This is a genomic window from Streptomyces cellostaticus (assembly GCF_001513965.1).
GTDB lineage: Bacteria > Actinomycetota > Actinomycetes > Streptomycetales > Streptomycetaceae > Streptomyces > Streptomyces cellostaticus.
In genome coordinates this window covers 57,672-169,250 of the sequence record NZ_KQ948032.1, presented here as the reverse complement: position 1 = coordinate 169,250, position 111,579 = coordinate 57,672, and the positions used below count along the sequence as shown (strand labels likewise).

Here is a 111,579-nt window from a genome sequence, read left to right as displayed (position 1 = left end):
TCACGGGGATCAGAGTAGGGCCTGCCGCCCCGGAAACGGAGCCGCCGATATCGCGCGTCGGTGTCCCTGAGTCCCTGACCGTGCGATGGGTCATCCGTCCAGAGGAGGGCTCAACTCCCGGCCGTCCAAGCTGAGTCGATGTCGATGCCGAAGTGCGTCGAGGTGTGCGTGTGTGCCCGGTGCGCCAGAGCCGGCGGTCTCGGTGGGGCGCCCCCGCAGTCCTCCATTTGGGCCGGCGCCGACGCCCAGGTTCCGCTGCCGTGGGCCGAGGAGACCACGCTGCAGGCCGTGGTGACGCTCAAGTCCGGCCAGTCCGCGTACGCGGGCATCACGACGTCCACCCCCGACGGCGAAGGCGGAGCCAAGGAGAAGACCTTGGGCGTGTTCTTCGCCGACAGGACCCTGCTGACCGTGGTTGTCTGCTCTGAAGGGCAGGCCGTGGGCACGTGCCAAGGGGGGCGTGACGTGGTCAGTTCGCCGGCGCACCCGCCAGGGCGGCCAGCTCGGCGGCGAAGAGCTGCTCGGGGTCGATTCCCATACCGGTGAAGTGGCCGGCGAGTTCCAGTGACAGGACGCCGTGCAGCCGGGTCCAGAAGGTCAGGGCCCGGTGGAGGGCCGCGGGCGGGGCGGGATGGCCGTCCGCCCAGTCCCGGTGGTCTTCGAGGTGCGCGTCGAACGGTGTCGCCGCTCCGTCCAAGGGCAGCGCGGCACAGGCGTCCAACAGGGTTGCCATGATCTCGGACGAGATCGCGGTGGTGTCGTCGGGCGCTCGGTAGCCGGGGACGGGCGTGCCGTAGATGAGGAAGTAGCGCTGGGGGTCCTGCAGGGCCCATCCCCGCAAGGCGTGGGCCAGCGCGGTCACATCGGCGCCCCCCTGTGAGGCCGCGCGGAAGGTGTCGGCGAGGCTTCGGTACGCGTCCCTGACGAGGTCGGTGATCAGCTCGTCGCGGCCGTCGAAGTACCGGTACAGCGCGGGTCCGCTCATGCCCATCTGCTTGGCGATCGCGTTGAGGGAGAGCGCGGACGCGCCCGCCGTGGCGATCTGCTCCCACGCGCGTTGCTTGATCTCCGCACACACCTGGGCGCGGTAGCGCGCACGCGGGGTCTTCGCGACCTGTTCCGTCACTGGCCTACCACCTCTCCGCACTGCTGCGGCTGCCACCGCACGATCTAGTTAGAGGTTATCACTAAAGCTATTGACTATCCGTGAGGCATTGAGTTACAACTTCTAACGGACGCGAACACAAGTAACAGCATCTGGGGCGCAGTGGAGGTCGTCATGGACGTCGAAGGACTCGTCAAGGTCGTTCTGCCGGGCAAGGTCGAGCCCGAAGGACTTCAGATCCGGCATGGAGCCGTACCCGCCGCGGGCCCGGGGCAGGTCGTGATCCGGATGGAGGCGACCGGCGTCTCCTTCGCCGAGCAGCAGATGCGGCGTGGCCGCTACTACGACCAGCCGCCCTTCCCGTTCGTGCCCGGCTACGACCTCGTGGGCACGGTGCTGGCGACCGGTGAGGGCGTCGAGCCGCGCCTGGCCGGCACTCGGGTCGCCGCGCTGGTCAAGGTCGGTGGCTGGGCCAGCCACGTGCTCGTTGACGCGGCGGATGTGGTGCCGGTGCCCGACGGCGTCGGCGCGGCTCAGGCGGAGACCCTCGTCGTCAACGGCATCACCGCCTGGCAGATGCTGCACCGCAAGGCCCGCGTCCGTGCGGGGCACACCGTCGTGGTGCACGGCGCGAACGGTGGTGTCGGATCGGTTCTGGTCCAGCTCGCCCAGGCCGCGGGCGCGCAGGTGATCGGCACGGCGTCCGAGCGCCACCACGACACCCTGCGGGAAAGGGGAGTCGTCCCCGTCGACTACCGCACCGACGACGTCGCCGCACGGATCCGTGAACTCGCCCCCCACGGGGTGGACGCCGTCTTCGACCACGTCGGCGGCCGCGGCATCGTCGACTCCTGGCGCCTCCTCGCCCCCGGCGGCACGCTCGTTTCGTACGGCAGCGCCTCGACCCGGGACGACGAGGGCTCCAAGCAGTGGCCCGTCCTCAAGCTGCTCGGCCGGGTGTGGCTGTGGAACGCCCTGCCCAACCGCCGCCGCGCGTACTTCTTCAATGTCTGGGCCGGCCGGGCCCTGGCCAAGAACCGCTTCCGCACCCGCCTCCGAACCGACCTCACCCAGGTCTTCGCCGCCCTCCAGCGCGGCGAGGTCACAGCCCAGATCGCCGCGCAACTGCCGCTCACCCGCGTCGCCGACGCCCTGCGGCTGGCCGAGTCGGGCACCGTCGCCGGAAAGGTCGTCCTGCACCCGTAGCAAGCACCCGAGTGGCCCGATCCGGTCTCCCCAACGAAAGGGGAGAACCATCATGGTCAGCACCGGCCCGTCGAACTCGCACGGTCAGCAGCCCCGACCCCTGCACCCGCACATGCGCACGGTCTCGGCAATCCTCCGAGTTCGGGTCCTGAAGCGGAGCCCTTACGGTTGGTACGGGGTGTACGTGATCGAGGAGACCTTCAGGTACCTCGCGCCGTCTGCTGTGGCCCATGTCGAGTCGTTGGGGTTGCCCGGCCAGTCGCCGCCGACGGCGGTGTTGACGATGAAGTGCATCCCGACACCCGGGGCGGTGGTGTACCACTTGGTGCCGGTGATGGTGCCGTCCACGGCGTAGTCGATGTGATCGGGCCACCAGGTGAACGAGTACGTGTGGTACGCGTTGGTCCAGCCCGCAGAGTTTGTCTTCGAGAACTGGGTCTGGGCGTTGTTGGAGTCGTGGGAGGTCTGGTAGACGGTGTTCGGGTTCTGGCCGACGATTTCGGCGGCGTCGAACTCGGGCAGCCACGGATTCAGGTAGGCCGCCCATACCGCAGGCAGCAGGCCCTGGCCGTTGGGCATGTTCGCGGTGAAGCTGTAAGTGCCGTAGCCGTAGAGTGCCTTGGACTCCACGCGGCCCGAGTAGTACGTGCTGCCCGACCTGTAGGTCTTGATGACGAGGGTGTTGCCCTCGTACCAGACGCAGTCGGGGGTGTAGGTCTCCAGCTCGTTGTTGGCGGTCCATCGTCCGTTGATGGTGTTCCACGAGTTGATGGTCTGGGGGGCTCCCCAGGACGCCGCGTGGGCTTGCGGCTGTCCCAGGAGAAGCAGCGACAGCGCCGCCAGGGCGGCGACTGTCAGGCGTCCCGGCCTGAGAAGTGCAGATGACATCGCGGCTCCATTGCTCGGATGACATGAGGCGTGGGAGCGGTCCCACGCTCCCTTCAGTGCCGGACTCTAGAAGTCAGTTCAATGTTTGACAAGATGCGCGGCGTCGATCGCCTCATGGCTTCTGAAGTTGAAAGACACCAGGTGGGCTCAGTCCTCGTCCTGGGCGCGCCGGTAGAGCTTGGCGATGTCGTCGTCGAAGTACGCGGCGTAGGAGACATCGTCCTGGTCGCCGCCGCCCTCGTGGCCGCCCAGGACGCCGATGACCGTGCCGGTGTGGCTTTTGGGGTCGTAGTCGGCGAGCCAGGGGCTGCCGCTGGTCCCGTCCTCGAGGTCGGTGCACCGGATGCGTAGCTGGGTGTCGCTGAACTTCGTGGTGCGGTTCCGGCACGAGATCGGGGTGTCACGGCTGGTGGGATAGCCGGTGATCTTGACCTTGTTGTCGAAGCCGCGGTCTGTGCCGAGGGTGTTGCCGCCCAGGACGTCCTGGATGTCCTTGCCGTCCTTCTGGTCGAGGACGAGGAAGGCGACATCGAGGTCCTCGTCCTGCGACTTGGCCCAGCGGTCGTCGACGACCACCTTGCTGACCTTCCACAGGCCGGTGGGTTCGTCGCCGTTGCGGTAGCCGGGGGCGAAGACCAGGTCGTTCAGCGGCTGTCCGGAGTCGGCGTCGAAGGCGCAGTGGGCCGCAGTGACCAGCATGTTCCGGCCCGGACTCCGCACCACGCTCGCCGTGCAGAAGTGGGAGCCCTGGTCGTCCTTCTCGAAGACCGCGCCGATCCGGGCGTTCTCCTCGGTCCTGCGGGGGGTGTACGCGTTGCCGTCCTTGGCCGGGGCCGTCGCGGGGAGGTCCTGGTCCTGGCCCTGCGGGGACTGGCCCGGTTCGCCGGACTTGCCGAAACCGCTGCGCCAGCTGCTTCTGGCCGTATGGGCTTTCTCCGCGGCGTCGCCCACCACTGCAGCTGCCCCGACGATGACCAGAGTCAGGGGCAGGACGGAATTCCTGGCTAGCGAGCGCACAAAATGATTATCCGACGAGGGTCGGGAATTCGGGAGGTGCTTCACTGGGAGGCTCCCCTCACACCCCACCGTCCGGATCGGCCATCGGCACCCTGGTCGAGGATGCCACCCGCTACGTCATGTTCCTGCACCTGCCCGGCGACAAGAGCGTGATGACTGTTCCCGCGCTGATCGGATTGGCGCTGGTGCTGGCCGCCCGCTGAGCGTCGCCCAGCAAGTTGAACGGGGCCGACGGAACTGTCAGTGGTGGGCGGCACGATCGGGAGATGCGACTCGTGCCCTGGACCGTGCCGCCCTGTCCCGTTACCCCCAGGCCATCCTGCCCCGCCCCCAAGTGCGCCCAAGGTCGTCAGCCGGCCGTCGGCCGTTGGCGCGGGTTCACCTGCCGTGGGAAGTCCTGCTGTGGCGTATGCGAAGTACCAGCACGGAGCCGGCGGCGATGGCCAGCAGGGCGCCGGCGGCGCTGTAGGTGACAGCGTTGCTCATCCCGGTGGAGGCCAGGTCGCCGGCCGTGCTGTTCTGGGCCGGCCGGCCGAGGGGTGCGCCGGCCGCCTTCGCCTGCGCACGGGTGCCGATCGTGCCTGCGGCGGAGGCAACCGGTGCAGCGGGGGTCGGCGTGGCGGCGGTCGGCGTGGGGGCGGGAGAGGGGATGCCCTTGCCGGTGGTGGCGGACGAGGGCTTGAGCTGGAGAGTGGTGATCGAGTACGGGGGCAGCGTCTGTGCGGTCGCCGTTCCGCGCGTCGCCGTGGTCAGGGCGGTGTCGCCCTTGGCGTACGAAACGGTTGTGACCGTTCCGGGGGCCGGGGTGTATCCGGCGTAGGAGAGCGACACCTGCGCCGTGTTCTGCGGGTTCTTGTTGATCAGTATGACGTTCAGGGCGCCGTTGCTGCTCCGCACGGCGTGCACGGCGACCGACGGGTTGCCCGAGGACGCCTTGACCATGGTGTCGCCGGGCCGGGCCAGTGCGGTCAGCGAGCGGATACCCCAGTAGGTGGGGAAGGGTGTCTCGCGAGAGGGTTCACAACTCCCGCCGTGGCAGCTTCCGCTGGAGAGCACGCCCTCGTCCTGGTAGTCGGTCTCACCGTTGACGGAGGTGGGTGCTGTGCCCATGCCGTTGTGCAGGTCCCACCAGTCGACGTTGACGGCGCCGTGCTCGAATGGTCCGGGCGGCGTCAGCGGCGGAGGGTGTCCGTCATGCGATATGCAGGGTCGCCCAGCCGGCAGGTCCGAAGCGGGACCTCGCAGGAGCTCGAGATCGGGTTGTTCGTGCGGGATGCGGCTGGTCTGCGTCCGCGCGCCGGCATCGATGTGCCGCCGCTGGTGCCGGCGGTCGGGACGCGGGCGAGCCTCGCGCCTCGTGCGGTCCCAGAGGCGTCGGTGCAGTGGGCTCGACGGTGGGATCGCGAACTGACGCGGCACGAGGAGCCCGATCGTGGGTTCCTTGCGCCGGAGTCCGGTTTCGAGGGCGGCGAGGAACTCGGGGTGCTGGTGCGCGAGTGCTTCGATGACGCCGTGCGGTGGAGTTCTGCCCGGGGCCGCGAGTACGCGGAGGCCGGGCGTCCGGGGCGCCATGATGCGCGGCCATCGCCGTGGCCATGAAGGGCCTCGTCCGTGCGGTGGAGACGGAGTTGGGGCGCAAGGCCCGTCCGTTTGAGCTGCACGTGTGGGAGTTGCCAGTCGCCGGCGCGGTCGGCTGGCGTGTCTCGGAGAAGCATGTGGCGGTGAGCCGGGCTCTGCGGGAGGACGCGGCGGCGTACCGCCGATGGCTTACCCCAGTGATCCGCGAGCCGGCCTGACGGGTGACGCACGGGGAACCGGCGTCGTTGGACAGCACGCCCCCGTACCGGACCCCGGGGACGCCGTATCTCCCGGGGCCCGTGGGGTAGCCGGTCAGGACACGTCGGCGGTCCGCTGCGCGGCTTCGGCGCCGGTGGGGGCAAGGGCTCGCGCGGATTGGACGGTGCCGTCCTTCACGACGTGGACACAGGCTGGGGCAGCGCGGCCACCAGGCCATCCGCAGCTCGGCCGGTACGTGCGGGGAAGGCCGCCAGGGGCAGGCCGGGTGCGCGGCGGCGGCCGGGGTGCGGGTGCAGCCCGGCCGCCGTGCGGACGGTTCGTCAGCTGGCGCCGGTGGGGATCAGCAGGTGCGGTCGATGAGGTTGAAGGTCCTGTAGTGGTCGGCGGTGTAGTAGTCCTCCTGGGACTGCTCGCCGGTCACGATGCGCCGTGCGCCACGGGTCGGCGCACCGGGCGTGATGACGGTGTACTCGTGGTAGTAGTCGGCGGCGCTCTGGGGCGGGAGCACGCCTTCGACGTTGGTGAAGACGGTCCCGTCCTTGGGGAAGGGGAAGGGGCCGCCCTGGTCGATCAGGCTGAGGGTGTCGTGCGCCTCGGAGGGGAGCCGGGAGTAGCAGATGTTCCCGATGTCGCTGGCGTCGACGGCTATGGCGTGCGTCGTCGTGACGTGAGCGGTGGCAGCGACGGCGGGTGCTGCGGCCACCGCGGTCCCGCCGAAGAGCAGGGCCGCGGCGAGGGCGCCCGCGGCGCCGATCCTGGTGATCTGTGGGGGGAAGTTCATGCCGCCCAGCATGACGCGCGTAGACATGCCCCTGTCAATGTTGAGAAGGTGAACTGTCGCTGTATTTCACAGCGACAGCCCAAGGGCGCTCTGGTCGCCTCACCGTCACCGGCCAACCTCCGGGCGCCGTAGCGCAGTTGCAGGGGCTGCCTCCCGACCCGCCTCCGGGCGACGGGTTCGACGTCAGAACTTGGCGGCGTCGACGGTTTCTCCTTCCACGCGCAGTCCGACGAGCCGCCGCAGTTTCCCCTACCCGTGCCGTCGGACGAGCCGAACCCGCGCACTCAGCTCGCGAAGTGTCCCTGCTCCGGTGTCAGTCCCACGGCGGACATGAGCGATTCGGCGGCCGGCTCGGTGGCCGCCGGCGGCACGACCAGCAGATCCCGGCGCCCATGGGCGGGGGCCATCAGAACGATGGTGCTCGGCGTGCGCTCCGTGGTGGTCCTGCGCAGCCGGACGACCTGGTTGCAGACGAGCATGCGGCCCGGTACCCCGGCCCACCCCGTGCCGTTCACCAGGACACTGACGATCTGACCCCAGGCGCGGGGCAGACCGGAGAGCAGCGGCGGGAGTTCCGTCAGGAGATCGAAGGTGCGCGGCCACCAGGCCCCGTCGATACGGCGTGGCACGGTGCTCTCGGGCGCGAGGTACAGGCGGAGGAGGGGCGGGGCCGGTGGCGGGCGTCGTAGTCGGTCGCTCATGAGGTGTCCTGTCGAGTGGTTCGGCGCGGTACGACGTCCTCGGCCGGACGGTGCGCCTCGGCGGCCAGGAGTGCGCTCGCGGGGAGGCGGAGTGCGGCGTCGGCCGTTCGCCCCTCCCAGGCGTCCTGTGCGTTCGCGTAGGCGGGGAAGCGGTCGAGCAGGCCGGAGTGGCGGAAGATCAGGTCGGTCGTGTGGTTGTCGTACACGATGCGTATCCAGCCGCGCCGGGCGCGGCAGTCGGCCCACGCCTCGCACAGTGGCGTCAGGATGCTGCAGTCGGTGAAGGTCACCTCACTCAGGTCCACGATCAGGAGGAGCCGTCCGGGCCGGGCCGCGCGGGCATCGGCCAGGGCGCGGACCAGTGGGGCCACGGTCCGCGTGTCCAGTTCGCCGCGTGCGCGGACGATGCGGCACTCCTCGAAGAGCGCAGGCGCTTCGTCCTGAGTGGGCAACGGCTCGCGCGAGGATGGTGGTTGAGACAGGTCGGTCGTCCCTGCCGTGGGCTCCCGAGGGGCCCCGTGCCTCATTCCGTCTCCCCGGTCGCGCCCACCGGGCGACCCTCCCCCAGTGCCTGAACGGCCTGGGGGCACCCCCAGGCGAGCGTCAGCATGCGCGCGGCGGTCAGCGGGTTCTCGGGGTCGGCGGCGGCCAGCAGCCGGGCGGCTGTTCCGGCGGGCTCCTCGGGCGGGACGACCAGGAGCACCCAGCGGCCCACGGTGCCGCAGTCCAGGGTGATGACGCGCGCGTCGCTTCCGGGTCCGGCCGGCTCCACGGCGATCACCCGGCCGGGCGCCATGACCGTGTGCGGGGCGTCGGGCCACCCGGCGGGGTCCACGGAGACCCGTAACGCGACCCCCGGCTCCGGCTCCAACGAGCCGACGAGCGAGGGAAGTTCGAGTTCCAGTGTGTCACAGCGCGGCCACCGGGCCCCGTCCAGCGGGCCGTGGCTGACGTCCGGGGTGAGGGTCAGACGGGGGAGGGGCATGCGGTACGTGTGCGCGTCGGCACCGGATGCGCCTTCGGCCGGTGTTCTGGTGGGATCCATCGTGCGGTCCCGTCCCGGGAGCCGTGGGACGACTACCCGTTTCGTCCCTCGCCGGGAACGGCACCGCCGGAAGCGCTGCGCGAAAAGCTCTCGGTGCCGTCAGGCTACTCCTGGCCGAGGCGAAGCGGACGGCTCAGCCGTCCGCCTCCGCCTTCTCCGCCTTCTCCGCCTTCTCCGCCTTCTCCGCCCTCTCCTGTTCCTCCTGTTCCTCCCCCTGTTCTTCCTCCAGCTCCTCCATCAGGCAGATGCCCTCATGTGTCAGCGAGACGGCCGCAGGGGTCCGGTGCGACGTCCAGTCCACGCTGATCAGGCCCTCGTCAGCCAGATAGGCGCAGGCGGCGGAGAGGTCCTCGTCGGGCAGGCCCAGCTCGGCGCGGAGCACCGATCCGCTGACCTCGGGGCGATTGAGTCCGACGGCCCGGTACAGGGACCGCAGGACCGCCTCACGGTTGTTCTTGCGTTCGCTGAGTTTCGTCATGGCTGTCGCTCTCCGGGATGACGGCCGCGCGGGGACGGACGCGACGTTGGATCCTCGCGGCCTCACAGCCGCGGTTCATACCTCGTCGGTGTGAGCGTGCGCCTGCTCTGTCGATTTACTGGTCGCGAGCCAGGACCGTGCGGGTTCCGAGGTGCGCGCGGTGTCGAGGGTGAGATGGAGCCGGGTCCCTCCTTCACGGCCGGCGGGGTAGCTGCGCTGCTCGGTCGAGGCGAAGCAGCGCCGGAGTACTTCGGCGACGCGACGGGCGATCTCCGGCGTCGCGGCGACGATGCGGACCTCGGCGTGGCCCTCGGAGGGCAAGGGCTCGTGCTCCATACGGACCTCCTGGCAGGCGACGGGTACGAACCATGATTCCGGTCGCTGCCCGAAACGCCGGGCGACGGTGCGGGGGCTACGTCGCGTTTCCACGGCCGCCCCCTTTCTGAAGGATATGCCGGGTAAGGGCGGCCATGCGTCCCATGATCGACCGATCGACCGGCCACCTGCCGGTCGCCAGGCCGAGCCCGGTGGCGACGCGAGCCGGCCTGGGCCGGCAGAACAGCGACCGCCGGGTCGCAGTCGTCGAGGCGGGCCCGGCCGGGAGTACGGTGGAGGTACCGAGGGCACGCCGCGCACCGCCTCAGGCACCGGTGCCGTTCCCGGGGATCGACGACGCCGGGGCGGCTTTCGTCCGCGCCCGGGGCAGGGTTGGTCATGACCGCGCAGGTGTTCCTCCCGACGACCTTGACCCTCCCCGCGCTCCGGCCCGCACGGGGCAGGCCGCGTACCCGCGTGCCAGGCACGCCGACGAGGGAGCGCAAGTCCTCGCCCCAGGTCGCAGAACGCGTCCGCCCGCTGACGCGTGGTCAGGTCGCGGACCGTCTGCAGGAGCTGGGCGACCTGTACGCGGAGACCTCCGGTGGCGACCCATGGGCGTGGAACGAGGCGCGTGTCGCCTTCCTGCACCATCTTGCGGCCGACGCACGACGACCGGGGTTCTCACTGCTGATCGCGGAGACCACCGCCCTGACCGGATACGCCTACGGCTTCCCCACGGGCGGCGCGGGTCCATGGTGGGCGGGCTTCGACGGACACGTTCGGGGAAGTCTGCTCCGCCGTGCCGCCTCCGGCCGGCTCTTCGTCGTCTCCGGGATCGTCGTCCCGCCTCGCGTGCGCCGGGAGTACCGGGACCACGTCTGGAACCTCGCCCGGCGCCTGCAGCGGCGATTGCTCGCCGACCACGGTGCTGCGCTCGGCGTCGCGCTGGTGGATGTCCGGGACGACAGGACCGTGGAGACAATGCGGTCCTGGGGCTGGCGTTACGCCGGAGACGACACCCTCCAGGCCGTGCCGTCCGGTCCGTTCCGCGTTCTGGTGCTGGCTCCGGAGTCGTGAGCGGCCACCCTGTCATGGATTACGCCTCGGCCCCGGTCAGGGGCACGGGCAGGCGCAGGGCGAGAAGGGCGATGTCGTCGGTGCTGCCGGGGGCCATCCGGGCGGACAGCCGGTCGCACAGGGTGTCCAGTGGATCGCGGGCGAGGGCGAGGGCATGACGGCGCAGCCGGGCGAGCCCGCTGTCCAGGTCGCTGCCGCGAACTTCGATCAGGCCGTCGGTGTAGAGCAGGAGCGTGGACCCCGGCGGCAGGGCGTGGGTCGCGCTCGGCCGATGACCGCCGGCGCCCAGGTGGGTTCCGAGGATGAGTCCCTGCCCGGATTCGAGGTACTGCGCGTTCCCGTCGAGGGTCAGCAGCAGGGGCGGCGGGTGCCCGGCACTGGTCCAGTGCAACGTCCAGGGGCCGGTGTCCGGACCTTCCACCCGGGCGAGGACGAGAGTGGCCATCTGCACGGTGGTGATGGCGTGCATGGCGTCGTCGAGGCGGTCCACGACGGCACCGGTCGGCCCGGGGTGGTCCCAGGCGAGGGAGCGCAGGATGCCGTGCAGCTGCGCCATCCCGGCAGCGGCGGTCAGATCGTGGCCCACGACGTCGCCGATGACCAGGGCGAGCGTGCCGTCCCTCAGCGGGAACGCGTCGTACCAGTCCCCACCGACCTGGGAGCCGGCCGGAGCGGGCTGGTACCGGGCGGCCAGCTGGAACCGGCCGTGCTCGGGCAGCGGGGGGAGGAGGTTGCGCTGCATGGCCTCGGCGACCGCGCGCTGCCGGCCGAACCGGCGGGCGTTGTCGATGACCAGGCCGACCCGGCGGCCGATGTCGCTCACCACGTCCAGATCGCCGGTGTCGAAGGGCCGTGCCGCCTCGGTGCGCACCAGTGTCAGCGCACCGGTGACCCGCCCTCTGCTGCCCAGCGGCACCGTGATGACGGATGCCGCGCCGGTTGCTCCGAGGAAGGCGCTGTGGACGGTGGCGAGGGGGGAGTCGGGCGTTGCGTCCAGGTCCGGCCGGTCCTGCAGCACGGGACCGCCTCCGCTGAGCACCTGGACCAGGGGCGAGTGGGCCGCCTCCCCGGCCGGGGGCAGGTGACCGCGCCAGTCCTCCTGCCCGGCGTCACGGCCCTCGGGGCCGGTCACCGCCACTCGGTGCACCTGGCGGGAGCCGACCCGCAGGTCCACGGCGGCCCAGTCGGCGAGGCGGGGAACCAGGAGCCGGCCCAACCGGGCGAGGGCCTCGTCCACCTCCAGGGTCTGACCGAGCACGTCGGTGATCTCCGCGACGAGTGTCAACCGCTCGGCGAGACTCTCCAGAGCGCTCGTATGAGCGGCTCGTTCCGCCCGTTCCGCCCGCTCTGACTGCTCCGCACGTTCCGCACCTTCCCTTTGAGCACGGCGGTCCGCCGCGGTCTCGACGATCAGCACGGCCATGCCCAGGGAGACGCCGGAGACGTCGTCGTCCGTCAGGGGCGTGGCCGACCAGGAGATCGGGACCAGCCGTCCGTCACCCCGCAGGCACCGGTCGTCGTCCCCGCGTGCAGGACGCCCCTCGGCCAGCGCCCGCAGCAGCGGGCAGCGCTCTCGTGGGATGAGGGCGCCTCCCGGGTCCCGATGGCACAGGTCATGCAGGTCCTGCCCGTGCACCACCGCTGCCGCGCGACCCAGCAGCCGCTCGGCCGCCGGGTTGACCGCGACGATCCGCCCGGCCGGGTCGAGCACGGCAACGGCCGTGCCCAGCTGCTCGACGACCTGCCGCCACAGATCCGGCTCCGCCGCCGACAGCCGTCTCTCGTGGTCTCCGCCGGACCTCAAGCCCTCCACCACGCCGCCGCCGTCCTTCCCACACAGACCACACCGCGACCCGGGACCCCTGGGCCGCCGGGCCGCAGAGATATCCGTGCCCCGATGGTCCCTCTTCGGGTACCCGGCCGCACGGCCGACAGGACAGTGCCTCCGCGACACCGCGGTACGGCCGCTCCGGCCGGGCCTGCCTCTGCCGGCCGGTGGTCTCGACGTGGGTCTGCGCCGCTCGGTTGTTCCGTGTGCCGAGTCCTGCCCGAGACGTGCCGTTCCGACACGGCCTTCCGCCACCGAAGTTCCGTCGGCTGGAAGGGACTTCGGTACCCGGGTCGTTCAGCGTCCGCTTCCGCCGCCCCAACGCGGGCTTGCTCGCCAAATGGTCGATGTCCGAGGTCGGCGATCACGTCCACGCGTTCGTCATGCCCTCGACCACCCGGGAGGAGATCGACGAACTCGTCTACGACCTCCAGACCAGTGACGCCTTCATCGAGCCGGCTCCACCGATCAAGTTGAAGGATTCTTTGGAGGCCCAGCTGGCCGCCCTTCCCGCGGTGGACCTCGCCGATGGATTCATCTCCCTGGGCGGCGTCCCCCTCGGCGGACGTGGCATGGAATAGGCGTGAGTGCGAGGGACTTCTTCGCGGCCCGGCTCGGAAGGGCTCCCTCGCGCGATTACCCCGGGCAGCATCACTCGATCAGGGTCTTTGTCGCAGCGGTGTGTGACGCCGAAGGATCGGTTCCGCAGCGACGGGAAGCGCGCCCCGCGAATTCCCCTTATCGGTCATATTGGGCCTTTTTCGTCCCCGATGGCGTCGACAATTCCAGCATGACGCAAGCACCCCCCACACCCGCCACGTCGACCGAGACCGATGTGGAGCCTCCGCCGCCCTTCTACATCACCAACGAGCAGGAACGCCGGCTGCGTATCCAGGCCGAAAGGATCGAACCAGCGCTCGTCATCTCCCAGCCCTCTTCGTTCGACGAGTACGTCCGCCAGCTCATGGTTCCCCCGGCAGTGATGGACCTCGCCCGCAAGGCCGCCAACATCCGGCTGTCCGCCTGGGAGACCCAGGCGATCCGCTGGCATCTCGACCCGCGCACGGACACCTCGCCCCGGCTGCTGCGGCAGATCCTGCACGACAAGGTCTACGGCGAGAGGGGCGACAAGAGCCACCCCCCGTACATCCGGGTGGCCTGCACCGGCAAGGGCAAGTACGACGGCCTGGCCAGGCAGCAGCACGGAGTCCCGGAGCCGGCCTTCGACGAGAACGCGAAGTACGGCTCACCGGTGGTCCTGGAGATCTGGCCGGCGCAGCACTATTCGCCGATCCATTCGCACGGAAACACTACGGGGATCATCTACTGTCTCGCCGGACAGCTCGATGTCATGTCGTACAAAAAGCTGGACTGGGACGCCGAGAAGCGCGGGCTGGTGACGCTCACACCCGGCCAGTGCGCGTGGCTGACCCGTGACACGTACGCCGTGCATAAGGTGTTCTGCCCGATGGACGGCGGAGTCATGAGCAGCGACGGGCTCATGAACGACAGCGCCGATTTCGGGGCGAGTTTCCACGTGTATCTCAATGAGAACGAGGTGCACCTGGACGCGTACGAGGGAGCGGACCTCACCCGCGAGGTCTTCGAGTACATCCACGAGACCAAGCGCACCAAGGAGAAGTTCACCACGTACTCCGACCTCTCGTGGCCGGTCCTGCGCGAGGTCCTCGCCAGGACCCCGCTCGAATAGCCCTCAGGCGGTTCTCGCTCTCGTACCGGTCGGCGTGCGTTGAGCAGCGGGCGCTCATCTTCTTCGGGCCACGTAGACCGGGCACCGCCGCCAAACCATGAGGAGTCCTATCGGCCATGACGGACTGGGCGGTTACCGAACTGGGGCCCCACGACCGGTCGGCCGTGACGGCGGCCATCACCCTGTTCGAGGCGGTCGTGGGGCGCGGCATGCTCAGCGTCGACCAGGCACTCCAAGGTGTCCACGACGGGACGCTGCTCTTCCTGGTCGCTCGCGCAGGGATGCAATCGGCTGTGGTGGGTGCGGCCACTGCCTGCGTGCTGGACGACGACAGTTACGGGGAATTCGTCGCTCCCATGCCGGTCAGTGCCCTTCCCACCACCCCACCGTCCGCCGACGGCCGCCGAATCGGACGTCTGGGTACCATGCCGTGGCCGCCCCGATGCGCCGACGCGGCGTCGGAAGCGCCCTCACCGCACGGCGCTCGCAATGGTTGCGACAACGATGCACCGAGGCGTACGTGATCTCCTGGTTGCACAATGAGCCGGACCGCAGCGAGGGCGTGCTGAAGGCCGCTGGCTGGCAGCCCGTCACCGTTCTGCACGACTACTGGGTACGGGCGACGACGACCGGCGAGGCGGACTGCTCCCAGTGTGGCCGGCCCTGTCACTGTCCGGGTCTGCTGTTGCGTCTGCCCGGTGACCGTGGTCCCAGTGACTGGTGATCCTCGTCAGGGCGCCGCGGCAGCGGCGGTGACCGTCAGAGCCTTGACGTCCACGTAGGTGCTCGGCTCACAGGAATGGTTGAGGTAGGCCACGACCTGCAGGCCGTCGATGTGCCGGTCGGCCGCGATCTGGACGGACGTGCGAGTGGGGTAGGAGCGGCACTCGGCCCCACAGATCGTGGCCACCACATCGTCTTCCCTGAGGGCATTTTCGGTGACCAGGCCGCGGCCGGCTCCGGGCTGCTCGACGATCCGCACGGTCACCATACGAGTCCAAGACTCCTTTGCAGTGGTCCGCGGAGGGCGTTGCCGTAACTGAAGCAAGCGTCCTATGCCGCCACTTCCGTCGCGACAGCGGTGTCTGCGGCATAGGCAGTGCACCCCGTGTCCACGCTGGCTGGCAGGTGTGAAGGACCGCACCGCGAGCCGATGGGAGCACCGCAGCATGACGGTCGATCAGTCCGGTCCGCAAACTGTCGCCGACTTTCCGTTCGGTCCCGCCCACGAGACCCGGGTCGACACCTGGAAGGTCGAGTTGCACCGCATGGCCGTGGCGACGGCGCTGGCGACGGGTCTGCTGGTGGTGTCCGTGGACATGCCCGGCACAGGCGAGGCCCCGGGCCCTCTGACCGCGGACGGCGACCGCCTTCTGTCCGCGCTCGTCGGTGAGATACGACGCCGGCGCCCGGGCGAACCCGTGGCCTACCTGGGCCTGAGCTTCGGCGGCCACTGGGCGGTCAAACTGGCCCTGCGGGGCGTGGTCGACGCGGCGGTGGACATCGGCGGGCCGACCGGCGCGGGCGAGCCCGAGGAGCCGATCGACGTACTCGCCCTCCCGTACGGCATGCCGGGCATCCTGGGCAACGCCCTCGGCCTGGCCGCCCTCCCGAAGGCAGCCGGGACCGACGGCATGCTGGCCGCGTTCTCCCTGCGCCGCCAGGGGCTGCTGGGCCTTCCTGCGGACGACGTGGACACCTGCGTACCGCTGCTGGCCGCGAACGGCGCGCACGACCAGTTCATCCCGCGCGGCGACACCACTCGCCTGGCCGCCCTCCCGAACACCACGGTATGGATCGTGCCGGGCGCCACCCACTGCGCGGCCGAACACATCCGCCCGCTGCCGGCAGGCACCTGGGCCTGGCTGCTGACCCGCCCGCCCTTCCGCCGTCACCTGGCGGTGCGCACTGCCTGACCGGGCCGCTCCACTGAGACGAGGACTTCCTGCATGGAAGTCCCAGCCGCTCACAAGGACGTCGGCCACCATCGCCTCCACCGTGCACACGACACCCGTCAGAACTTGCTGAGGGAACGAGAAGCGACGGCGCTTGTGTGGCCGCGCAGGCTCTGACCTGGGGATACGTCGCCTCCAGCGTGGCTTCGAGAGCTGGCTTCGCTCCGCTGTTTACCGTGGTTGTCCGGTCTTATGGGCACGCTGTGGGCACGGCTTCGAAGAACGGCGAGCAGAGCGCGTGCACGAACGGGCTCTGTGCTTGGCTCGGCTGGTCCGGGTGTCCAGCTCGGGGCGGCCTTTGCGAGTGCGCGTGCCTTCCGGCGAAGAGCGCCCAGCTGCGGGATCGACTGTTGCGCTTCCTCGGAACGGCCGACGCTCGGCTCTGATTCATTTGCCGGCATCTGGGCCGTACCACTGGAGTGCCTGGCTGGTGACGGCGGCGATGCACTCGAAGTCGCTCGGTGCATTGAAGCGCCTGGGCAGCCCTTGACCACCGTGTCGGCCTTCGGCCACCGGCCGGGCCAGGCCCTGGAGAACAGCCGGGGCGCGACCGGTGCCATGAAGCGTCGACGGGTCACCGGGCCGTGGCAGCGCTCAGCATCCGGTAGGTGAAATCGCTACGGCGGCATCCCGGGTGGGCGAGTCCGGCCGCCGCCGCGGCGGTACGGTGTGCGGCAGTCGATCGCGCGTTCTGTGATCGCTGACCAACAAGGGGGTTTCATGACACACCGCCGCCCGCGCCACCGTCGTAGAGTGATCGCCAGAGCGGTCGGCTCGGCGGGTGCGCTGGCCGTCGCGCTGGCTATGGGGATGACGCCGGCGATGGCCGCCGGGAAGACGTCCGACAAGCCTTCGGCCACCGGGTTCTCGGCCGACCAGCCCGACCGGAACACGCCCTGGGCGCCCGAGAACGACGAGGCGCCGCTGCACCACAAGCCCATACACCCTGAGGCGCTCACGTCCGCCCGCACGGCCCCGTCCGGCCTGCAGCTCAACATGCCGGCGCCGACCGGGCAACACAGCGTGGGTATGGTCGGCCTGCACCTTGTCGACACGTCCCGTACGGATCCGTACGTGTCCGGCAAGCGTCGCGAGTTGATGGTGTCGCTCTGGTATCCGGCCACCGCCACGTCCGGGCACTATCAGGCGCCGTGGATGCCGTCGATCTCCGGCGCCCACTTCCTCGCCTCGCGCGGGCTGTCGCCGCAGCAGGTGACCCTGCCGAAGACCGCGGGCCGTGTCCTCGCCCCGGTGAAGACCACGCTCGGCAAGCTGCCCGTCCTGTTGTACTCGACCGGGCTGCACTCGGACCGCGCGATGGGCACCGCGCTCGCCCAGGATCTCGCCAGCCGCGGCTACCTCGTCGTCACCGTCGACCACACCCACGACGCCAACGAGGTGCAGTTCCCCGGCAACCGGCTCGAGGTCAACAGCATGCCGTCGGGCGCCCACTCCTCCGACACGCTCAAGGTGCGGGCGGCCGACATCCGGTTCGTCATCAACGCACTCGGCAAGATCAGCAGTGGAGGCAACCCGGACGCCGGCCACGCAACGCTCCCCTCCGGGCTGTCCAAGTCGGTGGACACCTCCCGTATCGGGATGTTCGGCTGGTCGCTGGGCGGCGCGGCGGTCGACACCGCCATGCAGCTCGACCACCGCATCGCCGCCGGTGCCAACCTGGACGGCCAGTTCTTCGGGACGGCTCCGAGCAAGGACCTGGACCGCCCCTTCATGCTCTTCAGCTCCGGCTACCACAACCGCAACAACGACGGGTCGTGGCGCACGCTGTGGTCGCATCTGAAGGGATACCGGGTCGACATCAAGCTCCAGGGCGCGGCGCACCTGTCGTTCAGCGACAACGAGTGGATGGTGCCGCAGGAGGCGGGCCTGCTCGGGCTCTCCCAGGCTCAGCTCCAGCAGCAGTACGGCACGATCGACCCGAACCGGGCGGTCCAGATCCAGCGCGTCTACCTCGCCGCCTTCTTCGACCAGGAGCTGCGGCACAAGCACAGCACCCTGCTCGACGGGCCCGCCAACAAGTACCCGGAGATCTCTTTCGTCCGCTGACCGGACAGCCGAAGGACCGGGCCTGTTCGCGGGTCCGCCCTTCGGTGCGCGGGGGGTGGCGGTCCCGCATGTGTCGCCGCCGCACAGGGGTCCCGTTGTCTCGTACGACACACGGGGCGAAAGTGTGATGGTTATGTGATCACAGGAAGCTAGAATGTTCGCCCTATCGAACATTTGGGCGCCCGGCGCCAGTTGAGGAAGGACCCGCTGCCCTGCCCTCCGCACCCCGGGCGCCGCGCCGGCACCGCACCCGCCGCCGCGCCGATATGCCGATGCTTGGCGGGGTGCGCCCGCCGATAGCCTCACTTGTCGTACTCCTGCTGGTGGTCGCCGCCCTGACCGTGATCGGCCTCGACGGCATCCACACCGGGGGCATCCCGCAGGCCGTGTTGAACGGGGAGCAGCGGATCGCCGCGGACACCGCGCAGTCGATGCGTACCGCGATCGAAGCCGAGGCGAGCACGGTACGCCGTACGGCCAACGCGTACCCGGCGACAAGCACATCGACCCCCACGACCGCGCTCAAAGCGCTGACCTCTGCCAGGAAGGCGGCCCTCGGCCGTGTCCTGCTCGACGCGCACACCGGCAAACTGCTGGCGACGGGCGGCAAGACCGTGCCGCTGGCCGGAGTGGGCGTCGCCAGGACGGCGTCCGGGCACGGGGAGATCCCGCCCCGGCTGGTGACGTCGGGCGGCACGCGGCAACTGCTGTACTTCGCCAAGGTCACGCTGCCCGCGCAGCAGGACGACCCCGACCAGGACCAGTACCAGGCTCAGAGCGGGACCGAGCGGCAGTGGCTGCTGGTGGTCTCCGAGGTGCTCCCCGCCCTCACGGCGTACGGCGACGGACGCACCGCCGAAGTGCTGGACGCGAGCGGCACAGTGCTCGCCACTGCAGTCCACGGCACGGCGTCGCCGGCCGCCGCCGGCAGCGGTCTGTCCGCGGCGGCGGCCCGCGCGGCGCACGGGTCGGGGAGTGACACCGACGCCTCGGGAAGCATGCTGGGCGCCGCCACCGGCAGCCGGCGCACCGTGGCCGGCTGGGCCCAGGTCGCCTCGGCGACCGGGCAGGGCGAAACCGACGACCTCGGTCTGGTGGTGCTCACCTCCCGCGCGGTGCCCGCCACGACCACCGCCGCCGACTACTCGGGCTTCGCGCTCGAGGCGGCCGGAGCGCTGGCCGTGGTCGCGCTGCTGCTCGGGATGGCGCTGTACTTCTCCGTGCAGCAGCCACTGCTGAGGCTGTACCTGTCCGCCGGCCGTCTGGCCCGGGGTGCGACCGGGGACGGGCCGGCCGCGTCGGCGGAGCTGTCCCGGCCGGTTCCGGTACATGGCTTCGGGGAACTGGCGCGGATCGGGCGGGCCCTGGACTCACTGCGCGGGCAACTGCTCGGCGAGAGCGGCCCGCAGGAGTTCCCGGCCCGGCGCGGACCGGGCTACCGGGCGCTGGCCGTGGCCGGCGTGGTGGTGGTGGCCTGCTGGTCGATGCCGATGATCTTCGTGCTGAACCGGGCGGACACCGCGACCGCGGTTCCGGCTCCGGTCCTCGCCGACCAGCAGGCGCGCACCGAGATCGCGACGAACCGAGTCCGGCAGTCCCTCGACCGGTCGTACACCGACCTGAGCGAGGCGGCCGCGAGTCTGCCGGGCAAGAGCCGGGCTGCCCAGACCGAGGTTCTGCAAAAGTCCCTCGCCGACCACAAGCAGTATCGCTCGCTGTACCTTCTGGACCGCTCGGGGACCATCATGCTGAGGGTGGGCGACACACCGCTTCGGACCCTCGTCCACGTGCCCCACGGCGGCGGGATCACCACCGTCAACACCTCGGGCCGGATACCGGCGATCGCCGCCTACGCGCAGGTCCGGGCCGGCAAGGGCAAGGCCCCGGCGGCCGGGGTGGTCCTGTTCGGCGAGATCGACGTGAAGGCGCTCAACTCCATTCTGCCCAGGCCGAAGCTGGGCAGCGTCTGGGTGACGGACCGCGACGACAAGGTGCTGGCGGCGAGCGTGGGCTACCGCGCCTTCCAGTCGCTGCCCGACTCCGGCCTGACCCGTCTCGCCCGCGCCACCCAGGGCGCCCCGGGGACCACGGGCACCGCGACCTCGGCGGTGCACAACACGTCCTCCGGTCCATCGGTCGACGCCGCCGCGCCGCTGGCGCAGAGCGGCCCGACGGCCCGTCTCGGCTGGCACGTGGTGGCCGCGGAGCCCGCGGCAGCGCTCCAGATCCCCGCGGTGCAGGCCGAGCAGCACACCATGCTCGCCGGCATCCTGGGCCTCGCCGTGGGCGCGGCCTGCCTGGGGTGGCTGCATGTCGTGGTGATCCGGCCGCTGCGCGCGGTCGCCGTGCTCGTCGAACGGCTCGCCGGCGGAGACCGCCGCACCGTGCTGCATCCGGTCAACCACGACGAGATCGGCTCGGTCACCCGCAGCCTGGAGCTGGTGCGCCAGGCCCTGGCGGAACACGACCGGGCGGCCAGATCCGGCCACGCCGCCGGGCCCTCCCGGCCCCTGCGTGAGAACACCCTCCAGCGGTAGAAGGACGGAATCGGCGTGCTCTTCCTCTATGTCATCGTCCTGCTGTGCTGCACCGCTCTGTGGATCGCCGGAATCCTGGAGCAGCGGCGGCACTTCGCCTCGCTGGAGCAGATACCGACGCGGGTGCTGGTCAACGGCATCCGCGGCAAGAGTTCGATCACCCGGCTGTGCGCGGGCGCGCTGCGCGGCGGCGGCCTGGTCACGGTGTCCAAGACCACCGGCACCGCGGCCCGGTTCATCCATCCGGACGCCACCGAGGAGCCGGTGTACCGCAAGTTCGGCATCTCCAACATCGTCGAGCAGATCGGCATCGTACGGCGGGCGGCAACCTACCGGCCGGACGCGCTGGTGATCGAGTGCATGGCGGTGATGCCCGCGCTGCAGGAGATCAATCAGGAGAAGCTGATCCGCTCCACGATCGGCGTGCTGTGCAACGTCCGCGAGGACCATCTGGAGGAGATGGGGCCGACGCTGGACGACGTCGCCCGCTCGCTCTCCCGCTCGATGCCGGTGGGCGGGGTGTGTGTGACGGCGGAGAAGGACCGGCTGCACATCCTCCAGGAGGAGGCCGACAAGCGGAACTGCCAGCTGATCGCGGTCGATCCGGAGTCGGTGACCGACGCCGAACTGCGCGGCTTCAGCTGGTTCACCTTCAAGGAGAACGTGGCGATCGCGCTCGCCGTCGCCGAGCTGCTCGGCGTGGAGCGGCAGACCGCGATGCAGGGCATGTGGGACGCGCCGCCCGACCCGGGCGTGCTGTCCGTGGAGCGCTATGTCACCCCCGAGGGCAAGCGGCTGCGGTTCGCCAACGTCTTCGCGGCCAACGACCCCGAGTCGACGCTGATGAACGTCAAGCAGCTGGAGGATCTGGGCGCGATCAGACGGCCGATCGGCGTGGTCATCAACTGCCGCCCGGACCGGGTGGAGCGCAACGGCCAGATGGGCACGATCGTCCCCGACCTCGCCGCCGAGACGGTGTTCCTGATCGGCCACCCGACCAAGAGCGCCCGCGACGCGATTCCGGACGGCTTCACCGGGCGGGTGGTGGATCTCGGCGGCGACCGCCGGGACCCCGAGGAGCTGACCGCGGCGATCCTCGCGGAACTCGGCCCGGACTCCTCGCTGGTGGCGATCGGCAACATCCACGGCCAGGGCGAGCTGTTCCTGGAGTGCCTCGCCGATCTGCCGCTGGACGACTCCGAGGACCTGTTCGACGCCGTTCCCGACGGCGACGGCCTGGACCAGGAGACCATGCAGATCGCCATACCCCGGCCGCGGGTCTCGGTGGCCCGGCCGCCCGAGCCGGAGCCGTACAGCTGGGTGGCACCGCTGGAGACACCGACGTACGCCTTCCGCATCCCGGAGCAGCGCGAACTCGCCCACCGGTTCGCCGACCGCCAGGGCCGGCCCGATGACCAGAGCACCGCGGACGACCCGCAACACTCCTACGATCCGTACCAGTTCACGAGGAACCCGTGATCCCCGCCAATCTCAACGCACAGACCGCCGCGCTCGGGATCGCCCTCGGGCTGGTCTTCTCGCTGGTCTGCTATCTGACCACCAACCTCTCCCCCGGGGGGATGATCACCCCGGGCTGGATCGCCCTCACGCTCGTCACCGACGTGCGGATGGCCGGGCTGATGGTCGCCGTAGCGGCGGGCACGTACTTCATGATGAAGCTGGTGCAGCGCACGGTGATCCTCTACGGCAAGCGGCTGTTCGCCGCCGTCGTGCTGTGCGCGGTGCTGATGCAGACTACCGTGATGCTCGCCCTCAGCCACGAGTTTCCGTTGCTGTACACGTCACAGACCCTTGGCTTCATCGTCCCCGGCCTGGTCTCCTACCAGATGGCCCGTCAGCCGCTGGCGGCCACGGTCATCTCGACCACGGCGGTGACCCTGGCCACGTATGTGGTGCTGGTCGCCGGCCTGTTGACCGGGGCCCTGCCCACCGGCTGACCAGCTGACCTAGCTCACCACCCTCTCACCTCACAGTTCCAGGAGGATCGGCCATGCACTCCGAACCCGTCGGCAGGCGAAGCCGCCCGACTCGCCGCGCCGTGTTCGGGACGATCGCGGGCGTGGCGGCCGCTGGGGTGGCGGGCGGGTACGCCTGGGAGCGCCTCGGGCACGGCAGCGACGACGACGGCGGCGGTACGGCCGCCGACGGCACGGGCTCCGGCCCTGGCGCCCGGTCCAGTGCCGGGCCCCACACCTTCGAGCGGCTGTCCGCGCCCGACCGCACCGTGGTCCGTGCCGGGGACGGCGGCACGCTCGCCACTTTCACCGACGGCGCCCGCACGGCCGTACTCACCGGGCCCACCCGCAGCTTCAGCGAGCCGCGGACCACCGAGGCCAAGGTGACCACGGACGCCTGGGTGCGGGTGCTGCCGCACGCGTGGCAGCGGGGTATGGAGAAGTCCGCCTGGTTCAAGAGCTGGTTCCGCAAGACGCTCGGCGACAGCAGCCCGGACGTCTTCGCCGTGGCGTTCCAGTACAGCAGCGCCGGGGCGCCCGACAAGCACAACGCCGACGGCGTGCGCTACGCGGGCACCGCGCACTTCGGGCCGCGCAACGCCGCGGTCAACAACCCGCTGGACTTCGCCTTCCACGACGAGCAGTCCGACTTCTACGACTATCTGGGGACTGACTGGACCTTCCCGGACGGCACGCGCGTGCAGCCGGAGAAGGCCCGCTACGGCGATGTCGACTGCTCCGGCTTCCAGCGTCTGGTGTGGGGCTACCGCATGGGCATACCCCTCCACAACACCAACACCCGGGGCACCGGTCTGCCGCGCCGCGCCTACGCCATCGCCGCCTACGGTCCCGGCCGCCAGGTGATCTCCCACACCGGCAAGCAGCAGGCCACCGACCTGGACGTCCTGCAACCCGGCGATCTGGTCTTCTTCGCCATCATCAAGGACCGGCCGGACTTCATCGACCACTGCGGCATGTACATGGGCCTCGACGACCAGGGCCGGCACCGCTTCTATTCCAGTCGCTCCGCCGCCAACGGCCCCACCCTGGGTGACCTGTCGGGCCACTCACTGCTGGACGGCACCGACTTCTACGCCCGCGGCTTCCGGGCGGCCCGCCGCCTGTGACTCCGCCGCGTGTGCACCGCCGCTTCACCTGACCTGCTGATCCGAGGACCACTGCCATGACCGCCATCCCCGCCGCCCAGCCCACCGGAGCGCAGCAAGGCCGTCGCGCGGCGAACCGCCGCTCCGGCCGGCCGGAGGACGCCCCGCGCTGGGAGCGCCCGGCGCTCGCAGCGGTACTGGCCGTCGCCACGGTGCTGTACTCCTGGGGCATCGGGCAGGCCGCGCTCCACCCCTTCTACGGTGCGGCGATACGCTCGATGGCCGGCAGCTGGCGTGCGTTCTTCTTCGGCGGGCTCGACGCCGCCGGTTCGATCAGCATCGACAAGCTGCCCGGCGCCTTCTGGCCCGACGCCGTCTCCGTCTGGCTCTTCGGCCCGCACACCTGGGCGGCCGCGCTTCCACAGGTCGTCGAGGGCGTGCTCACCGTATGGCTGTTGCACCGGATCGTACGGGCCTGGGCCGGTCCGTTCGCCGCGCTGATCGCCGCGCTGGCGCTCACCCTCACCCCGGTCACCGTGGCGCTCAACCGTGCCACCATCCCGGACACCGCGCTCACTCTGCTCCTGGTGGCGGCCGCCGGAGCACTGCAGAAGGCGGTGCGCACCGAGCGGCTGCTGCCGCTGATCACCTGCGGGATCTGGGTCGGGCTCGCCTTCCAGGCGAAGATGCTGCAGGCGTGGCTGGTGCTGCCAGTCTTCGCCGCCGTGTACCAACTCGTCGCGCCCGGCAGGCCGTTGCACCGGGCTGTGCGCGTCCTGGTGGGCGGGGCGGTCGCGCTGGCGGTCTCCTGCTCCTGGATGTTCATCGCCTCGGCGACACCGGCCGCCGACCGCCCGTACCTCGACGGAACGTCCGACAACAATCCGTTCGCCCTGGTCTTCGGTTACAACGGCCTGAGCCGCTTCAGCAGCGATCCCACCGCGTTCGGCGCCGTCGCGGGCACCGCCGCCAGCCGCACCACCGGCAACACCGGCTGGGACATGCTGATCAACGACACGGTCGGCCCGCAGGTCGCCTGGTTGCTGCCGCTCGCCGTGCTCGCCGCGGTCCTGGGCGTCGGCCGGCGCGCCGGCCGACCGCGAACCGACCTGCCGCGCGCGGGATTTCTGCTGTGGGGTGGCTGGCTGGCCGTGCACGCACTGGTGTTCAGCGTCTCCAACGGCAACCACGCCTACTACACGGCCGTCATCGCCCCGGCGCTCGCCGCGCTGACCGGCGGCGGCCTCGCGCTCTTCCGCCGGGAGTACGAGGCGAAGTACGAGCCGGAGCCGGCGGCGGAGTACGAGGCGGAGCACGAGGCGGCCGGCCGGCGACACCTGGCGCTGCCGGCGGCGATCGCGCTGACGGCGGCGTGGGCGCTGGTGCTCGACTGGCCGACCCGATTCGTCTCCTGGCTGCTGCCGGTCGCCGTGATGCTCGCGCTGTGCGGCGTGGTGGGCCTGTGGAGTCGCGGGCCGCGCACCTCCCCGCGGAAGATCCACGCCGCCCTCGCCGCCGGGATCGCGGCCACTCTGGTCGTACCGGCCGGCTGGGCCGTCTCCAGCCTCAACCCGCTCTACGCGGGCGCCGCCGCCTCGCCGATGGCCGGTCCGGTCGGCAAGTCGTACCACGAGCATCATCGTCACGCTCCGCGGAGGGGAGGGCTTGACCGGCCCAGCGCCCGCGACACCGCCCTGCTCGACTACCTCACCACGCACCGCCACGGCGAGAAGTACCTGCTTGCCACCCAGGCCGCCTACACCGCCGAGCCCCTACTGCGCGCGAAGTCCGAGCCCATCCTCGTCATGGGCGGCTTCACCGGCAGCACTCCCTTCCCGACCGCCCAGCAGCTCGGCAGCCTCGTCACCGCCCACCAGTTGCGCTATGCGCTGCTCACCACCCTGCGCCCCACCACTCCCGCCACCACCTGGGCGAAGTCCCACTGCACCCGCATCCGGCCCACCGCCTACGGCGTCCGCACCGACGGCAGCTTCACCCTCTACGACTGCGCCCCCCAGAGGTGAGGCGACGCCCGCCCAGGTCAGAGACCCGGCCCTGATCACCTGGGCTGACGGACCCCGGGGAAGACGGTGAAGCCCTCGGGGTCGGCGCGGAGGGGCTGGAGAAGGTGGTCCAGCCGAGCAGATGATGCCCTCCGGTCGGTGCGAGGCGCCGCGCGCACCTATGACTCGGGCGTTGGTGCTGCCCGCGCCCAGAGTGCGCCCGTAAGAGCGGACAACAAACAAACCCCAGGCCGCTGACCTGGGGTTTCAATCTGGAGCGGGTGACGAGAATCGAACTCGCGCTCTCAGCTTGGGAAGCGACGGCGCTTGGACAGTCGCATGGCGGCTGACCTGCGGGGATGGGATACGCCTGCGCCGTTGCACGGGCCGGTTGGTACCGCTGGTGACCCTGGTCGTCCGCTCTTATGGGCACGCGGTGGGCACGGCGTCGAAGGACGCCGGCCGAAGCGCTTGCGCGAACGGGTTCTGCGCTTGGCGCCACTGTCTCCGTCGACATGCCCGGGGACCCTTGGCGAGTGCACAGCCCTTCCGGCGGGGTGCGCCTCCCGGAGGCGAGGGCGGCGTCGGTCCGGCAGCAGCGGACCGGCGACTTTCCGAGCCGTGCTCTCCTTCGGTCGCAAGACGGCGTTCCGGATACGGCACGCGCCCGCGTGTTCAGGCGGAGTCGGAGCCGGCACGGCCCGCCGATTCGCTGGCGGCACGACGGTACTCGGCGTTGATCCGCTGCGCTTCCTCGAGCTGGTCCTCGAGGATGACGATGCGGCACGCGGCCTCGATCGGAGTCCCCTTGTCGACGAGCTCCCGGGCGCGCGCGGCGATCCGCAGTTGGTAGCGGGAGTACCGGCGATGTCCCCCCTCCGAGCGGAGCGGAGTGATCAGACGAGCCTCACCGATGGCCCGGAGGAAGGCCGGGGTGGCGCCGAGCATCTCGGCTGCCCGGCCCATTGTGTACGCGGGGTAGTCGTCGTCGTCCAGACGATCATTCAGGGGGTTGTCCGATGTCATGTCACCTCGTTGTGCAACGCGTCGAGGGGCCCTGGTGCGTACGGCACCAGGGCCCCGGAGGAAATTGAACACCATCTGTCGGCCCTACTGCTGTGCCGACCTTCTGTTTCCGCTAGCCGACCCGTAGAGGGGGGTGCGGGGGGATCGCAGCTGCTTGACCGGGGACCACCATCCATTCCGGGGTCTTGCGGTACCCGGGCCGAGTGCTTCTCGGGCCGGGCGATCCTGATGGCGTCTGCTCCTCCCTTCCTCTCTGAACCAACCACTGAGTGAACCGGTACTGCTGTTGGCAGCTCCTCGACGTGCGAGCCGCCCAGTGCGGCTCTCAGTCCCGTCACCCGTTCTGAGAACACTCTGGCTTCGAGGCTCGAGAGCCGCACTGACCTGCGTACTTCGTACTCAGCCACCCGCCAGTTCGTGTCTGGCGGGTCTCGTCGACCGTGTCTACGAGAAGAAGCATACCCATGTCAGGAACGAAAATCTACTCATGCAAAAGCAGATTTCACCCTTCTGGTGAAGGAAGAAGCCTGCCGCGATCGGGCCTCACCGGTTGGCGGAAGCCGCCTCCTGCCGAGCGCGCAACTGCTTCGGCCCCACGGGCGGTTCTTGATACAGGTGGGCCGAATAAGCTGTGCTGTCATGTCGAACCCTGATGAGCTGCTCGTCGCCATCTCCGCCGCGGTGGAGTCCGAGCGAAGCAATCAGATGTCGCTGACCGTGGTCGTCGGCGGCGCCGTCATCACCGGCCGGCTGGCTCCGGAGGCCGTGTGGAGGGAGCGGGTGGCGGAGGTCCTGAAGGACTCGGACCGTCTCCGCCCGTTCTCGGACGTCTTTGCGTGCGGTCCGCGAGGGAACCGGCCCGGTCGCGGCGAGGCGCCCACGCATCTGCACTTTCATCTCGCTCGGATCCTGCAGGGCAGCCTCGGCATCCCGGAGACGGGCGGCATGTACCGAGTCGCGATCAAGGACGTCAGCGCATGGACCGTAGGAGATCTCATCCACTTCGACCGGTGAGACGCTGCCTCCGCCCCGTTGCCCGGCCGGCGCTTTCCGAGCGGACGGCGACACAGCGGTGGGGGCCCTGCCGACGCGCGTCGGCAGGGCCCCCACCGGGATCCTGAGGGCGGTCTCCCGCCCGTCCTCACACGGCCACGGGGCCGGTGCCACCGAGCAGTGCGGACGCGGTGTGGAGGAGAGTGGGTCCACCCTCGCCCACGGGCGCGCCCTCGGGGCGGTCGTGGCAGGTGAAGCCGAGGCGTGTCATGGCCCGCACGACCTCGTCGGCGGTGAAGTCACGGGGGTCCTGTCGCGTGATGACCTGGCCCACCTGCTTGACGGGGTAGCGGCGGCGGCCGATGGTCACGGACGCCCCCGTGACGAGCTCGGGCCTGACGCCCTTCATCGAGGCCAGAACCCCGGTCCTGGTCAGGTCGAACGGGTACCGGGCGATGACACAGCGCATGATGCCTCACAGGGGAGAAATCGCGGGGAGAAGGAGAACGGGCCGCCCGGGGCGAGACGGATCAGCACGCGAGGGCGGGTACGCCCGGAACCCGGCCGTACTCACCGACGCCGCCCGAGCGGCTGCCGGGTGAGGGCAGTGGTGCGTCGAGGACGTCCCGCAGACGGATCCGGTCCGTGTACGCGGAACTGTCGCGGAGAACGGCGAGCCGGAGCCGGGTGACCAAGCCTGTGCTCTCGTCGTCCCCGTCGCACACGGTCAGGTACTCGACCCGGGCACTCGCCATGACGGCCAGAGCCACCTCGACGGTCATGTCGTCACATACCCGAGGCCCGTGCCCTTCGCTGTCGTTCACCACGGACACGGGGGTGGGGTGGTCCGGCCTGCGGTACTGCGTCCGCGCTGGCGTCAAGGGTGTCTCCTTCGGTAAGGGCTGGTCGGCTTGGCGGCCTTCGGCCCCGGGAGACCACGGCGGCTTCCGGGAGGCCAACGGGGCTCCGGGGACTGCGCCGGCCTAAGCAGTCGAGTCGTTGCCGGGCCGCCGCTGTGCCCTGCGGCGCACCCCCGCGCCGACGGGTCGGCCCTGGCCGGTGCGGCCCCGGCGGTCCCCGGACGGCGAAGGCGCGCGGCGGGTGCGTTCCACGACAGGTGCGGTGATGACCACAGGGACCCCGGAGGGCGCCTGGGCACCCGTGATGCGGCTCAGCTCCGCCTCGCCCGAGCGGACCGGGGTGATGCGCGGGGTGATGCCGGCCGAAGCCATCAGCCGGGTCATGCCGCGGCGCTGGCCGGGGGTCACCAGGGTGACGACGCTGCCGGACTCCCCGGCGCGGGCCGTACGGCCGCCACGGTGCAGATAGTCCTTGTGGTCGCTGGGCGGGTCCACGTTGACGACCAGGTCGAGGCTGTCGACGTGGATGCCGCGGGCCGCGACGTTGGTGGCCACCAGGACGGTGACGTGACCGTCCTTGAACTGCGCCAGGGTCCGGGTGCGCTGCGGCTGGGACCGGCCACCGTGCAGGGCCGCGGCGCGGACACCGCTGCTCAGCAGGTGCTTGGTCAGCCGGTCCACGGCGTGCTTGGTGTCCAGGAACATGATGACCCGGCCGTCCCGGGCCGCGATCTCGGTGGTCGTGCGGTGCTTGTCCGCGTCGTGCACGTGGAGTAGGTGGTGCTCCATCGTGGTGACGGCACCGGCCGACGGGTCGACGGAGTGCACCACCGGGTCGGTCAGGTAGCCACGGACCAGCAGGTCGACGTTGCGGTCCAGGGTGGCCGAGAACAACATCCGCTGGCCCTCGGGGCGCACCTGGTCGAGCAGGGCGGTGACCTGGGGCATGAAGCCCATGTCGGTCATCTGGTCGGCCTCGTCGAGCACGGTGATGCCGACGTCGGCGAGCCGGCAGTCGCCCCGGTCGATGAGGTCCTTGAGCCGACCGGGCGTCGCGACGACCACCTCCGCGCCGGCCCGCAGCGCACCGGCCTGCCTGCCGATGGACATTCCGCCGACGACGGTGGCGAGCCGCAGGCTCACGGAGCGGGCGTAGGGAGCGAGCGCGTCGGTGACCTGCTGGGCCAGCTCACGGGTGGGGACGAGAATCAGGGCCAGCGGCCGACGCGGCTCGGCACGCCGGCCCGCCGTACGGGCCAGTACTGCGAGGCCGAAGGCGAGGGTCTTGCCCGAGCCGGTGCGGCCGCGACCGAGTACGTCGCGGCCGGCCAGGGAGTTCGGCAGGGTGGCCGCCTGGATCGGGAACGGTACGGTCACGCCTTCATGGCCGAGCGTGGCCAGCAACGGCGCCGGCATGGCGAGACCGGCGAACGACTCGACAGCGGGCAACGCGGGCCTGACCGTCTTCGGCAGCGCGAAATCGGCCCCCGCGGGCTGTCGGTTTCCGTAACCACTGGAGAGGTGCGGAACGCCGGAGCGGCCCGCAGCAGCGCTTCCTCCGAATCGGTCGTATGTGCGATTGGGGCGTGCGCGAGTGGTACGTGTGCGGTTCATGCGGAACCTTCCTCGATGTGGGCACGTATCAAGGAATTTCCGCAGCAGAATGAGCGGCGCAGAATCGCGAGAACGAGCCGAAAAAGACAGGGCAGAATCGCCCTGGGAATAAAGCGAGCTGGGGCCCGCACCCCAAGGTGCGGGCCCCAGCTGCGAAGTATGCGTCAGTGCCGGTGCGTCAGGCGGGAACGATGTTCTCGGCCGTCGGGCCCTTCTGGCCCTGCGCGATGTCGAACGAGACCTTCTGGCCTTCCAGCAGCTCGCGGAAACCCTGGGCAGCGATGTTCGAGTAGTGGGCGAAGACGTCGGGGCCGCCGCCGTCCTGCTCGATGAAGCCGAAGCCCTTTTCCGCGTTGAACCACTTCACAGTGCCAGTAGCCATGTTGTTTCTCCTTCGGAGGCGGTGTACAGGAATACGCACTGTGCGCATTCCGTGTCGCCGTGATGATCAGCCGTCGGAAAAACCTTCTGGCAACCACACCTGCAACTGAGTTCGACAGTAGCACGGTGCGATCGGCCTTGCGGGGTCGATAATTCTGCTCCGCAGGGCGGTCGAAAAATACTCGCCGTACCCTGCACCTATTCCTCATTTCACGGGCACAGATATTACTCTCCGTGGACGCGGCTTTCCTGTCGTGCGCTTCCGCCTACAGCCCTGTGACCTCCCTCGACGGCAGATGTGCCGCTGCCACCGTCGTCGGCGGATGGCACAACGGCGAACGCGCCTGAGACTCCTGTACTGCAACAAAGACCACATCCCCGCGAAGAGCGCGACGGCCGGTGGCCGGCAGCCACCTCCGCAGGGCAGCGCGCGACCTCGTCCCGCGGTGGCGGACGCTTTGGGCGACGTCCAGACGACGGTGATTCGTCAGTCAGGTGGATCCCGGAGATTCCGGGGGCACGGGGAGTAGCGTGGGAGGGGCGAGGCGAGTCCCGTGTTCGCACCGGCTCCCAAAGACGGGTGGTCCTCACGACCGGCTCCGATTCACCCCCTGATTCCCTGCATCTGCCGAGCGGCGTTCACCGGACCGTACGGCCGGGGTGCGCCCTCCTCCGGCTGGAGACGACGGAGTCGCGGGAAGGTGTCCTGGAGGGTGCGTGGTGGCCGCGGTCGCGCGACATCGCTGCCGAGCTGCCCGAGACCTCGGCGTGCAACCGCTGATAGCCCGGCGCGACACCGAGCATGGTTCCGGACTCGGCACCCAACGCTGGGGCGTGGAGCGCGCGTTCGCCCACCTGCACTGGTTTCGTCGCCTGCGGATCCGCTGGGAGATCCACGACGGCATCCATGAAGCCTTCCTCACCTTGGCATGTGTGCTCATCTGCTGGAGGCGCTTGAAGTCATCCCAAGAGGAGTTCTTGGGACTTCAGCAAAGCGACAGGCTGGTCACCCGATTGACTCGAGGCGGCCACGAATCAGGCTCCGGCGATGGTCCGGCCAGGCATCGCCTCCGCGAGCGCGACCCGCCAGGCCGGCGCGCCGAAGGGGTCGGCGAAGTACTGCGTCTCGTGCACCACATGCTGGTCAGCGAATTCCATGATGCTCACCGAGTACGAAGGCACACCGTTGGTGATGAGGCATTCGCTCACCCACAGATTCGCATGGCCGGTGATCCGTTGGACGGTGAAGTGTCGGTCGGCAGGGTGGCCGCCACGTTGCGCGGAGATCGTCGCGCGGCCCCGGAACCGCTCACCTGACTGCGGGTAGTCCAGGAGCGCGTCCGTGGCGTAGATGGCGTGCTCGGCTTCGGTGTCCCCGCGTTCCGAGGCCCGCCAGCGCTCCTCGATCGCGGCCCTGGTCCGAGAGTCGGCAGCCCTGGCACCGCCCTTCCGTGCGGTGCCAGCCTAGGCACTCCGGGCCACAACCAGCCGGGGCCAGGCGGACCTGGGCTGCCAAGTCCTCCCTTTGGCCGGACCGGAGGGCTGCAGCCGTCCACCGTGGCAACGGCGTCGTCCAAATTGCCCTAGACAACAAACAAACCCCAGGCCACCGACCTGGGGTTTCTCTCTGGAGCGGGTGACGAGAATCGAACTCGCGCTCTCAGCTTGGGAAGCTGATGTGATCCAGAGGGTAATCCCGCCTCTGACGTGCTGAAACGTCCTGATCATCGACTCTCGCCGCACCGCCGCTTGCCCCGTGATTCCCCGCTGTTCCCCGCCTGTTCTGGCACGCATGTGGCACGTGCGCACCAGGTCGGCGGAGCGGCTTTGGCCGGTGGCCTGCCCGGTCTGGGGTCGAGCATGATCAGGGGGCCGTACGCTAGTTGGCAACTCGGGCAGGCTTTGGGCCTGACCGCAATTAGCACGAGTGGCCCCCTGGTCTTGCTCGACGCGGGACCCGGACCGGGGAGGTGGGTAAAGCCGTGGAGCCGACCGCCCCGGCCCCGGAGGGTTTCCCCACATCTGGGCCGCAGTGAGAATGCGGCCCCAGGGGCCAGGCCCGGGCGCCGAAGGCGCAGAGGGCCAGGCCCAAGGGGCCAGCCCGCGCCGTGCGCGGGCCCTTGATGATGTAGGGAAAGTGCTACCGCGCCGGGATCAAGCGGCGGCCATCGTGGCTGCGTACATGCGGGCCTCCACCGTCCAGGGCGTCCAGGAGACGGATTGCGTAGACCTCGGTCATCCGCTCGGTCACTTCAGTGGGCGTGAGCCATTCGACTGCCGACGACTCGTCAGACGTGCGCTCATTGCCCCCGGTCGGCTTGCATCGGAAGACCAGGGCGACGACACCGAGCGAGACGTTCTTGTAGACCCCAGTCAGCTCGGCCACATCGACATGAACGCCGGTCTCTTCGAGTACCTCGCGTCGTACCCCTTCCTCCGGCGCCTCTTCGATTTCCAGCACTCCGCCGGGAAGCTCCCACGTTCCGTTGTCCGCGCGCCGGATCGCCAAGAGCCGCCCATCATCGCGAACGACCGCCCCCGCGACAGATACGGAGTGGCGCGGCGTTGACCGGGTGGCTTGGGCGCTGTTACTCATGTACAGGAGCATAGGAGGAAGAGAAGGACTATGGGAACCGCAGTAGGAGGTGAGAGGTCCGTACCTCGGTACGTACAGATCGCCGAGGAGATCGTGCAGCAGATCCGGGCGGGCATCCTCAGGCCTGGTGAAATGGTGCCGAGTGAGTCAGAGCTTGTCGAGCGCTACGGCGTCTCCGGCGGCACGATCCGCAAGGCCATGGTTGAGGTGCGCGCGAGCGGGCTCGTCGAGACCCGGCACGGCAAGGGATCGATCGTGAAGGATCGGCCGCCGGTACGGCATCGCTCCTCAGATCGCTTCCGGCGCTCGCTCCGGCAGGGCGGCAAGGCCGCGTACCTTGCCGAGTCCGAGCAGTCCGGCGCAACGGCCAAAGTGAGCGTTCTCTACATCGGGCCCATGGAGGCCCCCAAGGATGCCGCCCAGCGGTTGGGCGTCCCCGTCGGCGCCCAGGTGCTCGCCCGGCGGCGCCTCTACTTCCGCAACGGCACTCCCGTCGAGACTGCGACGTCGTACCTCCCGTGGGACGTCGTGAAGGAAATCCCGGAGCTGTTTGCCGAGAACCCCGGCGGTGGCGGCATCTATGCCCGACTCGAAGACCACGGGCACGAGTTCGCCGAGTTCGTCGAGACGCTGCAAGCGCGTCCGGCCTCCAAAGCTGAGGCGTCCGAGCTGGCGCTCAGCCCCGGTGCGCCGGTGGTCCACCTAATCCGCGAGGCTCGTACGACTGAAGGTCTCGTGGTAGAGGTCTGCGACACGCTCATGGCCGCTGACCAGTTCGTTTTCGAGTACCGGATCCCCGCCGCCGACTGACGCGCGCTCAACTCCCCGCAACCCGTCGCAAGTTCTTCTTCGCGGCGGGTTGACTCATGTATAGGAGTCAGGCACTCTTCTTCATGTCACTCATATACATGAGTGGCGGAGTCCAGCCTCTGTAGAGGAGTGATCTGCTGTGCGTCAGATTCCCGTCGACACCTCCGCCGCGACCGTGATGGTCGCCAAGACCCCGCAGCCCAAGGTCAAGGACCGCCGTACCGGCGAGATCGCCATGGACGCCGAGACCGGCGCGACCCTGATGGCCGTGGACGTGATGTTCGCGGCGAACGACGAGGTGGAGATCCTGTCCATCACCGTCCCGGAGCCCGGCATCACGGGCGAGCTGGTGATGGGCACCCCGGTCGCGCTGACCGGCCTGGTGGGGCGGCCGTGGGAGAACGAGTTCAACGGCCAGAAGCGTCACGGCATCGCCTTCCGCGCTGCCGCGGTCACCGCGCTCACCGTCTCCGCGAACGCCAAGGGCTGAACGCCATGACTGGACTTCAGCTCACGACGCTGATCGTCCTGGCGCTGGCCGCTGCCGGGCTCGGGTGGCTGCGCTGGCAGCACCCGGCCTCGTACTGGCTGACCTGCGGCTGGCTGGTCACCGTCGCCCGCATCGTGATCACGCTCAAGTCCGTGATGGAGGCGTGCGGCCTGACCGAGGCGCCGACCCGCTGGCGCCTGTGGCTGGCCGCGGCCACCAACCGGCAACCCGGCCGCATGACGCCGAGGCTCCGCCGGATACGGGTCACCCGCTCCGGCCTGGTCCTTCGGCTGAAGATGCAGCCCGGCCAGGACGTCCAGGACTTCGACGCTGCCACCGAACGGCTCCGTCACGCCTGGCGGGCTCATGGTGTCCAGGTCCGGGCACTCCAGCCGGGAACGCTGGAAGTCCGGCTGATCGGCTACGACGTGCTGCGCAAGGTGACGATGCCCAGCAAGCTGCCCGCGAAGCTGCTTCAGGTGCCGGTGGCGCTGCGCGCTGACGGCTCGGCGCACATGCGGGACTTCCGCACCAGCCCGCATGAGCTGGTGATCGGTGCCACCGAGTCCGGCAAGTCCGTCTACCTGCGCGGACTGGTCAAGGGCCTGGCGGCTCAGCCGGTCGCGCTGGCAGGGATCGACTGCAAGTGGGGTGTGGAGCTGGCACCGTTCGCCCGGCGACTGTCCGCGCTGGCCTGCACCCCCGAGCAGGCGGCCGAACTGCTGGACGCGATGGTGCAGGAGATGACCGGCCGCTATGAGCTGATCCGCGCGGCTCAGCACCTGGCGCCTGGCACCCCGCTGGACTCGATCACCTCAGACATCTGGGGCCTGCCGGAGGACATCCGGCCGGTGCCGCTGGTCATGGTCATCGACGAGGTGGCGGAACTCTTCCTGATCTCCAGTAAGGCAGACGAGAAGCGCCGGGATCACATGGTCACCCAGTTGGTCCGCCTCGCCCAGCTCGGCCGCGCCGCGGGCATCTACCTGGAGGTTTGCGGGCAGCGTTTCGGCTCCGAACTCGGCACCGGCGCCACCGCGCTGCGGGCTCAGCTCACTGGCCGTGTTGCCCACCGTGTCAACGATGAAGCGTCCGCGAAGATGGCGCTCGCCGACGTCAGCCCCCGCGCGGTCGGTGCGGCAACATCGATCGCCGCGAACCGTCCCGGCACTGCCGTGATCGGCCTGCTGACCGGTGGCTGGGCTCGCATCCGTTCCCCGTTCGTTTCGCTCCACGAAGCGGTCAAGGCCTGCGCGGACAACGCGCACTTGACGCCGGATATCCCCACCCTGGCTCCGTTCCGCCCCCATCGCACGACCGTCCCCGAGGACGCCCGCGAACTCGCCGCGGAAACCGCCTGAACCCTCCCCGCTCCATCGGTTGGCGCGACCGCATCGCGCCAGGTCCCTACCTGAGCCATGCCCGAAGGAGAACGCCATGGCCGCACGGAAGACGACCAGCCGCAAGCCCAAGAAACAGCCCTGCCCCGACTGCCAGAACGGGCAAATCCTGGAGTCCTTCCAGGTCGGCGGTCGCCGCAAGCGCGTGAGCGACGACCGACAGGAGGCCCTGTGCCTGACCTGCTTGGGCACCGGCGAAGCCCCAACCGCCTGAACCCGCCGGGACCGGGCGGCCGGACTCGATCCCCGCCCCGTCCTGGCCCAACTCCCTGAAGGAGGTGAGGACATGACCCGCTCAATCCGCCCGGATGCCGTGCTCGTACAGGCCGTGATCGCCGGTGCCCTGTCCTTCGCCCACCTGCACGACCTTGCCGCCGCGGCCGGACAGTCCGGCTGGAAAGCCTGGGCCTACCCGATCAGCGTTGACCTGCTCCTGGTCGCCGCATGGCGACGGCTCCGCTCGGACGGCCCGTCCCGGCTGGCCTGGTGCTGGTTCCTGATCGCCCTGGTCGCCTCGCTCGGCGCCAACGTCGCCACCGCCGGACTCCTCGACCTGGGTGAGGTTCCGGCCTGGCTGCGGATCCTGGTCGCCGCCTGGCCCGCGCTGGCCTTCATGGGCGGAACCCTGCTCGCCCACTCGCCCGCGCCCAAGTCGGCCGGGGACCGGGTGCCGGTTCCGCCGGCGCCCGCAGCCCCGGCCCCCGCACCCGACCCGGCTCCCGCTCCGGAGCCTGCCGCCGCCCTCGAAACCGAGGACGCCCCGGCCCTGCCGGTGGCTGACCCGGCTCCGGCTCCTCAGGTCCCTGACGCACTGCTCACCTACGCCCGCAAGGTCGCCGACGACCACCGCGCCCGCACCGGCGGCCCGATCGACACCGACACCCTCCGCGCCCGCCTGGGTGTCCCCGACCCGATGGCTACCGCCATCGCCGCTCAACTCGCCTGAGAGGAGAACCACCCATGCCCCGCTACCGCTTCCGCGACGTCCGCCGCATCGGCCCGGTACAGGTCGGCACCTTCACCGACCGCCACGGCCGCGAGGCCCACGCGACCGCCTGCACCGCGCCCGGCTGCGACTGGTCCGCCGAATACCTCAGCGCCGCCGCCGCGGAGCTCGCCGCCCAAAGCCACCGCTGCAACGCCCGCTGACCACAAGGGAGATCACGTCATGAGCCTGCCGCTCTGGTTCGTCGTCGCCGTCGTCGCCTACCTCGGGATCAAGCTCACCCGCCCGCCGCTGTGGCTGGTCGTCGTCCTGCTCCTGGGCGGCTACCTCATCGCCGACAGCTTCCTTGCCCCCGCCGTCGACTCCATCGCCAAGTAACCACCCCAGAAGGGAGATCACCGATGCTCCGCCCCAAGGTGCCCACCAACCCGACGCCGACCGGCCTGGTCACTCCGCCCGCCCTCATCGAGCCGACCGCCGTCGTCCCGAGTGCTCAGACCCCGCCGCCAGCTCCGACGGCCCCGGCCCCGGCCCCGGCGTCGTCCCGGCCCACGATCCAGCTCACCCCCGGCGCCCTGGTCGCCGTCGTCGGCGGCGGCACGGCCGTCGTGCTCGTCGTCGGCGCCGTCCTGGTCTCCATGCTCCTCGCCGTCGCCGTGACGGCCGCCTCGGTCGCGGTGTGCGCGCTCGTCGTCCGCTCGCTCATCGCCACCGAGGCCAAGCGACGTTGACCGGCCCCCGGGCGGCCCTGATACCGCCAAGCATCCGCCGCCCGGGCGCCGTCCCTGTCCGATCCACAGAACCGGAAGGAATCCCCATCATGACCGACCGCGCCCCCGCCCCGGCCCGCATCTGCCCGGACTGCGACGGCTTCGCCTCCGCTGCGGTAACCTCCGGCGGCCGTGACGCCCGCGGCCACCTGCACACGATCAGCGTCGACTGCCAGACCTGCCGCGGCACCGGCACCGTGTCCGCCCGCGTCGCCCAGCTCGCCGGGGGTCGCGCGTGACCGACACCGCGACCTTCGCGGGCCTGGACCCGACCACCCTGGGGGATCTCCTCCGGGTGGCCGGGCTTCCCGGCTTCGACCGCTGGCAGGACCAGATCAAGCGCACCGGCGGCTGCGCCGACCCGATCCACCTGCGCGGCTGGGTCCTGCACAAGGACAAGACGACCGGCGAGGTACTGCACCGCTACAGCACCGAGGGCGAGCCCGGCGGACGGCTCCGCGTAGCCTGCGGCAACCGGCGCGCTTCCCGCTGCCCGGCCTGCGCCTGGACCTACGCCGGGGACACCTATCACCTGATCCGCGCCGGGCTCGCCGGTGACCCGGACAAGGACATCCCGGCGACCGTGCGCGATCACCCCCGAGTCTTCGCCACCTTCACCGCGCCCTCGTTCGGCCCGGTCCACAACCGGCCCGACCGCGGCGTCTGCCGCTGCGGCGTACGGCACGCCCCGGATGACCCGGTCCTCGGCACGGCCCTGGACCCGGCCACGTACGACTACGCGGGCGCCGTCCTCTTCAACAACCATGCCGGTGAGCTGTGGATGCGCTTCACCAACCGGCTCCGCCGCGAGATCGCTAAGCGTGCCGGACTGACACAGCGCGAACTCGCCGACGCATGCCGGGTGTCGTACGGAAAGGTCGCCGAGTTCCAGAAGCGCGGCGCCGTCCACTTTCACGCCGTGATCCGCCTCGACGGTCCGCAGGGACCCGAGTCCCCGCCCCCGTCCTGGGCGTCGGCCGGGCTTCTCACGGATGCGATCCGCGCTGCCGTCACGCACGCCTACACGAGCGTCAGCGTGCCCACCGCCGGGGACCAGCCCGCCCGTACGTTCCAGTGGGGCCGACAACTCGACGTCCGGCCCGTGAAGGCGTTCGGTGACGGCTCCGACATCACCGAGCAGGCGGTTGCCGCGTACGTCGCCAAGTACGCCACCAAGGCCGCCGAGACGACCGGGACCCTAGACCGCCGGATCGGCGAACTCTCCGAACTCGACCGCCACGGCGTCCCCGATCACGCCCGCCGACTGATCACCGCCTGCCGTGACCTGGATGAGCTGTACCCGGACCGGCGCCTGTGGGCCTGGGCTCACATGCTTGGCTTCCGCGGCCACTTCAGCTCGAAGTCCCGCCGCTACTCCACGACGCTTGGCGCACTCCGCCAGGCCCGCGCCGACTTCCGCGCCACGCAGGAACGCGAAGCGCTCGGCCTGGACGACCGCGAGCCGGAAACCGTGCTCATCCTGGCCGACTGGCAGTACGCCGGACACGGCCACACGCCCGGCGAATCCGCCCTGGCCGCGACGATCGCGCGGGGCATCCAAGCCAACCGCGAAACGGCCCGTGAGGCACTGGCCGACAGGCGCCACCTGGACGCAGAGGGGGAGTGGTGAGCATGGATCGGCTCCTCACCGTGCGGGAAGCCGCTGAGGTGCTGGGAGGCGAGCGCTACGTGCGTCGTCTCATCGAGGAACGGCGCATCGAGTACGTCAAGGACCGTCGACGGGTCTTCATCCGCGAAGCAGTGGTGCAGGAGTACATCGCCGCTCGCACGGTGACGCCTCTGGTGGCTCGACGTGGCCGCTATCGGAGGGCTGCCTGATGGCCAACAGCAAAGGCAGGCGGCGGCGCTTCGGTGCGATCCGGCGGCTTCCCTCCGGCCGGTACCAGGCGCGCTATCCGGGTCCGGACGGGATCATGCGCCCGGCCCCGGAGACCTTCGAGACGATCGGCGACGCCGACGACTGGCTTGCCGAGAAGCAGACCGAGGTGAAGAACGGCGACTGGCGCGACCCGGAGGTCGGAGCGGTCAACTTCAAGGTGTACGCCGACAAGTGGGTTGAGGACCGGGAACTCGGCGCCCTCACGGGTGACCTGTACCGCTGGCTCCTGGACAGCCACATCCTGCCGACCTTCGAGGGTGACGACCTGGACGAGATCACCCCGCCGCGGGTCCGTGCCTGGCGTACTGAGCGGCTACAGACCACCGGCGCCAAGACCGCGATCGCCAAGGCGTACCGGCTGCTCAAGAGCATCATGGAAACGGCGGTTGACGACGAACTGATCAGGCGCAACCCGTGCCGGATCAAGGGCGCGGGCAAGGAAAAGGCAGCCGAACGCCGGATCGCGACCGTGGCGCAGGTTGACGCGCTTGCCGACAACATCGGCCCGCGCTGGCGCCTCATGGTCTACCTGGGCGCATACGGTCCGCTCCGGCCGGAAGAACTGGCCGGGCTCCGCCGCCGGGACGTCGACGTCCCGGCGCTGAAGGTCACCGTGCGCCTCGCTGAGCCGGAGCGTACGAACGGCCGACGTGCGCCCGGCGACACCAAGTCGGAGGCGGGGACCCGAACCGTGTTCCTGCCGGAATTCCTCCGGCCTGAGCTGCGCATCCACATGGAGCTGTACGCGGGCAAGGGACCGGATGGGCTCGTCTTCCTCGGCGAGAAGGGCGCTGCGTTCCGCCGGAGCTCCTTCGGCCGGAAATGGCGCAAGGCTCGCGCCGTCGTCGGCATGCCCGAGGGCTTCCGGTTCTACGACCTTCGTCACACCGGACACACCCTGTCGACGCGCTCCGGCGCGACACTGAAGGACACCATGGTCCGCGCCGGGCAGTCCTCGGAGAAAGCCGCACTGATCTACCAGCACTCCGACGACGACCGACAGCAGGAAGTTGCTGCCGGACTCGACGCGACCGTGCGCAAGGCACGCCAGGAAGCTGCGGCCGTGCCAGATGACCCGCCGGACAAGCCGGACGATCAGCGTTCTGGCACGAATCTGGCACGCGACGACTGATCACAGCGGACACCAAAAAGGCCCGGGTCTCTGACCTGGGCCTTAATCGTGGAGCGGGTGACGAGAATCGAACTCGCGCTCTCAGCTTGGGAAGCTGATGTTCTACCATTAAACTACACCCGCGTAAGACGGACGAATCGGCTCCGGAGGAGTTGATGTCCGAACGCTCGCTCACTGTACCTCATCGCCGACCCCCCGTGTGTGGATCACGAGAGCCGGGCGTGGTGGAGGCACCGGATCCCCCTGCGGGGGAACCGAGTTGGGGCGTACCGTGGAGGGGTGGGAGAGGGTCCGGGTGGGGCCGGAGAGTCTCCTGGAGAGTCGTCTCTTTGATCCCGTAATGTGGCTTTTGTCGTCAGGGCAGCAAGCCGGACGCGGCTCTTGGGGAAGGGACTTGAGGGATTTGATGGAACGCACCGTCGTTCGCTGTGCGGACGGGCACGTCTTCAGCGCCGCTTCGTTCCCGATGCAGCAGGCCGAGCGGCTCGGCCCCGGCCGGCTGCTGAGGTGTCCACGGTGTGCCCGGCTCCGCAGTGTGGTGCCGGTCGCCCTGCAGAAGCGGTAGCGGGCTGGACGCTGCAAGATCGAAAGGCGCGCGGAGCCGTCACGATTGTCAAGGCTCCGCGCGCCTTGCGTATCCTCGGGACGTGCTTCTCTCAGACAAGGACATCCGGGCCGAGATCGACGCCGGGCGGGTACGGATCGATCCCTACGACGAAACCATGGTGCAGCCGTCGAGCATCGACGTACGGCTGGACCGTTACTTCCGGGTGTTCGAGAACCACCGGTACCCGCACATCGACCCCTCGGTCGAGCAGGCCGATCTGACGCGACTGGTCGAGCCCGAGGGGGATGAGCCGTTCATCCTGCATCCCGGGGAGTTCGTGCTGGCCAGCACGTATGAGGTCATCTCCCTGCCCGATGATCTTGCTTCGCGGCTCGAGGGGAAGAGTTCGCTGGGGCGGCTCGGGCTCGTCACGCACTCCACCGCCGGGTTCATCGACCCGGGGTTCAGCGGCCACGTGACCCTGGAGCTGTCCAACCTCGCCACCCTGCCGATCAAGCTCTGGCCGGGGATGAAGATCGGCCAGCTGTGCATGTTCCGGCTCAGCTCGCCTGCCGAGTTCCCGTACGGCAGCGAGCGCTACGGCTCCCGGTACCAGGGGCAGCGCGGGCCGACGGCCTCGCGGTCCTTCCAGAACTTCCATCGGACCCAGGTGTGAGCGGCAACGACATGAGTGACGTGCGGGAAAATCTGACCTACGAGCGGTTCGGCGGCGCCATCCGCGAGCTGGCGCAGACCATCGCCGACGACGGGTACGAGCCCGACATCGTGCTCAGCATCGCGCGCGGGGGTGTGTTCGTCGCCGGCGGGCTCGCCTATGCCCTCGACTGCAAGAACATCCACCTGGTGAACGTCGAGTTCTACACCGGGGTCGGGACGACCCTCGAGATGCCCGTCATGCTCGCCCCGGTCCCGAACGTCATCGACTTCTCCGACAAGAAGGTGCTCATCACCGACGACGTCGCGGACACCGGCAAGACGCTCAAGCTCGTGCGCGACTTCTGCCTCGACACCGTCGCCGAGGTGCGCTCCGCCGTGATCTATGAGAAGTCCCACTCCCTCGTGAAGTGCGAGTACGTGTGGAAGCGGACCGATGAGTGGATCAACTTCCCGTGGAGCGTCGAGCCGCCCGTGGTGAAGCGGGCCGGACAGGTGCTGGACGCCTGAGAGCGAGCAGGACGGAAGAAGACGAAGAGCAAGAAAGGGGCCCCCGGCTGTGCCGGGGGCCCCTTTCACATGCAGTTCTTCCAGTCTTTTGGCCGCTCTTCTAGAACGTGCCCAGCTTCACTATCGACAGCAGCGCGATCAGCTGGAGCGCCGATGCGCCCAGCGCCTTCGGCCAGGGCAGGTCGTGGGAGCGGGAGACCATCAGGGTCAGCAGGGCGCCCGCCGCGACCCAGGTGGCCCAGCCGAGCAGCTGGACGAAGCCGGCGTCGCCGCCGAAGAACATGGCGAAGAGCAGGCGCGGGGCGTCCGTGAGGGATGTGATCAGCATGGACAGGCCCACCGTGGGCTGCCAGGCACCGTCGCCGCCGAGCTGGCGGGCCAGGGTGTGGGTGACCACACCCAGGATGAGGGCGCTCAGCACCATCGCCACGGCGGTGATCAGGACGATCGGGACCGCGTTGGAGAGCGTCGCGTTGATCGCGTCCCGGCGGGCGCCGTCGAAGCCGAAGACGGCGAGCAGGCCGTAGAGGAAGGTGACGATGAGGGCCGGGGCCCACATCGTGTAGTCCCGCATGCGCAGGAAGGTCGGGTCGGGGGCGAGGACGATGCCCCGCAGGAGTTCCTTCCAGTGCAGGGGCGGGCCGACGGGACCCGAGGGCGCGGCCGAGCCGACGTGGTAGGTCTCGCCCTGGGTGTAGCCGGAGGCTTCGTCGATCGAGAAGGCCTGGGTGTGGCCCGGGTTGTTCGCCGCGTACGGGTCCCGGGCGCCGCCCGGGCCCTGGCCCGGGTAGCCGCCGTCGCCGAAGTACTCCGGGCCGTCCTCGGCCTGTCCCGGGTAGCCGCGGGACGGCCCCGGCTGCGGGTACGGCGGCTGCGGCGCCGGAGGATGGCCGTACGACGGTCCCCGCTGCCCGTACGACGGTCCCCCGGGCTGTCCCTGCCCGTACGACGGGCCTGCGGGCCGCCCGTGTCCGTACGACGGTCCCTGCGGCGCCTGCTGTCCTTGGGGGGTGCGGTTGTCCCGGCCCCCACGTCCGATCCTGAATCCAGCCACGTCAACGAACGTACCCGGTCCCGCAGAGTGGCGTGCCCGGCCCAGGCGTCCGGGCCGGGCTTTGCGGCCGACCTGTGACATCCCCTAAGGGGCCGTCAGGGGACCGGTCCGGGACATCCCCCGGTTTCACCGGCCGGTGAGACGGCCCAGGTGGGGAGCCGGGCCCGTGCGGTTGCGGGCCGGGCCACGGTGCAGCGGGAGCCGACGACCCTACGGTGCCAGGAACTCCGAACTGGAGAAGGTGAGGGCCGGCCTGGCCTCCAGCAGCCCCTTCGCCGTTCCGCGGTACACGGCGACGGAGTCCTGCGTCTCGCCCCTGTACGTGCGTACGACCAGGTCCGCCCGGCCGTCCCCGTCGAAGTCGGCGGCCGCCAGGACGCGGGTCGTGCCGGGCGCGTGCGGTACGAGGGTGACCGCGTCCTTCGCCGACAGGCCGGCCGGGCCGGCGTGGAAGAGGCGCAACCGGGAGCCGCTGGAGACGAGTTCGTCGCGGCCGTCGCCGTCGAAGTCGGCGGCGTCGAGCATCGAGCCGGGCGAGGCGAGGGTGGCGGGGGCGGCCGGGGCCGGGAGGTCGTAGCGCAGAGAGGTTTCCCCGCTGCCTCCGACGGCCGCGTCCAGTGCCTTGCCGCGCCCGAAGCGGCCGAGGACCACGTCGATGCCGGCGGGCAGGAGGGTGCCGGTGCGCGCCGGACCGGCCGGGCCGCCGAGGACCACCGCCGCCCTGCCGGTGCCCTCGGCCGCCCGGACCACGAGGTCGTCGTAGCCGTCGTGGCCGACGTCGACGGCGGGGCCGACGGGCACCTCACCGGGGGAGGGGAGAGGCGCGGCGGCCGCGCGCGGGGCACCGTTGCGGCCGAACGGGCCGCGTAGGTAGGAGAGTTTGCCGCCGGAGGCGTGCAGCACCAGGTCCTTCTTGCCGTCCCCGTCGAAGTCGCCGCACACCGGCTGGTCCGGCCAGTCGTTGCCGAAGCGGGCCCGGGCCGGTACGGCGAGCTTGGCGGCCCGGCCGGTCAGCCCGGCGGGGGAGCCGAAGAGGATCTGCAGCGGCACCGGGGGGCGGCCCTGGCCGTCGTACGGCGGGTCGGTCGACACGATCAGGTCGGTGAAGCCGTCGCCGTTCAGGTCGCAGCTCTCCTCCGCGTCGAAGACGGCCGGGAGCCGCCCCTTGGTGGGAGCGGCCTGCTTCCTCGGGCTGAGCAACTGCCGGGCGCCGGGCGTGAGTCCGCGGAGGCCGCCGTAGACGATCCCGATGCCGGCGTCGTCGGCGTGGCTTCGTTCCTTGACCAGGTCGTTGAGGACGAGGTCGCGGTGGCCGTCGCCGTTGAAGTCGTCCGGGACCCTGCTGCCCCTGCCGTGCGGGACGGGGAGCTCGGCGGGGGCGTCGGCTATCCGGGTGGGGGTGCCGTCGTGGGCGTCCGGGCCGGCGGGGCCGCAGGCGGCGAGCAGAAGGGTGGCGCACAGCACCGCCGCGGACAGCCCGCCTCTTCGCACGCGCACCGTTCACCCCGTCCGCCCCGACGCACAACAACCTCGCAATGATGCACGTGTTCGAGTGGTGCGGTAAGGGGGTTGCGGGATCGGTCACGCGGGGTCACGTGTGGGTGCCGCCCGAGCCGGAGCGGGGGAGCCGGGGCAGGATGGACCCATGAGCGTAGTCAAGATCAACGTGCTGACCGTGCCCGCCGAGCAGCGGGAGGTTCTGGAGAAGCGGTTCGCCTCGCGGGCCCACGCCGTGGAGAACTCCGACGGGTTCGAGTGGTTCGAGCTGCTGCGCCCCGTCGAGGGCACCGACACCTACCTCGTCTACACGCGCTGGCGCGACGACGAGTCGTTCCAGGCGTGGATGGAGGGGCCGATGAAGTCCGCGCACCAGGGCACCGGCGAGGGCGGCGAGCGGCCGAAGCCCGCGGCCAGCGGTTCCACCCTGTGGTCCTTCGAGGTGGTGCAGCAGGCGGGACCGAAGGGCGCCTGAGCGTCTGAGCGTCTGACGGATACGACGGCGCCCCCCTGCCTGTGCGGGTCAGGGGGGCGCCGTCGGGCTTTTCGGCGGCCGGTTACTTCACCGGCTCCGGCTCCGGCTCGCTCGCGGCCTCCGTCTCGCCCGCCGGGTCGACCGGCGTCCTGACGGAGTCCAGGAGCAGCTGGGCGACGTCCACGACCTGGACGGACTCCTTGGCCTTGCCCTCGTTCTTCTTGCCGTTGACCGAGTCGGTCAGCATGACCAGGCAGAACGGGCAGGCGGTGGAGACGATGTCGGGGTTGAGCGACAGGGCTTCATCGACACGCTCGTTGTTGATGCGCTTGCCGATCCGCTCCTCCATCCACATCCGCGCGCCACCGGCGCCGCAGCAGAAGCCGCGCTCCTTGTGGCGGTGCATCTCCTCGTTGCGCAGGCCCGGGACCTTGCCGATGATCTCGCGCGGGGGCGTGTAGATCTTGTTGTGGCGGCCCAGGTAGCACGGGTCGTGGTACGTGATGATGCCCTCGACCGGGGTGACCGGGATCAGCTTGCCCTCGTCCACCAGGTGCTGGAGCAGCTGGGTGTGGTGGATGACCTCGTAGTCGCCGCCGAGCTGCGGGTACTCGTTGCCGAGCGTGTTGAGGCAGTGCGGGCAGGTGGCGACGATCTTCTTGGCCGACTTCGGCTTCTTGGTCGACTCGTCCTCGTCGTCCTCGCCGAAGGCCATGTTCAGCGCGGCCACGTTCTCCATGCCGAGCTCCTGGAACAGGGGCTCGTTGCCGAGGCGGCGGGCGGAGTCACCGGTGCACTTCTCGTCGCCGCCCATGATCGCGAACTTCACGCCCGCGATGTGCAGCAGCTCGGCGAAGGCCTTGGTGGTCTTCTTGGCGCGGTCCTCCAGGGCACCCGCGCAGCCGACCCAGTAGAGGTACTCGACCTCGGTGAGGTCCTCGATGTCCTTGCCGACGACCGGGACCTCGAAGTCGACCTCCTTGGTCCACTCCAGGCGCTGCTTCTTGGCCAGGCCCCAGGGGTTGCCCTTCTTCTCCAGGTTCTTGAGCATCGTGCCCGCCTCGGACGGGAACGCGGACTCGATCATCACCTGGTAGCGGCGCATGTCGACGATGTGGTCGACGTGCTCGATGTCCACCGGGCACTGCTCGACACAGGCGCCGCAGGTGGTGCAGGACCACAGGACGTCCGGGTCGATGACGCCGTTCTCCTCGGCGGTGCCGATGAGGGGCCGCTCGGCCTCGGCCAGGGCGGCGGCGGGGACGCCCGCCAGCTGCTCCTCGCTCGCCTTCTCCTCGCCCTCCACCGTCTTGCCGCCGCCGGCCAGCAGGTACGGCGCCTTGGCGTGCGCGTTGTCCCGCAGCGACATGATCAGCAGCTTCGGGGAGAGCGGCTTGCCGGTGTTCCAGGCGGGGCACTGCGACTGGCAGCGTCCGCACTCGGTGCACGTGGAGAAGTCCAGCAGGCCCTTCCAGGAGAACTGCTCCACCTGGGAGACGCCGAAGACGTCGTCGTCACCGGGGTCGGTGAAGTCGATCGGCTTGCCGCCGGAGGTCATCGGGAGCAGGGCGCCCAGGGAGGTCTCGCCGTTCGCGTTCCGCTTGAACCAGATGTTCGGGAAGGCGAGGAAGCGGTGCCAGGCGACGCCCATGTCGGTCTTCAGGGCGACCGTGATCATCCAGATGAAGGAGGTCGCGATCTTCAGGCCCGCGAAGAAGTACGTGAGGTTCTGGAGCGTGGAGACGTCCATGCCCCTGAACCACGCCACCACCGGGTACGAGATGAAGAACGAGGCCTCGTAGCCGTCCACGTGGTGCTGGGCGCCCTCCAGCGCGTGCAGCATGAAGATGCAGACGCCGACGATGAGGATGACGGCCTCGACGAAGTACGCCTGGCCGAAGTTGGAGCCGGCGAAGCGGGACTTGCGGCCCGGCTTGTTCGGCTTGCTCAGCTGCCGGATCACGATCAGGGTCAGGATGCCGAGCGCCGTCATGGTGCCGAGGAACTCGACGAAGACGTTGTACGGCGCCCAGTCACCGATGACCGGCAGGATCCAGTCGGCCTGGAACAGCTGGCCGATGGCGTTGACGATCGTCAGCAGCAGCGAGAAGAAGCCGACCGCCACGAACCAGTGCGCGACGCCGACGATCCCCCAGCGGTTCATCCGGGTATGGCCGAGGAACTCCTTGGCCACGGTGACGGTGCGCTGTACGGGCTCGTCGGTGCGGGTGCCTGCGGGCACGTTCTGGCCGAGCCGCATGAAGGTGTAGATCTGGAGGAGGGCGCGGGCGAACAGGGCCACGCCGACCACGATCAGAACCAGCGACACGATGATCGCGGCGAGTTGCATTTCGGGGCTCCTCGGGCCTGCGAGGGAGATTACTAAGCGGTAACTTATGCAGTCCGTCTGAGACTACCTGCATCCTTCCTCGCACTGTAGCCAGGAGCGAGGTGATCTGGGTCGCTGAGGGGAGCCTGAGCCGACAGGCGATCTGATCGTGTTATTCGTACCGAATTGCTACATTCGCGCCTAACTTAGAGCCGTGCTATACGGGATCGCCGCGGCCTCCGCCGCCCTTCTCCTCACCGCCGTGCTCGCGGCGCTGCTCCGGGTGCCCGCTCTGCGTGCGGGGATTCTCGACCGGCGGCGGCAGCGGCCTCTGCCGGTGCTCGGAGGGGTGGCCGTCGTGGCTGTCACCTGTCTGGTCGCCTGGGCGGGGGAGTGGACGAAGGTCGCTCCGCTCGGCGACGGGGTCGGCGAGCTGCTCGTGGCCGGCGCGGCCGTCGCCCTGCTGGGGCTGGTCGCCGACGTGTGGCGGCTGCGGGCGCGGGTCCTGGTCGCCGGTACGGCCGTGGCGGCGGCCTGTGTCGTGCCGTACGACGAGACGGGCTTCTGGGGCGGGATCCTGGCCATCGGCTGGATCGTCTTCGCCTCGCTCGCCTTCAAGGGGCTCGACCATGCCGACGGGCTGGCCGGAACGGTCGGGGTGATCACCGCCTTCGGGGCGGGGGCCGTCGCCGCCGCCGAGGTGATGGACGGGCTCGCCGTGCTGCTCAGCGTGTTCGCCGCCGCCCTCACCGGCTTCCTGATGCACAACTGGCATCCCGCGCGGGTGGGGCTCGGGGCCTCCGGGTCGCTGTTCACGGGGTTTCTGCTCTCCTCGGCCGCCGTCTTCACGCGCGCGGGGTACGCGCTGGGGCCCACCACAGGCGTGCTGTTCTGTCTCGGCGCCGTCGCCGCCGCCGACTTCCTGCTCGTGCTCCTCGCGCGCAGCACGGCCCGCCGGCCGCTGCTCCGGCGCGGCCCGGACCACCTCGCACACCGGCTGCGGCGGCTCGGGCTCACGCCCCAGGGTGCCGTCGTGCTGCTGGGCGCCGCTTCCTTCTCCGCGGTGCTCGTGGGGGTGCTCGTGCACACCGGGTGGACGGGGGAGGGGGCCGTGCTGTGGGTGGCCGGAGGGGTGCTCTTCGCCGCGCTCGTACTCTTTCGGGTGCCTGTTCAACTGCCTCAGCCGCGTCGCAGGGACACATCCACGCAGGTCAGAGGGCAGTTGCGTGTAAGGAACGGATAAGAGTTGAGTCCTGCTGACTCAGGTCTGTTGACCGAGCGAACCTCCTCGTGCACACTTGAGCCTGTTCCACTCAAGTCAGCTGGAGGAATCAACCATGGCACGTGCGGTCGGCATCGACCTGGGCACGACTAACTCCGTCGTCAGCGTTCTGGAGGGCGGCGAGCCCACCGTCATCACCAACGCCGAGGGCGCCAGGACCACGCCGTCCGTCGTCGCCTTCGCCAAGAACGGTGAGGTGCTCGTCGGCGAGGTCGCCAAGCGCCAGGCGGTCACGAACGTGGACCGGACCATCCGCTCCGTGAAGCGTCACATGGGCACGGACTGGAAGATCGAGCTCGACGGGAAGAACTTCAACCCGCAGCAGATGAGCGCCTTCATCCTGCAGAAGCTGAAGCGCGACGCCGAGGCCTACCTGGGCGAGAAGGTCACGGACGCGGTCATCACCGTCCCGGCCTACTTCAACGACTCCGAGCGCCAGGCGACGAAGGAGGCCGGCGAGATCGCCGGTCTGAACGTCCTGCGCATCGTCAACGAGCCGACCGCGGCCGCGCTCGCCTACGGCCTGGACAAGGACGACCAGACCATCCTGGTCTTCGACCTCGGTGGCGGCACCTTCGACGTCTCGCTGCTGGAGATCGGCGACGGCGTGGTCGAGGTGAAGGCCACCAACGGTGACAACCACCTCGGTGGTGACGACTGGGACCAGCGCGTCGTGGACTACCTGGTCAAGCAGTTCCAGTCCGGCCACGGCGTGGACCTGTCCAAGGACAAGATGGCCCTCCAGCGCCTGCGTGAGGCCGCCGAGAAGGCCAAGATCGAGCTGTCCTCCTCCACGGAGACCTCGATCAACCTGCCCTACATCACCGCGTCCGCCGAGGGCCCGCTGCACCTGGACGAGAAGCTCACCCGGGCTCAGTTCCAGCAGCTGACGGCCGACCTGCTGGAGCGCTGCAAGACGCCGTTCCACAACGTCATCAAGGACGCCGGCATCTCCATCAACGAGATCGACCACGTCGTCCTCGTCGGTGGCTCCACCCGTATGCCCGCCGTGGCCGAGCTCGTCAAGGAGCTGACCGGCGGCAAGGACGCCAACAAGGGCGTCAACCCGGACGAGGTCGTCGCCATCGGCGCCGCCCTGCAGGCCGGTGTCCTCAAGGGTGAGGTCAAGGACGTCCTGCTCCTCGACGTCACCCCGCTGTCCCTCGGCATCGAGACCAAGGGCGGCATCATGACCAAGCTCATCGAGCGGAACACGACGATCCCGACCAAGCGGTCCGAGATCTTCACCACCGCCGAGGACAACCAGCCGTCCGTGCAGATCCAGGTCTACCAGGGCGAGCGCGAGATCGCGGCGTACAACAAGAAGCTCGGCATGTTCGAGCTGACCGGTCTGCCGCCGGCGCCGCGCGGTGTCCCGCAGATCGAGGTCGCGTTCGACATCGACGCCAACGGAATCATGCACGTCACGGCCAAGGACCTCGGCACGGGCAAGGAGCAGAAGATGACCGTCACCGGCGGCTCCTCGCTGCCGAAGGACGAGGTCGACCGGATGCGCCAGGAGGCCGAGCAGTACGCGGAGGAGGACCACCGCCGCCGCGAGGCCGCCGAGACCCGCAACCAGGGCGAGCAGCTGGTCTACCAGACCGAGAAGTTCCTCAAGGACAACGAGGACAAGGTCCCGGGCGAGATCAAGACCGAGGTCGAGGCGTCCGTCGAGGAGCTGAAGGCCGCGCTCAAGGGCGAGGACACCGCCGAGATCCGCACCGCCACCGAGAAGGTCGCGGCCGTCTCGCAGAAGCTGGGCCAGGCCATGTACGCCGACGCCCAGGGTGCCCAGGCCGCGGGCGGCGCGTCCGCCGGCGCCGAGGCCCCCAAGGCCGACGACGACGTCGTGGACGCCGAGATCGTGGACGACGAGCGCAAGGACGGTGCCGCGTGACGGAGGAGACCCCGGGCTTCGAGGAGAAGCCCGACGTCCCCTCCGGCGCCACCTCCGACGACGCCGAGTCGAAGGCCGCCCCCGAGGAGGGGGCGGCCCCGGCCGGGGACGTAGCAGCAGATGTGGGCCTGGTGGCCCAGCTGGACCAGGTGCGCACGGCACTGAACGAGCGCACGCTGGACCTCCAGCGGCTCCAGGCCGAGTACCAGAACTACCGCCGCCGAGTCGAGCGCGACCGGGTCGCGGTCCGGGAGATCGCCATCGCGAACCTCCTGACCGAGCTCCTGCCCGTGCTCGACGACATCGGCCGCGCGCGGGAACACGGCGAACTGGTCGGCGGCTTCAAGTCGGTGGCCGAGTCGCTGGAGACCGTCGCAGCCAAGATGGGCCTGCAGCAGTTCGGCAAGGAGGGCGAGCCCTTCGACCCGACGATCCACGAGGCGCTGATGCACAGCTACGCGCCCGACGTCACCGAGACGACGTGCGTGGCCATCCTGCAGCCCGGGTATCGCATCGGCGAGCGCACCATCCGCCCCGCGCGGGTGGCCGTCGCCGAACCCCAGCCCGGCGCGCAGACCGTCAAGGCCGAGGACGCCGAGGAGAGCCCGGCGACCGGCGCCGCCGACGACAAGGAGAACGGTGGCCCGGAGGAGGGCTGACGTAATCACTGAAGACAGGGAGGAGGGACGTCGGGGATGAGCACCAAGGACTTCATCGAGAAGGACTTCTACAAGGTCCTCGGCGTCCCCAAGGACGCCACCGAGGCCGAGATCAAGAAGGCGTACCGGAAGCTCGCCCGCGAGTTCCACCCGGACGCCAACAAGGGCAACGCCAAGGCGGAGGAGCGCTTCAAGGAGATCTCCGAGGCGAACGACATCCTCGGCGACCCGAAGAAGCGCAAGGAGTACGACGAGGCACGCGCCCTGTTCGGCAACGGCGGCTTCCGCCCCGGGCCGGGCGCCGGCGGCTCCTACAACTTCGACCTGGGCGACCTCTTCGGAGGAGGAGGCACCGCCCAGAGCGGAGGCTTCGGCGGCGGACTCGGTGACGTCTTCGGGGGCCTGTTCAACCGCGGCGGCGGCACGGGCACCCGCACCCAGCCCCGGCGCGGCCAGGACATCGAGTCCGAGGTCACGCTGAGCTTCACGGAGGCCATCGAGGGCGCCACGGTGCCCCTCAGGATGTCCTCCCAGGCGCCCTGCAAGGCCTGCTCGGGCACCGGCGACAAGAACGGCACACCGCGGGTGTGCCCGACCTGCGTCGGCACCGGGCAGGTCGCGCGGGGCTCGGGCGGCGGGTTCTCGCTCACCGACCCGTGCCCCGACTGCAAGGGCCGCGGTCTGATCGCCGAGCACCCCTGCCTGGAGTGCAAGGGCAGCGGCCGCGCCAAGTCGTCGCGCACCATGCAGGTCCGTATCCCGGCCGGGGTGACCGACGGGCAGCGGATCCGGCTGCGCGGCAAGGGCGCGCCCGGCGAGCGGGGCGGACCGGCGGGCGACCTGTATGTGATGGTCCACGTCGGCGAGCACCCGGTGTTCGGGCGCAAGGGCGACAACCTCACCGTCACCGTGCCGGTGACGTTCGCGGAGGCGGCCCTCGGCGGCGAGGTGCGGGTCCCGACCCTCGGTGGTCCGGCCGTCACCCTGAAGCTGCCGCCCGGCACGCCCAACGGCCGCACCATGCGCGCCCGGGGCAAGGGCGCGGTCCGCAAGGACGGCACCCGCGGCGATCTGCTGGTCACCGTCGAGGTGAGTGTCCCGAAGGACGTGGCGGGGAAGGCTCGTGACGCACTGGAGGCGTATCGCGAGGCGACCGCGGGCGAGGACCCGCGGGCGGAGCTGTTCGAGGCCGCGAAGGGAGATTGAGAGCTGCCATGGACACTTCAGGCCGTCGACGGAATCCCTATGAACTGACCGAGGAGACCCCGGTCTACGTCATCTCGGTGGCGGCCCAGCTCTCCGGACTCCACCCGCAGACGCTGCGCCAGTACGACCGCCTCGGTCTGGTCTCCCCGGACCGCACCGCCGGGCGGGGCCGTCGCTACTCGGCCCGCGACATCGAACTGCTCCGCCAGGTGCAGGCGCTGTCGCAGGACGAGGGCATCAACCTGGCCGGAATCAAGCGCATCATCGAACTGGAGAACCAGGTCGCCGCGCTCCAGTCCCGCGTCGCGGAGCTGGGGGCGGCCCTGGACGGCGCGGCGGCCGCGATGCAGCAGCGCGAGGCCGCCGTCCACGCCTCCTACCGCCGCGACCTGGTTCCGTACCAGGAGGTGCAGCAGACCAGCGCGCTGGTGGTGTGGCGGCCCAAGCGGCAGCAGCAGGACTGAACAGCGTCTGAGCAGAGCCCGCAGGGGCCCGGAGGTTCATGGGAACCGCCGGGCCCCTGCGGCGCGTCCGGGTCCGGACGCGGTGGCAGGACCCGGCCGTATCTTTGCCCTTCCTTGAACTTCTCTTGGATGGAGGGTCCGTAAAGGGTGTTTGGAGGGGGTTCCGATTTTTCTTCACAGGTGCAGCGGAGCGTGCTGTTGCGCACTCGTTAAGTAGTTCTCCTTGACGCCGGGTGGCGGCTCCGCGTTGTCTTTTCAGACACCTGGGTCGTAAAGCAGCACCCACGTCCGGAACGCACCTGAAGTGAGCCCCCGAATGCGCCGTATCGCCATATCCGTGGCCGCGTCCACGATGACCCTCTCGCTCGCCGGCTGCGGCGTGCTGAACGCGACGGGGGACGGCGCGAGCGCGAGCCCGACGAAGGGCGACGACGTCACCATCGGGCTGCTGCTGCCGGAGAAGGCGAACACCCGCTACGACAAGTTCGACTACCCCATCATCAAGAGCAAGGTCTCCGACCTGACCAACAAGCGGGGCAAGGTCGAGTACGCCAACGCCAACGCGGACGCCGCCCGGCAGGCCGGCCAGTTGCAGCAGATGATCGACGACAAGGTCGACATCATCCTGCTCGACGCGGTCGACTCGCACGCCATCGCCGGCGAGGTGAAGAAGGCCAAGGACGCGGGCATTCCGGTCATCGCCTACGACCGGCTGGCCGAGGGTCCGATCGACGCCTACATCTCCTTCGACAACGAGCTGGTCGGCGAGGTGCAGGGCCGTTCGGTGCTGGAGGCGCTGGGGTCGAACGTCGACACCTCCGACAAGGTCGTCATGGTGAACGGCTCGCCCACCGACCCGAACGCCAAGCAGTTCAAGCAGGGCGCGCTCTCCGAGCTGAACGGCAAGGTGGACATCGCGGCGAGCTTCGACACCAAGGACTGGAAGCCGGAGAACGCCCAGGCCGAGATGACCGAGGCGATCAGCAAGATCGGCAAGAACAACATCGCCGCGGTCTACGCCGCCAACGACGGCATGGCCGGCGGCGTCATCAAGGCCCTGGAGGCGGCCGGTGTCACCAAGCTGCCCCCGATCACCGGTCAGGACTCCGAACTGGACGCGGTGCAGCGGGTCGTCGCCGGTGAGCAGTACATGAGCGTCTACAAGTCCTACCCGGACGAGGCCGAGGCCGCCGCCCAGATGGCCGTCACCAAGGTGCAGGGCAAGGACATCCAGTTCGACGCCCTCACCCAGGACAAGGTGGACAGCCCCACCGACAAGGACATCCCGTCCAAGCTGGTCCAGGTGAGCGCCCTGACCAAGAGCAAGATCAAGGACACCGTCATCTCGGACGGGATCTACACCGTCGGAGAGATCTGCACCGCCAAGTACAAGGCGGCCTGCGCGGCGATCGGCCTGAGGTAGCGGGCGGCGCGGCCCGGTCAACCGCGGCGCGGGAGCGGACGTCACCCGCGCGTGCGGGACAGGCGTGCCCGAGGTCGGCACGAGACGCGGCGACCGTCGGCGGGTATTCGACCGTCGCCGCGTCACGTGCCGAGCGGCCCTCTCGCATCGCGCCACCCCCGTGGGCGCGATACATCGGCCCCGGCCGAACGGGGGGTGTCCGGCCAGGGCCGCTCCAGGTGCTGGAGCACCTGGGGGAAGCGGGACCAACGATGCCCCCGTGACGTGCGCGCCACCACCATCATCTTGTTGCAATGCGACGGGCGGAGCCGGTACCAAAACAGGTCATAGCGCCGGTTTTTGGCCCCCGCGGCCCAGCGAGCCGTGTTGCGGACCCGGTCCGGGCCGCGCATAGTTGCGCTGCGGAAGTGGCAGCAAGCCGGGGGTGGAATGGGCGATGGCCGGGCACGGAACGGAGGAGCATCCACACGGTGCCGACCGGCTGTGCGGGGCCGGGGACCGCGTGTATTCCCGGGCCGTACGCCGGGGACGGGTGCCGCGCACGGACGCGGAGGCAGTGCCCTGCCTGCTGGACCTGGCCCTGCTGCACCCCGACCCCGACGACATGGACTGGCTGGTGCCCACCTCCCCGCAGGAGGTGATGACCCGGCTGCTGCGCGGGGTCTACGACGAGGTCAAGGAGAGCCAGCGGCGGGTGGGCTCGGCGGTGGCCGCCTTCGACTGGTACGCCGGTCTCGGCAGCCGGTTGCAGGCGCTGTCGGCACCGGGCGAGGGCACGGCCATCCGGGTGCTGGACGGGCTCTCCCGCATCCAGGCCGCGATGGACGAGGCGACCGAGGCATGCACCACCGAGGTGCTGATCGTGCAGCCCGGCGGCATCCGGCGGGAGGACGAGCTGACCGAGGGACTGCACCGGGCGCTGGACCTGCGCGGCCGGGGCGTGCACATGCGCGCCCTGTACACGCACGTGGCCCGGCACGGGCAGGGGCTGCTCAACTACCTGGAGCTGATGGGTGACGCGGTCGAGGCGCGCACCCTGGACGAGGTGCCGGACCGGCTGATCCTGTTCGACCGCACGGTCGCCTTCATCCCCGCCAACACCGAGCGCACGATGGCCCTGGAGCTGCGCCACCCGGCTCTGGTCGCATACCTGGTCACGGTCTTCGAACGGCTGTGGCGCCTGGCGCTGCCGCTGACCGCTTCCCTCCCCGACAGCGGCATCGAGGGCATCTCGCACCGCGAGCGGGCCATCGCCGCGCTGCTCGCGGAGGGCCACCAGGACGCGGTGATCGCCGAGCGGCTCGGCATCAGCGTCCGTACCTGCCGGGCCCACATCGCCCGTCTGTCGGACACCCTCGGCGCGGCGAGCCGTACCCAACTGGGCGTGCGCATCGCCCAGGTGGGCCTGGACGAGCCCCCGCACACCGGCCCGCAGGCCGCGCCCGCCGTGCTCAGGGTTCCTGATCAAGAATCCCCGACCGGGCGATGAGATAGCCGAGCTGGGTGCGGCTCTCGCTGCCGAGGGTGGCGGCGAGCTTGGCGATGTGGACGCGGGCGGTGCGGATGTTCATGCCCAGGCGGTCGGCGATGACGGCGTCGGTGTGGCCCTCCACGAGAAGGGCGGCGATGGCGCGCCCGCGGGGGGTGATGCCGTTCAGGGTGGGGCGCCGGACGGCCTGCGGGTACATGGGGACGGCGAGGCGCCACAGCCGGTCGAAGGCCGTCGCGAAGAACCGGATCAGCGCCGGGTGGCGCACCTCCAGGGCGAGCCGGCCGTCGTCCCCGGCGGGGATGAACGCCACCGTGCGGTCGACCAGGATGAGCCGGTCCGGCACCTCGTCCAGGGTGCGCGCCTCCGCGTCCCCGCGCAGCTCGTCGTACTGGGCGAGGACGAGCGGCACATGGCGCTGGGTGTGCTGGTAGAGGGTGCGCAGACGGCCGCCCCGGTCGAGCAGTGCCTGGTCGCGCTCCCTGGCGACCGTCTGCGCGACCCGGCCGCGCTCGTCGTTGTAGTGGATTCTGGGCTGGACGCAGAGCACTTCCTGGTCCGCCTCGGCCATGGCGTCGCCGATGGCGCTGTTGATGCGTTCGGTGCCGCTGAGGATCCGCAGGGTGGGGGTGTCGGTGTGGGTGCCGGGCTCCGTCGCGGCCTGCAGCAGGGGCTCGAACAGCGCCACCAGGCGGTCCTCGCGGCGGCGTTCCTCGGCGATGCGGGCGCGCGAGCCGCGCAGGAGGTGGTTCAACAGGGCGGCGGGGGCGACGGGTTCGAGGCGTTCGAGGTCGTCGAGGGCCGGGTGCAGCAGCCCGAGGGCGGTCAGGCAGGGGGCGTCCGCCGCGTCCTCGGCCCGCAGGGAGCCGTCCCGCAGGGCCTGTTCGTACCGCTTGGCGCCCGCCTCGCACAGCTCCTCGATCTCGTGCTCGCAGTGGCTCACCCGCCCGCCTCCTCTGCTTCGAGCGACCCGGACCTCGCGATCAGGTAACCGAGTTGGGCCCTGCTCTCACTGCCCAGGGTGGCCGCGAGCCGGGCGATGTGGTCGCGGGCGGTGCGGACGTTCATGCCGAGGCGGTCGGCGATGACGGCGTCGGTGTGGCCCTCCACGAGGAGGGCGGCGATGGCGCGCTGGCGCGGGGTGACGCCGTTCAGGGTGGGGCGGCGGACCGGTTCCGGGTACGTGGGGGTGGCCAGCCGCCACAGCCGGTCGAACGTGGTCGCGAAGTAGCCGACCAGCGCGGGATGGCGTACCTCCAGCGCGAGCGTGCCCTCGTCGTCGGCCGGGATGAACGCCACCCGCCGGTCCATGACGATGAGCCGGTCGGTCAGCTCGTCCAGGCAGCGGGCCTCGGTGTCACCGTCGAGCCGTTCGTTGTAGGCGTGGATGGCCGGCAGGTGGACCACCGTGTGCTGGTAGAGGGTCCGGATACGGCCGCCGCGGTCGAGCAGTGCCTGGTCGCGACGGGCGGCGAACTCGCGGACGGCTTCGCCGCGCGGACCGGAGAGGCCGGGGAAGTGCGGCTGGACGCACAGGACCTCCTGGTACGTCTCCTCCATCACCTCGGTGAGGGCCTGGTTGATGCGCTGGGAGCCGCGGTGCAGGCGCAGCAGCGGAGTGCCGGCGCCGGTGCCGGTGGCCTGCGGCCAGTCCGTCCGCAGCAGCGGCTCGAGCTGCTCCACCAGCTGTTCCTCGCGCCGGTACTCGTCCGCGACCCGGGCCCGGGAGCCGCGCAGCAGCCGGTTCAGGGCGGCGGCTGGGGCGACGGGTTCGAGGCGGGCGGGGTCGTCGGGGGCCGGGTGCAGCAGGCCGAAGCCGGTCAGGCAGGGGGCCTGGCCGGCCTCGTCGGCGAGCAGGTGACCGTCCCTCAGGGCCTGGGCGTACAAGTGCACTCCGGCGGTGCACAGCTCTTCGGCTCCGTGGTCCCGGTGCGGCGCCGCCGTCACTTGGCCGCCACCTCCTCCTCCGCCTGCTCGTGCAGTCACGGTGGCTCTCCCCCTGCGATTCAGGGCTCCTGCTTCAGGATTCCGGACTTGGCTATGAGAAATCCGAGCTGGGCCCGGCTGCCGCTGCCGAGAGCCTGGGCGAGCTTGGCGATGTGGGCCCGGCAGGTGCGGACGTTCATGCCCAGACGGCGGGCGATGGCCTCGTCCACGTGGCCCTCCACCAGGAGCTTGGCGATGGAGTGCTGGATGTCCGTGATGCCGTCGGGGGCGGTCTCGTAGGGGCTGCCGGCGCTCAGCGGGACCGCGCGGCTCCACATGAACTCGAAGACCTTGATCAGGTAGCTGACGAGCCCGGGGTGACGCAGTTCCAGGGCGACCTGCCGGTCGTCCCGTATCGGGATGAAGGCGACGGTCTCGTCGCAGATGATGAGACGCTCGACCAGTTCGTCGATGGTGCGGTACTCCGCCTTGCCGTTGGCGAACTGATCCACGTAGGCGAGCCGTTCGGGGCTGTACCGGGCGGTGTGCTGGTAGAGGGTCCGGATCCGGACGCCACGCTCGATCAGGGTCTTGTCGCGTTCCAGGCCTTCGATGACCCTGCGTTCGGGGTGCCGGGCGCTGGGCTGGACGGTCAGCATCTCGTTCCGGCACTGGTCCGTGGCCAGGTCCAGGGCCGCGTTGATCCGGTCGAGGCCCTCCAGCACGGTGATCGCGTGGGTGGGGGCGGCGCCCTGCGGGGAAAGAGACAGGAAGGGTTCGAAGATGTCGGCGATCTCCAGGGAGATGCGCCTGCGCTCGGAGATTTCGCGTTCGAGCGGATTGAGCCGCTGGGCCAGGGCCACCGAGGGGGGAACGGGGCGGAGCCAGTTCGCGTCGTCCGGATCGGGGTGCAGGAGGGCGAACTCCATCAGGCAGGGAGCGGCCTCCACGTCCGCGCGGGCGACACGCCCGGAGCGAAGTGCGTTGGCGTAGAGAAGCCTTCCCTCCTCGCACAGTTCAGTGACGGCGTGGGGATGTGTCGCTTCTGTCGGATTTATTGTCAAATCTCCACCCCCCAGGGTCCTGAACATGCAGGAACATGATGCACTGATTGTGTGGTCATGACGTGCCTGAATGAGCCATCGTCTTATTCGACGGGGGAAGAGGGGACCTTCAAGTGAGGACGAAGCCGACTATGTGTAAGAGAATGCTTCGCTCGGTGCTTGTCGCCGCCTTCTCAGCCGTTGTGGCCTTCGGCACGCTGAATGGCCTCTCCACTGCGAAGGACGACGCGCGGGCGCAGGACAGCACGTGGTCAGTGGTGAGGGCCGGCGCGCCTGCTGACCACGACGTCGTGGCCACCCCCGGCGACAGTGTCTGGTCCTGACATGACGACACCTCCGGACGACCGCTCCTTCCGACGCGAAATGGCCACTGCCTACCGCTCGGGCTGGCACTTCATCGACCTGGTCACCGCCATCCCCCACAGCGGTGACTCGTTGATGGTGACCGTGTTCGGCGAGCCGGTCGTCGTCACCCGGGACGACGACGAGGACGTGCGCGCGTACCGGTGCCTGCGCAAGCCCCGCGGGGCGCCACAGCCGGTGCGGTGTGCCATCCGGTACGGCATGATCTTTGTGAATCTGGACCAAAGGGACCACCGGCTTGCGGAGCCGGAGATCCCGGACGTGAGGACCATCTCGGCCACCCCCCGCAGTGCCTGACGCGATTCCCCCGTCGTAAAAAAATCGCTCAGGTGCTTCCCCCCGCAGCGGCGTCACCGTGACCTGAACACGGTGACGCCGCTGCAGTTTGTGCCGACATTTCGGGTTATGGGAGCGCTCTCACGTGGCTGAAACCAGCCGGTTGACCGCCCCGCTTCAGCCCTTTCCGAGCGCCCGCTCCAGTGCGATCTCGATCACCACGCGCGAGGGGTTCTCCGCGGGTTCCCGGTGGTACCGCTCGGCGTACCGCCGCTCCGCCTCCGCCACCCGCTCCGGCTCGGTGCGCACCCGCGCCCGGCCCTCCAGCGTGGCCCAGCGCCGGCCGTCCACCTGGCACACCGCGACCCGAGCGCCCCCGGGCCCGGCCGCAAGGACGTGGGACACCTTCGCGCTCGTCCTGTTGGTGATCACCCTCGCCAGCCCCGCCTCGGGGTCGTAGGTCACCCCGACCGGCACCACATGCGGGCTGCCGTCGGGGCGCAGGGTCGTCAGCGTGCACAGATGCCGCTCCCGCCAGAAGGCGAGGTAGGGCTCGTCCGGGGCGGCCGGGTCCACGGAGTACGCGGTCATGGGAGTCATGGGTCGAAACCTAGCCGCAGAATCCTGCGAGGCCAGCCTTGAGTGGAATAGACTCAACTTTGTGTACGTTGGTCAAGTCAGCAGTGTGTCGAGTCAGCAGTGCGAGACATGCGAGAGACACGGCCGACGAGCCGACGCCGAGGAGGAGAACGGACACGTGGACGCCGAGCTGACCAACAGGAGCCGGGACGCGATCAACGCGGCCAGCAACCGGGCCGTGACCGGGGGGCACCCCGACCTCACGCCAGCTCACCTGCTGCTCGCGCTGCTCGCCGGGCAGGAGAACGAGAACATCACCGACCTGCTCGCCGCCGTCGAGGCCGACCAGGCTGCCGTACGATCGGGCGCCGAGCGGGTGCTGGCCGGGCTGCCCAGCGTGACCGGCTCCACCGTCGCGCCCCCGCAGCCGAGCCGCGAGCTGCTCGCCGTCATCGCCGACGCCGGCGAGCGGGCGAAGGCACTCGGCGACGAGTACCTGTCCACCGAGCACCTGCTCATCGGCATCGCCGCGAAGGGCGGCGCGGCCGCAGAGGTGCTCCAGAAGCAGGGCGCCGACGCGAAGAAGCTCGAGGAGGCCTTCCGGAAGGCCAGGGGAGGACGCCGCGTGACCACTGCCGACCCCGAGGGCCAGTACAAGGCCCTGGAGAAGTTCGGCACCGACTTCACCGCCGCCGCCCGCGAGGGCCGGCTCGACCCCGTCATCGGGCGGGACCAGGAGATCCGGCGCGTCGTCCAGGTGTTGTCCCGCCGTACGAAGAACAACCCGGTCCTCATCGGTGAGCCGGGCGTCGGCAAGACCGCCGTGGTCGAGGGGCTCGCCCAGCGGATCGTGAAGGGGGACGTGCCGGAGTCCCTGAAGGACAAGCGGCTGGTCTCCCTCGACCTCGGCGCGATGGTGGCCGGGGCCAAGTACCGCGGTGAGTTCGAGGAGCGGCTGAAGGCCGTGCTCGCCGAGATCAAGGGCTCCGACGGGCAGATCATCACGTTCATCGACGAGTTGCACACCGTGGTGGGCGCCGGTGCGGGCGGGGACTCCGCCATGGACGCGGGCAACATGCTCAAGCCGATGCTGGCCCGCGGCGAGCTGCGCATGGTCGGCGCGACCACGCTGGACGAGTACCGGGAGCGGATCGAGAAGGACCCCGCCCTGGAGCGGCGCTTCCAGCAGGTGCTGGTCGCCGAGCCGACGGTCGAGGACACCATCGCCATCCTGCGCGGCCTCAAGGGCCGTTACGAGGCCCACCACAAGGTCCAGATCGCCGACAGCGCACTGGTCGCGGCCGCCACCCTCTCCGACCGCTACATCACCTCCCGCTTCCTGCCCGACAAGGCCATCGACCTGGTCGACGAGGCGGCGTCCCGCCTGCGCATGGAGATCGACTCGTCCCCGGTCGAGATCGACGAACTCCAGCGCTCCGTCGACCGGTTGAAGATGGAGGAGCTGGCGATCGCCAAGGAGACCGACCCGGCCTCCCTCGAACGCCTGGAGAAGCTGCGCCGCGACCTCGCCGACAAGGAGGAGGAGCTGCGCGGCCTGACCGCCCGCTGGGAGAAGGAGAAGCAGTCCCTCAACCGGGTCGGCGAGCTGAAGGAGAAGCTGGACGAGCTGCGCGGCCAGGCCGAACGCGCCCAGCGCGACGGCGACTTCGACACCGCGGCCAAGCTGCTGTACGGCGAGATCCCGCAGCTGGAGAAGGAGTTGGAGGCCGCCTCCGAGGCCGAGGAGGAGGTCGCCAGGGACACCATGGTCAAGGACGAGGTCGGCTCCGACGACATCGCCGACGTCGTCGCCGCCTGGACCGGCATCCCCGCCGGGCGCCTCATGGAGGGCGAGACGCAGAAGCTGCTGCGCATGGAGGACGAGCTGGGCAAGCGGCTCATCGGCCAGAGCGAGGCCGTACGGGCGGTGAGCGATGCCGTACGACGCTCGCGCGCCGGTATCGCCGACCCCGACCGGCCCACCGGGTCCTTCCTCTTCCTCGGCCCGACCGGTGTCGGCAAGACCGAACTCGCCAAGGCGCTGGCCGACTTCCTCTTCGACGACGAGCGGGCCATGGTCCGCATCGACATGTCGGAGTACAGCGAGAAGCACAGCGTGGCCCGGCTGGTCGGCGCGCCTCCCGGCTACGTCGGCTACGAGGAGGGTGGCCAGCTGACCGAGGCCGTGCGCCGCAAGCCCTACAGCGTCGTACTCCTGGACGAGGTCGAGAAGGCCCACCCCGAGGTCTTCGACATCCTCCTCCAGGTGCTGGACGACGGCCGCCTGACGGACGGCCAGGGCCGCACGGTCGACTTCCGCAACGCCATCCTGGTGCTCACCTCCAACCTGGGCAGCCAGTTCCTGGTCGACCCGGTCACCAGCGAGGCGGAGAAGAAGGAGCAGGTGCTGGAGGTGGTCCGGGCCTCCTTCAAGCCCGAGTTCCTCAACCGGCTGGACGACCTGGTGGTCTTCTCGGCGCTGACCAAGCCCGAGCTGGAGCGGATCGCACAGCTCCAGCTCGAGCGCCTGGCCAGGCGGCTGGCCGAGCGCCGGCTCACGCTGGACATCACGCCCGAGGCGCTGGCCTGGCTCGCCGAGGAGGGCCTGGACCCGGCGTACGGCGCTCGCCCGCTGCGCCGCCTCGTGCAGACCGCCATCGGCGACCGCCTCGCCAAGGAGATCCTCTCCGGCGAGATCAAGGACGGCGACACGGTCCGCGTGGACCGCTTCGGCGAGGGCCTGATCGTGGGACCGGCGACCGGGAAGACGCTGTAAGCGGTACGGCCGACCGCCCACCGGACGTCACCGGCCGGCGGGCGGTCAGCAGCTCTCCATCCAGCAGTCGAAGGGCATGTCCCGGACGGCGAACATGACCGCCACCACGATGAACCACACGGCGAACACCAGACACGCCAGCCACAGCCCCCACAACAGCCACCGCACCTCTCTCCTCATGCTCATGCCGCGATCATTCCGTCCACTGGTCATGGCACGGTCACGCCACTGTGACCGGATCGTGCGAGCCCGCGCCCGACAGGCCCGCCTGGCTTGCCACCCCCCTCCCCGCATGGGGGAGGATGGCGGCAACCGTACGAAGGGAAAATCACGGTGAGCATCGACCCGTCCTCGATTCCGAACTTCGGGGGCCAGCCCGAGCCCGAGCACCAGGGACCGGCCGGCCCCGTCGTCCCGGATCAGGACCTCGTGAAGCAGCTCCTCGACCAGATGGAGCTGAAGTACGTCGTCGACGAGGAGGGTGACCTCGCGGCGCCGTGGGAGCAGTTCCGCACGTACTTCATGTTCCGCGGGGAGGCCGATCAGACGGTCTTCTCGGTGCGGACCTTCTACGACCGCCCCCACCAGATCGACGAGAAGCCGCAGCTGCTGGAGTCCATCGACGACTGGAACCGCCGCACCCTGTGGCCCAAGGTGTACACCCACACCCACGACGACGGCACCGTCCGCCTCATCGGCGAGGCCCAGATGCTGATCGGCACCGGTGTCGACATCAACCACTTCGTCTCCTCCACGGTCAGCTGGGTGCGGGCCGCGATCGAGTTCGACCGGTGGCTGGTGGAGCAGCTCGGCCTTGAGCAGGAGGTCGACGGGGCGGAGCCGGGCGACGACGAGGAGTAGCCCCGGCAGGATCTGCAGAGGCGCGTGCGCGATCACGACCAGGTACGCGTCGTAGGCATAGCTGAGCTCGGCCAGGGCGGCGACCATCGCGGTCGCGTGCCAGGGCCGGGCTCTCGCCGTGCGGACCAGGGCCCGGGCCGGCGGCAGTAGCAGCGGGAAGCGGGGCTTGGACTCGAAGAGGCCGGAGCTGCCGAGCGCGATCTGCGGCGACCCGTTCCCGAGGCCGAACCGCCCGCCCCCCCCCACAGCCGCTGCACATCCAAGTACTCGCCCAGCAGGTCATCCTTCCGGCGGCTGATCCGCAGCACGTACGCCGTCCACTCCAGGCGTGCGGGGGCGAGGTTCGTCCACAGCCTGTGGGAAACCCGGCCGCGACGCCGGTACACCTTGCGGGCCGCGTGCGCGAGCCCGGCTGCGCCCCACGACCGGTTGGTTTGTGGCGGACCTCTGGGGCTCGGAGGAGTCGTTCAACCAGTTCGGCGAGATCATCGGTTCGATCCTGCGAGAACTCGGAATCGCCGACGTGCAGCCGAAGATCTTCCCAGCCTTCAATGTCGTGATCGCTTGAACCTCCCTGTACCGGAGCATTGGCATCCGCCGCAGCCGCCGTACGGCATGACTAGAGCAGGTGGCCGTGGTGACGCTCGCGCCACGTCGGCTTGCACGTCCCAGTTCGATGGCACCAGCACCACCACGTGGTGCCCGTCATCCGACCGCAGCTTGATCCGGCTCTCCGGCACGCCGAGCTTCTCCAACTGTTCCTCGGCCTTCTCGGCGTTCGTCCCCATCAGGTCGGGCATTGTTATGGGCCCCGTTGCTCCGGGCGTGCCCTCATGTCCTTCTCCTCGACCTTGAGGTCCGCTTCAGGCACCGCTCGCAGTTTCGCAACAGAGAACAGCCGAGATGCGGGGCACCTCGCAGGCAGGCGGCTCCCACGCTGGAGGGCCCCGGTGCTCGGCAAGAGCAACAGACCCAGGGACAAGGGGGATAGGGTCGTCGGTATGGCTGACTATGTGCAGGTGTCGACGGCGACGGAGACCCATGAGCAGGCCGTAGAGCTGGCCCGGTCGGTGGTGTCCGGACGGCTTGCTGCGGGAGCGCAGATCGTCGGTCCCGTGGTCTCGGCCTTCTGGCACGAGGGTGAGTTCGGGACCGGTGAGGAGTGGCGACTCCTGCTGAAGACCCGGATGGACCGGTATGCCGAACTGGAGCGGCATCTCTTGGAACATCACCCTTGGAAGAACCCGGAGTTGGTTGCAGTGCCCATCGTGGCCGGGTCGGATGCATGCCTGCGGTGGGTCGACTCGGTCGTCGGGACGCATGCCTCCGAGTAGCCCCGTAGGGTCAGGCCCCGGACCTGGCCTTCTCAAGGACGTCGGCAACGGCCCGGACGCTTCGGTACTCGCCGAGCCGTTCCAGGACCGGGGCAAGCCGCTCTCTTGGGCGTACGGAGGCGATCCCGGCGCAGAGTTCCAGCGCGCGGCCGGTGATGGCGGCTGCCTGCTCCACCTCCCCCGCAGTCACGTACGACTCGGCCAGCCATGACAAGTAGAGGCTCTTGTCACGCGCGTGGGCGTCGTCGTACTGGGTCAGGGCTGTCTCCAGGGCGGGGATTGCGCGCAGTGGGCGCCGCAGCTCCGTCCAACACCGACCAGTCATGATCCGCAGCTCGTTCTCGTCGACCCACGCGGCCCAGTCGGGTTGCGGCTCATCGCCCGTTTCGGCGAGCGCGGTGCCTGCGGTGTCCAGGGCCCGTTCCGTCTCGTCGGCGAGTCCGGCGACGGCATACGCCCACGCCAACCGCTCGTGCAGCAGCGCGCGCACGCCTGGGGGCGCGTCAGGTCCTGCGGTCTGGCAGGCCTGAGCAGCGGTCTGTATCCCGGCCCGACGGTCGCCGTTGATCTTCTGGTAGGCGAGGAAGGCAAGCGCGTTGCCTGCAAGCGCAGCGTCTCCGGCGTCCACAGCCGCTTTGCGGCTCTCCTCGTACAACCCGGTCGCATCATCGTGCATGCCGCCGTCGAACGCGGCCCAACCGGCTTGCTGTGCCTGCTCGGCGAGTACGGAGAGCAGAGCCCGGCCCGTCTCCTCGGTGTAGGCGGCTCCGCGAAAGAAAGTCTTTGTGGCCTGGTACTCCCCGAGATAGACCCGATATGTGTCCCCGCCTCCCAGGACGTCGTCCAGGCGACGCAGGCGGGCTGTACGCTCCCGTAGCCGCTGGGGGAAGTCGCTTCCGACCCGGCGGCCCGTCAGCGGGCGAGTGACTTGGGGCAGGCCAACGGCGAGCCCAGCTCGGGCCGTTGCTTTGAAGAACTCCCTGCGCTGCACGTTGTCTCCGTCTGCGTTGGCGGCGGTGGCTTGGGCAGGCGCGGGGAGCACTCGGCGCAATGGGGAAGTGGTCTCCCATTCTCGCGGGGCGAGACCCAACATGCGCCCAGGGATGCGCAGTGCGTCGGCAATGCGCGTGATCTTCTCGAAGGTGGTCACACTGCCGTGGCCACGCGCCAGAGCCCCCACACGTTCGGGCTTGATGGCGCATTCGGCCGCGATCTTCGAATAACTGATCCCGGCATCACGGCGAGCCAGCGCGAACACCGTGCCGAAGTCGTGAGCCACGATCGCGGCCTTCATGTCCTCGCGCTCCAAGAGTGCACGAGGAAGTGCGGTCGGCGGTTCGTAACTGGTCATGAGATCCCTGCTGCGCCTGCTGGTGACAGTGTGCCGAACCGGCGTCACGACCAGCGTACCCATGATGGGGATACCCACGAGGGGGAAGTCAACGGCCTTGTTGCGGTGGATGGTTGAAACGTTCAGACCCCCGCGACGCGGCGAACGTCCGGGGGCGTGGCCACCAGCTACTGAGGAGCTGATGACAGTGAGCATTATCCACGCATGCCTGCGGTGGGTGCTGGGCGCCTTTGCGCCCGGTACCGGCAGGCGCCCGGCAGGTTCCCGGCCTGGCCGACCGGACCCCGTGCGCAGGCCCGAAGTGTCCCGTACCGCCGCACCATGGCTGCCGGACCACCGCTCCCCGTACGGACTGGACACGCCGCTGGACGGCAGCGCCAACGCGATCGTCCGCCCGTACCTTCGCGAAAACGAGCGCGAGCGGGCACGACAGAGTCGGCGGCTGGCCCTGGTCCTGGCGGCCGACGCCGAGGCGGTGGCGTGATGGACGCAACCATGAAGCGGTCACAGGGGACGGGGAATGGCGCGGACACATCCTGGCTGTCGGCCGAGTGCGCGCTCGCCCGCCGGCCCGGCTACGAGGACCTGCACGGCGCCTGCCGCCAGACGGCGGACGTACCGCTGCCCGGCGGCGTCGGCTTGCTGCTGATGCGCTGCTGTCCCTGTGCCTGCCACGCGCCGGTTGCGGGAGGCGCGCGGTGAACGTCGGCGCCCCGCGCCGACTGGGGGAATCCCGCCTGACGATCCACATCTACCGGCTCACCCCCGACGGCAAGCACGTCGCACAGTCGAGACGGCACACCATCACGGCCCACCCCGACCCGGAACGCCTCCCGGACTCGTTCGCCTGGCCCCCGTGCCGCTGCACCCGCTGCCGCACTGGACATGGTCCGCGCGGTCGTTAGCGCCCCACGACTGTCCGCTGGCCCCCATCCGACGTACGGCAGGGGCCGGGCTCTCGCCGTGCGCACCGGCGCCCGTCCACAGCCTGTGGGAAACGTGGCCAGTGGCGCCTCAGTCGCGAAGACGGCTGAGGCGCCCTGTGGTGCCGGATCAGTCGTGAGGACGGATCACCAACTCGACGATCAGCCCCCACAGCACCTTGACAAGTGCCGCGACGGCGAATCGAGCGGCCAACTCCTTCCGCCACTCCCTCTTCTTCTCGGACACCGTCCACCTCCGGTTGGGTCACAGCTCTTACGCGGACTGATGACGGGCGAACCCGCCCGGGACGTAGCGCAGGGGTGCACTCGTCCCGCTCGTGGAGGGCAACGCCGTCCCCGGCCGGACCACGTGAGCCATCGGCCGGGGACGACGCGGACGCCGCCCCCGGTCGGCGTCCTGTTCCCCTGTTTCCGCGCCTGGAGCTGTGATTCAGGCGGTGGACGCTTCAACGGTAGCGGCTGCCGCAGCAACTCATCAGGCTTTGCCCGCAGTTGATGGGTTAGGGGAAGATCGGTTACGGCCACCGCAGTCGACCCAGCAGGGGTAACCGTGTTCAGCAAGAAGGAAGCGCACCTCGTCGTACTGAACGATCTGGACGAGGCGCGCGCCGCGCTTCAGGAGGCTCTCAGGGGAGCCGAGGGGGAGGAGACGGCCGCAGGGCTCCGGCGGGCACTGGACATCGTCGACGGCATCGGTGACGGCCTGGATCCGCGGGTGCGGTGGGCCCAGCAGGCGCTCGCCGAGGCGAAGCTGGACCCGAAGGCCCAGGAGGTCGCCTCGGTCAAGGCACTGCGCGACGCCCTGCCCGGCCTGAGCCTCGTCACGGCCGTGGAGCTGGTCAGGAAGGCCCAGGCGGCGTAACTCAGAGGTGACGCAACCGCTCCGCCGCCTCCCGCAGGACCTCCTCGCGCTTGCAGAAGGCGAACCGTACGAACGGTGCTCCCGCCTCCCGGTCGTCGTAGAAGACCGCGTTGGGGATGGCCACCACGCCCGCCCGCTCCGGCAGGGCGCGGCAGAAGGCGAAGCCGTCCTTCTCGCCGAGGGGGCGGATGTCGGTCGTGATGAAGTAGGTGCCCGCGGGCCGGAAGACCGTGAAGCCCGCCTCGGTGAGTCCCTGAGCGAGGATGTCCCGGCGGGCGAGCATGTCCCGGCGGAAGCCATCGAAGTAGGACTCGGGCAGTGCGAGGGCCTCGGCCACCGCGTACTGGAAGGGCCCCGAGGAGACGTAGGTGAGGAACTGCTTCACCGCGCGCACGGCGCTCACCAGCTCCGGCGCGGCCGTCACCCAGCCGACCTTCCAGCCGGTGAAGGAGAAGGTCTTGCCGGCCGAGCCGATCGTGACCGTGCGCTCCCGCATCCCGGGGAAGGCGGCGAGCGGCAGGTGCTCGGCGTCGTCGAAGACCAGGTGCTCGTAGACCTCGTCCGTCACCACCAGCAGGTCACGCTCCACCGCCAGCTCGGCGATCGCGGCCAGCTCCGCGCGCGTGAGGACCGTACCCGTCGGATTGTGCGGGGTGTTGATCAGCAGCAGCCGGGTGCGGTCCGTGACCGCCGCGCGCAGCTCGTCCAGGTCCAGCCGGAAGCGGGCCCCTTCGGTTCCTTCGGCTCCGTTGTCGGAGTACGGCCGGAGCGTCACCGGCACCCGCCTGCCGCCCGCCATCGCGATGCTCGCCGCGTAGGAGTCGTAGTACGGCTCCAGGGCCACGACCTCGTCGCCGGGTTCGAGGAGGGCCAGCAGGGAGGCTGCGATGGCCTCCGTCGCGCCGGCGGTCACCAGCACCTCGGTGTCGGGGTCGTACGACAGCCCGTAGCGGCGCAGCTGGTGCGCGGCGATCGCGGTGCGCAGCTCGGGGATGCCCGGACCCGGCGGGTACTGGTTGCCCCGCCCGTCGCGCAGCGCCCGTACGGCGGCCTCGCGGACCTCCTCCGGGCCGTCGGTGTCCGGGAAACCCTGGCCCAGGTTGATCGACCCGGTCGACACCGCGAGGGCGGACATCTCGGCGAAGATCGTCGTCCCGAACTCGGCGAGACGGCGATTGAGGCGGGGGCGCGCGCTGGAGGTCATGCCGGTCATCCTGCGCCCAAGCTCTGGACTTCCTCAACTCTGCTTTGAGCCCTGGGGCGGCCGGGAATCCCTCGTTCACCGCACGAGTGGCGGTGACCGGCGAGGCGCCCACGGGGGGCCGCTTCGGGGGAACGGAAAGAAGGTGACGCCATGGGCACCGTGTTCGTCGTGGCGGTGATCGCGCTCTTCTGCCTGGGGATCGTCGCGTCCGCGGCAAACAAGTCGGGACGCGGCAAAGGGGGCCGCACGCGGCGGTCCGGCTCGTGGTCCTCGTCGTCCTCGTCGTCCTCGGCGTCGTACGGCGCGGGCAGCAGCAGCTGGTGGGCCGGCGGGGGAGACGGCGGATCGTCGTCCGGCGGCCACCACTCGGGTGGTCACCACTCCGGAGGTCACCACTCCGGTGGCCATCACTCCTGCGGGGGCGGTCACTCGTCGTGCGGCGGTCACTCGTCGTGCGGCGGGGGTTCCTCGTGCGGAGGCGGGGGCGGATGCGGCGGAGGCAGCTGACACGGGGCAGCTGAGCTTCCCGCTCTCGGGCGCCCGCCGGGGAAGGCATCCGGCGGGCGTCCGGCCGTTGTTTTCCCGCTCGTGGCGTGCGCCCGGCGTACGCCATAGTTGAACAGTTGAGCTGTGTAGCCCTCTGAGGGATGGAAACCCCACGAAGTTGGGTAAAAACGCTGTGGCGGCGCCACTGTCCATGATTCCCTCTCAATCACCTACGCAGCCCTTCGGACGTCCCGCAGACTCCTCTCCCAGGCCGGGCCGGCTGGGCTGACCGGGCTGACATGGCCGAACTCCCCCCTCCTTTGCGTGTTAGCGGAGCCGATCCATGCTCACGACCCTGAACACCTCCTACACCGATACGCGCGCTGCCGACCTCGCCTGGGCGCTCGGACGCGAGCCGCTCCCCGCCCTGGCCACCCTCGATCTGGAACTGACGGGGGCGAAGCTGCAGTTGAGACTGCTCGGCGCGTCCCACCAGGTACTGCTGGAGGAGGAGCGGGGCAGTTGCTCGGAGACGGTCGCGTGCATCCCCGGATCCAGTACCCCTCTTCCGCTGGGCGTGGCCAAGCGGGTCGGCGACTGGGAGTACGAGTTCGCGGCACGCGTCGAGGTGCTGACGCCGGGCTCGTTCGCGGGCCGCGCCCAGGAGTTGCTGGCGCTCGTCTCCGACCACCCGCACGGTCTCGCCGGTGTCTTCCCCGGCAGCCCGCACGCTTTCACCGCGATGCTGGCCCAGCGGCACGAGGGCCAGGTGCACTGGCGCACCTGGCACGCCTACCCGCAGGACGGGCAGTTGGTGGCGACCCGGACCCGCGTCGGGGAGCGGGCGTCCGCGACTCAGGCGGACTGAAGCGCACCGCATGCATCCCGGCCGGCATAAACCCCGATACGTCTCGTGCCCTCAGTTCCACACGTGTGGGTGACGAAGCGTACCGAGCATGTGACGTAACGTCGCAACGTGATCGAACCGCACGCCCCCGCGCGCCCGGGTGCCTCGCCCTGGACCGGCCCCGCACGGCTGCCCGTCCGGCCCGGCACCGGGCGGTTCCTGGTCCTCGTGTGCGTCTTCGTCTGCGCGGCCTGCGGACTCGTGTACGAACTCGAACTCGTCGCCTTCGCCTCGTACTTGATAGGTGACTCGGTCACCCAGGCCTCCGTCGTGCTGTCCGTGATGGTCTTCGCGATGGGCATCGGCTCCCTCGCCGCCAAGCGGCTGCGCTGGCACGCGGCCGCCGGCTTCGGCGCGATCGAGACCGTCCTCGCGCTGGTCGGCGGGTGCAGCGCGATGGCGTTGTACGCCGTGTTCGCCTGGACCGGCGGCTGGGGCGGGGTGTGGGCGCTCGGACCGCGCTGCCTGCTGGTCGCCTTCTCCCTCGCCATCGGCCTGCTCATCGGCGCCGAAGTCCCCTTGCTGATGGAGCTGATCCAGCGCATCCGCCGCCAGGACGCGGGCGGCGCGGTCGCCGACCTGTTCGCGGCGGACTACGTGGGCGCGCTGGTGGGCGGCCTGGCCTTCCCCTTCCTCCTCCTCCCGTTCCTGGGCCAGTTGACCGGCGCCCTGCTCACCGGCACGGTCAACGTCGTCGCCGGGGGCGCCCTGGTCCTCGGTCTGTTCCGCCGCGACCTGACCCACCGCGCCCGCTGGACGCTGCTCGTCGCCGGCCTCGTCGTCCTCGGCGTCCTCGCCTCCGCGGTCGCCCTCGCCGGCGACTTCGAACGGGCGGCCCGGCGCGCGGTGTACGGCAGGGACGTCCGGGTCGCGCTGCAGACCGACGTCCAGGAGGTCGTCCTCGCCGGCGGCACCCACGGCCGCCCCCTCGACCTCTTCCTGGACGGCCGGCTGCGGGTCGGCGGCCGCGACGAACGCCGCTACCACGAGGCCCTGGTCCACCCCGCGATGACCGGCTCGCACGCGCGCGTGCTCATCCTCGGCGGCGGCGACGGCCTGGCGGCCCGCGAGGTCCTGCGGTACGGGGGCGTGCGCGGCGTCGACGTCGTCGAACTCGACGGCGGCCTTCTCGCCCTGGCCCGCCGCGACCCCGGCCTGTCCGCCCTCAACGGCCACGCCTACGACGACCCCCGCGTCCACCCCACGACCGCCGACGCGCTCACCTGGCTGCGCGGGGCGCCCGAGGCGGCGTACGACGTCGTCATCGCGGACCTGCCCGACCCCGGCATCACGGCCAGCACCAAGCTGTACTCCCAGGAGTTCTACGGCCTGGCCCGCCGCGTTCTCGCCCCCGGCGGCCGCCTGGTGGTGCACGCCGGCCCCGTCGCCACTCGCCCCCGCGCCTTCTGGACGGTGGCCGCAACCCTGCGCGCAGCCGGCTTCGCCACGGCCCCCTACCGGGTCCTCGGCCACGACTCCGGCTTCCCGGCCGGCCCCGACCGCTCGGCAGGCGCATCCCGGGCCCCACACGACTGGGGCTTCCTCCTGGCGACCCCGGCCCCCTCGGCTCCCCACCTGACCCTGAACCCGAGCGACCCCCACCCACGAACCCTGACCCAGCCCGCCCTGACCGCCGACGAACGGGCAGCGGCCCGCACGAGGATCGGGGGACTGACGGCGTCGACGCTGGTGCATCCGCGGTACTGAGGGGGCGCCCGCCGAGCGGGCCACTTCTCAGCCGCTGGGGTCGGCCGCTTCTCAGCCGCCCGAGCCGGTCTGCCACCTGTCCGACGGGATCCGCTTGCTTCGCGTCCGGCCGAGCCGGTCTGCTTCGTGTCCGCGCGGGTCGGTCTGCTGCGTGTCTGGTGGGGTCGGCTTGTTTTGTGTCCGCGCGAGTTGGTCTGCTGCGTGTCTGGTCGGATCCGCCTGTTCCGTGCTCGGTCGGGTCGGCTTGCTTTGCGGCCGGTCGGGTCGCTTGCTTCGTGCCTGTCCGAGCCGTCTGCTTCGTGTCCGGTCGGATCCGCCTGCTCCGTGCTCGGTCGGGTCGGTGTGCTTTCCAGCCGCCGAGCCGGCCTGCTTCCCGCCCGGTCGAGTCGTCCCACTTTTCGCCTGGTCGAGTTGGCCACCTTCCGCCCGGTCGAGTCGCCCCGGTTTCCGGCCGACCTGGTTGTTGCACCTCTTGACCGACCGAGTCGGGTGGGTGGGCAACGGGGGTCTGGGGGCGGAGCCCCCAGCGGGGGACGGTACGTACCGGCCACGACTGGGTAGGCTCCACCGACATGGAGTACCAGGTCTTTGTTCCGGTGACGCCCGACCGGCTGAGAGAGACCCTCGCCGACCCCGCCCGGGTGGCAAGGGCGGTTCCCGGCCTCCAGCAGGACGCCGGTGCCGAACCCGTCGCCGGACGCCTGAAGCTGAGGGTCGGCGGCCACTCCGTCACCTACCGCGGCGCCCTCCGGATCACGTCCCGCGAGGACGGCACGTACACCGTCGAGGGCGATGCCACCGAGGCCCGCGGCACCGGCAGCGTCACACTCGCGCTCACCCTGCGCCTCGCGGACACCGAGGACGGCACCACCGTCACGGTCGAGGGAACAGCGGACGCGGACGGGCGCATCGCGGAACTCCCGAAGGACGCGGTGAGTTCGGCGCTGACCCGGCTGCTGAACCGTTTTGTGGAAGCCTTGGCGGAGAGCCCGGAGAAGCCGGAAGACGAGCCGGAACCCGAGCCCACCTCCCTCTTCGACACCGAGGTCCCCCCACCGTCCCTGGACCCCGCCGTCGACGACCGCCGCGCCGGCGACTTCGCCGACACGGGCGAGCCGCCCGCCGAGGCCGCGCACGCCCGCCGGACGATGATCGGCCGCAGCGCGGAGGAGGTCGACCACGCTCCGCCGCGCGGCCGCTACGCCCCCGTACCGGCCCCCCAGACCGTCGCCGCCAACCCGGCCCTGCGCTGGGCGGCCCCCGCGGCAGCCCTCGTCCTGGCCTCGGCGATCGTGGTGGGCCGCGCCCTGCGTAAACGCCGCTAGGCCTGCGCAAACGCCGCTACCGAGCGGGCGCCTCGCCCATGCCGAACCAGTCGTGGACCGGCCGTACCTCGACCGCCACGACATGGAAGTCCAGGACCCGCTCGGCGATCTCCCGCGCCCGCTCCGGGCCCGCACACTCGATCACGTAGTAGGCGGTCAGCTGCTCGGCCGCGGCAGGCAGTGGCCCGTCCACCGCCCCGTCGCCGTCCCCGCGCCACCGGAGCGTGGTCGTGTCCCTCGGGTAGGCCAATCCGGCGCCGGTCAGCATCTCGCCGGTGTCCGCCAGGTCCCGGTGCAGCGCTTCGTGCCTGCGGAACACCTCCGCACGGTCTTCGGCGGACATCGCCTCGGTCGCCGCCGGGTCTGCGTACATCAGCACCATGTACTTCATGCCCCCACCATGCCCGCACCCCGGCACGGCCCGTCCGGCGAACGCCCTCTTGATCGCCCCAGTAGGGTCGTCCCGTGAGTAACGAAGACATCACGCTGACCGCGGGTGACGCGGAAGTGAGCGTGCGGCCCGGTGACGGCGGCCGTATCGGCGGGCTCCGGATCGGCGGCGTGGAGCTGCTGCGGCAGGGCGAGCGCTACGGCTGCTTCCCGATGGTGCCCTGGTGCGGCCGGATCCGGGAGGGCCGCTTCCTGGACGGCGCCACCGTCCGCCAGATGCCCCTCAACTCCCCGCCGCACGCCATCCACGGCACCGCCCGCGACGGCGCCTGGCGCACCGCCCGCACCTCGGCGAACGAGGCGGTCATCACGCACGAACTGGCCGCCCCCTGGCCGTACCCCGGCCGGGTCACCCAGATCGTCACGCTGGCCGAGGACAGCCTGACGCTGGCGATGTCCGTGGAGACCTACGACGACTCCTTCCCGGCGCAGATCGGCTGGCACCCCTGGTTCAACCGGAACCTGGGGGGAGAGGACGTACAGCTGGACTTCGCACCGGCCTGGCAGGAGGAGCGCGGCGCCGACCACCTGCCCACCGGCAACCGCATCGCCCCCAAGCCCGGCCCCTGGGACGACTGCTTCGGCATGCCCGGCGGTGTCGACGTCACCCTCACCTGGCCCGGACAGCTGGAGCTGACGGTGGCCAGCCGCGAGGAGTGGGTGGTCGTCTACGACGAGCAGGCCGAGGCCGTCTGCGTGGAGCCGCAGACCGGCCCGCCCAACGGCCTGAACACCCTCCCGCGGCTGGTCACGCCGGTGGAGCCGCTGGAGGCGACGACCATCTGGAGCTGGCGCCGCATCTAAGCTGGTCGGCATGACGGACGTACGTGGCGCGCTGCTGCAGCAGATCAAGGACAAGGCCGTGGTGCACGGCAAGGTGACCCTCTCCTCGGGTCTGGAGGCCGACTACTACGTCGACCTGCGCCGCATCACCCTCGACGGCGAGGCCGCCCCGCTGGTCGGCCAGGTACTCCTGGACCTGACCGCCGACCTCGAGTTCGACGCGGTGGGCGGCCTGACCATGGGCGCCGACCCGGTCGCCGCCGCCATGCTGCACGCGGCCGCCGCGCGCGGCAGGAAGCTCGACGCCTTCGTCGTGCGCAAGGCGGCGAAGGCGCACGGGCTGCAGCGGCGGGTGGAAGGACCGGACATCACGGGCCGGCGGGTGCTCGTGGTCGAGGACACCTCCACCACCGGCGGCTCCCCGCTCACCGCCGTGGAGGCCGTGCGTGAGGCCGGTGCCGAGGTCGTCGCCGTCGCCACCATCGTGGACCGGGCGACCGGTGCCGCCGAGAAGATCGAGGCCGGCGCGGGCGTTCCGTACCGGTTCGCCTTCTCGAAGGATGAACTGGGTCTGGACTGACGCACCGGTTTGACCTGGACTTGACCGGGACACCGACCATCAGGTCAGGTCTGGAAAGATGGGGCCGACGATGACGTCACACCCCAGGTCTAGGTCAGGGCCGTAGTACGCAGAACGCCAACCCGCACACTCAAGGAGCGGACCATGCCCATCGCAACCCCCGAGGTCTACAACGAGATGCTCGACCGGGCGAAGGCAGGCAAGTTCGCCTACCCGGCCATCAACGTCACCTCGACACAGACCCTGCATGCCGCCCTGCGCGGCTTCGCGGAGGCCGAGAGCGACGGCATCGTCCAGATCTCCACGGGTGGCGCCGAGTTCCTGGGCGGCCAGTACAGCAAGGACATGGTGAGCGGCGCGGTCGCACTCGCCGAGTTCGCGCACATCGTCGCCGAGAAGTACCCGGTCAACATCGCGCTGCACACCGACCACTGCCCGAAGGACAAGCTCGACGGGTACGTACGTCCGCTGCTCGCGATCTCCGAGGAGCGCGTGAAGGCCGGCCGCAACCCGCTCTTCCAGTCCCACATGTGGGACGGCTCCGCCGAGACCCTGGCCGACAACCTGGCCATCGCGCAGGAGCTGCTGGAGCAGGCCCGCCGCGCCAACATCATCCTCGAGGTCGAGATCACCCCGACCGGCGGCGAGGAGGACGGCGTCTCCCACGAGATCAACGACTCCCTGTACACCACGGTCGAGGACGCGATCCGCACCGCCGAGGCCCTGGGCCTGGGCGAGAAGGGCCGCTACCTGCTGGCCGCGTCCTTCGGCAACGTGCACGGCGTGTACAAGCCGGGCAACGTCGTGCTCCGCCCCGAGCTGCTCAAGGAGCTGAACGAGGGCGTCGCCGCCAAGTACGGCAAGCCGTCACCGTTCGACTTCGTCTTCCACGGCGGCTCCGGCTCCACCGAGCAGGAGATCCTGACCGCGCTGGAGAACGGCGTCGTGAAGATGAACCTGGACACGGACACCCAGTACGCCTTCACCCGTCCGGTCGCCGACCACATGTTCAGGAACTACGACGGCGTCCTGAAGGTCGACGGCGAGGTCGGCGACAAGAAGACCTACGACCCGCGCACCTGGGGCAAGCTGGCCGAGGCGTCCATGGCCGCCCGTGTCGTCGAGGCCACGCAGAACCTGCGCTCGGCGGGCAACAAGATCAAGTAAGTGACGTCCGACGACGTCTGCGGCGGACCCGGTGCCACGGCACCGGGTCCGCTGTATACCTGGACCCATGCCCGACGTCCGGCTGGCCTCGCCCCAGGGCAAGTGGATCCTGCTCACCACGGTCCTCGGCTCCAGCATGGCCATGCTGGACTCGACCGTCGTCAACGTGGCGCTCCCGCGCATCGGCCGCGACCTCGACGCGAACCTCGCCGCCCTCCAGTGGACGGTCAACGCGTACATGGTCACGCTGGCCGGCCTGATCCTGCTGGGCGGCTCGCTCGGGGACCGCTACGGCCGCCGGAAGATCTTCGTGCTCGGGGTGGTCTGGTTCGCGTCGGCGTCCCTGCTGTGCGGCCTGGCCCCGAACGCCGGCGTCCTCATCGCCGCCCGCGCCCTCCAGGGCGTCGGCGGGGCGCTCCTCACCCCCGGCTCGCTCGCGCTCATCCAGGCCTCCTTCCACCGGGACGACCGCAGCCGGGCGGTCGGCCTCTGGTCCGGCTTCGGCGGGATCGGGGCGGCCGTGGGCCCGTTCCTGGGCGGCTGGCTGGTGGACGGCCCCGGCTGGCGCTGGGTGTTCCTGCTCAATGTGCCGCTGGCCCTGCTGTGCGTCCCGGTCGCGGTCCGGCACGTGCCCGAGTCCGCCGACGAGCGCGCCCACGGTCGCTTCGACGTGCTCGGCGCGGCCCTGGGCGCCCTGGCGCTGGCCCTGCTGACGTACGCCCTGATCGAGGCCGGCCACGGCTTCTCCCCGGCCGTGACGGTGACCGCGGTGGCGGGTCTCGCCGTCGCGGTGGCCTTCGTCTACGTCGAGAAGCACCGTCCGGACCCGATGCTCCCGCCGGACATCTTCGCCTCGCGCCAGTTCACGGCGGTCAACCTGGTCACCCTGTGCGTGTACGCGGCCTTCGGCGGCTTCTTCTTCCTCACCGCGCTCCAGCTCCAGGTGGTGGCCGGATACTCGGCCCTGCAGGCCGGTACGGCGCTGCTGCCGACGACGGCCCTGATGCTGCTGTTCTCGGCCCGCTCCGGCGCACTGGCCGACCGCACGGGCCCCCGGCTGCCGCTGACCGTCGGCCCCCTGCTCTGCGCTGCGGCGATGCTGCTGATGCTGCGAGTGGGACCGGACGCGAACTACCTGACGGACGTCCTGCCCGCCCTGGTGGTGATGGGCGCCGGCCTGGTCACCGTGGTCGCCCCGCTGACCGCCACGGTCCTCGCCTCCGTCGACACCGCCCGGGCGGGTCTGGCCAGCGGCGTCAACAACGCGGCGGCGCGGGCGGCGGGCCTGGTGGCCGTGGCCGCGCTTCCGCTGCTGGCGGGCATGGGCCCGGAGGCGTACCTTTCCGCGTCCGCTTTCGATGCGGCGTTCGACCGGGCGATGCCGATCTGTGCGGGGGTGCTGGTGGTCGGCTCGGTCCTGGCCTTCGGCCTGGTCCGCCGGCCGGCCCCGGGCTGCCGCCACCCGGAGTGCAAGACCCATGGCTGTGTCACGTCGCCGCCACTGGAAGCCGACGAATCCGCGTAGCTGCGGCCGTCCTCCGGCTGCGGGTGCGTGGGGGCTGGTCGCGCCCACGCGGCGGAGCCGCATATCGACACAGCCCCGCGCCCCTAGGGCCGGTCCGGCGGATCCTGCCGGAATCGCGGGGTCTGGCACGCACCCCCCCACTGCCTCAAGGGCGTGGGGGCACCCCCATGACCCCGCTCACCTGTGCTGATGAGGCGCCGCCGCCTGGAGCCGGCCTGATCCGCCGGACAGGCCCCAGGGGGTTGCAGTGCCGTCGGCCACCTACGCGCCGGTGCGAGAAACTGGAGGCATGACGATTCACGAGAACCTCCTCGGCGGCCCGCCCCCCACCCACCTCCCCGACGACCCGGAGCCCCGCACGCTGCTCGCCCAGGGCACCGCGCCCGCGGACGTCGCCGCCAAGTACCCCACCTCCTCCCTCGCCTGGGCCCAGCTGGCCGACGAGGCGTTCGAGCGGGGCTCGGTCGTGGAGTCGTACGCCTATGCCCGTACGGGCTACCACCGCGGCCTGGACGCCCTGCGCCGCAGCGGATGGAAGGGCCACGGCCCCGTTCCCTGGGAGCACGAGCCCAACCGCGGCTTCCTGCGTGCCCTGCACGCCCTGGCCCGCGCCGCCCAGTCGATCGGCGAGCAGGAGGAGTACGAGCGCTGCTCGCAGTTCCTGAAGGACTCCTCCCCGACGGCGGCCCAGACCCTGGGCTGACCCGTAGGGGACACCGGTGTGGCCCGTCTGGCAGCGGACGGGCCTTGCCGTATCCGGGGGGATTGCGGAGGATTCCGCTTGGGGACCGGGGCCCCCGTGCCGGCATCGGCAGGGGCGGACCGCTACCCGGAGTAACACACAGGAGACAGCGATGTCCCAAAAGGCTCACCCCCCTTTCGAGGCCGCTGAGCCCGAGACCCCGCATCTCGACTTCGCGGGTACGACGCCGTACGAGGACTACGTCAAGGCGGACGTGCTCACCCACCTCCAGCACACCCTCTCCGACGACCCCGGAGAGATGGTCTTCCTGGTGACGACCCAGGTCATGGAGCTGTGGTTCACGGTGATCGTGCACGAGTGGGAGACCGCCGCGAAGGCCCTGCGCGGCGATGACGTCCCGACCGCGGTCGCCGCGCTGAAGCGTTCCGTACGGGAACTGGAGGCCCTGAACGCCTCCTGGAGGCCGCTCGGCCAGCTGACCCCGGCGCAGTTCAACTCGTACCGCTCGGCCCTCGGCGAGGGCTCCGGCTTCCAGTCCGCGATGTACCGCCGCATGGAGTTCCTGCTCGGCGAGAAGTCCGCGTCGATGCTCGTCCCGCACCGCGGCGCCCCGCGCGTCCATGCGGAACTGGAGAAGGCGCTGCACGAGCCGAGCCTGTACGACGAGGTCGTACGGCTCCTCGCGCGCCGCGGCCACCTGATCCCCGCCTCCGTCCTGAACCGGGACGTCGCCCAGCGCTACGAGTCCTCCGACGCGGTGGAGGCGGCCTGGTCGGCGGTCTACTCCGGTGACGAGGACGCCGAACTGGCCCGCCTGGGCGAGGCGTTGACCGACGTCGCCGAGCTGGTGTGGCGATGGCGCAACGACCACCTGGTCGCCACCCGGCGTGCGATGGGCGCCAAGCCCGGCACCGGCGGCTCGGCCGGCGTGGCCTGGCTGGAGAAGCGCGCCCGCAAGAACGTGTTCCCGGAGCTGTGGACGGCGAGGTCTCATGTCTGAGCTGGTGCTGCGCGCGCAGAAGCTGGACGCGGCGGACGAACTGGCCCCGCTGCGCTCCCGCTTCGTCCTGGATACTGCATCCGATCATGCGGCTGACGCCGCGGGGATCTACCTGGACGGGAACTCACTCGGAGCCCTGCCGGCGAACGTGCCCGGCCGGGTCGAGGACGTCGTCCGCCGGCAGTGGGGCGAACTGCGCATCCGCTCCTGGGACGAGAGCGGCTGGTGGACGGCCCCCGAGCGGATCGGCGACCGGATCGCCTCGCTGGTGGGCGCGGCGCCGGGCCAGATCGTCGTGGGCGACTCGACAAGTGTCAACGTTTTCAAGGCACTTGTGGCGGCGATCCGGATGGCGGGCGAGGACCGGGACGAGATCCTGGTCGACGCGACGACGTTCCCCACGGACGGCTACATCGCCGAGTCGGCGGCCCGGATGACCGGCCGCAGGCTGCGGGCGCTCACCCCGGCGCAGGTGCCTTCGGCGCTGAGCGGGCGCACGGCGGCGGTCCTGCTGAACCATGTCGACTACCGCAGCGGCCGCCTGCACGACCTGCCCGCGCTCACCGCCGCGATCCACGCGTCCGGCGCGCTCGCGGTCTGGGACCTGTGCCACAGCGCGGGCGCGCTGCCGGTCGGCCTGGACGAGCACGGGGTCGACCTGGCGGTCGGCTGCACGTACAAGTACCTGAACGGCGGCCCTGGTTCGCCCGCGTACCTCTACGTCCGCCGTGATCTGCAGGACCGTTTCGACTCGCCCCTGCCCGGCTGGAACTCCCACGCCGACCCCTTCGGCATGAGTCCGTCGTACGCCCCGGCGCCGGGCGCCCTGCGCGGCCGTGTCGGCACCCCGGACATCCTGTCCATGCTGGCCCTGGAGGCGGCCCTGGAGGTCTGGGACGGCGTCTTGGTCTCCTCGGTCCGTGCCAAGTCGCTGGCCCTGACGGACTTCTTCCTGGAGTGCGTCACGGCGTACACCGAGCCGGGCCGGGTCGTCTCGGTCACTCCGGAGCCGCACGGCGAGCGGGGCAGCCAGGTCGCCCTGCGCTGCCCGGACGCGGGCGAGGTGATGAAGCGCCTGATCGCCCGAGGAGTCGTGGGCGACTTCCGCCACCCCGACATCCTCCGCTTCGGCTTCACCCCGCTGTACGTCGGCTTCGGCGACGCGGAACGAGCGGCCCGGGTGCTGGGGGAGGTGCTCGGGTAGCAGCCGAGCCGGGACGGCAAGGGGGCGGGGTGCAGCCGCACTCCGCCCCTCGCCCGCACAGAACCGTTTACCCTCACCCTCCGTGACATCCGCATGTCCCCGCATGTCACCGGCCTGATACCGTCCCCGCCAACGGCCGACGAAGAATTCCCGCCCGGTCCGCCAAAACCGTTCCGTCGCTGAGAGGTTGGAGCATGCCGGACGACGCCGCAGCAGCCCGCGCCGCCGCCGAAGAGGAGTCGGCCTTCTCGCACTCCCCGGTCGACCCCGACGTCACCGCCGCATACGGCGACCATGCCGACCAGGTGATCGACTTCTACGCTCCCCGTACCGACACCGCCTCCGCCCCGCTGGTCGTCGTCCTGCACGGCGGAGCCTGGCGCGCCCGCTACGACCGCCGCCACATCACCCCCTTCGCGGACTACCTGGCCCGCCGGGGCTTCGCCGTGGCCAACGTCGAGTACCGCAGAGGCGGCGCCCCCAAGATCCCCGCACAGCACACCGAGACCTCGACCCCTCCGGCCGGGCGCTGGCCCGACACCTTCGACGACGTGGCCGCCGCCCTCGACGCCCTCCCCGCCCTCGTGCGCGAAGCGCTCCCGCAGGCCGACGCCCGCCGCACGGTTCTCACCGGCCACTCGGCGGGCGGCCACCTGGCCCTGTGGGCCGCGGCCCGCCACGTCCTGCCCGCCGACGCCCCCTGGCGCACCGACGGCCCGGCCCTGCTGCGCGGCGTCGTCGCACTCGCCCCGATCGCGGACTTCGCCGTGGCGGAGAAACTGGACGTCTGCGGCAACGCGGCGCTGCAACTCCTCGGCGGCGAGGGTGAGTTCGCCGACCGTCAGCCCTACGCCGACCCCGCGCTCCTCCTCCCGACGGGCATCGCGACCACCCTGGTCCAGGGCCGTACCGACCTGGTGGTGCCGCACCAGGTGGCCGAGTCGTACGCGGACGCGGCGGCGAAGGCGGGCGAGGTGGTGGGCCTGACGCTGCTGGAGGACGTGGGCCACTTCCCGCTGATCGACCCGGCGGCGGACGCGTGCGCGGTGGTGGCGGAGGAGATCGCCCAGCTCGCCTGGTGAAGCGCCCGGTGCTCCCGTAGGGGACCGGCCCCGGTCATACCCGTAGTACCTGAGAGCTACAACCCAGGACAGCTCCCTGGCGGGATGCCGTCGACAGCCCCCGATTCCTAACTTCCTTGTCAGACAAGCCCGATGGCCGGGCGATCTGAAGGGAAGCCGACCATGGGGCAAGCACGGCCGGACACGGCGGACCCACAGCCGCCGACGCACCGCAACGCACGTCGAAGCCCCACCTGGCGCCGTGCCCTCCTCTCCACTCTCCTCACCGCCGCCATAGTCGCCCCCCTCTCCGGCGCGGCCCGCCCCGAAATCCCTGCCCCGCCCCCCGCCACCCTGGCCCCCCTCACGCCCTCCACCCTGCACACCGCGTACGAGGGGAACCGGGCCAACGCCACCGAGGCGGCCCGCATGGCCGCCGCCCACGGCGACAAGCACCGCGCCGCCGCGGACCGCGCCCTGGCCGCCCCCTCCCGCCACCTGCTCTCCTTCGACGGCCGAGGCACCGGACTGGCCACGGAGATCCTCGGCGACCTGACCCACGCCGACCACGTGGCGGTCCTCGTCCCCGGCTCCGACACCTCCCTGGACACCTACGGCCGCTTCCACCGGGCGGCGGCAGCCCTGTACGACGACCTCACGCACCGCGCCCCCACCGGCACGCACGTCGCCGTGGTCGCCTGGCTCGGCTACCGGACCCCGGGCACGGTCAGCACCACGGTGACCACCGCGACCCGAGCCGACCAGGCGGCCCCCCGCCTCCGCGCCCTCGTACGGCAGCTGCGCACCCTCGCCCCCGCCCGGGCCCACCTCTCCCTGCTCTGCCACTCCTACGGCTCGGTCGTCTGCGGCCGGGCCGCCCACGGCCTGCCCGCCGACGACATCGCCCTCGTCGGCAGCCCCGGCACGGGCGCCGACAGCGTCTCCGGCCTGCACACGCCCGCCCGCGTCTGGGCGGCCCGCGGCAGCGACGACTGGGTGGCCCACGTCCCGCACGTCCGCGCCGACCTCCTCTTCACCACCGTCGGCTTCGGCACCGACCCGGTCTCCCGCGCCTTCGGCGCCCGGGTCTTCGACGCCGCGGGCGCCGACCACAGCGGCTACTTCACCCCGGGCTCGGCCTCCCTCGCCAACCTGGCCCGGATCACCCTCGGCGAGACCTCGGAGGTGACCCGTGTCTGAGCCGGCCCTGAGCGCCCCGCGCCGCGCGCTGCACGCGATCCGTCAGGGTGCCCACCGCGTGGACACCGCCACACCCGCATCCCGGGACCGCGCGGTCGACGCCCTGCGCGCCTTCGCGATCCTCGGTGTCGTCCTCGGCCACTGGCTGGTCACGGCCCTGGTCGCGGACGACGGCACGCTGCACACGGCGAGCCCGCTGCAGCACCTGCCCTGGCTGGCCCCGGTCTCCTGGGCCTTCCAGACCCTCGCCGTGTTCTTCCTGGTCGGCGGCCATGTGGCGACCCGCAGCCACGCCGCCGCCCGGGCCCGGGGCGTGCCGTACGGCGCCTGGCTGCGCACCCGTCTGGCCCGCCTCCTCGGGCCGGTCCTCGCCCTCCTCACCCTGTGGACGGTGGCGGCGACGGCCCTGCTGCTGTCCGGCACCCCCTTCGGGACGCTCCACACGCTCGTCAAACTGGCCCTGTCTCCCCTGTGGTTCCTCCTGGTCTTCGCCGCGCTGACGGCAGCCACCCCGCTGGTCGCCCGGCTCAGCCCGCTCTGGCCCCTGGCCGTCGTCCTGCACGTGGACGTCCTCCGCTTCGGCCTGCACCTCGGCCCCTCCTGGCTGGGCTGGGTGAACCTGGCGGCGGGCTGGCTGGTCCCGTACACCCTGGGCGCCGCCTGGACCCGCGGCGAGCTGGAGACCCGCCGCGCGGCCTGGGTCCTGCTCCTCGGCGGTACGACGGCCACCGTCGCCCTCGTGACGGGGGCGGGCTACCCCGCGTCGATGGTCGGCGTCCCGGGCGCACCGGTCTCCAACCTCAACCCGCCGACCCTGGCGGCCGTCACCTTCGGCCTGGCCCAGTGCGGTCTGGCCCTTCTCCTGCGCGACCGGCTGCGGCGGGCGATGCGCCGCCCGCTCGTCTGGGCGGCCGTGGCCCTGGTCAACCTCTCCGCGATGACGATCTTCCTGTGGCACCAGACGGCCCTGATGGCCACGACGGCAACGGCCCTGCTGGCGGGCCGCCTCCCCGGCCTGCACACGCTCCCCGACAGCCTGGGCTGGGTGGCGGCCCGGCTCCTCTGGCTCCCGGTGTTCACCCTGGTCCTGGCCCTGTGCTGGACCGCGTTCCGCTGGTGCGAGCAGGGGACGCGCCGCCGTTTGCCGGGCACCGGCGGGCCCGCCGCGCGGAGGCGCTCGCGGGTGGTCCGGGTGCACCGGGCCGCGGACGGGGAGACTGCGCGGGCGGTCCGCCGTGTCTCGCGGGCGATCCGCCGTGTCTAGGGTGGGCCGCGTGACGGAAACGGAGGGGAACCGAGTGCTCGTGAAGGCCGCGGCCCGGGCCAGGTACTGGCTGCGGGTGCTGCACGACGACCTGTGGACCGTCAGACCGGATCCGCTGCCCGCCTCGCTGTGGCTGCGCTGGCTGCCGCACGGCGTGCTGTGGCTGGCCGCGTTCGGGGTCACGCTCGGCGGGGTGGCGCAGCTCGGGGACAACGGACATCTGGCCTTCGGACCGGCCTTCGCGATCGCCCTCGCGTCGGGCGGCGCGATCGTCCTCGCGATGTGGCGGCCCATCGCGGGCTGGTGGCTGTCCATGGCGGGGACCGTGGTGGGAGCCGTCGAGGTCCACGGAAAGCTGGCCATGGTGGCCGAGGTGACGTTCACCTGGCCCTGGACCGTGGCCGGCATCATCGCGCACCTGTTCGTCATGCTGCTGCTCGCGCTGCGCGTGCGCACCCGGGTGTCGGTCGAGGCACTGGCCCTGACCGCGCTGGTCACCTACGTCCTGGAGGGGGTGTGGGGCGGGTCGCACTACCAGCCCACCGGGATCATCGCGGTGGTGCTGTCCGCGGTCGTCGTGGTGCTCGGCATCGCCCTGCGCGGCCGCCGGGAGGCGCGCGCCGAACTCGTCCAGCAGACCAGCCTCACCGCGGAGGAGCGGGCCCGCCGCACCCTGCTGGAGGAGCGCAGCCGTATCGCGCGGGAGCTGCACGACGTGGTCGCGCACCACATGTCGGTCATCTCCATCCAGGCGCAGGTGGCCCCGCACCTCGTCGAGCAGCCGTCGCAGGAGCTGGTCGAGAACCTCGCGAGCATCCGGCAGAACGCGCTGGAGGCGCTCACCGAGCTGCGCCGGGTGCTCGGCGTGCTGCGTTCGGAGAACCCCGAGGACCCCTACGGCCTCGGGGCCCCCGGCACCGGAGCGGCCCCGGACGCTCCCCAGCCCACGCTCGACCGGCTCGACGCACTGATCGAGAACACCCGCGCGGCCGGGCTGGACGTGGCCACCGAGGTCAAGGGCAGGGCGCGGCCCTACGCTCCGGGTGTGGAGCTGTCGGCGTACCGGATCGTGCAGGAGGCGCTGAGCAACGCGCTGCGGCACGCGCCGGGGTCCCGGGTGCGCGTCGAGGTCGCACACGTCCCGGACGGTCTGCGCCTGGCGGTGACCAACTCCCGCCCGCAGCAGCCCGTCCCGCCCTCCCCGGGCGCCGGACACGGACTGCTCGGCATGCGTGAGCGCGCGACGATGCTCGGCGGCAACGTCACCGCGAACAGGACCCGGCAGGGCGGCTTCACGGTCGAGGCCTTCCTCCCCCGGGACGGCACCCCGCCCACCTCACCGCCCGACCCGTCCCCGACAGGAGTTGTGACCCCATGACGAGCGGCACCATCCGCGTACTCATCGCCGACGACCAGGAGATGGTCCGGCAGGGCTTCACCGTGCTGCTCAACACCAAGCCCGACATCGAGGTCATCGGGCAGGCGGTGGACGGCCGGGACGCGATCGCCAAGGTCGCCGAACTGAGCCCGGACGTGGTCCTGATGGACATCCGGATGCCCGATGTCGGCGGCATCGAGGCGACCGGCCGCATCACCGCCGACCACCCGGGCATCAGGGTCCTCGTGCTGACCACCTTCGACCTGGACGAGTACGTGTACGAGGCGCTGCGCGCCGGGGCCTCCGGGTTTCTGCTCAAGGACGCCTCCGCGGACCAGCTCGCCGAGGCGGTCCGGATCGTGGCGGCCGGTGACGCGCTGCTCGCCCCGGGCATCACCCGCCGGCTGATCGCCGAGTTCTCCCGTCTGGACGGCACGCCCCGCGTCCCGCTCAAGCAGCGGGTGGGCGATCTGACGGAGCGGGAGACGGAGGTGCTGGCGCTGATCGCGCAGGGCCTGTCGAACGCGGAGATCGCCGAGCGGCTGGTCGTGGCCGAACAGACGGTGAAGACGCACGTGGGCCGGATCCTGGTGAAGCTGGGCCTGCGGGACCGCACCCAGGCGGCGGTCTTCGCCTACGAGTCCGGCCTGGTCCGCCCCGGTGGCCGCTGACCCCGGCCCTCCCCCTGCTCGTGCCCCTGCCCGTCGTACCGAGAACCCGTAGTACCTGAGAGGGATCCCCAAGGACCCTTCTGTGTGGGGACGACCGCGACCCCGCCGGGGCCTACCGTTTTGCACGTGACCGAGACGACGCACACGCAGACGACACCGCCGGGGGCGGCCGGCAGGCCGCGCAGCCCGGAGTTCCGGATGGTCGTCGACGCCCTGCGGGGGCTGCGGCAGGACCTGATGCACGAGGCCTTCGCCTACCGCCCGCTGCCCCGCATGGGCGTCGACGGCCCGCTCACCCGCCACCTGTCCGGCCGGGTGAGGGAGTACGCACCCTGGACCCCGCACGTACTGGTGGCCGCCGCCGGCGTGGTGGCGATGCTCGCCAACGCGGCGAGCTTCAGCGAGGGCGGGGCGACGCAGCTGGTGTGCGGGATTCTCGCCCTGGTCCCGGTGCTGCTGACCCTCGCGCGTCCGGTCGGCGCGTTCTGGCTGTCGCTCGCGGCGACCGCGGTCACCTCGCTGGTCGGTGAAAGCTGGGACATGTGGCCGTGGCTGCCGGGCAGTTTCATCTCCCACCTGGTGGTGCTCACGGTCGTGGCGATCCGCACCCGCCCGCGCACCGCGGCCTGGATGTGGCTGCTGACCGCGTTGTACGGCTTCTGGTCCGTGACCGTCTTCGGCGAGGACCACTACGACATCAACACGGCCCCGATGCTGATCCTCTCCGCGCTGATCCTACTGGCGGTCACCGTCCGGCACACCCGCCGCGAGGCCCGGCAGGAGGTGACCGCGCAGCAGACGGTGACGGAGCACGAGCGCTCGCGGCGCACGCTGCTGGAGGAGCGCACGACCATCGCCCGGGAGCTGCACGACGTGGTCGCCCACCACATGTCGGTGGTCGCGATCCAGGCGGAGGCGGCGCCCTACCGGGTGGAGAACCCGCCGCCCGAGCTGGAGAAGGCGTTCGCCACCATCCGGGAGAACGCGGTGGCAGCCCTGACCGAGCTGCGCCGGGTCCTGGGCGTCGTCCGCGCGGAGGACTACGAGGCCCCGGACGCCCCGCAGCCCACCCTCGCCGACCTGGACGGGCTGCTCGCCAACGTGCGGGAGGCCGGACTGGAGGTGGAGAAGGCGGTGACCGGCGCGGTGCGCGAACTGCCGCAGGGCGTCGAGCTGTCGGCGTACCGGATCGTGCAGGAGGCGCTGAGCAACTCGCTGCGGCACGCTCCGGGCGCGGGCGCGCGGGTGGAGATCGGGTACGTCCTCGGCGGCCTGGGCCTGCGCATAGTCAACGGCCCGCCGCCCGCCTCGGCCCTGCTGAAGCCCTCGCCGGGCGCCGGGCACGGCATCACCGGGATGCGCGAGCGCGTCTCGATGCTGAACGGCGAGATGACGGCGGGCCCGACGGCCGACGGAGGGTACGAGGTGACGGTGTTCCTGCCAGTGCCGGCGGCCGACACCGCGCGCGAGGGTGAGGCATGACGATCCGCGTACTGATCGCGGACGACCAGATGATGGTGCGCGAGGGCTTCTCCGTCCTGCTGAACGCGATGCCGGACATCGAGGTCGTCGGCGAGGCCGTCAACGGACGGGAGGCGGTCGAGCGGGTGCGGGAACTCGCCCCGGACGTCGTCCTGATGGACATCCGTATGCCGGAGCTGAACGGCATCGAGGCGACGAGGGAGATCGTCGCGGCGGACGACACGGCAAAGGTCCTGGTACTGACCACGTTCGACCTGGACGAGTACGTGTACCAGGCGCTGCGGGCGGGGGCCTCCGGCTTCCTCCTGAAGGACGCCTCGGCCCGCCAGCTGGCGGAGGGCGTGCGGGTGGTGGCCTCCGGCGAGGCACTGCTCGCCCCCGCGGTCACCAAACGGCTGATCACGGAGTTCTCGCGCCTCTCGGAGTCCCCGCGCCTGATGCCGGCGGCCCAGGCGGCCTACGGCGAGCTCACGGAACGGGAGACGGAGGTCCTGGTCCTGATCGCGCAGGGCCTGTCGAACGCGGAGATCGCCGAGCGGCTGGTGGTGGCGGAGTCGACGATCAAGACCCATGTGAGCCGGATCCTGGTGAAGCTGGGCCTTCGGGACCGCACCCAGGCGGCGGTGTTCGCGTACGAGGCGAGGCTGGTCACGCCGGGGTGAGCCGGGCTAGCGTCCGTCCATGGCAGCTGCTTCGGATCTCGCTTTCGACCCCTGGGACGCCGCGTTCCTCGCCGACCCGTACCCGGCCTACGCCGAGCTGCGCGCCCGCGGCCGGGTGATCCGGTACGAGCCGACCGACCAGTGGCTGGTCCCGCACCACGCGGACGTCTCGGCGCTGCTGCGCGACCGCCGCCTCGGCCGCACCTATCAGCACCGGTTCACGCACGACGACTTCGGCCGGACCGCGCCCCCGCCGGAGCACGAGCCGTTCCACGTCCTCAACGACCACGGCATGCTCGATCTGGAGCCGCCGGACCACACCCGGATCCGGCGCCTGGTGTCGAAGGCGTTCACCCCGCGCACGGTGGAGCGGCTGAAACCGTATGTGCACGGCCTGGCGGACGAGCTGGTGGCCGCGCTGGTCGAGGCGGGCGGCGGCGATCTGCTCGCGGACGTGGCGGAACCGCTGCCGGTGGCGGTGATCGCCGAGATGCTCGGCATCCCGGAGCCGGACCGGGCGCAGTTGCGGCCCTGGTCGGCGGACATCTGCGGGATGTACGAGCTGCACCCGTCCGAGGAGACGGCGGCGCGGGCGGTGCGGGCGTCGGTGGAGTTCTCGGACTACCTGCGGGAGCTGATCGCGGCCCGCCGCAAGGAGCCCGGGGAGGACCTGATCTCCGGCCTGATCGCGGCCCACGACGAGGGCGACCGCCTGACGGAACAGGAGATGATCTCCACGGCGGTGCTGCTGCTCAACGCCGGTCACGAGGCCACGGTCAACGCGACGGTGAACGGCTGGTGGGCCCTGTTCCGCAACCCGGACCAGCTGGCCGCCCTGCGCGCCGACCACTCCCTCGTCCCCACCGCCGTCGAGGAGCTGATGCGCTACGACACCCCGCTCCAGCTCTTCGAGCGCTGGGTCCTGGACGACATCGAGATCGACGGCACGGTGATCCCCCGGGGCGCGGAAATCGCCATGCTCTTCGGCTCCGCCAACCACGACCCGGAGGTCTTCGCACACCCCGGTCACCTGGACCTCACGCGCAAGGACAACCCGCACATCTCCTTCAGCGCCGGCATCCACTACTGCATCGGCGCACCGCTGGCCCGCATCGAGCTGGCGGCATCCATGACGGCACTGCTGGAGAAGGCCCCGACCCTGACCCTGGCGGCGGAGCCGACGCGGAAGCCGAACTTCGTGATCCGGGGGTTGGAGGGGCTGGAGGTGGCGGTGGGCTGATCAGCGAACGACGGCGCATCGCGGCACTCCCCGGCGGAGCGTCACCTCTCCTTCGTCTCCTCCAGCACCGTCCGCCCCAGCAGCGCGTACCGCTCGGGCGAGCGCCGCTTGAGGTACTGCGCGTAGCCGATGCCGCCGGCCGCGATCAGCGCGACCAGCCACGGCGTCGCCTTCAGGACCAGCGAGCCGGACTCCGAGCCGGCCGCCGCGCTCATGTTGGACACCAGCAGCACGACCACCGCGAGCATCGCGATCCCGCCGATGAGAGGGGCGGCGGAGGTCTTGAACCAGTGCCGGCTCTCCGGGTGGTGCGTGCGGAAGTAGACCAGCACCGCGAACGAGCACACGGCCTGGACGACGAGGATCGCCATGGTGCCGAGGATGGCGAGCAGCACGTACGTGCCGTTGTACGGGTCCTTGCCCGCGGCCCAGAACGCGCCCACCAGCAGCCCGCTCACCACCGTCTGCACCAGGCCCGCGATGTGCGGGGAGCCGTGCCGGGCGTGGGTGCGGCCGACGGTGTTCTTCAGGGACGGCAGGACGCCCTCGCGGCCCAGTGCGTACATGTAGCGGGCGGCGCAGTTGTGGAAGGCCATGCCACAGGCCAGCGAGCCGGTGATCATCAGCCACTGCATGACGTCGACCGCCCAGTGGCCGACGTAGCGCTCGGTGGGGTTGAAGAACAGGCCCATCGGGTCCTTGGTCGCCACCTCCACGGCGCTCCCGGCGCCGGTGCCCGAGATGGCCATCCAGGAGACGAAGACGTAGAAGACGCCGACGCCCAGGACGCTGATCATCGTCGCCTTGGGGATGATCTTCTTCGGGTCGCGCGACTCCTCGCCGTACATCGCCGTCGACTCGAAGCCGACCCACGACCAGAAGGCGAAGAAGAGTCCGAGCCCGGCGGACGTGCCCTTGAAGGCGTTGACGGGGTTGACCGGCGCGAAGGTGAACCCGTGCGGCCCGCCGCCGTGGAAGGCGACCGAGACGGCCATCGCGGCCAGCACCGTCACCTCCGTCGCCAGCAGCACCACCAGCAGTTTCTCGGCGACGCTCACCCCGAACCAGGTGCCGGTGGCGTTGATCGCCAGCATCAGGATCGCGAAGGCCCACCACGGGACGTGGAGCCCCGTCTGGTCCTTGAGGGTGCTCGTGGCGAAGGTGGAGAAGATCCCGATCAGCGCGGGCTCGAAGACGACGTACGCGAAGGTCGCCAGCAGCCCCGAGGCCAGTCCCGCGGTGCGGCCGAGGCCGTAGGAGATGAAGCCGTAGAAGGCCCCCGTGGACGTGATGTGCTTCGCCATCGACGTGAAACCCACGGAAAAGATTGCCAGGACGACCATTGCGACGAGATAGCTTGCGGGCGCCCCGATGCCGTTCCCGGAGGACACCATGAAGGGCACGTTGCCGGTCATGGCGGTGATCGGGGCGGCCGTGGCCACGGCCATGAACACCACGCCGAGCAGCCCGACGGCATTGGGTTTCAGCCGATGGACCGTTCCGTCGTCATCCGTCTTCGCCGCCGGGGCGACGCCCTCGTCCACTGCCATCGGGTGGCCCCTTCCTGACCGCCGCGCGCGGACGCACCGCGCCTTGATGGAGCAGGATGGTGGACGAAGAACCGGTCTCTCAAGGGGTCGGCAGGGTTAAATATTTGTCACCAGACCTTTAGGGGGGTGGATGGGTCAGGGGTGGGCGGGCAGCGTCAGCGCCCAGGCCGCCTCGCTCACGGTCCACGTCCGGCGTCGTACGGGCCCCGAGACCAGCGCGTCCGCCCGGTACCGGAAGTCCCCGCCGACCACCGTCACCGTCCGCCCGGAGGCCCGCAGCGGGGTCGCCTCCGCGCCCACCGACAGCGGCCGGACCTCGACCTCGGCGGCCCCGGAGGAACCGGGCGTCACCGACACCGCCTCCACCGGCTGGTCCAGGTCCACCACCGTCGCCCCGTCGACCTCCACCCGGAGCCGGCAGGGCCCGGGGGCCGGTACGGCGGCCAGGCGGGGCGGGCGGGGGGCCAGGGTGCGGACCAGGGAGCGGTACGTCGTGCGCAGCCACGGCCGCCCGGAAGCGGCGCTCACCGGTTCGGCGACAGCCGCCGCCCGCACCGGCGCGGGCGGAATGTCCAGCGCGCCCAGCACCACCCCGTCGCTGTCGTCGACGAGGAGGTCCAGGCGGCGCTCGACGCCGTCCAGCACCGTCCGTGCCGCCGCCACCGCACTCGTCGGCACCCCCAGGGACTGAGCCAGGGCCAGCGTGCTCCCCACCGGCACCACCGACAGCGCACATCCGGCCAGCTCCCGGTGCCGGTGCAGCAGGGTCACCGCGCGGACCAGTGCCCGGTCGTCGCCGACCACGACCGGGCGCCGGGACCCCCGCCGGCCGAGCGCCCGGGCGAATTCCTCGGGCCCCTCCGGCAGACAGACCTTGGCGGCCGCACCCGCGCTGAGCACGTCTTTTACGATCCGTACGGACTCCCCGTCCGTCTGTCGTGCCGCCGGATCGATGATCACCAGCAGCTGATCGGACGTCGCGAAGGTTGCCACCTCGGTCCTGCCTCGCTTCCTCGGGTAGCATCTTTGTGCAAGAGCCCCTTGCGCTATTGCGCCAGGGGCTTCGTCTATTCCGGGGCATCCGGTCCGACGGTTGTGCGGCCAACGACGGTCGCGGTGGCACGCGGCGGTGTACCTTACGCCCGCGCCCCTGACCTTGGACATGCCCCGCCCGGAAGGGGTGTACGCGCGTGCCCGCACTTGTGCTGCTCGGTGCTCAGTGGGGTGACGAAGGCAAGGGGAAGGCGACCGACCTGCTCGGTGGCTCGGTGGACTATGTAGTGCGATACCAGGGCGGCAACAACGCCGGCCACACGGTCGTCGTCGGCGACCAGAAGTATGCACTCCACCTCCTCCCTTCCGGAATCCTCTCCCCCGGCTGTACGCCGGTCATCGGTAACGGTGTCGTCGTCGACCCGTCGGTCCTGCTCTCCGAGCTGAGCGGTCTGAACGAGCGTGGCGTCGACACGTCCAAGCTCCTGCTCAGCGGTAACGCGCACATCATCACGCCGTACAACGTGACCGTCGACAAGGTGACGGAACGCTTCCTCGGCAAGCGCAAGATCGGCACCACCGGCCGCGGCATCGGCCCGACCTACGCCGACAAGATCAACCGCGTCGGCATCCGCGTCCAGGACCTGTACGACGAGTCGATCCTCCAGCAAAAGGTCGAGGCGGCGCTCGACGTCAAGAACCAGCTGCTGACCAAGCTCTACAACCGGCGTGCCATCGCCGTGGACCAGGTGGTCGAGGAGCTGCTGGGCTACGCCGAGCAGATCAAGCCGTTCGTCGCCGACACCGTGCTGGTCATCAACCAGGCGCTGGAGGAGGACAAGGTCGTCCTGTTCGAGGGCGGCCAGGGCACGCTCCTGGACATCGACCACGGCACGTACCCCTTCGTCACCTCCTCGAACCCGACCGCGGGCGGTGCCTGCACCGGCGCCGGCGTGGGCCCGACGAAGATCAGCCGGGTCATCGGCATCCTCAAGGCGTACACGACCCGCGTCGGCGCCGGCCCCTTCCCCACCGAGCTGTTCGACGAGGACGGCGAGGCGCTGCGCCGCATCGGCGGCGAGCGGGGCGTGACGACCGGCCGTGACCGCCGCTGCGGCTGGTTCGACGCGGTCATCGCCCGCTACGCGACCCGCGTGAACGGCCTGACCGACTTCTTCCTCACCAAGCTGGACGTCCTCACCGGCTGGGAGCAGATCCCGGTCTGCGTGGCGTACGAGATCGACGGCAGGCGAGTCGAGGAGCTCCCGTACTCCCAGTCGGACTTCCACCACGCCAAGCCGGTCTACGAGACCCTGCCGGGCTGGTCCGAGGACATCACCAAGGCGAAGTCGTTCTCCGACCTGCCGAAGAACGCCCAGAACTACGTCAAGGCGCTGGAGGAGATGTCCGGCGCCCCGATCTCCGCGATCGGCGTGGGCCCGGGCCGGGACGAGACGATCGAGATCAAGTCGTTCCTGTAGGCCGCTCCGTCGTCCTGTGCGCGGTGCAGTCGTGAACTTCGCGGGCGTCGCCCCGCGTTGATCTTGCGTCAACCTGGATGACGCACTCCCGTACGCCCCCGTCGGCTCCGGCCGCCGGGGGCGTCGCGCTGCTCGCGATCATTCCAGAAATTGACTTGAGCATGACCTGTTCCTGGTTCCGGGTCCGATAGGTCCTGAGAAGCATCTACGCGGGTAGCCCCACACGGCACCCGCGCAGAAAATCTCCTCACCCCAGCCCCCCAGGAGCCTTGAATGCCCCGCAGTCCCATGAACCGCCGGGAGTTCGTGAAGAAGTCGGCCGTCACCGGGGCGGCCGTCGCCGCCGCGGGGACCGTCGCGGCAGCCCCCGCCCAGGCGGCCGATCAGCGCCCCGAAAAGACGCCCCGCACCTGGTCGTTCTCCATCCTGGGCACCACCGACCTGCACAGCCACGTCTTCGACTGGGACTACTACAAGGACGCCGCCTACACCGACAAGGCGGGCAACTCCGTGGGCGTGGCCCGGGTGGCCACCCTCATCAAGCAGCAGCGCGAGGCGAAGGGCGAGCACCGGGTGCTGCTCGTGGACGCCGGCGACATCATCCAGGGCACCTCCCTGGCCTACTACTTCGCCCGCGTCGACCCGATCACCGGCACCGACGGCAAGCGCGGCCCCAGGCACCCGATGGCCGTCGCCATGAACCACATGCGCTACGACGCCGCGGCCCTCGGCAACCACGAGTTCAACTACGGCATCGACACGCTGCGCAAGTTCGAGAGCCAGTGTCACTTCCCGCTGCTCGGTGCGAACGCCCTCGACGCGAAGACCCTGCGCCCCGCCTTCCATCCGTACACCGTGAAGCGGATCTGCGTGCCGGGCGCGCCGGACATCAAGGTCGGCATCCTCGGTCTCACCAACCCCGGTATCGCCCTGTGGGACAAGGACAACGTCAGCGGGAAGATGGTCTTCCCGGGCCTGGTCGAGCAGGCCAAGAAGTACGTCCCGCGGCTGCGCGCCCTCGGCTGTGACGTCGTCTTCCTGACCGACCATTCGGGCATGGACGGCTCCTCGTCCTACGGCGACTCGCTCCCGTACGTCGAGAACGCCTCGAACCTCGTCGCCGAGCAGGTGCCCGGCATCGACGCGATCCTCGTCGGCCACACCCATGTGGAAGTCCCGTCCTACACGGTGAAGAACGCGGAGACCGGCGAAGAGGTGCTGCTCTCCGAGCCGTACTGCTGGGGCTACCGCCTGAGCGTCTTCGACTTCGAGCTCGAACTCCACCACGGCCAGTGGAAGGTCACGAGCAAGAAGGCCCAGACCCTCAACCCCAACACGGTGGACGAGGACCCGGAGATCAAGAAGCTCCTGGAGGCCGACCACGAGCTGGTCGTGAAGTACGTCAACACGGCGGTCGGCACCTGCACCGAGGACCTCTCGGCGGCCGAGTCCTGCTGGAAGGACGTGCCGATCATGGACTTCATCCACAAGGTCCAGATGGACTCGGTGAAGGCGGGGCTGTCCACGGCGGACGCGGCGCTCCCGCTCATCTCGGTCGCCGCGCCCTTCAGCCGCACGGCGGACATCCCCAAGGGCAGCGTCACCATCAAGGACATCGCCGGCCTCTACATCTACGACAACACCCTCTACGGCAAGAAGCTGACGGGCGCGCAGCTCAAGGCCTACCTGGAGTACGCGGCGAAGTACTACTACCAGGTCCCGGCGGGCACGAAGGTCGACACCGCCAAGCTGACCAACGCCAACAAGTTCTGGGACTACATGTACGACACGGCGGCGGGTGTCGACTACGAGATCGACATCGCCCAGCCGGAAGGCTCCCGGATCAAGAACCTCACCTGCAACGGCGCCCCGGTCGCCGACGACCAGGTCTTCGTCGTGGCGGTCAACAACTACCGCGCGAACGGCGGCTCCGGGTACCCGGCCATCGCCACGGCGCCGACCGCCTACAGCTCCACCAACGAGATCCGCCAGCTGATGATCGACTACGTGACGGCGAAGAAGACCCTCGACCCGGCGGACTTCGCGGTCACCAACTGGAAGCTGACGCAGGACGGGACCCCGGTGTTCTGAGCTTCGGCGGCGACTATCGCAGGCCGGGTGGATGTGTCAAGCCACGAGATGGGGTGGCGTGACGGGAATCGGTGGCTGGGGCGTACTTGAGTCATGGCTGCACGAGAGTGCGGCGCAGGCATCGCCCAGGGAAGTCCTGGGCGTGACTCGACACCCGCGAGGAAGAATTTCTATGCAGCGCGTAGCTCGCTCACACCGGTTCCTGCTCATCAGCGTCTCGGCCGTCATCGCGGCAGGCGGTGCGCTGGTACCGGCCAGCGCATTTGCCGCCGAACAGCAGCAGCACACCGCGTCCGTCTCCGTGAAGCCGGGCTACAAGGATGATCAGGGGCAGAAGTGGAAGAAGAAGGGTCACAGCTGTAAGCCCTGCAAGCCGGCTCCGGCTCCGGTGCCGCAGATTCCTGGGCTGCCGAAGCCGGGACCGGTTCCCCAGATCCCGGATGTGCCGCATGTTCCTCAGGGGAAGCCGGGTCCGGTGGCGCCGGCGCCTGGGATTCCGAAGCCGGGTCCGCAGCTGCCGGTGTGACCCCCTGACCCTCAGCTGAACACGATCATCGACCCCTGCGCCAGGGACCGCGTCGCCGCCGCGTGCAGGCCGAGCCAGACGTGGCGCTCGCGGGCGAAGGGGCTGGGGTCGTACGGAGCCGGGGCGGCCGGTTGCTCCAACTCTGTGGGGGCGGAGGGGGGTTCGGGGGCGGCCGGGGGATTGGCCGGGTCGATGCCGATCGACCCGGCCACGTACTCCAGTTCGCGCAGGAGGGTCTGGGAGGAGCCCAAGGGGCCGCCGCCCGCGAGGAGGTCGTCGCTCGACAGCGGGTGCGGGAAGTCGACCGGGACGTACGCGCCCGCGTGGTCGTAGTGCCAGACCAGGTGGGACTGCTGGGCCGTCGACTCGAACATCTCCAGCAGCTGCTCGTAGTCGCCGCCGAGTTCGTCCACCGGGGTCACCGGCAGCCCGCACACCTGGAGCAGGTAGGCCCGGCGCAGGAAGTGCAGCGCGTCGTAGTCGAAACCGGCCACCGGGGCGACCTCGCCGGACAGGCCCGGCATGTACTGGTACACCGGCACCGGCGGGAGACCGGCCGCGGCCAGCGCGTTGTTGTAGTGCGCGAGTTCCTCGGCGAAGGGGTTGTCCGGGGTGTGGCACAACACGTCCACGAGCGGTACCAGCCACAGGTCACAGGCCAAAGAAAGCTCCTCACACAGCGTGGTGTTCATGGCACGGGTAAGCAGAGTAATTGGTACGGCGCAGGCTCAGCTCCCCCTGTGCAGGTCCCATACCCAGACGCCGCCGGTCCACTTCCCGTCCTGCCCGGTCAACTGCTTCAGGACGGTCCGCAGTACGCCGTCGTTGGGCTGTGGGGCCAGCACCAGGGCGCCCGCCTTCCAGTAGGCGAAGTCCTGCCGGGCCTGCGTCCGCCACTCCTTGCCGATCGGCGGGGCCACGCCCGTGTAGCGGACGTCCCGGAGCAGGTTGGAGGTGTAGCGCGGGGAGGCGCCGTAGATGCCGATGTGATCCTCGCCCCAGGGGCCGTTGAAGTAGCCGCCCGGCAGCTTGAAGCCCAGGTGGGCCGCCGTCTGCCAGTGCAGGGCCTCGGCGGCGCCCGGGTCGGGCAGCGGCACCGGGACCAGGGTCTCGCCTTCGTGGACGTACGACTTCCAGGTCCCGTCCGTGATGAACGCCGGCACCGCGACCCGGTCCGTGGACTTCAGCGGGGCCGGGATCAGCGGGAGCAGCGCGAGGGTCACGCCCAGCAGGCCGAGGTACTGGCTGGTCAGGTTCCGGGAGGCGGCGGCGCGGTCGACGGCGAGCGCGAGGAGCATGCCGAGGGCCGGGGCGCAGATCATCGCCAAGCGGCCCTCGATCACCGAGTCGAAGAGGGGTTTGTCGGCGAGGAGGGCCCACGGGCCCGGGTAGACCGTGTCCGTGAGCGGGATGCGGATCTTCGGGCCGAGGGAGAGCACCGCCGCGGCCACCGTGGTGAACGCCAGCGCCTTGACCAGGGCGTGTTCCCACAGTCGTACGACGATCGCGAAGGCGACGGCGACCAGCGGCCAGCCGTAGAAGGCGTTCTGCTCGGTCGGGTTCAGGGAGAGGGAGCCGGCGATCTGCGCGTCGCCCGCGACGAGGGAGCGCTCGGCGAAGGCGAGCAGGGAGAGGGGGCTGTTGCCGGCGTTGTCGCCGTGCCCGATGCCCTGGTAGCTCTGGGGGCCGGCGAACTGCCAGTACAGCGCGTATCCCACCAGGGGCAGGCAGACGGCTCCGCCGATCAGCAGGCCTTTCAGCAGGGGCCGCCAGGCCGCCCGCGCCACGTCCCGGCGTACGGCGCCGTAGGCGGCCGCGAACAGGACCATCCCGATCGACGCGAGCAGGAGCGGCTCCTCGCCGAGGAAGATCTGGTAGGCCGCCATCAGGCCGAGCACGATCCCGTCCCGGACCACGCGGGCGCCCGTGGTGAGGCGCAGCGCGCGGTCGATGATCAGCGGGATCATGAAGAGGATGACGAAGTTGGGGTGCGCGTTGGCGTGGCTGACCATCGGCGGGGCGAAGGCCGCGAGGGATGCGCCGACGAAGGCTGCCGCCCGGCGCCGTACGACCCGTTTCACGATCAGCCGGTACCAGGCGGCCGCGGTCGCGGCGAGGCCCAGCGTCATGCACAGGCTGAGGGCGACGGCGGGGCCGAACAGCAGGGTGACCGGGGTGAAGGGCACCGACAGGCCCAGCATGACCGTGTTGGCCATGAGGTTGACGCCGTCGGGGAAGCCCTGGAGGTCGGTGAAGAGCGGGTTGTGCAGATGGGCGACGCTGTCGGCGGTGACCGCGAAGAACCACTCCCACTGGTTCTGGTCCTGCATGGAGTCGGTCAGATAGCGGTGGGAGGGGGCGAAGAAGCGGCCGGAGTACAGGGCCACCGACATGATCAGGAAGAGCGCGGTGGCGAGCAGGTCGGCGGGGCGCAGCGAGCGGGCCCTGATGCGGGCGAGGTCGGTGAGGACGCGGGGGTAGTCCAGGGCGCCGACCTTGGAGCCGGGGCGGTGGCTCCAGCGGACCGGGACCTCGGCGAGGGGCCAGCCGGCGCGGTGGAAGTGATGCAGTACCTCCACGTCGATGCCCCAGCCGTCGAGGCGGGCGGCGCGGAAGGCTTCGCGGGCGCGGTCGCCCTGGAACAGCTTGAAGCCGCACTGGGTGTCCCGGATCCCCGGTACGGCCGTGCGGCGGATCAGGAGGTTTCCGGCGCGGCCCAGCAGTTCGCGTGCGCGGTGCTGGCGGTGGGCTATGTCCGCGCCGGGCACCGAGCGGGAGCCGATGGCGGCCGTGTTGCCCTCGCTGAGGGCCTTGTCGAGGCGCTCCAGTTCCTCGATGGGGGCGGACAGGTCGGCGTCGGTGGTCAGGACCCGGTGGCCGCGGGAGGCGGCGACGCCGAGGCGCAGGGCGTGGCCCTTGCCTCGGTTGCGGGGGCTGGTGAGGAGCCGGACCCGGGGGTGGGCCAGGGCACCGACGTTCCGGGTGCCGTCGGTCGAACCGTCGTCGGCGACGATCACCTCCCAGGTGCCCCAGCGGCCCTCGTTCTCGGTGAGGTAGGTGGTGATGGCGTTGAGGGTGGGGTCCAGCCGGTGTTCTTCGTTGTAAGCGGGGATGACGACGGAGAGGTCGACGGGGGCGCCTGCCTCGGCTTCGCCTTCGGCGCCCTTTTCGTTCCCACCCGCACCACCCGTGCAGCTTTCGTCGCCGGGTGCGGGTGGCCCCGGTGGGGCGCCCGCACCGTCGGCGGCTCGCGGGTGGGGGATGGGGGTGGGAGGGGCGTCGGCGGGGGTGGGGAGGGGGCCCGTGGGGTGGTCCTCTGCGGAATGGTGGCTTGCGAGGTGGTCCTCTGCGGGGCTGTTGCCTGCGGGGTGGCGTTCTGCGGGGTGGTGGCCCGTGGGGTGGTCCTCTGCGGGGTGGTGGCCCGTGGGGTAGGCGTCCGTGGTGCGGTTCTCTGTGGAGTGGTCGCCCGCGCGGTAGGCGCTCGTGGTGCGGTCCGCCGGTGGGTGGCTCGGGTTGGTGGTGGGGCCGGTCATTTGGTGGCCAGACGTTCTACCAGGGCCAGGGAGTGGGCGTTCGCGGTGGCCACGATGGTGCGGGCCGCTTCCGTCTCGCGGCGGGCGAGGGCGTCGACCAGGTCGGTGTGGCCGGACCACAGGTGGCCGCGGATGTCGGGCAGGCGGCGCAGGTGCTGGACCGCGCAGACCCAGGACTGGACGCGCAGGCGGTGCAGGAAGTCGGCCAGGTAGGCGTTGCCGAACAGGCCGCTCAGTTCGCGCCAGAAGCGCAGGTCGTAGCCGATCAGCACCGTGAGGTCGCCGGCCGCCGCGGCCCGCTGGACCTCCTCGCCGCGCCTGCGTACGGCCGTCAGGGCCGCCGCCGTCCGGGGGTCATCGGTGTCGATGAAGGCCGGACGGCCGGTGGCGAGGGCCTGGAACATGCCGTCGGTGACCAGGCTGCGGGCCTCGATCATGTCCCGGTAGTCGGCGAGGGAGTACTCGGGGACGCGGAAGCCGCGGTGCTGGTCGGCCTCCAGGATGCCCTGCGCGGACAGGTCGACCAGCGCCTCGCGGACCGGCGTCGCCGAGACGCCGTACTGGTCGGCGATCTCCTTGACGGTGAACGCCCGGCCCGGCTGCAACCGCCCCGCCAGCACCTCGTCACGCAGCGCATCCGCGATCTGCTGGCGAAGGGTGCTGCGCGTCACGGCGCCGTTGCCGGGCATCGTCCGGGCCTCTCCTCACACGTATGGGTGACGTACTCGCACGTACTCGCCATCTCTTACGAGCACGCCACCTTACGCGTTCGGCTTCCCGGGGCGGCAGCTGCGGTTCGGCTACGCGGTGTACTCGTCGGCGACGCTCAGCGCCGCGTCCAGAGCCGCGAGGCCCTCCTTCAGCTCGGCCTCCGTGACGTTGCACGGCGGGACGACGTGGGTCCGGTTCATGTTCACGAAGGGCCACAGGCCGTGCTGCTTGGCGGCGGCCGTGAAGCGGGCCATGGGGGCGTTCGCCTCGCCGGCCGCGTTGTAGGGCACCAGCGGCTCCCGGGTCTCCCGGTTCTTCACCAGTTCCAGCGCCCAGAACATGCCGACACCGCGGACCTCGCCGACGCTCGGGTGCCGCTCGGCCAGCTCGGCGAGGACGGGGGCGAGGACGGTCTCGCCGAGGTGCCTGGCGTTCTCGACGATGCCCTCCTCCGCCATCACGTTGATCGTGGCGACGGCGGCGGCGCAGGCCAGCGGGTGCCCGGAGTAGGTGAGCCCGCCCGGGTACGGCCGTTTGCCGAAGGTCTCCGCGATCTTCTGGGAGATGGCGACACCACCGAGGGGCACGTAACCCGAGTTCACACCCTTGGCGAAGGTCATCAGGTCCGGGACGACACCGAACAGATCAGCCGCGAACCACTCACCGGTCCGCCCGAACCCGGCCATGACCTCGTCCAGGACGAACACGATCCCGTACTTGTCGCACAGCTCCCGGACCCCGGCCAGATAGCCGGGCGGCGGGACCATGATCCCGGCGGTGCCGGGGATGGTCTCCAGGATGATCGCCGCGACCGTGCCCGGCCCCTCGAAGGCGATCGTCGTCTCCAGGTGCTCCAGGGCCCGCGCCGTCTCCTGCTCCTCGGTCTCGGCGTAGAAGCGGGAGCGGTAGAGGAAGGGCGCCCAGAAGTGGACGACACCGGCGGCGGCGCTGTCGGAGGCCCAGCGGCGGGGGTCGCCGGTGATGTTCACGGCCTGCTGGGTGCCGCCGTGGTACGAGCGGTACGCCGAGAGCACCTTCGGGCGGCCCGTGTGCAGCCGGGCCATGCGCACCGCGTGCTCCACGGCGTCCGCGCCGCCGTTGGTGAAGAAGATCTTGTCCAGGTCGCCGGGGGTCCGCTCGGCGATCAGCCGGGCCGCCTCCGAGCGCGCCTCGACGGCGAACGCGGGCGCGAAGGTCGTCATCTTCGCGGCCTGTTCCTGGATCGCGGCGATGACCGTGGGGTGCTGGTAGCCGATGTTGGTGAAGACGAGCCCGCTGGTGAGGTCCAGGTACCGCTTGCCGTCGTAGTCCCAGAAGTACGACCCCTCGGCGCCGGCGACGGCGAGCGGGTCGATGAGGTCCTGGGCGGACCAGGAGTGGAAGACATGCGCACGGTCCGCGGCCTTCACTGCGGCGCCGGCGTCGGGGTTGGGCTGAGGGGTCATGCGGGCGAGCGTAAATGTCCGGCATGCGGACGCGACATCGGCGTCTTGTTCCTTGGGCGGGGCGTTTCCGCGACAGGTTGTCGAAGGGGGGCGCAGAGCTGATGGACAGAGATTGACAGTGATTGACAGTATTCTGTCGTAGTGACAGCATGCTGTCATGAGTGAAGTGACGCGCAAGCCTGTGCATCTGGCGGTCTACGACAGCCTCGCCGACTGGGAGACGGGGTACGCGACCGCCTATCTCGCCCGCGCCGGGTACCGGGTCCTGACGGTGGGGGCCGGCCGTGAGCCGGTCATGAGCATCGGCGGGCTGCGGATCCAGCCCGAGCTGACGCCGGCCGAGGTGCGCCCCGAGGACAGCTCCCTGCTGATCCTCCCGGGCGCCGCCCTCTGGGACGCAACCGACGAACTGGCCCCCTTCGCCCGCACGGCCCGCGCCTTCCTCGACGCCGGTGTGCCCGTCGCCGCGATCTGCGGCGCCACCGCGGGCCTCGCCCGCGAGGGCCTGCTCGACGACCGCGCCCACACCAGCGCCAGCCCCTACTACCTGGCCGCCACCGACTACGGCGGCATCGGCCGCTACGTCGACGCCGACGCGGTCACCGACGGCCACTTGATCACCGCCGGGCCCACCGAGCCCGTCGCCTTCGCCCGGGAGATCTTCCGGCTCCTCGGGGTGTACGAGGGCGAGGTGCTGGACGCCTGGTACCGGCTGTACCACGACTCCGACGTCGAGGCGTACTTCGTCCTCCAGCAGGCGGCCGCCCGGTGAGCCGGGAACGCCAGGACCTGCTCAGCCGCAGCGCGCTAGGGGTCTTCCGGCTGGGCGGGCAGTTCCTGGCCGTCGCCGAGGAGCTGGCCCGGCCGGCCGGGCTCACCGCGACCTGGTGGCAGGTGCTCGGGGCGGTGCTGCCCGAGCCGCTGCCGGTGGCGGGCATCGCGCGGGCCATGGGCATCACCCGGCAGAGCGTGCAGCGCGTCGCCGACCTGCTGGTGGAGCGGGGGCTTGCCGAGTACCGGCCCAACCCGGCCCACCGCCGGGCGAAGCTCCTCGCACCGACGGGGGAGGGGCGGGCGGCCGTGGCGCGGATCGGCCCCGGGCACGCGGTCTTCGCCGACCGGCTGGCGGCCGCGATGGGGGAGGCCGAACTCGCCGAGGCCGTACGGCTCCTGGAGCGGCTGTCGGCGGTCCTGGACGAGCTGGGGCCGCCGGGCAGGGCTGTCACGGAACCGTCCGGCGCCGCTGTTACGGAACCGTAGACCCCGGTCCGCGCGAGTCCCCGGGCGACCGCACTATCCTCGGTCCGTTGCAGACCTATGGGGGGGAAGGCGGCGCGGGGATGGAGAAGCTGGGACCGGGGGATCCGCAGCGCATCGGGGCCTACCGGCTGCTGGCGCGGCTGGGCGCGGGCGGCATGGGGCACGTGTATCTGGCCCGGTCGGACCGGGGTCGTACCGTCGCCGTGAAGCTGGTCCGCGAGGAGCTGGCCGAGCAGGAGGAGTTCCGGGCGCGGTTCCGGCAGGAGGTGCAGGCCGCGCAGCGGGTCGGCGGCCACTGGACCGCGCCCGTGCTGGACGCGGACACCGAGGCCGCGGTGCCCTGGGTGGCCACCGGGTACGTCGCCGGGCCGAGCCTCCAGCAGGTCGTCGGACGCGATCACGGGGCGCTTCCCGAGCGGTCGGTACGGATCCTCGCGGCGGGGCTGGCGCATGCGCTGAAGGACATCCATGCGGCCGGGATCGTGCACCGGGATCTGAAGCCGTCGAATGTGCTGGTGACCATCGACGGGCCGCGGGTGATCGACTTCGGGATCGCGCGGGCGATGGAGACGATGGCGGGGGAGGGGCTGACCCGTACCGGGTCGCTGGTGGGATCGCCCGGGTTCATGGCACCGGAGCAGGTGCGGGGGGACCGGATCACGCCTGCGTGTGATGTGTTCTGCCTCGGGTCCGTGCTCGCCTATGCCTCGACCGGTGTGCTGCCCTTCGGGGGTGCGAACAGCGGGGTGCATGCCCTGATGTTCCGGATCGCTCAGGAGGAGCCGGATCTGGAGGGGGTCCCGGAGGGGGTCGCGGATCTGGTGCGGGAGTGCCTGAAGAAGGATCCCGCTGCGCGGCCTTCGCTGGACCGGATTCTGGAGCGGACGGGGGCGGAGGACACGGTGGCCGGGGGGCGGTCCCGGGATCCTTGGCTGCCGGGGGCGTTGGTGGCGCAGTTGGGGCGGCATGCGGTGCAGTTGCTGGAGGCCGAGGATCCGGAGGGGGGTGCGGATTCCGTGCCGGGTGCGGGTGGCCCCGGTGGGGCGGAGGCGCCGTCGGCGGGTGCGGGTGCGGCCCCGGCGGGTGCGGCCCCCGCGAGTGGGTCCCCCGCGGGTGCGGCCTCGGCGGGCGCTTCCTCGGGTGCTGGTGCCGGTGTCGGTGCCGGTGCGGATGTCGGCTCAGGTGGTGATCGGCCGGGAGTGCCCACGCCTGCCTGGGTTCATCAGCAGGGGAGCGGGGCCGGGGGCTCTCCGGAGCATGCGTCTGTGGCTGACGAGGGGGCCGTGCCGCCGTCCGCGCCTGCGGCTGAGGGGGGCGGTGGACCCGTCAGCCGTCTTCCGACCATGGTGTCCGGGCAGACTCCGCCGCCCGCCGCGCCGCCCGCCGCTCCCGGCTACGGTGCGCCCGGCGCGTACGGGGCGGCGCCCGGTCCGTACGGCTATCCGCAGCAGCCCCAGCAGCATCCCCAGCCACCCTCCGCCGCCTACGGTTACCCGCAGCAGTCGTACCACCCCTATGGAGGCAGCGGGCTCGGCTCCACCCCGCCCTACGGCCCGCCGCCGGCCGGCGTTCCGCAGGAGCGCGAGCGCAGGAACGGGCGGTCCACCGCGCTGCTCGTCGTGATCGCGCTGGTGGTGGCGCTGGGCGCGGGCGGGTCGGTGTACGCGCTGATGAAGCGCGGCGGCGGCGACACGGCCGGCGGGACGGTCGGCCCCGCGCCGACCGGCACCGGGACCGCGACGGGCGGCACCTCCCAGGCACCCACTCCCACGGGTTCGGCGGCGACCTCCTCCGCGCCCTCGGACGGTGTGATCCCGGACGGCTACCTCGGCACCTGGGAGACCACGATCGACAACTCCAACGGGTCCAGCACCCGCGAACTGACCATCGGGCAGGGCCAGGTCGGTGACACGGTCCTCACGCTCGTCGCGGACGGACCCACCGACGGCGGCGGCACGTACCACTGCGTCTTCGAGGCAAAGCTGACCGAACAGCCGGGCGGCGGCGGTCCGTTGGAGATCGGGCCGTCAACGGTGTCCTCCGGTGAACCGCGTTCGTCCTGCTCTCCGGGCGACGCCACCGAGGTGATGCTGCAGTCGGACGGCACGCTGAAGCGGGTGAAGAAGAGCGGCGGGGAGAGCCTGACGTACACCAAGCGCTGAGAGCGGCGCCGCAGGCGGCTCGGACAGGCCCTAGCGAGGCTCCGGCGGGCGTTGCCGGGGCATGTTCGGGCGGGTGCCGTTCGCCGGGGGGAGCGGAAACCTTCCTACAGGCCCGGCCGACTCCGATCGTGCCCCTGAAGCCGCCGCCGTCTGGATGCCGAGCGGTGCCGAGCCGGTCCGGAACTCCACCATCCAGTCGGTCGTCTCCGTGCGCACCAGCTCCAGCACGTCCTCGGAGAAGCGCCGCAGCACGGCCAGGCACCGCTCGGCGGCCTCGCTCGCCGTCCCCTCCGCCGGTCCCAGCACTTCCCGCACACTCTCGGAGGCCCAGTCGAACTGGAGCACCTGCAACCGCCGCTGCACGGCCTGCGCGGTGGCCACGTCCCTTATCCATCCGGAGGTCACGCCGAAGAACCGGTCGGCCCCGACGCACGCCACCGCGAGCATCAGCGCCAGGTATCCCCAGGGCGCGACCCCGCCGACCACCCCGGTCAGGTCCAGCAACGGCAGTGCGGCCCCGCAGACCGCCCCCGCCGCCGCCCCGGTCCGCAGCACCCGTGCCCCTCGCCGCTTCCACACCCGGTCCGCGAGATACCAGGCCGCCGTCTGCAGCGCCCCCTCCTCCACCCAGCGGTACAGCTCGTCGAGCCGCTCGGCGGGCTCCGCCCAGTCCCCGAGCGGAAACGCCCGCCCGGTCAGATCGCCCGGCCGCAGCCCGGCCGCACCCTCGCCCCGCCCGTCCTGAGGCGGCCCCTCGGGCTGCATCTCCGGCTGACCCACCCGGCACTCCCTACTGAACACGACACCGAACACGGCACTGAACACGGCACTGATCACGGCCGGTCACATTGCGTGACATTGCACGCCGACGCGCGGCACCCTTCCTACCGCCCAATGGGTGGCTGAGAGGTAGCTTTCCCTGCTTTTCCGCTCGGAAGAGGGCCTTGATCAGGTATAGGACTGCCGCGTTCTCACTCGAAAGAGTGGCGGAGCGATGGCCGCGTAGACCACGTAGGCTCGTGCTCAACGAGAACAGCGGAGCAGACGAAGAACGACGCAGAACGACGAAGAACCAGGAGCTGATCGTGATCCCCGGTGGTGGCCAGCCCAACATGCAGCAGTTGCTCCAGCAGGCCCAGCAGATGCAGCAGGACCTGCAGCGGGCGCAGGAGGAACTGGCGAACACGGAGGTCGATGGACAGGCGGGCGGCGGCCTGGTGCGGGCCACCGTCACCGGCGCCGGCGAACTGCGTGCCCTGAAGATCGACCCGAAGGCGGTGGACCCGGAGGACACCGAGACCCTCGCCGACCTGATCGTGGCGGCCGTCCACGCGGCCAACGAGAACGCACAGACGCTCCAGCAGCAGAAGCTGGGCCCGCTGGCCCAGGGCCTGGGCGGCGGCAGCGGCATCCCGGGCCTGCCGTTCTGATCTTCTGACCGTTTCGGTGTTCGCCACCAGCGCGACACCCCCACCGCCTTCCAAGGACAGGCGGCAGCCAACTACGGTACGTACCGAAAGGTCTCCAGGAAAGGCAGTCCGTTGTACGAAGGCGTGGTCCAGGACCTCATCGACGAGTTGGGGCGGCTGCCCGGCGTCGGTCCCAAGAGCGCGCAGCGGATCGCCTTCCACATCCTGCAGGCGGAGCCGACGGACGTGAAGCGGCTCGCGCAGGCGCTCCTGGAGGTGAAGGCGAAGGTCCGCTTCTGCGCGACCTGCGGCAACGTGGCACAGGAAGAGCTGTGCAACATCTGCCGCGACCCGCGCCGCGACCCGTCGGTCATCTGCGTGGTGGAGGAGCCGAAGGACGTGGTGGCGGTGGAGCGCACCCGCGAATTCCGCGGCCGCTACCACGTGCTCGGGGGCGCGATCAGCCCGATCGAGGGTGTGGGTCCGGACGACCTCCGTATCAGGGAACTCCTGGCCCGTCTCGCGGACGGCACGGTCACGGAACTCATCCTGGCCACCGACCCCAATCTCGAGGGCGAGGCGACGGCCACGTACCTCGCCCGCATGATCAAACCCATGGGCCTGAAGGTCACCCGCCTGGCCAGCGGCCTCCCGGTGGGTGGCGACCTGGAATACGCGGACGAGGTCACCCTCGGCCGCGCCTTCGAGGGGAGACGACTCCTAGATGTCTGACGCCACGCTGCACGCCACTGCGCAGAACCCGGACGACTTCGCGGTCCAGATCGCGGACCAGGTCGAGAGCTTCCTGGTGGCCGTCACGGAGGTGGCGAAGGGTGACGAGCCCGACTCGGCCGTCCCCTTCCTCCTCCTGGAGGTCTCCCAGCTCCTGCTGGCCGGCGGCCGCCTGGGCGCCCACGCGGACATCGTCCCCGACGAGCGCTACGAGCCCGACCTCGGCCCCGAGCCGGACGTCGACGAACTGCGCGAGAACCTGGCCCGCCTCCTGGACCCGATCGACGTCTACTCCGAGGTCTTCGACCCCTACGAGCCCCGCAAGGCCCCGGTCCCGGCCCGTATCTCCGACGACCTCGCCGACGTCATCACCGACCTCCGCCACGGCATGGCCCACTACCGCGCCGGCCGCACCACCGAGGCCCTGTGGTGGTGGCAGTTCTCCTACTTCTCCAACTGGGGCGGCACCGCCTCCGCGGCCCTGAGGGCGTTGCAGTCCCTGGTCGCCCACGTCCGCCTGAACCAGCCCCTGGAAGAACTGGACGGCCTCGACACCGACCAGCCCGCCATGGGCGACGAGACCCTGGAGTTCGAGGCGGGACAGGTCATGGCGGAGGAGATCGGCGGGCCACTGGGGATGCGGCCGGGGAAATAGCACAACACCGTCACAGAACAGTACCTCCGGCGCTACGCTCGGTGACTGGAGGTGGGGTTCTGTGGTGGACGCGAACGACAATCAGCCGCCCGTTGCCTGGCGGTACGGCGGCGACCAGCTGAAACGCTGGCGCACGAAGGCGGATATCAGCCGGGAGAAACTCGCCTCCGCCGCCAACTACTCCCCGGCCACCATCGAGTCGATGGAGCGCGGGGTACGCAGACCGACGTCACGCGTGCTGGACGTGGCGGACGAACTGTGCGGTGCGCAGGGGATGTTGAGCGCGGCGAAGCAGTTCCTGAATCGGGAGCGGTTTCCTGCGCGGGCGCAGGACTTTATGGAGCGGGAGAAGGAGGCGATCAGTCGCTGGTCGTACGACCTCTCGCTCGTGCCGGGGCTGTTGCAGACGAAGGGGTACGCCCGCGCCCTCATCGACAACCGCATCCCGCCGCTGGACGAGGAGACGGTGGAGGAACGCGTCGCGGCCCGTATGGAGCGGCAGGCCATCCTCACCACACGGAAACCGCCGGTGGGGCTGAGCTTCGTGCTGTACGAGGCGGTGCTGCGTGCTCCTCAAGTGGATACCGAGCAACTGCATCGGCTGTTGGAGGTGGCGGCGCTGCGGAACGTCGTACTGCAGGTGCTCCCCTTCGAACGGGCCTTCAGCGACGCCATCATGGGGCCCATGGTGCTGCTGGAGACTCGTGACCACGAGCGGTTCGCCTTTATGGAAGGGGCGTTCGCCAGCGAGCTTTCGGCCGATCCGGGGGTTGTCAGCCGGGTCACCGAGCGGCTTAGCATGATCCGCACGCAGGCTCTCGGGCCCGACGAGTCGGCCCGTTTCATCGAGCGGATGGTGGACAGCCGTGAGTGACCGGTTGAAGTGGTTCAAGTCGAGCTACAGCGACAACGAGGGCGGCGACTGCGTCGAGGTCGCGCTGGACTGGTTCAAGTCGAGCTACAGCAACTCTGAAGGCGGCAACTGCGTCGAAGTAGCCCTCTCCGCCGCCGTCCACGTCCGTGACTCAAAGACCCCCGCAGGCCCCGAACTTCGGATAGCCTCCTCTGCCTGGGCGGAGTTCCTTGCGTGGGGGGACAGTTGAGCGAAATCGACGAGGCCGCGGGCGAGCCGACGCTGGCGTTCTGGGTGACCGCCGAGGACGAGGACGACGACGGCATGGCCCTGGGCCGACGCGGCGGGGACGCGGTCCTGCGGAAGGTGCCGCTCGGCCCGCTCCGCAAGAACCTCACCGAGACGGTCACCGCGCTCCAGCAGGTCTTCGCGGACGTGGCCGCGCAGAACGGCACCCTGCCGCTGCGGGAGGCCCAGTTGCAGTTCCAGGTGACGGCGAGCGGCGGCATCCAGCTCGTCGGCACTTCGCAGGTACAGGGTTCCCGCTCGATCACCCTGGTCTTCCGGCAGTAGCGCCCCGCCCGACGTCGCACGATGGGCCGGAACAGGGCGCTCCTGATCGGAGCGAGTGACTACGACGCCCCGGGAATCCGTCCGCTGCACTTCATCCCGGGGGACATGGACGCGCTGAGCGAAGCCTTGCGGCTGCGTGGCTACGACGTCGTCATCGCGCGGCCGCGGAAAGCTGTGGTCAGCGCGAACTTCGTCAACCTTGAGGTGATCCGCTTCCTCACACGTGCGCGGAGCGGGGACACGCTGCTGATCTGCCTGAGCGGGCACGGTCACCACATCAACGCGCGGGACTACTTCGTCCCGGAGGACGCACATCCGGAGCTCCAGCCGTTCCACACCGGGCTGGTCGCCCTCGACTGGAGCTGCGAACTTCAGACGTCGCCCGCCGAGCGCATCGCGTTCCTCGTGGACGCCTGCCGCGACGGGTTCGCCCCCGGTTTCCATGGCGACACCATGAGCGCGGACTCCATGGGCTGGTCGGGGGGCGAGATCAGTCATGTGCTGCACCAGAAGGTCGCGTGGGTGTACGCCTGCTCGCAGGGCCAGAAGGCGCGGTACGTGCGCGCGGACGAACACGTCCGGGACGGAGTCGACTGCGGCACCCGGCCCGAGGAGTCCTTCAGCCTCTTCTCCCGTGCGGTACGGGACGTCCTGCTGTGCCACCCGGAGGCATTGGACCTGCCCACGCTGGAGGAGCAGGTCCGGGACCGGGTCGTGGAACTGCACCGTGCGTACGGCAAGACGTCGGCCGTGCAGACGGTACGGGCGCGCGGCGACAAGCACGGCTTTCTGCTCGCCGGGCCCTTGGCGGACACGCAGGAGCGGCCGCCCCCGCCGGCCGGCCGGGCGCCGGCTCCTTCCCCGGCTCCCCTGGTCGCCGACCAGGATCCGCTGCGCCAACTGGCCGTCGCTCAGTACCGGTTGCTGCACTACAACGACGACGGGCCCCTGCTCGCCCTCGCCGCCACCGGACCCGCGACCTATGTCGTCCAGTTGGCGCAGCTGGTCCACAAGGAGGCCCGGCAGCGCGTCTGGGACGCGTGCGCCCGCCGCCGCCCCGGGCCCGCTCTCTTCGACCTGCTGGGGAAGCTGCACGGCCAGGGGTTCGTCCACATCGAACTGGGCCTGTTCACCGCCGCCCTGCGCCACCGCCCGGCGGACCAGCTGTTCGAAGGAGTGGCGCCCGGGGAGATCGACAGCACCCTGATCCGCCTCGCCAAGGCCCGCGATTCGTCCGCTGTCGTCG

At 70.6% G+C, this 111,579-nt stretch carries 113 protein-coding genes, 1 tRNA gene and 2 pseudogenes (1 of these 116 cut by a window edge); 78 read left to right on the top strand and 38 right to left on the bottom strand.

Annotated features, from left to right (window positions below; translation table 11 throughout):
* The first annotated feature begins 138 nt into the window (after nt 1-138).
* Nucleotides 139-546, top strand: coding sequence for a DUF4232 domain-containing protein (locus AQI88_RS48865; protein ID WP_341849525.1), 408 nt, complete (start codon nt 139-141; stop codon nt 544-546).
* Here AQI88_RS48865 and AQI88_RS28955 read toward each other — a convergent pair.
* Nucleotides 470-1,126: a TetR/AcrR family transcriptional regulator gene (locus AQI88_RS28955; protein WP_067004743.1), complete on the bottom strand. Its 657-nt coding sequence runs from the start codon at nt 1,124-1,126 to the stop codon at nt 470-472. The genes AQI88_RS48865 and AQI88_RS28955 overlap by 77 nt on opposite strands.
* Before the next feature lie 153 nt (nt 1,127-1,279).
* On the opposite strand from AQI88_RS28955, the gene AQI88_RS28950 reads away from it, so the two are divergent.
* A complete protein-coding gene (locus tag AQI88_RS28950) occupies nt 1,280-2,311 on the top strand; it encodes a medium chain dehydrogenase/reductase family protein (RefSeq protein WP_067004787.1) in 1,032 nt (343 codons plus the stop codon).
* A 162-nt stretch (nt 2,312-2,473) separates the two neighbouring features.
* Here the strand turns inward: AQI88_RS28950 and AQI88_RS28945 are convergent, their stop codons facing one another.
* The 9 genes from AQI88_RS28945 to AQI88_RS28900 form a co-directional block, all read right to left on the bottom strand.
* Complete coding sequence (locus AQI88_RS28945) at nt 2,474-3,199, bottom strand: glycoside hydrolase family 16 protein (RefSeq protein ID WP_067004742.1); 726 nt, start codon at nt 3,197-3,199, stop codon at nt 2,474-2,476.
* A gap of 147 nt (nt 3,200-3,346) precedes the next feature.
* Nucleotides 3,347-4,216 (bottom strand): trypsin-like serine peptidase, encoded by an 870-nt coding sequence (locus tag AQI88_RS28940; protein ID WP_067004740.1) that lies wholly within the window; start codon nt 4,214-4,216, stop codon nt 3,347-3,349.
* Between the two features lie 378 nt (nt 4,217-4,594).
* On the bottom strand, nt 4,595-5,326 hold the full coding sequence (locus tag AQI88_RS47950; RefSeq protein ID WP_107118686.1) for an LPXTG cell wall anchor domain-containing protein: 732 nt from the start codon (nt 5,324-5,326) through the stop codon (nt 4,595-4,597).
* A 1,027-nt stretch (nt 5,327-6,353) separates the two neighbouring features.
* Complete coding sequence (locus AQI88_RS28925) at nt 6,354-6,794, bottom strand: guanyl-specific ribonuclease (protein ID WP_067004785.1); 441 nt, start codon at nt 6,792-6,794, stop codon at nt 6,354-6,356.
* A gap of 284 nt (nt 6,795-7,078) precedes the next feature.
* Nucleotides 7,079-7,495: a DUF5994 family protein gene (locus AQI88_RS28920; protein ID WP_067004736.1), complete on the bottom strand. Its 417-nt coding sequence runs from the start codon at nt 7,493-7,495 to the stop codon at nt 7,079-7,081.
* Nucleotides 7,492-7,947, bottom strand: a complete 456-nt coding sequence (locus AQI88_RS28915; RefSeq protein ID WP_067004734.1) for an STAS domain-containing protein — start codon at nt 7,945-7,947, stop codon at nt 7,492-7,494. The genes AQI88_RS28920 and AQI88_RS28915 overlap by 4 nt, the downstream gene beginning before the upstream one ends.
* 71 nt (nt 7,948-8,018) lie before the next feature.
* A complete protein-coding gene (locus AQI88_RS28910) occupies nt 8,019-8,540 on the bottom strand; it encodes a DUF5994 family protein (protein WP_067004733.1) in 522 nt (173 codons plus the stop codon).
* Nucleotides 8,541-8,673: 133 nt separating this feature from the next.
* A complete protein-coding gene (locus AQI88_RS28905; protein WP_067004731.1) occupies nt 8,674-9,018 on the bottom strand; it encodes a hypothetical protein in 345 nt (114 codons plus the stop codon).
* Nucleotides 9,019-9,093: 75 nt separating this feature from the next.
* Nucleotides 9,094-9,354 carry a hypothetical protein gene (locus tag AQI88_RS28900; RefSeq protein WP_067004729.1) on the bottom strand — a complete coding sequence of 87 codons (261 nt, stop codon included), beginning with the start codon at nt 9,352-9,354 and terminating at the stop codon, nt 9,094-9,096.
* Between the two features lie 456 nt (nt 9,355-9,810).
* Here AQI88_RS28900 and AQI88_RS28895 point away from each other — a divergent pair, with 456 nt between their 5' ends.
* A complete protein-coding gene (locus tag AQI88_RS28895) occupies nt 9,811-10,413 on the top strand; it encodes a hypothetical protein (protein ID WP_159050413.1) in 603 nt (200 codons plus the stop codon).
* A 19-nt stretch (nt 10,414-10,432) separates the two neighbouring features.
* On the opposite strand, the gene AQI88_RS28890 is transcribed toward AQI88_RS28895, so the two are convergent.
* Nucleotides 10,433-12,229 carry a SpoIIE family protein phosphatase gene (locus AQI88_RS28890; RefSeq protein WP_244184373.1) on the bottom strand — a complete coding sequence of 599 codons (1,797 nt, stop codon included), beginning with the start codon at nt 12,227-12,229 and terminating at the stop codon, nt 10,433-10,435.
* 359 nt (nt 12,230-12,588) lie between these two features.
* On the opposite strand from AQI88_RS28890, the gene AQI88_RS28885 reads away from it, so the two are divergent.
* The 3 genes from AQI88_RS28885 to AQI88_RS28875 all read left to right on the top strand — a co-directional run bounded on the left by AQI88_RS28885 (nt 12,589) and on the right by AQI88_RS28875 (nt 14,476).
* On the top strand, nt 12,589-12,822 hold the full coding sequence (locus AQI88_RS28885) for a hypothetical protein (protein ID WP_067004725.1): 234 nt from the start codon (nt 12,589-12,591) through the stop codon (nt 12,820-12,822).
* A gap of 209 nt (nt 12,823-13,031) precedes the next feature.
* Nucleotides 13,032-13,952, top strand: coding sequence for a cupin domain-containing protein (locus tag AQI88_RS28880; RefSeq protein WP_159050412.1), 921 nt, complete (start codon nt 13,032-13,034; stop codon nt 13,950-13,952).
* Nucleotides 13,953-14,068: 116 nt separating this feature from the next.
* Nucleotides 14,069-14,476 carry a hypothetical protein gene (locus AQI88_RS28875; protein WP_067004721.1) on the top strand — a complete coding sequence of 136 codons (408 nt, stop codon included), beginning with the start codon at nt 14,069-14,071 and terminating at the stop codon, nt 14,474-14,476.
* Nucleotides 14,477-14,682: 206 nt separating this feature from the next.
* On the opposite strand, the gene AQI88_RS28865 is transcribed toward AQI88_RS28875, so the two are convergent.
* Nucleotides 14,683-14,943 carry a hypothetical protein gene (locus AQI88_RS28865; RefSeq protein WP_067004717.1) on the bottom strand — a complete coding sequence of 87 codons (261 nt, stop codon included), beginning with the start codon at nt 14,941-14,943 and terminating at the stop codon, nt 14,683-14,685.
* A 178-nt stretch (nt 14,944-15,121) separates the two neighbouring features.
* On the opposite strand from AQI88_RS28865, the gene AQI88_RS28860 reads away from it, so the two are divergent.
* From AQI88_RS28860 to AQI88_RS28830, 7 genes are all read left to right on the top strand, one after another.
* The gene (locus AQI88_RS28860; protein ID WP_067004715.1) at nt 15,122-15,868 is read left to right on the top strand and encodes an alpha/beta fold hydrolase; all 747 of its coding nucleotides are present in this window, start codon (nt 15,122-15,124) and stop codon (nt 15,866-15,868) included.
* A gap of 792 nt (nt 15,869-16,660) precedes the next feature.
* Nucleotides 16,661-17,974 (top strand): alpha/beta hydrolase family protein, encoded by a 1,314-nt coding sequence (locus tag AQI88_RS28855; protein WP_244184372.1) that lies wholly within the window; start codon nt 16,661-16,663, stop codon nt 17,972-17,974.
* A gap of 284 nt (nt 17,975-18,258) precedes the next feature.
* The gene (locus tag AQI88_RS28850) at nt 18,259-20,511 is read left to right on the top strand and encodes a HAMP domain-containing protein (protein ID WP_244184370.1); all 2,253 of its coding nucleotides are present in this window, start codon (nt 18,259-18,261) and stop codon (nt 20,509-20,511) included.
* Nucleotides 20,512-20,526: 15 nt separating this feature from the next.
* A complete protein-coding gene (pgsB, locus tag AQI88_RS28845; RefSeq protein WP_067004712.1) occupies nt 20,527-21,990 on the top strand; it encodes a poly-gamma-glutamate synthase PgsB in 1,464 nt (487 codons plus the stop codon).
* Nucleotides 21,987-22,469 carry a poly-gamma-glutamate biosynthesis protein PgsC/CapC gene (locus AQI88_RS28840; RefSeq protein WP_067004711.1) on the top strand — a complete coding sequence of 161 codons (483 nt, stop codon included), beginning with the start codon at nt 21,987-21,989 and terminating at the stop codon, nt 22,467-22,469. The genes pgsB and AQI88_RS28840 overlap by 4 nt, the downstream gene beginning before the upstream one ends.
* 53 nt (nt 22,470-22,522) lie before the next feature.
* Entirely contained in the window at nt 22,523-23,614 is a 1,092-nt protein-coding gene (locus AQI88_RS28835) for an NlpC/P60 family protein (RefSeq protein ID WP_067004709.1), read from the top strand.
* A 56-nt stretch (nt 23,615-23,670) separates the two neighbouring features.
* Nucleotides 23,671-25,617 (top strand): ArnT family glycosyltransferase, encoded by a 1,947-nt coding sequence (locus tag AQI88_RS28830; protein ID WP_067004707.1) that lies wholly within the window; start codon nt 23,671-23,673, stop codon nt 25,615-25,617.
* 654 nt (nt 25,618-26,271) lie between these two features.
* On the opposite strand, the gene AQI88_RS28825 is transcribed toward AQI88_RS28830, so the two are convergent.
* On the bottom strand, nt 26,272-26,622 hold the full coding sequence (locus AQI88_RS28825; RefSeq protein WP_067004705.1) for a MerR family transcriptional regulator: 351 nt from the start codon (nt 26,620-26,622) through the stop codon (nt 26,272-26,274).
* Between the two features lie 639 nt (nt 26,623-27,261).
* On the opposite strand from AQI88_RS28825, the gene AQI88_RS28820 reads away from it, so the two are divergent.
* Nucleotides 27,262-27,636: a hypothetical protein gene (locus AQI88_RS28820; RefSeq protein ID WP_067004702.1), complete on the top strand. Its 375-nt coding sequence runs from the start codon at nt 27,262-27,264 to the stop codon at nt 27,634-27,636.
* Between the two features lie 127 nt (nt 27,637-27,763).
* Here AQI88_RS28820 and AQI88_RS28815 read toward each other — a convergent pair whose 3' ends face one another.
* From AQI88_RS28815 to AQI88_RS28800, 4 genes are all read right to left on the bottom strand, one after another.
* Nucleotides 27,764-28,084 carry an SCO5918 family protein gene (locus AQI88_RS28815; protein ID WP_067004700.1) on the bottom strand — a complete coding sequence of 107 codons (321 nt, stop codon included), beginning with the start codon at nt 28,082-28,084 and terminating at the stop codon, nt 27,764-27,766.
* 61 nt (nt 28,085-28,145) lie between these two features.
* A complete protein-coding gene (locus tag AQI88_RS28810; RefSeq protein WP_244184368.1) occupies nt 28,146-28,397 on the bottom strand; it encodes a CBS domain-containing protein in 252 nt (83 codons plus the stop codon).
* A gap of 201 nt (nt 28,398-28,598) precedes the next feature.
* Entirely contained in the window at nt 28,599-30,089 is a 1,491-nt protein-coding gene (locus tag AQI88_RS28805; protein WP_208615928.1) for a DEAD/DEAH box helicase, read from the bottom strand.
* Nucleotides 30,090-30,267: 178 nt separating this feature from the next.
* Nucleotides 30,268-30,471: a cold-shock protein gene (locus AQI88_RS28800; protein WP_030342329.1), complete on the bottom strand. Its 204-nt coding sequence runs from the start codon at nt 30,469-30,471 to the stop codon at nt 30,268-30,270.
* Between the two features lie 579 nt (nt 30,472-31,050).
* Here AQI88_RS28800 and AQI88_RS47945 point away from each other — a divergent pair.
* Nucleotides 31,051-31,227 (top strand): annotated as a pseudogene (locus AQI88_RS47945) (DUF5994 family protein); the annotation flags it as partial.
* Nucleotides 31,206-31,442 (top strand): annotated as a pseudogene (locus AQI88_RS47940) (transposase); the annotation flags it as partial. The pseudogenes AQI88_RS47945 and AQI88_RS47940, both read left to right, overlap by 22 nt.
* Before the next feature lie 63 nt (nt 31,443-31,505).
* Here AQI88_RS47940 and AQI88_RS48580 read toward each other — a convergent pair.
* Together AQI88_RS48580 and AQI88_RS28795 are read right to left on the bottom strand one after the other, a co-directional pair.
* On the bottom strand, nt 31,506-31,628 hold the full coding sequence (locus tag AQI88_RS48580; protein WP_279616578.1) for a hypothetical protein: 123 nt from the start codon (nt 31,626-31,628) through the stop codon (nt 31,506-31,508).
* A 982-nt stretch (nt 31,629-32,610) separates the two neighbouring features.
* Entirely contained in the window at nt 32,611-33,078 is a 468-nt protein-coding gene (locus AQI88_RS28795; protein WP_067004695.1) for an NUDIX hydrolase, read from the bottom strand.
* 18 nt (nt 33,079-33,096) lie between these two features.
* Here AQI88_RS28795 and AQI88_RS28790 point away from each other — a divergent pair, with 18 nt between their 5' ends.
* The 12 genes from AQI88_RS28790 (at nt 33,097) to AQI88_RS28745 (ending at nt 40,514) form a co-directional block, all read left to right on the top strand.
* On the top strand, nt 33,097-33,876 hold the full coding sequence (locus tag AQI88_RS28790; RefSeq protein ID WP_067004692.1) for a GntR family transcriptional regulator: 780 nt from the start codon (nt 33,097-33,099) through the stop codon (nt 33,874-33,876).
* Between the two features lie 139 nt (nt 33,877-34,015).
* Nucleotides 34,016-34,366, top strand: coding sequence for an SCO3933 family regulatory protein (locus AQI88_RS28785; RefSeq protein WP_067004690.1), 351 nt, complete (start codon nt 34,016-34,018; stop codon nt 34,364-34,366).
* Nucleotides 34,367-34,371: 5 nt separating this feature from the next.
* Nucleotides 34,372-35,727 carry an FtsK/SpoIIIE domain-containing protein gene (locus AQI88_RS28780; protein WP_067004688.1) on the top strand — a complete coding sequence of 452 codons (1,356 nt, stop codon included), beginning with the start codon at nt 34,372-34,374 and terminating at the stop codon, nt 35,725-35,727.
* Between the two features lie 76 nt (nt 35,728-35,803).
* Nucleotides 35,804-35,980 carry a hypothetical protein gene (locus AQI88_RS46775; protein ID WP_167357484.1) on the top strand — a complete coding sequence of 59 codons (177 nt, stop codon included), beginning with the start codon at nt 35,804-35,806 and terminating at the stop codon, nt 35,978-35,980.
* Between the two features lie 72 nt (nt 35,981-36,052).
* Nucleotides 36,053-36,712, top strand: coding sequence for a DUF2637 domain-containing protein (locus tag AQI88_RS28775; RefSeq protein ID WP_067004686.1), 660 nt, complete (start codon nt 36,053-36,055; stop codon nt 36,710-36,712).
* Between the two features lie 14 nt (nt 36,713-36,726).
* A complete protein-coding gene (locus AQI88_RS28770) occupies nt 36,727-36,915 on the top strand; it encodes a mobile element transfer protein (protein WP_067004685.1) in 189 nt (62 codons plus the stop codon).
* A gap of 19 nt (nt 36,916-36,934) precedes the next feature.
* The gene (locus AQI88_RS46770) at nt 36,935-37,090 is read left to right on the top strand and encodes a hypothetical protein (protein WP_167357483.1); all 156 of its coding nucleotides are present in this window, start codon (nt 36,935-36,937) and stop codon (nt 37,088-37,090) included.
* 23 nt (nt 37,091-37,113) lie between these two features.
* A complete protein-coding gene (locus AQI88_RS28765; protein ID WP_067004683.1) occupies nt 37,114-37,443 on the top strand; it encodes a SpdD-like protein in 330 nt (109 codons plus the stop codon).
* 89 nt (nt 37,444-37,532) lie between these two features.
* The gene (locus AQI88_RS28760) at nt 37,533-37,721 is read left to right on the top strand and encodes a hypothetical protein (protein WP_067004680.1); all 189 of its coding nucleotides are present in this window, start codon (nt 37,533-37,535) and stop codon (nt 37,719-37,721) included.
* Entirely contained in the window at nt 37,718-39,112 is a 1,395-nt protein-coding gene (repSA, locus tag AQI88_RS28755) for a replication initiator protein RepSA (protein ID WP_067004678.1), read from the top strand. The genes AQI88_RS28760 and repSA overlap by 4 nt, the downstream gene beginning before the upstream one ends.
* 2 nt (nt 39,113-39,114) lie before the next feature.
* On the top strand, nt 39,115-39,321 hold the full coding sequence (locus AQI88_RS28750) for an excisionase family DNA-binding protein (RefSeq protein WP_067004676.1): 207 nt from the start codon (nt 39,115-39,117) through the stop codon (nt 39,319-39,321).
* A complete protein-coding gene (locus AQI88_RS28745) occupies nt 39,321-40,514 on the top strand; it encodes a tyrosine-type recombinase/integrase (protein ID WP_067004674.1) in 1,194 nt (397 codons plus the stop codon). The genes AQI88_RS28750 and AQI88_RS28745 overlap by 1 nt, the downstream gene beginning before the upstream one ends.
* A gap of 49 nt (nt 40,515-40,563) precedes the next feature.
* Here the strand turns inward: AQI88_RS28745 and AQI88_RS28740 are convergent.
* A tRNA-Gly gene (locus AQI88_RS28740) sits at nt 40,564-40,637 on the bottom strand.
* A gap of 283 nt (nt 40,638-40,920) precedes the next feature.
* Here AQI88_RS28740 and AQI88_RS46765 point away from each other — a divergent pair.
* From AQI88_RS46765 to AQI88_RS28730, 3 genes are all read left to right on the top strand, one after another.
* Complete coding sequence (locus tag AQI88_RS46765; protein ID WP_167357482.1) at nt 40,921-41,079, top strand: hypothetical protein; 159 nt, start codon at nt 40,921-40,923, stop codon at nt 41,077-41,079.
* 82 nt (nt 41,080-41,161) lie between these two features.
* Nucleotides 41,162-41,737, top strand: a complete 576-nt coding sequence (dcd, locus tag AQI88_RS28735) for a dCTP deaminase (RefSeq protein WP_067004673.1) — start codon at nt 41,162-41,164, stop codon at nt 41,735-41,737.
* An 11-nt stretch (nt 41,738-41,748) separates the two neighbouring features.
* The gene (locus AQI88_RS28730; protein ID WP_031172497.1) at nt 41,749-42,246 is read left to right on the top strand and encodes a phosphoribosyltransferase; all 498 of its coding nucleotides are present in this window, start codon (nt 41,749-41,751) and stop codon (nt 42,244-42,246) included.
* A gap of 100 nt (nt 42,247-42,346) precedes the next feature.
* Here AQI88_RS28730 and AQI88_RS28725 read toward each other — a convergent pair whose 3' ends face one another.
* Both AQI88_RS28725 and AQI88_RS28720 read right to left on the bottom strand, forming a co-directional pair.
* Nucleotides 42,347-43,381 (bottom strand): Yip1 family protein, encoded by a 1,035-nt coding sequence (locus AQI88_RS28725; protein ID WP_107118685.1) that lies wholly within the window; start codon nt 43,379-43,381, stop codon nt 42,347-42,349.
* Between the two features lie 129 nt (nt 43,382-43,510).
* Entirely contained in the window at nt 43,511-44,797 is a 1,287-nt protein-coding gene (locus AQI88_RS28720; RefSeq protein ID WP_067004669.1) for an FG-GAP repeat domain-containing protein, read from the bottom strand.
* Nucleotides 44,798-44,945: 148 nt separating this feature from the next.
* Between AQI88_RS28720 and AQI88_RS28715 the strand changes: the two genes are divergently transcribed.
* Nucleotides 44,946-45,272, top strand: a complete 327-nt coding sequence (locus AQI88_RS28715) for an antibiotic biosynthesis monooxygenase family protein (RefSeq protein ID WP_067004668.1) — start codon at nt 44,946-44,948, stop codon at nt 45,270-45,272.
* Between the two features lie 82 nt (nt 45,273-45,354).
* Here AQI88_RS28715 and AQI88_RS28710 read toward each other — a convergent pair whose 3' ends face one another.
* Complete coding sequence (locus AQI88_RS28710) at nt 45,355-47,622, bottom strand: (Fe-S)-binding protein (RefSeq protein WP_067004666.1); 2,268 nt, start codon at nt 47,620-47,622, stop codon at nt 45,355-45,357.
* Nucleotides 47,623-47,815: 193 nt separating this feature from the next.
* On the opposite strand from AQI88_RS28710, the gene AQI88_RS28705 reads away from it, so the two are divergent.
* The 7 genes from AQI88_RS28705 (at nt 47,816) to AQI88_RS28675 (ending at nt 56,024) form a co-directional block, all read left to right on the top strand.
* A complete protein-coding gene (locus AQI88_RS28705) occupies nt 47,816-48,844 on the top strand; it encodes an MraY family glycosyltransferase (protein ID WP_067004663.1) in 1,029 nt (342 codons plus the stop codon).
* A gap of 94 nt (nt 48,845-48,938) precedes the next feature.
* A complete protein-coding gene (gene dnaK, locus AQI88_RS28700; RefSeq protein WP_067004661.1) occupies nt 48,939-50,783 on the top strand; it encodes a molecular chaperone DnaK in 1,845 nt (614 codons plus the stop codon).
* Nucleotides 50,780-51,442 (top strand): nucleotide exchange factor GrpE, encoded by a 663-nt coding sequence (gene grpE, locus AQI88_RS28695; RefSeq protein ID WP_067004659.1) that lies wholly within the window; start codon nt 50,780-50,782, stop codon nt 51,440-51,442. Before dnaK ends, grpE begins: the two co-directional genes overlap by 4 nt.
* A gap of 36 nt (nt 51,443-51,478) precedes the next feature.
* Nucleotides 51,479-52,648 carry a molecular chaperone DnaJ gene (gene dnaJ / locus AQI88_RS28690; RefSeq protein WP_067004657.1) on the top strand — a complete coding sequence of 390 codons (1,170 nt, stop codon included), beginning with the start codon at nt 51,479-51,481 and terminating at the stop codon, nt 52,646-52,648.
* A gap of 8 nt (nt 52,649-52,656) precedes the next feature.
* Nucleotides 52,657-53,112, top strand: coding sequence for a heat shock protein transcriptional repressor HspR (locus AQI88_RS28685; RefSeq protein WP_067004655.1), 456 nt, complete (start codon nt 52,657-52,659; stop codon nt 53,110-53,112).
* Nucleotides 53,113-53,428: 316 nt separating this feature from the next.
* A complete protein-coding gene (locus AQI88_RS28680; protein ID WP_067004653.1) occupies nt 53,429-54,535 on the top strand; it encodes a sugar ABC transporter substrate-binding protein in 1,107 nt (368 codons plus the stop codon).
* A 436-nt stretch (nt 54,536-54,971) separates the two neighbouring features.
* Nucleotides 54,972-56,024 (top strand): helix-turn-helix transcriptional regulator, encoded by a 1,053-nt coding sequence (locus AQI88_RS28675; RefSeq protein ID WP_067004651.1) that lies wholly within the window; start codon nt 54,972-54,974, stop codon nt 56,022-56,024.
* On the opposite strand, the gene AQI88_RS28670 is transcribed toward AQI88_RS28675, so the two are convergent.
* The 3 genes from AQI88_RS28670 to AQI88_RS28660 are packed head-to-tail and all read right to left on the bottom strand — an operon-like array spanning nt 55,987 to nt 59,041.
* Complete coding sequence (locus tag AQI88_RS28670) at nt 55,987-56,967, bottom strand: helix-turn-helix transcriptional regulator (protein ID WP_067004649.1); 981 nt, start codon at nt 56,965-56,967, stop codon at nt 55,987-55,989. The two genes, AQI88_RS28675 and AQI88_RS28670, sit on opposite strands and share 38 nt — an antisense overlap.
* Nucleotides 56,964-57,971: a helix-turn-helix transcriptional regulator gene (locus tag AQI88_RS28665; RefSeq protein WP_067004647.1), complete on the bottom strand. Its 1,008-nt coding sequence runs from the start codon at nt 57,969-57,971 to the stop codon at nt 56,964-56,966. The genes AQI88_RS28670 and AQI88_RS28665 overlap by 4 nt, the downstream gene beginning before the upstream one ends.
* A 59-nt stretch (nt 57,972-58,030) precedes the next feature.
* Entirely contained in the window at nt 58,031-59,041 is a 1,011-nt protein-coding gene (locus AQI88_RS28660; protein WP_079057853.1) for a helix-turn-helix transcriptional regulator, read from the bottom strand.
* 297 nt (nt 59,042-59,338) lie between these two features.
* Between AQI88_RS28660 and AQI88_RS28650 the strand changes: the two genes are divergently transcribed.
* Nucleotides 59,339-59,674, top strand: a complete 336-nt coding sequence (locus AQI88_RS28650) for a Rieske (2Fe-2S) protein (protein WP_067004641.1) — start codon at nt 59,339-59,341, stop codon at nt 59,672-59,674.
* A gap of 156 nt (nt 59,675-59,830) precedes the next feature.
* Here the strand turns inward: AQI88_RS28650 and AQI88_RS28645 are convergent, their stop codons facing one another.
* Nucleotides 59,831-60,244, bottom strand: coding sequence for a pyridoxamine 5'-phosphate oxidase family protein (locus AQI88_RS28645; protein ID WP_067004639.1), 414 nt, complete (start codon nt 60,242-60,244; stop codon nt 59,831-59,833).
* Between the two features lie 166 nt (nt 60,245-60,410).
* Here AQI88_RS28645 and clpB point away from each other — a divergent pair, with 166 nt between their 5' ends.
* The gene (gene clpB / locus AQI88_RS28640) at nt 60,411-63,008 is read left to right on the top strand and encodes an ATP-dependent chaperone ClpB (RefSeq protein ID WP_067004637.1); all 2,598 of its coding nucleotides are present in this window, start codon (nt 60,411-60,413) and stop codon (nt 63,006-63,008) included.
* Between the two features lie 45 nt (nt 63,009-63,053).
* Here clpB and AQI88_RS46110 read toward each other — a convergent pair whose 3' ends face one another.
* Nucleotides 63,054-63,194, bottom strand: a complete 141-nt coding sequence (locus AQI88_RS46110; protein ID WP_159050411.1) for a hypothetical protein — start codon at nt 63,192-63,194, stop codon at nt 63,054-63,056.
* Between the two features lie 147 nt (nt 63,195-63,341).
* Between AQI88_RS46110 and AQI88_RS28635 the strand changes: the two genes are divergently transcribed.
* From AQI88_RS28635 to cutA, 3 genes are all read left to right on the top strand, one after another.
* Complete coding sequence (locus AQI88_RS28635) at nt 63,342-63,869, top strand: YbjN domain-containing protein (protein ID WP_067004635.1); 528 nt, start codon at nt 63,342-63,344, stop codon at nt 63,867-63,869.
* Between the two features lie 436 nt (nt 63,870-64,305).
* Complete coding sequence (locus tag AQI88_RS48575) at nt 64,306-64,437, top strand: hypothetical protein (protein ID WP_279616577.1); 132 nt, start codon at nt 64,306-64,308, stop codon at nt 64,435-64,437.
* 433 nt (nt 64,438-64,870) lie between these two features.
* The gene (gene cutA / locus AQI88_RS28630; RefSeq protein ID WP_208615927.1) at nt 64,871-65,203 is read left to right on the top strand and encodes a divalent-cation tolerance protein CutA; all 333 of its coding nucleotides are present in this window, start codon (nt 64,871-64,873) and stop codon (nt 65,201-65,203) included.
* 10 nt (nt 65,204-65,213) lie between these two features.
* Here cutA and AQI88_RS28625 read toward each other — a convergent pair whose 3' ends face one another.
* Nucleotides 65,214-66,554 carry an NsdA family TPR-like regulatory protein gene (locus AQI88_RS28625; RefSeq protein ID WP_067004777.1) on the bottom strand — a complete coding sequence of 447 codons (1,341 nt, stop codon included), beginning with the start codon at nt 66,552-66,554 and terminating at the stop codon, nt 65,214-65,216.
* A 286-nt stretch (nt 66,555-66,840) separates the two neighbouring features.
* On the opposite strand from AQI88_RS28625, the gene AQI88_RS28620 reads away from it, so the two are divergent.
* The 3 genes from AQI88_RS28620 (at nt 66,841) to AQI88_RS28610 (ending at nt 68,360) form a co-directional block, all read left to right on the top strand.
* Nucleotides 66,841-67,038: a hypothetical protein gene (locus AQI88_RS28620; RefSeq protein WP_317933610.1), complete on the top strand. Its 198-nt coding sequence runs from the start codon at nt 66,841-66,843 to the stop codon at nt 67,036-67,038.
* An 11-nt stretch (nt 67,039-67,049) separates the two neighbouring features.
* On the top strand, nt 67,050-67,256 hold the full coding sequence (locus AQI88_RS28615; RefSeq protein WP_067004631.1) for a hypothetical protein: 207 nt from the start codon (nt 67,050-67,052) through the stop codon (nt 67,254-67,256).
* 792 nt (nt 67,257-68,048) lie between these two features.
* Nucleotides 68,049-68,360 (top strand): hypothetical protein, encoded by a 312-nt coding sequence (locus AQI88_RS28610; protein WP_067004629.1) that lies wholly within the window; start codon nt 68,049-68,051, stop codon nt 68,358-68,360.
* A gap of 1 nt (nt 68,361) precedes the next feature.
* Here the strand turns inward: AQI88_RS28610 and AQI88_RS28605 are convergent, their stop codons facing one another.
* Entirely contained in the window at nt 68,362-69,573 is a 1,212-nt protein-coding gene (locus AQI88_RS28605; RefSeq protein WP_067004627.1) for a pyridoxal phosphate-dependent aminotransferase, read from the bottom strand.
* A gap of 820 nt (nt 69,574-70,393) precedes the next feature.
* On the opposite strand from AQI88_RS28605, the gene AQI88_RS28600 reads away from it, so the two are divergent.
* The 3 genes from AQI88_RS28600 to AQI88_RS28590 all read left to right on the top strand — a co-directional run bounded on the left by AQI88_RS28600 (nt 70,394) and on the right by AQI88_RS28590 (nt 73,989).
* A complete protein-coding gene (locus tag AQI88_RS28600; RefSeq protein WP_067004625.1) occupies nt 70,394-70,918 on the top strand; it encodes a DUF2617 family protein in 525 nt (174 codons plus the stop codon).
* A gap of 108 nt (nt 70,919-71,026) precedes the next feature.
* Nucleotides 71,027-72,664, top strand: a complete 1,638-nt coding sequence (locus AQI88_RS28595) for a polyamine aminopropyltransferase (RefSeq protein WP_067004623.1) — start codon at nt 71,027-71,029, stop codon at nt 72,662-72,664.
* 572 nt (nt 72,665-73,236) lie between these two features.
* Nucleotides 73,237-73,989 (top strand): SRPBCC domain-containing protein, encoded by a 753-nt coding sequence (locus AQI88_RS28590; protein ID WP_067004621.1) that lies wholly within the window; start codon nt 73,237-73,239, stop codon nt 73,987-73,989.
* A gap of 16 nt (nt 73,990-74,005) precedes the next feature.
* Here the strand turns inward: AQI88_RS28590 and AQI88_RS28585 are convergent, their stop codons facing one another.
* Nucleotides 74,006-74,380 carry a YciI family protein gene (locus AQI88_RS28585; RefSeq protein WP_067004619.1) on the bottom strand — a complete coding sequence of 125 codons (375 nt, stop codon included), beginning with the start codon at nt 74,378-74,380 and terminating at the stop codon, nt 74,006-74,008.
* A gap of 74 nt (nt 74,381-74,454) precedes the next feature.
* Here AQI88_RS28585 and AQI88_RS28580 point away from each other — a divergent pair, with 74 nt between their 5' ends.
* The 15 genes from AQI88_RS28580 to AQI88_RS28510 all read left to right on the top strand — a co-directional run bounded on the left by AQI88_RS28580 (nt 74,455) and on the right by AQI88_RS28510 (nt 90,359).
* Complete coding sequence (locus AQI88_RS28580; protein WP_067004617.1) at nt 74,455-75,243, top strand: aldose epimerase family protein; 789 nt, start codon at nt 74,455-74,457, stop codon at nt 75,241-75,243.
* Nucleotides 75,244-75,253: 10 nt separating this feature from the next.
* The gene (gene pyrE / locus AQI88_RS28575) at nt 75,254-75,802 is read left to right on the top strand and encodes an orotate phosphoribosyltransferase (protein WP_067004615.1); all 549 of its coding nucleotides are present in this window, start codon (nt 75,254-75,256) and stop codon (nt 75,800-75,802) included.
* A gap of 144 nt (nt 75,803-75,946) precedes the next feature.
* A complete protein-coding gene (gene fbaA, locus AQI88_RS28570; RefSeq protein WP_067004613.1) occupies nt 75,947-76,969 on the top strand; it encodes a class II fructose-bisphosphate aldolase in 1,023 nt (340 codons plus the stop codon).
* A gap of 67 nt (nt 76,970-77,036) precedes the next feature.
* Nucleotides 77,037-78,494, top strand: coding sequence for an MFS transporter (locus AQI88_RS28565; RefSeq protein ID WP_067004611.1), 1,458 nt, complete (start codon nt 77,037-77,039; stop codon nt 78,492-78,494).
* Between the two features lie 289 nt (nt 78,495-78,783).
* A complete protein-coding gene (locus AQI88_RS28560) occupies nt 78,784-79,197 on the top strand; it encodes a DUF3151 domain-containing protein (RefSeq protein WP_067004609.1) in 414 nt (137 codons plus the stop codon).
* Between the two features lie 151 nt (nt 79,198-79,348).
* Nucleotides 79,349-80,197 carry a tryptophan 2,3-dioxygenase family protein gene (locus AQI88_RS28555; RefSeq protein WP_067004608.1) on the top strand — a complete coding sequence of 283 codons (849 nt, stop codon included), beginning with the start codon at nt 79,349-79,351 and terminating at the stop codon, nt 80,195-80,197.
* On the top strand, nt 80,190-81,401 hold the full coding sequence (gene kynU, locus AQI88_RS28550; protein WP_067004605.1) for a kynureninase: 1,212 nt from the start codon (nt 80,190-80,192) through the stop codon (nt 81,399-81,401). Before AQI88_RS28555 ends, kynU begins: the two co-directional genes overlap by 8 nt.
* A gap of 194 nt (nt 81,402-81,595) precedes the next feature.
* On the top strand, nt 81,596-82,483 hold the full coding sequence (locus tag AQI88_RS28545; protein WP_067004604.1) for an alpha/beta hydrolase: 888 nt from the start codon (nt 81,596-81,598) through the stop codon (nt 82,481-82,483).
* A gap of 162 nt (nt 82,484-82,645) precedes the next feature.
* Nucleotides 82,646-83,662, top strand: coding sequence for an alpha/beta hydrolase (locus tag AQI88_RS28540; protein ID WP_067004601.1), 1,017 nt, complete (start codon nt 82,646-82,648; stop codon nt 83,660-83,662).
* The gene (locus AQI88_RS28535) at nt 83,655-84,926 is read left to right on the top strand and encodes an acyltransferase family protein (protein WP_067004600.1); all 1,272 of its coding nucleotides are present in this window, start codon (nt 83,655-83,657) and stop codon (nt 84,924-84,926) included. The genes AQI88_RS28540 and AQI88_RS28535 overlap by 8 nt, the downstream gene beginning before the upstream one ends.
* Nucleotides 84,927-84,936: 10 nt before the next feature.
* Nucleotides 84,937-86,304, top strand: coding sequence for a sensor histidine kinase (locus AQI88_RS28530; RefSeq protein WP_244184367.1), 1,368 nt, complete (start codon nt 84,937-84,939; stop codon nt 86,302-86,304).
* Entirely contained in the window at nt 86,301-86,975 is a 675-nt protein-coding gene (locus AQI88_RS28525) for a response regulator (protein ID WP_067004596.1), read from the top strand. The genes AQI88_RS28530 and AQI88_RS28525 overlap by 4 nt, the downstream gene beginning before the upstream one ends.
* Before the next feature lie 126 nt (nt 86,976-87,101).
* A complete protein-coding gene (locus tag AQI88_RS28520) occupies nt 87,102-88,457 on the top strand; it encodes a sensor histidine kinase (RefSeq protein ID WP_208615926.1) in 1,356 nt (451 codons plus the stop codon).
* Nucleotides 88,454-89,119 (top strand): response regulator, encoded by a 666-nt coding sequence (locus AQI88_RS28515; protein WP_067004592.1) that lies wholly within the window; start codon nt 88,454-88,456, stop codon nt 89,117-89,119. Before AQI88_RS28520 ends, AQI88_RS28515 begins: the two co-directional genes overlap by 4 nt.
* A gap of 19 nt (nt 89,120-89,138) precedes the next feature.
* Nucleotides 89,139-90,359 carry a cytochrome P450 gene (locus tag AQI88_RS28510; protein ID WP_067004590.1) on the top strand — a complete coding sequence of 407 codons (1,221 nt, stop codon included), beginning with the start codon at nt 89,139-89,141 and terminating at the stop codon, nt 90,357-90,359.
* A 41-nt stretch (nt 90,360-90,400) separates the two neighbouring features.
* Here the strand turns inward: AQI88_RS28510 and AQI88_RS28505 are convergent, their stop codons facing one another.
* Both AQI88_RS28505 and AQI88_RS28500 read right to left on the bottom strand, forming a co-directional pair.
* Nucleotides 90,401-91,909, bottom strand: a complete 1,509-nt coding sequence (locus AQI88_RS28505; protein ID WP_067004588.1) for an APC family permease — start codon at nt 91,907-91,909, stop codon at nt 90,401-90,403.
* Nucleotides 91,910-92,044: 135 nt separating this feature from the next.
* Nucleotides 92,045-92,902 (bottom strand): diacylglycerol kinase family protein, encoded by an 858-nt coding sequence (locus AQI88_RS28500; RefSeq protein ID WP_067004586.1) that lies wholly within the window; start codon nt 92,900-92,902, stop codon nt 92,045-92,047.
* Between the two features lie 197 nt (nt 92,903-93,099).
* On the opposite strand from AQI88_RS28500, the gene AQI88_RS28495 reads away from it, so the two are divergent.
* From AQI88_RS28495 to AQI88_RS46105, 3 genes are all read left to right on the top strand, one after another.
* Complete coding sequence (locus AQI88_RS28495; protein WP_067004584.1) at nt 93,100-94,383, top strand: adenylosuccinate synthase; 1,284 nt, start codon at nt 93,100-93,102, stop codon at nt 94,381-94,383.
* Nucleotides 94,384-94,656: 273 nt separating this feature from the next.
* The gene (locus AQI88_RS28490) at nt 94,657-96,474 is read left to right on the top strand and encodes a bifunctional metallophosphatase/5'-nucleotidase (protein WP_067004583.1); all 1,818 of its coding nucleotides are present in this window, start codon (nt 94,657-94,659) and stop codon (nt 96,472-96,474) included.
* 172 nt (nt 96,475-96,646) lie between these two features.
* Nucleotides 96,647-97,000 carry a hypothetical protein gene (locus AQI88_RS46105; protein ID WP_159050410.1) on the top strand — a complete coding sequence of 118 codons (354 nt, stop codon included), beginning with the start codon at nt 96,647-96,649 and terminating at the stop codon, nt 96,998-97,000.
* An 11-nt stretch (nt 97,001-97,011) separates the two neighbouring features.
* Here the strand turns inward: AQI88_RS46105 and AQI88_RS28485 are convergent, their stop codons facing one another.
* The 4 genes from AQI88_RS28485 to AQI88_RS28470 form a co-directional block, all read right to left on the bottom strand.
* Nucleotides 97,012-97,662 carry a hypothetical protein gene (locus AQI88_RS28485; RefSeq protein WP_067004582.1) on the bottom strand — a complete coding sequence of 217 codons (651 nt, stop codon included), beginning with the start codon at nt 97,660-97,662 and terminating at the stop codon, nt 97,012-97,014.
* 66 nt (nt 97,663-97,728) lie between these two features.
* Complete coding sequence (locus tag AQI88_RS28480) at nt 97,729-100,533, bottom strand: dolichyl-phosphate beta-glucosyltransferase (protein WP_079057851.1); 2,805 nt, start codon at nt 100,531-100,533, stop codon at nt 97,729-97,731.
* Nucleotides 100,530-101,222: a GntR family transcriptional regulator gene (locus tag AQI88_RS28475; RefSeq protein WP_067004580.1), complete on the bottom strand. Its 693-nt coding sequence runs from the start codon at nt 101,220-101,222 to the stop codon at nt 100,530-100,532. The genes AQI88_RS28480 and AQI88_RS28475 overlap by 4 nt, the downstream gene beginning before the upstream one ends.
* 111 nt (nt 101,223-101,333) lie before the next feature.
* Entirely contained in the window at nt 101,334-102,689 is a 1,356-nt protein-coding gene (locus AQI88_RS28470; protein ID WP_067004578.1) for an aspartate aminotransferase family protein, read from the bottom strand.
* 166 nt (nt 102,690-102,855) lie between these two features.
* Between AQI88_RS28470 and AQI88_RS28465 the strand changes: the two genes are divergently transcribed.
* The 3 genes from AQI88_RS28465 (at nt 102,856) to AQI88_RS28455 (ending at nt 106,111) form a co-directional block, all read left to right on the top strand.
* The gene (locus AQI88_RS28465; protein WP_067004576.1) at nt 102,856-103,461 is read left to right on the top strand and encodes a DJ-1/PfpI family protein; all 606 of its coding nucleotides are present in this window, start codon (nt 102,856-102,858) and stop codon (nt 103,459-103,461) included.
* Complete coding sequence (locus AQI88_RS28460; RefSeq protein ID WP_067004573.1) at nt 103,458-103,949, top strand: MarR family winged helix-turn-helix transcriptional regulator; 492 nt, start codon at nt 103,458-103,460, stop codon at nt 103,947-103,949. The genes AQI88_RS28465 and AQI88_RS28460 overlap by 4 nt, the downstream gene beginning before the upstream one ends.
* An 80-nt stretch (nt 103,950-104,029) precedes the next feature.
* Nucleotides 104,030-106,111, top strand: a complete 2,082-nt coding sequence (locus AQI88_RS28455) for a serine/threonine-protein kinase (RefSeq protein ID WP_067004571.1) — start codon at nt 104,030-104,032, stop codon at nt 106,109-106,111.
* Between the two features lie 30 nt (nt 106,112-106,141).
* Here the strand turns inward: AQI88_RS28455 and AQI88_RS28450 are convergent, their stop codons facing one another.
* Nucleotides 106,142-106,891, bottom strand: a complete 750-nt coding sequence (locus tag AQI88_RS28450; RefSeq protein ID WP_067004773.1) for an SLATT domain-containing protein — start codon at nt 106,889-106,891, stop codon at nt 106,142-106,144.
* A gap of 305 nt (nt 106,892-107,196) precedes the next feature.
* Here AQI88_RS28450 and AQI88_RS28445 point away from each other — a divergent pair, with 305 nt between their 5' ends.
* From AQI88_RS28445 to AQI88_RS28415, 7 genes are all read left to right on the top strand, one after another.
* On the top strand, nt 107,197-107,541 hold the full coding sequence (locus AQI88_RS28445; protein ID WP_067004770.1) for a YbaB/EbfC family nucleoid-associated protein: 345 nt from the start codon (nt 107,197-107,199) through the stop codon (nt 107,539-107,541).
* A 111-nt stretch (nt 107,542-107,652) separates the two neighbouring features.
* The gene (gene recR / locus AQI88_RS28440) at nt 107,653-108,252 is read left to right on the top strand and encodes a recombination mediator RecR (protein WP_067004569.1); all 600 of its coding nucleotides are present in this window, start codon (nt 107,653-107,655) and stop codon (nt 108,250-108,252) included.
* A complete protein-coding gene (locus tag AQI88_RS28435) occupies nt 108,245-108,907 on the top strand; it encodes a DUF5063 domain-containing protein (protein WP_067004566.1) in 663 nt (220 codons plus the stop codon). Before recR ends, AQI88_RS28435 begins: the two co-directional genes overlap by 8 nt.
* 64 nt (nt 108,908-108,971) lie before the next feature.
* Entirely contained in the window at nt 108,972-109,781 is an 810-nt protein-coding gene (locus AQI88_RS28430) for a helix-turn-helix domain-containing protein (RefSeq protein ID WP_067004768.1), read from the top strand.
* Nucleotides 109,774-110,010, top strand: a complete 237-nt coding sequence (locus AQI88_RS28425; RefSeq protein WP_067004564.1) for a DUF397 domain-containing protein — start codon at nt 109,774-109,776, stop codon at nt 110,008-110,010. Before AQI88_RS28430 ends, AQI88_RS28425 begins: the two co-directional genes overlap by 8 nt.
* On the top strand, nt 110,007-110,333 hold the full coding sequence (locus AQI88_RS28420; protein WP_067004563.1) for a Pepco domain-containing protein: 327 nt from the start codon (nt 110,007-110,009) through the stop codon (nt 110,331-110,333). Before AQI88_RS28425 ends, AQI88_RS28420 begins: the two co-directional genes overlap by 4 nt.
* A gap of 21 nt (nt 110,334-110,354) precedes the next feature.
* A protein-coding gene (locus AQI88_RS28415; RefSeq protein ID WP_067004561.1) for a caspase family protein crosses the window boundary here: on the top strand, nt 110,355-111,579 show its 5' portion. It continues 3,344 nt past the right edge of the window; only the first 1,225 of its 4,569 coding nucleotides appear in the window; its start codon is at nt 110,355-110,357; the stop codon falls past the right edge of the window.

Bases quoted from the DNA above. Each gene is read 5' to 3' on its own strand.
- AQI88_RS48865 (WP_341849525.1), top strand. From the start codon at position 139: ATGTCGATGCCGAAGTGCGTCGAGGTGTGCGTGTGTGCCCGGTGCGCC.
- AQI88_RS28950 (WP_067004787.1), top strand. From the start codon at position 1,280: ATGGACGTCGAAGGACTCGTCAAGGTCGTTCTGCCGGGCAAGGTCGAG.
- AQI88_RS28945 (WP_067004742.1), bottom strand. From the start codon at position 3,199: ATGTCATCTGCACTTCTCAGGCCGGGACGCCTGACAGTCGCCGCCCTG.
- AQI88_RS47950 (WP_107118686.1), bottom strand. From the start codon at position 5,326: ATGGGCACAGCACCCACCTCCGTCAACGGTGAGACCGACTACCAGGAC.
- AQI88_RS28925 (WP_067004785.1), bottom strand. From the start codon at position 6,794: ATGAACTTCCCCCCACAGATCACCAGGATCGGCGCCGCGGGCGCCCTC.
- AQI88_RS28920 (WP_067004736.1), bottom strand. From the start codon at position 7,495: ATGAGCGACCGACTACGACGCCCGCCACCGGCCCCGCCCCTCCTCCGC.
- AQI88_RS28910 (WP_067004733.1), bottom strand. From the start codon at position 8,540: ATGGATCCCACCAGAACACCGGCCGAAGGCGCATCCGGTGCCGACGCG.
- AQI88_RS28905 (WP_067004731.1), bottom strand. From the start codon at position 9,018: ATGACGAAACTCAGCGAACGCAAGAACAACCGTGAGGCGGTCCTGCGG.
- AQI88_RS28900 (WP_067004729.1), bottom strand. From the start codon at position 9,354: ATGGAGCACGAGCCCTTGCCCTCCGAGGGCCACGCCGAGGTCCGCATC.
- AQI88_RS28885 (WP_067004725.1), top strand. From the start codon at position 12,589: ATGTCCGAGGTCGGCGATCACGTCCACGCGTTCGTCATGCCCTCGACC.
- AQI88_RS28880 (WP_159050412.1), top strand. From the start codon at position 13,032: ATGACGCAAGCACCCCCCACACCCGCCACGTCGACCGAGACCGATGTG.
- AQI88_RS28875 (WP_067004721.1), top strand. From the start codon at position 14,069: ATGACGGACTGGGCGGTTACCGAACTGGGGCCCCACGACCGGTCGGCC.
- AQI88_RS28865 (WP_067004717.1), bottom strand. From the start codon at position 14,943: ATGGTGACCGTGCGGATCGTCGAGCAGCCCGGAGCCGGCCGCGGCCTG.
- AQI88_RS28860 (WP_067004715.1), top strand. From the start codon at position 15,122: ATGACGGTCGATCAGTCCGGTCCGCAAACTGTCGCCGACTTTCCGTTC.
- AQI88_RS28835 (WP_067004709.1), top strand. From the start codon at position 22,523: ATGCACTCCGAACCCGTCGGCAGGCGAAGCCGCCCGACTCGCCGCGCC.
- AQI88_RS28830 (WP_067004707.1), top strand. From the start codon at position 23,671: ATGACCGCCATCCCCGCCGCCCAGCCCACCGGAGCGCAGCAAGGCCGT.
- AQI88_RS28825 (WP_067004705.1), bottom strand. From the start codon at position 26,622: ATGACATCGGACAACCCCCTGAATGATCGTCTGGACGACGACGACTAC.
- AQI88_RS28820 (WP_067004702.1), top strand. From the start codon at position 27,262: ATGTCGAACCCTGATGAGCTGCTCGTCGCCATCTCCGCCGCGGTGGAG.
- AQI88_RS28815 (WP_067004700.1), bottom strand. From the start codon at position 28,084: ATGCGCTGTGTCATCGCCCGGTACCCGTTCGACCTGACCAGGACCGGG.
- AQI88_RS28810 (WP_244184368.1), bottom strand. From the start codon at position 28,397: ATGACCGTCGAGGTGGCTCTGGCCGTCATGGCGAGTGCCCGGGTCGAG.
- AQI88_RS28805 (WP_208615928.1), bottom strand. From the start codon at position 30,089: ATGAACCGCACACGTACCACTCGCGCACGCCCCAATCGCACATACGAC.
- AQI88_RS28800 (WP_030342329.1), bottom strand. From the start codon at position 30,471: ATGGCTACTGGCACTGTGAAGTGGTTCAACGCGGAAAAGGGCTTCGGC.
- AQI88_RS48580 (WP_279616578.1), bottom strand. From the start codon at position 31,628: ATGGAATTCGCTGACCAGCATGTGGTGCACGAGACGCAGTACTTCGCC.
- AQI88_RS28795 (WP_067004695.1), bottom strand. From the start codon at position 33,078: ATGCTCCTGTACATGAGTAACAGCGCCCAAGCCACCCGGTCAACGCCG.
- AQI88_RS28790 (WP_067004692.1), top strand. From the start codon at position 33,097: ATGGGAACCGCAGTAGGAGGTGAGAGGTCCGTACCTCGGTACGTACAG.
- AQI88_RS28780 (WP_067004688.1), top strand. From the start codon at position 34,372: ATGACTGGACTTCAGCTCACGACGCTGATCGTCCTGGCGCTGGCCGCT.
- AQI88_RS46775 (WP_167357484.1), top strand. From the start codon at position 35,804: ATGGCCGCACGGAAGACGACCAGCCGCAAGCCCAAGAAACAGCCCTGC.
- AQI88_RS28775 (WP_067004686.1), top strand. From the start codon at position 36,053: ATGACCCGCTCAATCCGCCCGGATGCCGTGCTCGTACAGGCCGTGATC.
- AQI88_RS28770 (WP_067004685.1), top strand. From the start codon at position 36,727: ATGCCCCGCTACCGCTTCCGCGACGTCCGCCGCATCGGCCCGGTACAG.
- AQI88_RS46770 (WP_167357483.1), top strand. From the start codon at position 36,935: ATGAGCCTGCCGCTCTGGTTCGTCGTCGCCGTCGTCGCCTACCTCGGG.
- AQI88_RS28765 (WP_067004683.1), top strand. From the start codon at position 37,114: ATGCTCCGCCCCAAGGTGCCCACCAACCCGACGCCGACCGGCCTGGTC.
- AQI88_RS28760 (WP_067004680.1), top strand. From the start codon at position 37,533: ATGACCGACCGCGCCCCCGCCCCGGCCCGCATCTGCCCGGACTGCGAC.
- AQI88_RS28750 (WP_067004676.1), top strand. From the start codon at position 39,115: ATGGATCGGCTCCTCACCGTGCGGGAAGCCGCTGAGGTGCTGGGAGGC.
- AQI88_RS28745 (WP_067004674.1), top strand. From the start codon at position 39,321: ATGGCCAACAGCAAAGGCAGGCGGCGGCGCTTCGGTGCGATCCGGCGG.
- AQI88_RS46765 (WP_167357482.1), top strand. From the start codon at position 40,921: ATGGAACGCACCGTCGTTCGCTGTGCGGACGGGCACGTCTTCAGCGCC.
- AQI88_RS28730 (WP_031172497.1), top strand. From the start codon at position 41,749: ATGAGTGACGTGCGGGAAAATCTGACCTACGAGCGGTTCGGCGGCGCC.
- AQI88_RS28725 (WP_107118685.1), bottom strand. From the start codon at position 43,381: ATGTCACAGGTCGGCCGCAAAGCCCGGCCCGGACGCCTGGGCCGGGCA.
- AQI88_RS28715 (WP_067004668.1), top strand. From the start codon at position 44,946: ATGAGCGTAGTCAAGATCAACGTGCTGACCGTGCCCGCCGAGCAGCGG.
- AQI88_RS28710 (WP_067004666.1), bottom strand. From the start codon at position 47,622: ATGCAACTCGCCGCGATCATCGTGTCGCTGGTTCTGATCGTGGTCGGC.
- dnaK (WP_067004661.1), top strand. From the start codon at position 48,939: ATGGCACGTGCGGTCGGCATCGACCTGGGCACGACTAACTCCGTCGTC.
- dnaJ (WP_067004657.1), top strand. From the start codon at position 51,479: ATGAGCACCAAGGACTTCATCGAGAAGGACTTCTACAAGGTCCTCGGC.
- AQI88_RS28685 (WP_067004655.1), top strand. From the start codon at position 52,657: ATGGACACTTCAGGCCGTCGACGGAATCCCTATGAACTGACCGAGGAG.
- AQI88_RS28680 (WP_067004653.1), top strand. From the start codon at position 53,429: ATGCGCCGTATCGCCATATCCGTGGCCGCGTCCACGATGACCCTCTCG.
- AQI88_RS28675 (WP_067004651.1), top strand. From the start codon at position 54,972: ATGGCCGGGCACGGAACGGAGGAGCATCCACACGGTGCCGACCGGCTG.
- AQI88_RS28660 (WP_079057853.1), bottom strand. From the start codon at position 59,041: ATGTTCAGGACCCTGGGGGGTGGAGATTTGACAATAAATCCGACAGAA.
- AQI88_RS28650 (WP_067004641.1), top strand. From the start codon at position 59,339: ATGACGACACCTCCGGACGACCGCTCCTTCCGACGCGAAATGGCCACT.
- AQI88_RS28645 (WP_067004639.1), bottom strand. From the start codon at position 60,244: ATGACCGCGTACTCCGTGGACCCGGCCGCCCCGGACGAGCCCTACCTC.
- AQI88_RS46110 (WP_159050411.1), bottom strand. From the start codon at position 63,194: ATGAGCATGAGGAGAGAGGTGCGGTGGCTGTTGTGGGGGCTGTGGCTG.
- cutA (WP_208615927.1), top strand. From the start codon at position 64,871: ATGGCTGACTATGTGCAGGTGTCGACGGCGACGGAGACCCATGAGCAG.
- AQI88_RS28625 (WP_067004777.1), bottom strand. From the start codon at position 66,554: ATGACCAGTTACGAACCGCCGACCGCACTTCCTCGTGCACTCTTGGAG.
- AQI88_RS28615 (WP_067004631.1), top strand. From the start codon at position 67,050: ATGAAGCGGTCACAGGGGACGGGGAATGGCGCGGACACATCCTGGCTG.
- AQI88_RS28605 (WP_067004627.1), bottom strand. From the start codon at position 69,573: ATGACCGGCATGACCTCCAGCGCGCGCCCCCGCCTCAATCGCCGTCTC.
- AQI88_RS28600 (WP_067004625.1), top strand. From the start codon at position 70,394: ATGCTCACGACCCTGAACACCTCCTACACCGATACGCGCGCTGCCGAC.
- AQI88_RS28590 (WP_067004621.1), top strand. From the start codon at position 73,237: ATGGAGTACCAGGTCTTTGTTCCGGTGACGCCCGACCGGCTGAGAGAG.
- AQI88_RS28585 (WP_067004619.1), bottom strand. From the start codon at position 74,380: ATGAAGTACATGGTGCTGATGTACGCAGACCCGGCGGCGACCGAGGCG.
- pyrE (WP_067004615.1), top strand. From the start codon at position 75,254: ATGACGGACGTACGTGGCGCGCTGCTGCAGCAGATCAAGGACAAGGCC.
- fbaA (WP_067004613.1), top strand. From the start codon at position 75,947: ATGCCCATCGCAACCCCCGAGGTCTACAACGAGATGCTCGACCGGGCG.
- AQI88_RS28565 (WP_067004611.1), top strand. From the start codon at position 77,037: ATGCCCGACGTCCGGCTGGCCTCGCCCCAGGGCAAGTGGATCCTGCTC.
- AQI88_RS28560 (WP_067004609.1), top strand. From the start codon at position 78,784: ATGACGATTCACGAGAACCTCCTCGGCGGCCCGCCCCCCACCCACCTC.
- AQI88_RS28555 (WP_067004608.1), top strand. From the start codon at position 79,349: ATGTCCCAAAAGGCTCACCCCCCTTTCGAGGCCGCTGAGCCCGAGACC.
- kynU (WP_067004605.1), top strand. From the start codon at position 80,190: ATGTCTGAGCTGGTGCTGCGCGCGCAGAAGCTGGACGCGGCGGACGAA.
- AQI88_RS28545 (WP_067004604.1), top strand. From the start codon at position 81,596: ATGCCGGACGACGCCGCAGCAGCCCGCGCCGCCGCCGAAGAGGAGTCG.
- AQI88_RS28540 (WP_067004601.1), top strand. From the start codon at position 82,646: ATGGGGCAAGCACGGCCGGACACGGCGGACCCACAGCCGCCGACGCAC.
- AQI88_RS28525 (WP_067004596.1), top strand. From the start codon at position 86,301: ATGACGAGCGGCACCATCCGCGTACTCATCGCCGACGACCAGGAGATG.
- AQI88_RS28515 (WP_067004592.1), top strand. From the start codon at position 88,454: ATGACGATCCGCGTACTGATCGCGGACGACCAGATGATGGTGCGCGAG.
- AQI88_RS28510 (WP_067004590.1), top strand. From the start codon at position 89,139: ATGGCAGCTGCTTCGGATCTCGCTTTCGACCCCTGGGACGCCGCGTTC.
- AQI88_RS28505 (WP_067004588.1), bottom strand. From the start codon at position 91,909: ATGGCAGTGGACGAGGGCGTCGCCCCGGCGGCGAAGACGGATGACGAC.
- AQI88_RS28490 (WP_067004583.1), top strand. From the start codon at position 94,657: ATGCCCCGCAGTCCCATGAACCGCCGGGAGTTCGTGAAGAAGTCGGCC.
- AQI88_RS46105 (WP_159050410.1), top strand. From the start codon at position 96,647: ATGCAGCGCGTAGCTCGCTCACACCGGTTCCTGCTCATCAGCGTCTCG.
- AQI88_RS28480 (WP_079057851.1), bottom strand. From the start codon at position 100,533: ATGACCGGCCCCACCACCAACCCGAGCCACCCACCGGCGGACCGCACC.
- AQI88_RS28475 (WP_067004580.1), bottom strand. From the start codon at position 101,222: ATGCCCGGCAACGGCGCCGTGACGCGCAGCACCCTTCGCCAGCAGATC.
- AQI88_RS28470 (WP_067004578.1), bottom strand. From the start codon at position 102,689: ATGACCCCTCAGCCCAACCCCGACGCCGGCGCCGCAGTGAAGGCCGCG.
- AQI88_RS28455 (WP_067004571.1), top strand. From the start codon at position 104,030: ATGGAGAAGCTGGGACCGGGGGATCCGCAGCGCATCGGGGCCTACCGG.
- AQI88_RS28435 (WP_067004566.1), top strand. From the start codon at position 108,245: ATGTCTGACGCCACGCTGCACGCCACTGCGCAGAACCCGGACGACTTC.